Raw genomic sequence first — 107,564 nt, 5'->3', positions numbered from 1 at the left:
CATGGCGTAAGCCAAGGCCCCCTTCTTTCTCTCCGACAAAACAGCCCGAACAAAAATGCCTGCCACAAAAACAAAAACCCGCCGAAAATATCGACGGGTTTGTCAGCGGTCTGAGGCCGCTCGACGCGGCCTTTTTTCTTTTGTCACCCTTCGGCTCGCCGCGCGTCTCGCGTCGCGTCGAGTGCCCGGTCCATGTACATGTCGCGCTCATAGACGTCGTTGAAATATTCGACCACGCCGTCCTTGTTCGGCCAGGCGGTGAAATAGGCGACGTAGACCGGCACCTTCACCGGAACCTGCAGCGCCTTGTTGCGACCGCCGGCAATCTCCTTGCCGACATCCTCGACGCTCGTACCGAGCACGGCCGCAGCCATCCGGCGCGGATCGGCAAGCCGGACGCATCCGTGGCTGAGCGCCCGGTTGTCGCGCTTGAAGAAGCTCTTCGACGGCGTGTCGTGCATGTAGATCGCATGCGCGTTCGGGAACAGGATCTTCAGCTCCCCGAGCGCGTTGTCGCTGCTTGGCGGCTGGCGAACGGCAACCGACGCGGTCGAACCGTTCCAGTTGACCGAAGACGACGGCACGGGACGCCCGCCGACCTCGACCTGGTAGCCCATGCGATCGAGATAGTTCGGATCGCTCCTGAGTTTCGGCAGCATCTCATTGACGATGATCGACTGCGGAACGCCCCAGTAGGGATTGACCTCGACGGTCTGGATCTCGTCCTGGAAGAAATAGGTCTGGTTCGTCTTCGAACCGACGACCACCCGCATGGAGAACTGCTCGGCGCCCTTGTCGGTATAGGTCGCGGTGAAGGCCGGCTGGTTGATGAAGACGTAGCGATCACCCAGTCCGTCAGGCAGCCAGCGCGCCTGCTCCATGGCGATCTCGAGCTTGTCGATCTTGTTCGAAACCGTGTCGCCACCGGTCAGGATGCGCAGCGACGCCTGGCCGACAACGCCATCTGCCTTCAGGCCATGTTCCTTCTGGAAGGCCTCGACGACAGCGACAAGTTCCGGCGTGTATTCCGGTGCTCCCTGGTAGGCGGCAAGCACGGCCGCGTGCTCGGTCTTCAACGTCTCCGAGCCCTTGAGGCGGATACCGGCGATGATGTTGGCAAGTTCGGGGTTGCTCTGGCCGGGCTTCAGAAGCGTGTCGGGCGCAATCTCGACCCGCTGCTCAACGCTCTTGTCGGCCCTCAGCTTCTCCAGCTCGACCGAAAGAGCTGCGAACTGTGCGCTCTTGGGGTTCTGATCGTTGAGCAGCGTCGCAACGTCGCCGCTTGCCGACATCTTGTCGAGCATCGGCAGAAGGTCGACGGACTTGCGCTTGAAATCGTGGTAGCCGGAAATCTTGTTCGGATCGATGCGGCCGCGCACCGTGTCCTGTACATAGGTAAGCGTTGCAGCCGAAAGCGAGATCTCGAACTGCAGCAGTTCCTTCTCGCGAGCGATCATGTCGCCGCGATCGAACGTATCGGCCGGCACGCTGACGGCATAGTCCTGCGGATCGAGGCCTACCTTGGCCGCATCGGCGAGAACCGCCACCGCAGCCTTCGCCTTGGAATTGACGCCTTCGGCGCCGATCCAGATGTAGTCCATGCGGGCGCCGTAGTGCGCCTCGACCGCCTTGGCGACGTCGCCGGTGGCACGCACGCTGATCTCGGGCAGGAACTGCCGCGCATCGGCAAGCGGCGTGCGCAGCATCGGCGGCAGCGCATCGTTGCGCACGGAACCCGTGACAACAGGATCAAGCAGCTTATCGGTGGAGATCCGGCGCAGCGGCTCCGCCTTGTAGGTGTAGTACTTGGGGCCCGTGACCTTCGGCAGCGGCTTGGCCCCCATGTTCTGCTGGGGATCGATCATCCCGCCCACGCCGGGCAGCACCTGATTCGGTTGGACCTGCTGGGCATCCGGCTTCTTTCGACCTGCCCGGATAAAATCCCCAAGCGTGAATGCCGCTGCCGGCCTGACATCCATGGTCGCAATCGCACAGCTGCCCATGAGCGCTACGACCGCTGCCGTCTTGATAATTCTCATATGAAACTACGTCCCCGTATCGCGTTGTCGCCGAATTCGGCTGAAGCCAGATTCTCGCCACGCCCTCGTGCACCGAAAGTTATAGAAAAGGATGGTGAATGAAAAGGAAACGCGCCGGCCTGCATCCGCTGCTGATCTCCTTTCAAAGCTCCGAGAACGCCTCATTTCAAAGACGTTCCAGCAGCCATAAAAATTTGATCCGAATGGATTTTATGTTTGGGAACTGTGTTTGGTCCCGCCGCGGCGCGTCATTGCCGCCACAAAAGAAGCCGGCGGCTGTGACTGAAACATCACAACCGCGCAAGGGCGCTTCGACCAGCCGAATCAGCTTCTTCCTGGCATCGATGCGCGCCGCGATCTTTCAAACGATTGTAGCATAGCCAGCCCCGCCACGCCCCTTTACAAGCTCCGGCCGGCGGGGCAGAGAGATGCCCGGCACCCTGGGAAGGCCCGCCGCTCGGCGCCCCTCGCCCAGGCTTCATGAACCGCATGATCAAGGCAGGTATCACGATGACATCGACGCGCACGGAAACAGATACGTTCGGCCCCATCGAAGTGGCAAACGACCGCTATTGGGGCGCCCAGGCCCAGCGCTCGCTCGGCAACTTCAAGATCGGTTGGGAAAAGCAGCCGGCTTCGATCGTCCGGGCGCTCGGCATCGTCAAGCAGGCAGCCGCCCGCACCAACCAGGCGCTCGGCCGGCTGGACTCCAACATCGCCGATGCGATCGTCAAGGCATCACAGGAAGTGATCGACGGCAAGCTCAACGATCATTTCCCGCTCGTCGTCTGGCAGACCGGCTCCGGCACCCAGTCGAACATGAACGCCAACGAGGTGATCTCGAACCGCGCCATTGAACTGCTTGGCGGCGTCATGGGCTCGAAGAAGCCCGTGCATCCGAACGACCACGTCAACATGAGCCAGTCGTCGAACGACACCTATCCGACGGCGATGCACATCGCTTGCGCCGAGCGCGTCATCCATGACCTGCTGCCGGCGCTCAAGCACCTGCACAAGGCGCTCGAGGCCAAGGTCAAGGCATTCGACCACATCATCAAGATCGGCCGCACCCACACGCAGGACGCAACGCCGCTGACGCTCGGCCAGGAATTCTCCGGATATGCCGCCCAGGTCGCCTCCTCGATCAAGCGCATCGAAATGACGCTCCCCGGCCTTTGCGAACTCGCCCAGGGCGGCACGGCCGTCGGTACCGGCCTCAACGCTCCGGTCGGCTTTGCCGAAAAGGTCGCCGAAGAAATCGCCAAGATCACCGGCATCGCCTTTACCTCGGCGCCGAACAAGTTCGAGGCGCTCGCCGCCCACGATTCCATGGTCTTCAGCCATGGCGCGATCAACGCGACGGCCGCCGCCCTCTTCAAGATTGCCAACGACATCCGCTTCCTCGGCTCCGGCCCGCGCTCGGGCCTCGGCGAACTGTCGCTGCCGGAAAACGAGCCCGGCTCGTCGATCATGCCCGGCAAGGTCAACCCGACCCAGTGCGAAGCCCTGACCCAGGTCTGCGTCCAGGTCTTCGGCAACCACGCGGCGCTCACCTTTGCCGGCAGCCAGGGTCATTTCGAGCTCAACGTCTTCAACCCGCTGATGGCCTACAACTTCCTGCAGTCGGTGCAGTTGCTCGCCGATGCGGCCGTGTCCTTCACCGACAACTGCGTCGTCGGCATCGAGGCGCGCGAAGACAACATCAAGGCGGCGCTTGACCGCTCGCTGATGCTGGTGACGGCCCTTGCCCCGAAGATCGGCTACGACAACGCTGCCAAGATCGCCAAGACTGCGCACAAGAACGGCACCACGCTGCGTGAAGAAGCGGTCGGCGGCGGTTACGTGACGAACGAAGAGTTCGACGCCGTCGTCCGCCCGGAAACGATGATCAGCCCGGCCTGATCCATTCTGATACACCGCGGCGCCATGGTGGCGCCGCGGTCTGAAGTCGCAATTCCGCAACAAACCGGCCAAAAAAGCCGCAAACGATCAAGCGGCGGCACGCGACGGCGGCAAATATTAAGACTTCGCAAATCATTTGCCCCTAAAAATCATAACCCGTAAGCACTGATTAATATTAGGGGGTTTGCACATGCAAACGGCAAACTCGGGCAAATCGCAGACGCCCGATATCGCAGCGCAAGTGACCCATGCCATGCGCATGATGGGTGTCGCGCCAATCCCCCGCAATTACGAGCTCTATTACGAAGCCTATCTCGGCTCCAACCCGCAGTTGTCGAAAGAGCTTGCAGCACTCGGCAGCCGCGCGACTCAGGAAGAGCTGGACGCAATCGGCGCCCAGTATTTCAGCCATATCCACCGTTCAAACGGTATCGAGCGCGCTCACACAACGCTTGCCGCCAAGCTTGCCGAACTCGTCACCTTGCTGAAGGACGAGCAATTCGCACTCGAGAACTACAACAAGGTTCTCGACGAGGCCTATGTCAACATCGTCAGCAAGAGCGCGTCCAGCGCCGACCTGTTGCGCCATGCCATCGGCATCCTGACCGAGGCGACCGCCGAGACGATGAGCCAGGGCAAGGAGCGCGTGCAGACGGTCGTGCAGAAGTCCTTCGAGATGGAAGTCATCCGACAGGAACTCGACGAGTACAAGCGGATCGCCAACACCGACTCGTTGACCCGGCTGGCCAACCGCCGCGCCTTCGACGACAGCCTGGCTGCCGTCTATAACAACGATCACCTGAAGAACTTCACCGGCCTTCTCGTGGCCGACATCGACCACTTCAAGAAGGTCAACGACACCTTCGGTCACCCGGTCGGTGACAAGATTCTTGCGACCGTCGGCGGCGTGCTGCGCGCCAACCTGCGTCGCGAGGCCTTCGTCGCCCGCACCGGCGGCGAGGAATTTGCCATCATCCTTGGTGACAGCACCCAGGAAGAATGCCTGCAGATCGCCGATCGCATCCGCACGGTGCTCGCCGCAACGCCCTTCCGCAATTCCAAGACCGGCGTCAACTACGGCCCGATCACGCTGTCGGTTGGCGTCTGCATGGCAACCGCCGCCGAGGATCCGGTCGATCTCTACAACAAGGCGGACATTGCGCTCTATTCGGCCAAGAACGCCGGCCGCAACAAGACCGTTCTCTTCGAAGACGGCATGCGCAAGGAATCCGGCCGCAACTGGCTGATCTACCGGCGCTGAGCGGCCCCATTGGCATCGGCAACGTAGACCAGGCGCCCTCCCGGGCGCCTTTTCGCGTTCGGGCCCCAGTCGTCTCTGCGGTCAATCCACGACCGCCCGCCTGTTATTGGCGGCAAGCGTTCGCGCCAGTGGCCTGCGCAATCGCGATCAGTTCCGGCCGGTACTCGAAATGCATGGTGTCGAAGTGATACCAGCGGCCACCCCAGATGAAACCATGGCGCTCGAAGATCTCGACGATCTCCAGCGGATAGCGGTTGCGATAGGCGGATGTTCCCGCCTTGGCTTTGGCGTTGGCCTTCCCCGCCCAGCGCCAGTAATCGGCAAAATCGGTGTTGATATCGATGGCTGCGCCAAAACTGTGAACGGACAACGTTGCCGTGCCGGCAATCGGGCGCCAGTTGAAGGTGCCCGCACTGGGCACGACAAAGCGCTTGAGTTCCGGGCGTCGAGCAAGCTCGGCCTCGACCGCCTGCAGAGACTTCGCAGCACCGTGCCGCCTGGTCACCAGCAGCCGTCTGCCGAACCAATCGACGCCGACCAGATCGCGCTTCACCGCAGCAGCGCTGCCGCCGTAAAGCCGTTTCATGAGTGCCTCGCTGCGGATGCGCCCCGGGTCGAAGTTGACCGGCGGCGGTTCCGCACAGCGGCCGAGCGGGTAGATCTGCGACAGGCTGTCTTCGATATCGGCAGCGGCAAGTTTCTCCGCGTGGCTCTTGCGCTTGCCGTCGTCGATGACGAGCGCTGGTCCGCCGTCGCGCAGCATCAGCGCATTACCGTCCATGCGTTCGATCGCATCCGGATAGGCCTTGGCGAGCAGAGCCAGTCTGTTCGCGAGCGCCGGTTCGGCCGACGCCTTGCCGACCACGGCCAAAAACAGGAAAAGGATCGTGCAGGCACCTGCCAGACCTTGCCGCCGCACCCGCACCTCCACGCCTGCGCACCGCTGAACCGGGCAGCAGAACCTGCAGCCCTGCGCGAGCTTACCACATCGTCTTGGAAGCGCGCTCCGGCCATTCGCGGTCATAGGTCTCGCGATCGAAATCGGCCTTGGCCGCCTTCAGCAAGGTGCCCGGCGTTGGCAGCGATGCAGGATCGAGGAAGCGTTCGGGGTTCCAGAGCTGCGCGCGCATGACGGCGCGGGCGCACTGGAAATAGACCTCGCCGATCGTCACGACAATCACGCTGCGGGGATGTTTGCCGTCGACCTCGAAGCTCCCCGTCAATTCCGGATCGACGCTGAGGACCGCCGTGCCGTTGATGCGCATCGTCGTGTTCGAACCCGGTATCAGGAACATCAGCGCCACCCGCGGATCGCGAACGATGTTGGCCAGCGAATCCACGCGGTTGTTGCCGCGCCAGTCGGGCAAGAGCACCGTCTCGTCGTCGGCGATCCGGACGACGCAATCGTCATCGCCGCGCGGCGAACAGTCGAGCCCCTCCGGCCCGACGGTTGCAAGCGCGCAGAAGGGCGAGGCCTCGATCATCTGCCGGTATTCCGCCGTCAGCGCCCTGGTGACCTTGGCCACCGATGCCTCGGTAACACCGCCATAGAGCGCGTTCAGTTGTTCCACCGATGTGATGATCGACATGCCGTCCTCCAATGCTGCCTGATGCCCGGAATCTGCGGGTCGATCCAAGGCTCGAGCGAGCCTTCGACCGATAGCATGACAGTCTGATGACGGCAGCAACGAAAAATGGTCAGGCGGCGGCTTTTTGACCTTCCGCGTGTATGAAGGCATTGATCCGATCGATCACGGGTGCTGCCGAAACGATGCGCCGATGCCCGAAGCCGTTTGCCCAGTACATTTCGACATTCGGCCCGGCCGCCGCGTAACGGCGCGCGTGTTCGGCGTCGACTTCCTTGTCGTCTTCGGCATGGACGATCAGTGTCGGTACCGCGAGCATGCCAACGATCTGCGCTGCGTCGAAAGCATCCAAGCGCCGGCCGGAAAGCCGTTCGACGACGCCTTCGAAGGCATCCTGCGTCTTCGGTGCAAGACGAAGAACCTTTCCGAACCCTTTGAAAAGCCACGTCATCTCGCTTGGTGCGCCGATCAGCACCAGCTTTTTCGCCACGTGGCTGCGCACATCACAGACGATACCGCCGGCCGCGCAGGCAAGGCTCCCGCCGCCGAAGGAATGGCCGACGCTGACGTCGAAATTGCCAAAATGGCGCCAGGCGGCGTCGATCGCCCTGACAGCCGCAGGCATTGTCAGCGTGCGCCCCGGCGAGCCGCCATGGCCCGGCCAGTCGAGCGTCACCACCTCGGCGCCACCCTTGACGAGACCTTCGATCATCGCGGCGAGATAGTCGCTGCTTGATCCCCAGCCGTGCACCAGGAGAACACGCTTTGCATTGGCGGCATGGCGCGGCGCCGCGAACCGGCGGGCCAGCACCCAGCCGCCAGCATAGGAAAGCGTCACCGGTTGCCCTTGGGCAATGACAGGCGCCGCTGCCGCGAGCGCCGCCCTTTCCTTGGCATTTTTCGGCTTGCGACCGGGCGTGACGCTGAAGAGCCTGAAGGCGAGCCTTCCGGCCGCCTCGGGGGAAAACACCGCAACGCCCCTTAGAGCGTTACGGATGACCTTGATCGCAAAGGATGCCATAGTGGGAATCTCTTCATATGTTCAATGCTGAACATAATTGTACAACGATGAACAAAAATCAAGTGACGACAGAACACCATTTTCCCTGGGACCATCCCCGCTTCCGCAGCTGGATCGCCGTCGCTCGCGCCTGCCAGCTCATGCAGCAGACGGTGACTCGCGAGATCGCCCATCTCGACATCAAGCCGCCGCATCTCGACATCCTCATCAATCTCTACCGCTTCGACGGCATTTCGCAGCAGGAACTGGCGCGAAAGCTGCTGGTTGGCCGTTCCAACATGAGTATGCTGCTGCCGCAGCTGGAGAAGCGCGGACTGATCCTGCGACGCGGCGACGAGAAGGATAAACGGGTGCTCAGGCTGTCCCTGACGACCGAAGGCCGCAGCCTGACCGAGGCTGCCATGGAGATCCACACAGCGCTGATCGAGAGATTGCTGGACGACGAGTCGCTGGAAGACTGCATGGTGGTCACCCGCTCCATGGAGCGGCTGATCGGGATGTTGCTAAAGGACGAGGACGAACTGGCCTGACGCCGCGCCGACGTTAGCGCGGCTTTTCCGTCTTGTCGCGTGACATGCCCTTTTCGGCGAGTTCCTGCTCGTACGCGGCAAACAGCTCTGCACCCTTTTCGCCAAGTTCGTGCAGATAGCTCCAGGTGAAGATTCCGGTATCATGGAGATCATCGAAGCCGATGCGCACGGCGTAGTTGCCGGTCGGCTGCACCGAGACGATCTGCACGTTGCGCTTGCCGGGCACCGTCACCCGCTGGCCCGGCCCGTGCCCCTGCACCTCGGCGGACGGCGAGAGCACGCGCAGCATTTCGGCCGAGAGATCGAAGGATGCGCCATCGTTGAAGGTGACGACAAGCCGGTGGCGGTCCTTCGACACACGCAGCTCCGTCGGCCAGAAATCACTCATCTCACCTGCTCCTGTTTGCCGATCGCGGGGCGCCGCAGCGTCCGCGGCCCTTTGAGACATGGCGACATCTTTATTTGCCATGTTCTATCCCTCGATCAGCTCTGATATAGCGACACTCCATGCAGTAGCGCAGAAATCGCCCGACGAGAATTACCCGTCTTTTCCGATCAACACTTTGCGACAGTATGCGCCTTGACGCGGCCATCCTCAGTGACGACATTGAAAGGGCTGGGAGAAAGACGTTTTGAACACAGCCGCAATTGACAGGATTGGCGCTCTGCCGCTTCAGCAGAAGACAGCCCCGATGATCGACCCCTTCGGCCGAGCAATCACCTATCTGCGCGTGTCCGTCACCGATCGCTGTGATTTCCGTTGTACCTATTGCATGGCCGAGCACATGACCTTCCTGCCAAAGAAGGATCTGCTGACGCTCGAGGAACTGCAGCGGCTCTGTTCCGCCTTCATCGGCAAGGGTGTCCGCAAGCTCAGGCTCACCGGCGGCGAACCGCTGGTGCGCCGCAACATCATGTTTCTGGTGCGTGAACTCGGCCGGGAGATCGAAGCCGGGCGCCTCGATGAACTGACGCTGACCACCAACGGCTCGCAGCTCGCCAAGCACGCGGCCGAACTTGCCGATTGCGGCGTCAAGCGCATCAACGTCTCGCTCGATACGCTCGACCCGGCCAAGTTTCACCAGATCACCCGCTGGGGCGATCTCGGCAAGGTGATGGAAGGCATCGACGCTGCCCAGGCCGCCGGCCTGAAGATCAAGATCAATGCGGTTGCGCTCAAGGGCTTCAACGATCAGGAAATCCCGAACCTGATGCGCTGGGCGCACGGCCGCGGCATGGACCTGACCCTCATCGAAACCATGCCGATGGGCGAGATCGAGGAAGACCGTACCGATCATTACATGCCGCTCTCGGAGATGCGGCAACGGCTTGAAGAGACTTTCACCTTCGCCGACATTCCCTACCGCACCGGCGGCCCCGCCCGCTATGTCGAGGTCGCCGAGACTGGCGGCAGGCTGGGCCTCATCACGCCGATGACGCATAATTTCTGCGAAAGCTGCAATCGGGTGCGCCTGACCTGCACCGGCACGCTCTATATGTGCCTCGGCCAGAACGACGCCGCCGACCTGCGCACGGCACTCAGGGCCTCCGATGACGACGCCTACCTCAGCCAGGTGATCGACGAGGCAATCGGCCGCAAGCCGAAGGGCCACGACTTCATCATCGACCGCGACCACAACCGTCCCGCCGTCGCCCGCCACATGAGCGTCACCGGCGGCTGATCGCTCAGCAATACCAGATCTGGAAAAACAACCGGCAGGCGGCCCCTCAACCGCCTGCCGGCACCTTCTCCCTCGGCAAGCGGGGAGAAGGGATGTGGGGCACACGATCGTGTCCCCACGTACCTCCGCGTGGATGTTGCGGCGATTTGGGCTTTGCGGCTATCGCGTAATGCATGTCAAACCGCGGGGCGCGTTCCCTCTCCCCGCCAGCCGGGAGAGGGTTGGAGCAAGGGGCGACGTCAAAGGCGACAGGGGGCGGAGAACATGCCCCCCATCACAGTTCGTTCCTCAGGCCGCGTAGCCGACGCGGCCGTGCCCGTGTGCACCGATACCGTCAGTTCCGGTCCGGAACCGTTCGATCTTCTCGTTAAGCGCCTCCACCTGGCGACGCAGCCCGTGGATCTCGGCGGTGTTCTCCTCGACCATGGCGGCGTTCTGCTGGGTGATCAGCTCGACCTCGTGGACGGCCGAATTGACCTCGTTGAGGCCGGTATACTGGTCGGCCGCCGAAGCCTCGATATTGCTGACGAGGTCGTGGATCGTGGTGATGTGGCTGTTGATGACGGTGAGCGCATTGCCGGTCTCCTGCACCAGCGCGACACCGCTTCTGACCTGGGCCGAGCTTTCGGAGATCAGGCCCTTGATCTCGCGCGCAGCACCGGCGCAGCGCTGGGCGAGTTCGCGAACTTCCTGCGCCACCACGGCAAAGCCGCGTCCAGCCTCGCCTGCCCGCGCCGCCTCGACGCCGGCGTTCAGCGCCAGAAGGTTGGTCTGGAAGGCGATCTCGTCGATGACACCGATGATCGTGCCGATCTTTTCCGAGGAGCGGTTGATCTCGGCCATGGCGTCGATCGCCTTGGCAACAACCTGCCCGGAATGCTGGGCATAGGAATTGGTCTCGCCGACCGAAACCGTGGTCTTGCGCGCACTTTCGGCCGTCGCGCGGACGATGTCCGTCAACTGCCTGAGCGCACGCGAGCTTTCCTCAAGGGCGGCCGCCTGCTGCTCGGTGCGGCGCGCGAGATCGTCGGCGGACGCCGCAAGATTGCCCGTGCCGCCGGTGATTTCGCCGGTGACGACACGCACGTCGGCAAGCGTTGCTCGAAGCGCCTCGACGGCATTGTTGTAGGTGCGGGCCATGATCACGTAGTCGGCCGGCAGGTCCTCGGCCATGCCTTCCTCGAGATTGCCGTCGGCAAGCGCCGCGAGGACGTCAGACAGCGCGTTCAGCGCGTGCATCTGCTCGGCCTCGATCCGGGCGCGCTCGGCGGCGCGGCGCGCCTCCTCTTCGGCCGAAAGCGCCCGTGCGGCTTCGGCCTCGCGGCCCAGGCGCACATTCTCGACGGCATTGTCGCGGAAGACGGCGACCGAGCGCACCATGTCGCCGATCTCGTCGCCGCGATTGCGGCCCTCGATTGCGACGTCGAGATCGCCATTGGCAAGGCGCGTCATCGTCTCGGTGACACGCTTCAGCGGACCGCGCAGCGTCTCCACCAGCATCAGGCCGCCGATGATCGCAAGCAGCGTACCGGCAACCATGGCGACGATCGAAACATCGGCGGAACGCTGGCTGTCGGCCTTGCCGGCTTCCTGCGCGCTGCTGACGAAGCTCTCAAGCGTCGTGCTGGCACCGGCGACCAGGGCCGAAGCTTCCGCCTTGGCTGCTTGCCAGCGCGCACCGACATCGATCAATGCCGCCGTGCCCTTGTCGATGTTGTCGAGCGAAGGTCCGAGCTTGGCGGGCAGGTCGCGAAGGGCGGCATTCTTGCCACCGAGCTCGCCGAGCTTGCCCGACGTCTCGCGAACCGCCTTGAGATCGGCCTGGACGAGCTCGCGGTTCTCCTCGTCAAGCTTGCGGTGCAGTTCGCTGATGTGCAGCCGCGTGCTGTCGAGCCCCTTGAAGGTATCGCCCATCAGAGCGATCAGCGCCTTCAGTTGCGAAATCTCGGCATCCATGCCGACGAAACGCTTGGCCGCCGTGTCCGAATTGGCTGCCGCCTGCTTGGCGAAGTCCGCCTCGTACTTGGAGAACTTGCTGAGGATCGGAACAAGCGCATTCTTCTTCGCTTCGTTTTCCTCGGATCCGGCAAGGATAGCCTGCACCTTCAGCGCCTGTTCCTTCACCTCTGCAATGGGCTTCTGCACCTTCTCCGAGGCGATCTTCTCGGCCTCGCCGATCTGCTTCAGGAGATGCGGCAGCAGCTTGCCGGCCTGATCGACCTTGGCATCGGGATTGACCGCCATCGTCACCGGCAGGCGGAACTTCTTGATGCGCTCGGCCAGCCCCTGATAGGCGGCGGCATCAAACAGCAGCGCCTTGGCGAAGGCTTCCTTCTCGCCGGATTCCTTGCGGATGATGTCGATCTGCTTGTAGGCGCCATTGCCCTGTTCGGTCATGTCGGCGAGCGCTGCCTCAAGCGAGGTCGTCACCTGGTCCTGCTCCACCTTGGTGGCCCAGAGCTTGTCCGTCTGCGCACGCATCGCCTCGCCGAGCGCGAGCACTGACGCGATCTCCGCCTTGTCCTGATCACGCGTCAAAAGACCGTCGAGCGCCTTCACGCCGCCTTCCTGCTCGTCGATCTGGCTCGACAGGCTGGCGCGCGTATCCTCGCTCGGCGCATCGGCAAAGGCCTGCAGCGCGCTGCGCAAAGCCTGGAAATCCGAGAGGTTATTGATGGTTTCGCGCGTCACGGTCATGTGGCCGTTGAGCGTGCGGGCCGTGAAAAAGCCAATGAGACCAATGCCGGCAATCAGCGCCACGAGCGGAACCACGAACAGCAGAACCTTTGTGACGATGCGCAGGCGTTGCAGCAGGCGATCGATGAAAGACATTGCGCACCCCGAACTATTCTTATGGGAAACAGGCCCGCGCGGCGGCTTCGCTTTGTGGAAGCAGCGGTCTATGTGCGCCGTAGCCTCTCCCTGGCTTCGGCAAGCACCTCCGGAATGGCCACCCTGCAAGGGTTCAACCCGGCCACCCCGCCGATCGCGTCATGCGAATGGATGCGGAATTGAGGCGACGATAGGCAGCGAAACTTAAGATTCCGCGAATAAACTCAAGTGCGTGAGCGGTCGTTTTACCCGCAGGCGGTAGTTTTTTCGGGCGTTGGTTTCAGTGTCGCCGGATCGCTCTACTTGAAACGCAAGAAAACCACCCGCCGCATGCGTTCCCATTTGCACAAACCGGCGGCCAATGCTTAAACATTGAGCGAGATCCACCCCGGATTCGCCTCCCCATTCGTCGGCAGGCCAAGGCCCTTGCCCGGCGCCGCAGGACAGCACGCATGCAATCCTCCACCAATTTTCGCGGCATTATGTTCATGTGCCTGGCGATGATCACGTTTTCCTGCAACGACGCCCTGGTCAAATCGGTGACCGGCGCCATGAATGTCGGGCAGATCATTTTCGTGCGCGGCCTGCTGACCACGCTGATGGTGGTCCTGGTCGCCCTCTATTTCCGCGCCTTCCGGCCGCTCGGCACCTTGATGAAGCCGGTCATCCTGCTGCGCATCGCCATGGAGGCGCTGGCCTCGATCACCTATATCTCCGCGCTTGGCCAGATCCCGCTCGCCAATGCGTCAGCGATCATGCAGGCGCTGCCGCTCGCCGTCACGCTCGGCGCCGCCCTGTTTCTCGGTGAACCGGTTGGCTGGCGGCGCTGGACGGCGATCGTCGTCGGCTTTATCGGCGTGCTGATCGTTCTGCGGCCCGGCCCGGAAGGGTTCACCCCGGCAGCGCTGACCGTGGTCGCCTGCGTTTTCGTCACCGCCACCCGCGACCTCTGTACCCGCCGCATCGGCCATGACGTCCCGTCGCTTTATATCACCGTGTCGACTTCGCTTGTGACCACGCTCGTCGGCGCCGTGCTGATCGTGCCGATGGGCGGCTGGCAACCGATGTCGACGACGACACTCAGCCACATCGCCGCCGCCAGCGTTCTCCTGATGCTCGGCTACCAGACGATCGTGCTGGCAATGCGCGCCGGCGATATCTCGGTCATCGCGCCTTTCCGGTATACCAGCCTGATCTGGTCGATCGCGATCGGCATTTTCTTCTTTGCCGAATTGCCGGATGCATGGATGCTTGTCGGGGTTGCGGTCATCATCGGCTCGGGTCTCTATACGTTCTATCGCGAGACCCGGCGCGGCCGGAAGGCCGTCGCCCAGCGATCGTTGACCGGCCCGCTGGAATAGGAACCCTCGATGATCGATGCCCCCACTACCCTGCCAATCGGCATGCCCCTGCCCGCCGTCGTCCTGGCCGGCGGATTGTCGCGTCGCATGGGAAGCCCGAAATCGTTCCTCACGCTTGGCGGCCGTCCCATGCTGTCGCGGGTCGTCGAACGGCTTCAGCCGCAGGTCACAGGCATCGCCGTCAACCTCAATGCTGAACCGGGCGATAGCGTGCCAGCCGGGCTGCCGGTCATTGCCGATACGGTTGCAGGCTATCTCGGGCCGCTCGCCGGTGTGCTCACGGCCATGCGCCATGTGGCCGCAACGTCACCCGAGTCATCTCATGTCCTGGTCGTTCCAACCGACACGCCGTTTTTCCCGACCGATCTCGTGGCCCGCCTTGCCGGGGCAATGACGCTGCGTCAGCAGATTGCCGTTGCGGCATCCAATGGCCAGATGCACCCGCTGTTTGCCCTCTGGCCGCTGGCACTGGCGGACGATCTGGAGACCTTTCTGACCAGCGATCCGAAGCGTCGCGTTCGCGCCTTCATCGAGCGCCACCCCTCGGTAACCGTCGACTTTCCGCTTGTCGCGACGGCAAAGGGCGCATTCGATCCGTTCTTCAACGTCAACACGCCGGATGATCTGAAAGACGCAGAAACATGGCTGAGCCATTTCAAGGACGACAACGCATGACCGCCATGAAGATCTTTGGCATCGCCGGCTGGAAGAACTCTGGGAAAACCGGGCTGATGGTCCGCCTCGTCAGCGAGTTCACGCGGCGTGGTTTTGTCGTCTCCACCGTCAAGCACGCGCACCATGATTTCGACATCGACAAGGTCGGTGCAGACAGCTACCGCCACCGCGAGGCCGGCGCGCATGAGGTGACGATCGTCTCCAACAACCGGTTCGCGATCATGCATGAGCTGCGCGGTGGGCCGGAGCCGAGCTTCGAGGATATCCTCGCCCGGCTCGCCCCGTGCGATCTCGTTCTCGTCGAGGGCTATAAACGCGAGCCGATCCCGAAGATCGAGGCCCGTCGCCTGGAATCGGCAAACCGCGAACCGCTGGCTCCCGGCGATCCCTACATCTGCGCGATCGCCGCCGACCACCCGGTTGCCGACAGCGCGCTTCCGATCTTCGACCTGGATGACACCGTGGCGATTGCCGATTTCGTCGAGAAGGTCACTGGATTGCAGCGCAAGGAAGGCGCTCGCTGAACGCGGCGCGGAATCGCGGTCACTCCTTCGGCAGCGCATCGAGCGCTTGGCGCGCCTGCGCAAACCCTTGCGCGGCCGCCTTTTCATACCATTGCTTCGCCAAAGCGAGGTCCTTCTTCACGATCCCACCGGCAGCATAGGCGTACCCATGGTGAACTGAGCCTGGGCATAGCCTTGCTCAGCCGCCCTCCCGAGGCAAACCGTTCAACCGGAACGCTAAGCAACGAAAGGTTGATTCGCCATCGGGTTCCGATGTGGCGACGCGAGCGCGCGCCCCGGTCGAGCGAAGCGCGTCCGGAAATGGCCAGATGTTTTACCGCTCAGCCGCCGTTCGCGGTCAATTCGTCGCGCCGACGGTCATTTCGTCCGGAATGTCGTTCAGGCGCACGAAGCTGTAGCCCTTCGCCTTGAGGTCGAGAATGCCGCGGGCGACGCCGGCGCCGGCGGAATGGGTCGGCTGGTTGATATGGGCGATGATGACGTCGCCGTCCCTGGCGTTGCGGATGCGCTTTTCTGCGACGGCAGCGCCAAGCAGCGAGCCGCCGTCGCCATTCACCGAGTAGCCGGCGATGCGATAGCCCATGGCACGGATCTCTCTCATCGACGAATGGGTGTATTTGGCAGTCGCGCGGCGAAACCAGCGTGGTGCCGGCAGGCCCTGCGCCTTGATCGCCGTTGCGCCACCCTCGACTTCGGCGGCAACCGCCGCTTGCGAACCGGCCGCCGCAAGACCGTAGACCGAGACCTGCACGTCGATCGGCGGCACGTGCATGGCACCATGATCCTCGATTTCGAAGAGATCAGGATGCGCCTTCATCACCTCGACCACGAGACCATTGCGCTTCAGCCACCGCGCAGTCACGAAGATCGTCGCCGGAATGTGGTTGTCGACCAGCGTACTGAGGATGCGCATGTCCGTCGCACCGCTGCAGGCATCAAGCGTCAGCGCGACGCGCGGCGCGCTGCCTTTGCCACCCGGATTGGCCGGCAACCGCAGGTCGGGCTCCACAAGTCCGGGTGCGGCGACGGCCTGCTGGGCTAGGAGGACAACGGCGAGAAACGGCAGGGCAAAGGCTTTCATGGCAATCCGGGGAGTGAAATGAGGGAGGAGCTTCTACAAACGACAGAAACCCGCCTTTTGCGAGGCGGGTTTCCAGGATTGAGGCGGGCAGCCCTGCCCGAAGCTGGATCAGCCCCGGGCGACTTTTGAGCCCTGCGCGACTTCTTTACCGCTGCGCGAAGTTCTTAGCGCTGCGCGACCGGGCGGACCAGCGGCGTGACGCGGCGAATGGTGACGCGGCGGTTCTGCTGCTCGGCGTCCTCGGTGCGAACCTTGAGGAAGCGTTCGCCGTAGCCCTGGGTCACCAGGTTTTCGGCGGGAATGCCGTAAACCTCGGTCAGCAGGGAGGCAACCGATTCAGCGCGCTGGTCAGACAGGACCAGGTTCGAGCGATCGGAACCGACGGCATCCGTATGACCTTCGATGAAGAAGGTTTCACCCGGATCCTTGGCCAGCACCTTTTCCATGGCGGCTGCAACCTTGCGCATGGTCTTGGCCTGCGACATCGACACTTCCGCACTGCCGGTCGGGAAGGTGATCGTGTCGAGGTCGATACGACGAACCTTGTCGCGCAGGCGGGCGGAGTGGCGCACCTCGTCGATGGAGTAGACGCGCTCGACCTGCTCCACCGGCGGTTCGGCGAGGAACTCGTAGTAGTCGCGGTCCGGATCGTCGGAAACGTCGGCGATGTAGTCACGCACGGGGATGCGCAGGCGCATCGGCGGCAGTTCGTAGCCGACGTCGATGATGGCAGGACGCGGACCTTCGTCACGCTCGGGCGCGTAGATCATCAGGTACTCGTTGCCGTCACGATCGACCCGCGAGCGCTGAAGGATGTCGCCATAACGATTGTAGACGGTGACGATCCGGTAGCCGCCCGGACGCAGGATGGTTTCGCGGGTACGACCGCGCGGAAGCTGGTCGTAGTAGGTCTCTTCAGCATCGTGACGCAGGCGCGGACGATCGTCGCCACGCACGAAGATCTGGTCGCCGACGCCGAGGATGACGCGGTTGTCGACCTGTTCAACGACCTTCACTTCGGTCACGTTGTTGGTGATGTTGTTGACCGTCGTGTTGTTGTTGATCACCGTGTTGTTGATGACGGTGTTGTTGACGATATTGGTCGTCTCCGGAACCGCAAAGACCGGCACTTCCTCGACACGGGTGCCCTTCTCGTTGAGGTTCGCTTCGATCTTCTGCGGCAGGTCGGCGGGGATTTCCGCTGCAATCGCAGCCTGGGCTGCGGCATCGTCGGCCGGCGGCGCCACATCTTCTTCCTGCGCACGCAATTCTTCGCGCAGTTTCTGGCGCTCCTCGCGTGCCTGATTGCCGCCGGTGTTGTCCGCGTCCTTGTCGCTGTCGAGCACGGCTGCACCGTTTTCGATCGGCAGGACTACGGTCTCGTCGGTGGCGGCCGGATCTTCGGCGATCTTCACCTTTTCTTCTTCGGTGCGCGTGTCGACGACTTCCGGAACCGGCTGCTGTACTTGGGGCTGCTGTTCGGTGGGCTGCTGCTCGGCCGTTGCCGGCTGCTCCGTACCCGGCACGGGCTGGCCTTCGCCGGTCTGCGGCTGCTCGGCGCCGGGCACCGGCTCACCTTCGCCGGTCTGCGGCTGGGGCTCTACGGCAGGCGCTGTTTGGTCACCGGCCTTTTGCTCCTCGGTGGTCACTGGCTGTTCGGCCGTGCTGCCACCTTGTGGCGGGCAAGCGATCGATGCATCCTGACCTTCCGGAACGACGCAGCCGTCGGGCTGGGCCTGCTCGGCAGCCTTCTGTTCTTCGGCAGCCTTCTGCTCTTCAGCAGCCTTCTGCTCTTCAGCCGCCTTCTGTTCTTCGGCAGCCTTCTGCTCTTCGGCAGCCTTCTGCTCTTCGGCGGCCTTCTGCTCTTCAGCGGCCTTCTGCTCTTCAGCGGCCTTCTGCTCTTCAGCAGCCTTCTGCTCTTCAGCAGCCTTCTGCTCTTCGGCAGCCTTCTGCTCTTCGGCAGCCTTCTGCTCTTCAGCGGCCTTCTGCTCTTCGGCAGCCTTCTGCTCTTCGGCAGCCTTCTGTTCTTCAGCAGCCTTCTGTTCTTCAGCAGCCTTCTGCTGTTCGGCCGCCTGGCGGGCAGCTTCCTCTTCAGCGGCCTTCTGCTGCTCGGCAGCCTGGCGGGCGGCTTCTTCTTCAGCGGCCTTCTGTTGTTCGGCAGCCTGGCGGGCGGCTTCTTCTTCAGCGGCCTTCTGCTGTTCGGCAGCCTGGCGGGCAGCTTCCTCTTCGGCAGCCTTCTGCTGTTCAGCCGCCTGACGCGCAGCTTCCTCCTCGGCAGCCTTCTGCTGCTCGGCGGCCTGACGGGCGGCCTCTTCCTCGGCCTCGCGCTGCTTTTGCAGCAGCAGCTCTTCGTCGGACTGACCGCCGCCTTCCTGCGCAATCTCGAACGGCTTCATCAGGCTGTCGGCAACGGCGGGTGGCACCGCAACGGACACCGACAGCACTGGCAGCGCGACGGTCGCAAAAAGTTTGGATCGAATCGACATTAGTCTTCCTTCCTCTTCCTGGGAGGTCCTGGTCCGCATCCTGTCTCCGGCAGATGAGACGCCGAGGAATCGAACGCGAACGCGAATTCGCAAGGGCCTTGATGCAAGGTTCCGGCTTTTTTGTGTTGACCGCAAAACGCGTCACCGACGCAACGCCGGACTGCAGCATCAGTTCCCGCATAACGGCTAGCCAAACCAAGATTAACCGCCGCTGAACGCGCCATTCATGTTCGATCGGCCGGGAAATGCACAATCATCGGTGGAATCGCGCTTCCCGGTGGGCACCTTCGCTTTCCTGTTGATTTTTACAGGAAAAGAGTACGAATATCGCCGCAACCGGCGGCAAACGCCCCGGCCGAAATTGGCATCCGTGAAGAAAAAAACACCGGATGTCGACCAACAGAGAGGACTATCATGCGTATTTCCAAGCGGCTGGCAGCCGCCGCATCGGCTGCCGTTTTCGTGCTCATGGCAGGCTCGGCCATGGCCGACGGCGAAAAGGTCGTTATCGGTACCGAAGGCGCCTACCCGCCCTTCAACAACCTTGAGGCGGACGGCACGCTGACGGGCTTCGACATCGACATCGCCAAGGCATTGTGCGCGGAAATGAAGGCCGAGTGCACCTTCGTCACGCAGGACTGGGACGGCATCATTCCGGCGCTGATCGCCAAGAAGTTCGACGCCATCATCGCATCCATGTCGATCACCGCCGAGCGCAAGGAAAAGGTCGACTTCACCAACAAGTACTACAACACCCCGCCGGCAATCGTCGTGCCGAAGGATTCGCCGATCACCGAGGCGACGGCAGCCGCTCTTGAAGGCAAGGCTCTCGGCGCTCAAGGGTCCACCACCCACTCCAACTATGCCGAAGCGCATATGAAGGGTGCAGAAATCAAGCTCTATCCGACCGCTGACGAGTACAAGCTCGACATCGCCAACGGCCGCATCGACGCCGTCATCGACGACGTCGTCGTTCTCTCCGAATGGCTGAAGACCGCTGACGGCGCCTGCTGCAAGCTGCTCGGCACCCTGCCGATCGACCCGGTCATCAATGGCGATGGCGCCGGCATTGCTGTTCGCAAGGGCGACGACGCGCTGCGCGAAAAGTTCAACAAGGCGATCGAGGCGATCCGCGCCAACGGCAAGTACAAGGAAATCAACGAAAAGTACTTCCCGTTTGACGTTTACGGGAGCTGATTGACCGGTTCCGGCGCGATTTCCTAGTGAATCATGCCGGAAAAACGTCGGTTGATGCGAAAAATGCAACGGCGGACGGCTTGCCCTTCCGCCGTTTTTGTTTGACAAGAACCTAAAACAAAAGCGCGATCGATACGCATAAAAACAGCGCAAAGGGGAAATCTCTGACATGAGCGGGTTGTTTGCCGGCTTCTATTCCATCCTCTCCTGGATCGGATCAATCATCGATCCATTCTGCGGCCCGGTCGGGGTCTTTCGCTGGTTCGCCTCCGGCACATTGCTGGCCTGCGGCGACACCGGATGGGGCGATGACATCGCCCACGGCTTCGTCGTTACCGCGAGCCTTGCCATCGCCACGCTGCCCGTCGGCCTGCTGATCGGCTTCTTCATTGCGCTCGGCAAGCAATCCGAGGAGCGCACCGTCCGGCTCGCCTCCAACATCTACACCACGATCTTCCGCGGCCTGCCCGAGCTGCTGACGCTCTTCATCGTCTATTACGGCCTGCAGATCCTGGTGCAGCAGTTGCTGGCAACGCTTGGCTATGAAGGCCCTGTCGAGATCAATGCCTTCTTTGCCGGCATGATCGCGCTTGGTGTCGTCTTCTCCGCCTATTGCTCGGAAGTGCTGCTTTCCGCGTTCAAGGCCATTCCGCACGGACAATACGAGGCCGGCGACGCCCTCGGTCTGCACCGGGGCCGGACCATGCGCCTCGTCATCCTGCCGCAGCTCGTGCGCATCGCGCTCCCCGGTCTCGGCAATCTGTGGATGGCGCTGCTCAAGGATACCGCGCTAGTCTCGGTCGTCGGCCTGACCGACATCCTCCGTCAGACCGGCGTGGCTGCCCGTGTCACCAAGCAAGCCTTCGAATTTTACGGCGTGGCCTGCGTGCTCTTCCTGATCCTCGCGATGCTCTCGTCGATCGTGTTCTCCTATATCGAACGCCGAACCAAACGTGCGGAGATGGGCCGATGAGCGCCGTTGCAACGATGATCCCGCCCCAGGCGCCGCCACCGGTTCCGCCGAAACCCTATACGCTCACTCGCTTCGTCGGCAGCGTCGCGCTTGGCATCTGGCTGGCGCTCGGCGTCGGCATCTTCCTGACCGTCGTCGGCGGCTGGGATCCGGAGAAGTTTGCCAGGTACGGACCGCGCTTCCTCAACGGTCTCGGCGTCACGCTGACGCTGGTGGGCCTGTCGATCGTCATGGGCGCCATCCTGTCCTTGCCGATTGCGTTCGCGCGCATGTCGAAAAACAAGGTCCTGTCGTGGCTTGCCTATGCCTACGTCTACTTTTTCCGCGGCACGCCACTGCTGGCGCAGCTGTTCCTGATCTATTACGGCCTCGGCAGCTTCCGTCCGCAGCTTGAAGCGGTCGGCCTGTGGTGGTTTTTCAGGGAAGCCTGGAACTGCGCGATCTTCGCCTTCACGCTCAACACCGCGGCCTACCAGGCGGAAATCCTGCGCGGCGCGATCGAGAGCGTCCCGCGCGGCCAGCGCGAAGGTGCGGCCGCCCTCGGCCTGCCCGAGCGTGTCGCCTTCTGGAAGATCATCCTGCCGCAGGCGATGATCGTGGCGCTGCGCCCCTATGGCAACGAGATCATCCTGATGATCAAGGGCTCGGCGATTGTCGCGATCGTCACCGTCTTCGACCTCATGGGCGAAACCCGCTATGCCTTCTCGCGCACCTTCGATTTCCAGATGTATATCTGGGCAGCCATTCTCTACCTGATCATGGTCGAGATCCTGCGTAACATCTGGAACTTGCTCGAAGCGAGGCTGACCCGCCACCTGAAGCGGTAACCCCAAGCGCTCAACTGAAGAGGCTTAGCAGCACTCCCGCAACAGTGCTGCTAAGCCTCTGTTATTTCACACAAAAGTTTCATTTCGAATTAATATTAGCACTTGATTAATAAATCAAGCGTTTCATCATAGAGACCACCTTTGCGAGAAGTGAGGTCCAGATGACGAACGAAATGGAACTTCAGCTTAAGGGCTACGGCCTGACGACGGCCCAGATCCTCTACCACATGCCGGATCACCCGACCTTCCTGCAGACCTATATCTGGCAGCACTACGACCTGGCGCCGGACTTCCCGGAGATGCGCAGCTTCCTGAAATTCTGGGAAGAGAAACTCGATGGCCCGCTGCACTCGGTGCGCTATGTGCACCGCAAGCTGATCTCGGCCACCGAATGGCGGGCGCTGAAGGGCGAGTTCATTCTGCATTGAACGCGGCAGCCCGACGTTGACGACGTCGAAAGGACGCTCATTAGGCGGCGTGTAGCGATGGCCTCAAGCGTTTGATTGCCATTTGCTTGGATGCGAAGAAATCTGGCCCCAGCGCCAAAACCGTCAAACATGCACCTCCCCGTGCGCCAGTTCCCCTTCCTTCGGCTCCCTGTGCAGTGAACCATAGGCCACCAGCCCATAGAACAGCGCGACAGCAACGATCACCGGCCAGCCTGGGACGGGACCGAGGCTTGCATGCTGGGCGACGTCGGCCCAGGACCGAACATGGCCGAAGGGCTCGCCGTTGGTGGAAATCTTCGGCGAAGAGATCTTCAGCGCCCAGGCCAGCAAAAGGATCAGGTACATCCAGCAATAATTGCGCTGCAGCCGCCGGCAGAGCGCTTCGCGGTAGCTCATCAGGAAGGCTGGCTTGCGCAGGCTCTTGGCGATCGATGCGGCCCAGTTGAGGTTCGCCGCACCGTCGGGTGCGAGAATCTGGGCGAAGTAGCCGCGTTCGAGCTGGCGCACACGGGCGCGGTAGACATCGAAGAAGCGGTAGCGCCGGGCCTCGATCAGGAGCAGCAGCGTGATCAGCAGCATGGCGAAAAGCAGCACGCCGTGATGCGACGATGGCGTCGACAGCGATACCGAAAGCAGGGCCGCAACGACGGTGATCGCCCAGTTTGAAGTCCGGTCGATGCGGTCGCGCCACCCGGCCATGCGCCCCATCTCGCCGCGATAGTAGTGAACGATCGCATTGATCTGTTCTTGTGACGACTGCGGCAAGGGCGGGCCTTTCGCCTCCTTGATCTCCGCGCTGATGATCAACGGACCGAGTTCGGCGGACATCGGCATTCCTCCCGTCTTTTCTTATGCTTGGATGATGACTCCTTTCCTCCTGCCGATAAATCCCGACGGCGTCGCAGGACGGCGTTTTTCGCTCAACGGGCGCATGAAATCCTGGCTCTTTTCCGGATATCGATGGATATCCGGCGGCAAAGGAACACCGACGACGATTGCCAAAGCCAGGCTTCGGACGTAAGAAGCGCGCATGACCCAGAAGAGCACGAAAATCGACGAGGAAGCGCTGGCGGAAGCCTATAACCGCGCTCTTTCGCTAGAAAAGTCCGGAAACTTCGACGCGGCTGCCGACGCCTATCAGGAAGTGCTGGCGCTCGACCCGGAGGACCATGGCGGCGCCGCCGTGCGGCTCGCGTCGATGGGACGCGGCGAAACGCCGGTGAAAGCGCCCGATGCCTATGTCGCCACCCTCTTCGACCAACACGCCGAGGTGTTCGACAACGTGCTTGTCGACCAGCTCGGCTATTGCGTACCGCTGCTCGTGCGCCAGCGCCTGCAGGCACTCGAGCTCGGTCCCTTTGACCGCGTGCTCGATCTTGGCTGCGGCACGGGCCTGACCGGCGGCGCGCTGCGTGACATGGCCGACGACATTACCGGCGTCGACCTGTCGGAAAACATGGTCGAGATCGCCCATGAAAAAGACCTCTACGAGACGCTCTATGTCGCCGAAGCAGTCGACTATCTCGACGACAATGACGACGAGCCCTTCGACCTGATCGTCGCCACCGACGTGCTTCCCTATATGGGCGCGCTGGAGGCGCTGTTCTTTGGCGCCGTCGACAACCTGGTGCCCGGTGGACTGCTGATCTTTTCCAGCGAAACGCTGCCTGCAGAAACCTTTGCCGGCCGCGACTTCATGGTCGGCCCGCATCAGCGCTTCGCCCATGCCGAGAGCTACCTGCGCAACCGCCTGGCCGCCACCGGCTTCGAGATCGTCGAAGTCGGCGACATCACCGTGCGCATGGAAGAAGGCGAACCGATCGCCGGCCATCTGGTGGTCGCGCGCTTCAAGCCCTGATCTATCGCAGGCGCCTCCCGCGTCTCCGATGCCAGGAAACGAGCAGGCGATCCGGCACTGAAGATGGAGAGCGCATCCTGCGTTGCGCCCTTCCGCATCGGGCAGTAACGGCGAGTGGTTGCCGGGCGACTACTGATGCGCCAGTGCCGTCCTGCGCAACTCCACCTGCTGTCCGTAAAAAATGCGGACGGACAGCACGACCCCGGCAATGAGGATTGCGATCCCTGCCGATTCCATCGCGGTCGGCCATCGAGCATGGACGATGAGGCCGCCAATGACCCCAAAGGCCGTTTCCGACACGATCAATTGCGCGGCCAATGCGACGGGCAAGCTCCGTGAGGCGACATTCCAGGCCCACACTCCGCATACCGTTGCCAGCAGCGCGAAGGACGCGCCCCAGAGGTAGAGGGAGCCGGCGGCATGCCACCCGAAACCGAGTTTTGGGAGCTGGAAGAAGCCCATCGCTGCACCGGCCGGGTAGAAGCCCAGCATCAAGACACCTCCGCCGATAAGTATCAGAGCGGACCAGACATGAGAGGGCATGTCAGGTCGGGCGGCCAGTGCCGTCTGGTTTGCAATCGCAAACCAGACCCACAACGCCACCGCTGCGAGCGCCAGCGGAACACCGATCCAGAAAGAACGGACACTTTCCAATCCCTCTGCCGTGAACGCTGTGCCGTTGACGAAGACAAGGCCGGTCAGAACCAACAGGAGCGGCACGATCAGGGACTGCCATGGCACCGAGCCCTGCCTTTGATTGCCGACAACCATCAGGACGATTGGTACCAGCCCGAGAAACGCGGGTGCGATGACCGGACCGGCAAAGATGGCAGCGCCTGTCACCGTCAGGAAGTAGCCGACGTAGCCAATGAAGGCGAGCCAGATGGCAGACAGCCAGTTTAGCAGCGTCAGGTGTCGCATCACCCCTCGATCCGAAAACAGAACGCAGACGCCGACCAGTGCCGAGACCACGTGACGGACGAGAGCAAAGTCGAAGGTAGAGTAGTCTCCGATGATGAACGGCACGACGAAGTTGAGCGAAAAAGCAAAGGCCGCGAACAGTGCGGCAAGAACGCCTATGTAGAAAGCCTTGTCCATGGTCCTGCCTCGTTGATCTTTGGACGCTAGAGCTCCCTTGCACGACCCGCCATACACGCGTTTTGACAAACACCTTTTCCGGATTGGAATGCGGCGCTTGAACAACCGGGCCTCTGCACGATGCGTTGCTGGGAAGTAGCGTCCGACTTAGCCTCGCAGCCAACGTGACGTGGATTAGAGCGGCTGAATGTATACAGGGTGTGTTTGGCGACCTTGGATATGTATCGGAATGTAGGGCCGGCGCGCGCGCTTGAGATCGAAGCGCCGGTCTACTGGCCGGCGCTATCGCGAGCGCACAATCGCCATCGACGGTGGCTCGTCGCCACCAAACACCGCTCTTTTCCCTGCGCCCGCCATCAGTTACACCAGAGCCAAAGCAATGGGAGCATTCTGAAAATGGCAAAGGTCGCATTCATCGGTCTCGGCGTCATGGGGTATCCCATGGCCGGCCACCTCAAGGTCCGCGGCGGACACGAACTGACGGTCTACAACCGCACCTTCGCCAAGGCCGTGAAATGGGCGGCTGAATTCGGTGGGCATGCGGCGCGCACGCCTGCGCAAGCCGCCGATGGCGCCGATTTCGTCTTCTCATGCGTCGGCAATGACGACGACCTGCGCTCGGTAACAACCGGCAAGGATGGCGCCTTCGAAACGCTGAAGGCCGACGCCGTCTTCATCGACAACACCACGGCATCAGCCGAAGTCGCGCGCGAACTCTATGAAGCGGCCAGGGCCCGCAACGCCCACTTCATCGACGCCCCGGTATCCGGCGGCCAGGCAGGTGCCGAAAACGGCGTGCTGACCGTGATGTGTGGCGGCGACGAAGCCGCCTTCGACCGGGCCAAGCCTGTCATCGAGGCCTATGCCCGCATGGTCGGCCTGATGGGTCCGGCCGGTGCCGGCCAGATTACCAAGATGATCAACCAGATCTGCATTGCCGGCCTCGTCCAGGGGCTCGCCGAAGGCATTCACTTCGGCAAGAAGGCCGGGCTCGACATCGAAAAGGTCATCGACGTCATTTCCAAGGGCGCTGCCGGTTCCTGGCAGATGGAAAACCGCCACAAGACGATGAACGCCGGCAAGTATGATTTCGGCTTTGCCGTCGACTGGATGCGCAAGGACCTCGACATCGTGCTTGCGGAAGCCCGCCGAAACGGCGCCAAGCTGCCGGTGACGGCGCTCGTCGACCAGTTCTATGGTGACGTGCAGGACATGGGCGGCAACCGCTGGGATACGTCCTCGCTGCTCGCCCGCCTGGAAAAATGAGCCTCGGGCCGGCTTCGTCCGCACGAGAGATCCTGAGCCACCTGCGATCCCTCGGATCGCAGGACAATCTTGCCGGCATGGCGCGTTTCGGCATCGTCACCGAAACCGCCCTCGGTCTCTCCAATGTCGAACTGCATCGCGTGGCCCGCCTGGTGAAGATCAATCACCTTCGCGCGCTGGAACTTTGGCAGACAGGGGTTCGCGAGGCGCGGATCCTTGCGGCCTTTACGGCCGATCCGAAAACATTGACGCTGGAGGAAGCCCGCCATTGGGCCAAGGACTGCAATTCCTGGGAAGTGGTCGACACCGTCGCCGACCTCTTCGTCACTGCCCGCTTCGAACGTGAGCTGATACCGGAGTTTGCCGCCGACGGCCGCGAATTCGTCCGCCGCACCGCCTTTGCGATGATTGCCACGGCCGCAGTCCACCTGAAGAAGGAGCCGGACACAACCCTTCTCGCGTGGCTGCCGCTGATCGAGCAACATTCCGGCGACGAACGCAACTTCGTCAAGAAGGCGGTCAACTGGGCGCTCCGACAGATCGGCAAACACAGCGCCGCCTGCCACGCACCGGCGCTCGCCCTTTCCAGGCGACTTGCGGAAAGTTCGAACCGCGCCGCCCGCTGGACGGGCAAGGACGCGGTTCGGGAGCTCGAAAGCGACAAGGTGCTGACGCGGCTCGGTCTCAGTTGAGCGAATTTGCAGGGGGCGTGAACCGCCCTCGCCGCGTCGCCTTTTGTGCTCAGTCCTCGGAGGACTTCGCCTGGTCGATCACCATGTAATCGAGCGGCAGTTCGGTGGTGTATTTGATCTGCTCCATGGCAAAGGCCGAGGACACGTCGCGGATCTCGATCTTGGCGATCATGCGCTTGTAGAAGGCGTCATAGGCGGCGATGTCCGGCACCACGACACGCAGCAGATAATCGACGTCGCCGCTCATGCGGTAGAATTCCACGACTTCGGGGAACTCTGCAACCACTTCCGAGAACCGACGCAGCCACTCCATCGAATGCGAATTGGTGCGGATGGAGACGAATACGGTGACCTTGGTGTTGATCTTCACCGGATCGAGAAGTGCCACGCGGCGGCGGATGACGCCGTCCTCTTCCATCTTCTGGATGCGCCGCCAGCACGGCGTCGTCGACAGCCCGACCTTCTTGGCAAGGTCGGCAACGGCCAGCGTCGAATCTTCCTGCAACAGGCGCAGGATCTTGCGGTCTAGGCGATCCATGAAACTCCCTCTCGAATTATTTTTCCCTCTATAGCGCGAATTCGATGAAGATAAAGAAAATTGTTTCAGCCCGTAAGCACGGCTACACGTTCACGCAGAAAGGGCAGTACGTCTGCTTCGAACCAGGGATTTCGCTTGAGCCAGCCGGTATTGCGCCAGCTCGGATGTGGCAGCGGCAGGATTGCCGGCATCTCGTTGCGCAACACATGGCGCCGCCAGCCGCGGACCGTCTCGGTCATCGACTTCGGACAATCGGGGCCGATGTGCCAGCGCTGCGCGTAGTGCCCGATCGCCAGCACCAGCTCGACCTGCGGCATCAGATCGATCACCCGCTGACGCCACAAAGGTGCACATTCCCGCCGCGGCGGCAGGTCGCCGCCATGGGCGTCGTAGCCGGGGAAACAGAACCCCATCGGCACGATCGCGAACTTGGCAGGGTCGTAGAATGTCTCGCGGTCGACCGTCAGCCACTGGCGCAGCCGGTCTCCGGAAGCATCGTTAAAGGGCAGCCCGCTTTCATGGACGCGAAGCCCGGGCGCCTGCCCGGCAATCAGGATCCGCGCCGAGGACGAGATCACCGCCACCGGCCGCGGTTCGTGCGGCAGCCGGTCACCATCGCCGCGCAAGGGGCGGTCGCGACAGACGCGGCAGGCGGCAATCTCGGCGCGCAACCGCTCCAGATCCGACTGTCGGCCGTCACGCATCGCCGATGCTCGAAATGAGTGCCGTTAGGCGTTCGAGCAGCCAGCGGCGTATCGTCTCCAGCCAGCCATCAATCACATGCGGCGTCTCGTCGGGATGTCCATTTGTCCGGCGCCACTCTCCCGGGCTTACAAATTCACCGCTCCAGAGCCCACGGCGTTCGTTCTCGGCCCGCGCCTCCTCGGCCGCATAAAGACCGTAGCTGACCGCATAGCCGGAGAGCACCATTTCGCGCCCGATATCGCGCCCACCCGCCTGGCAGGTCGCAAGGTCGCGACCGTAGCGATCCCGGCCGTGCAGCCGGCAATGGGTATCGCCTGACGAAATGAGCGTCCTCAGGCGATCCCGCGCCTGCCGGCCGCAATCCCAATCGGCACCACCCCGCCGGCAGGTCTGGTCAAGTTCCGGCGCATCGATGCCTTCGATCCGGATGCGCTTGCCGTCGAGCCGCAGGCTGTCACCATCGCCAGCCATCGCGATCCCGCGCGCCTCGCCCGTCACGGACCGCTCGGCCCTCGGCAGCCTGTCTGCAAAATAGGCGCCGACCGCAAGCAACAGCAGGATGATCCAACCGCTGGCCATGCCGCCGCGACCGGCTGGGCGAGATCGATCCGCAGCGCGCGCGCCACGTCCACCGGTGAAACGATACCTTGCCCGACCCGTCTTCACGGTTGTGCCCTTTCGACCGGACGGTCACACATGCAAATATTTCCAATAGGTTGGCGACCGCTTCTGATAACACAGGCGCGCCGGCCGCCGCCACTGCGACCGTCCGCAAATCACGGTCGCGCCACAATGGTTGTCGAATCCTTCACACGCGGCAGCAACTTCTTAAGGATTGCTCACTAGACTGCCCCGAAACCTTAACCTTCGCATAAGAGCATGAGTATCGCTGCCAGCACATCGACAGATAAGATCATCGTCGACAAGTCGCGAAACCACCGAAACAAGGCTGTTTCGCGGACGGTTCGCGCGACGCGCGAGCGGCTGCAAACGGGCTCGTCCGTGCCGTCGGGCTTCGAGCGCGAAATGCTCAACCTCTACATCGATTCCGTCCTGCATGGCGCCATCGCCATACCGATCATCGTCACGCTGATTGCCGCCGTCGGCATCTATCTTTCCGGCAGTCCCGGCATCATTCTGTGGGCGGTCATGACCCTGTCTGCCCATGCGGTAACGCTGTTCCTGGCGCGCAAGGCGCGCAAGGAGGATGTAATCGCCGAGAAAGTCCGGGTCTGGCGGCGTCGCTTCCTGATCGGCCAGGTGCTGATGGGCCTCTGCTGGGCAACCTTTGTTGCCCAGGACTGTGCAGCCTGCGGCAATATCCGCTTCAGCCTCTTTGAAGGCACCGTGCTGCTCGTGGCCCTTGCCGCGACAGCCATGGGCACAATCCTGCTGCGCAATGCGCTGCTCTACACCTTTGCGCCTGTTGTCGCCGCCCTCGCCTTTGCCTCGGTGGTTACCGGCGACCCGACCTATATCGGCCTCACGGGCATCATCTCGCTGTCGCTGCTGTTCCTGGTGCTGATGACCGACCGCATGAACCGCGCCAATGTCCATATCCTCTCGGTGCAATCGGAAAAGGACGACCTGATCGCCGAGCTTGAGGTGGCAAAGTCGATGTCGGACGAAGCACGCCGCCGGGCTGAAGAGGCCAACCTCGCCAAGTCGCGCTTCCTTGCATCCATGTCGCACGAACTGCGCACGCCGCTGAACGCCATTCTCGGTTTCTCCGAGGTGATGTCGACGGAGGTTCTGGGCCCCTTAAGCAACCCGACCTACAAGGAATACACCAACGACATCCATCGCTCGGGCGAACATCTCCTGAACCTCATCAACGAGATCCTCGACCTCTCGCGCATCGAGGCCGGGCGCTACGATCTCAACGAAGACGCCGTCAGCCTCGTCGATATCGCCGAGGATTGCATCGGCATGGTGCAACTGAAGGCCCGCGCCAAGAACATCACCATCCATCAGCAGTTCGAGCAAGGCATGCCATCGGTCTGGGTCGACGAAAAATCGATGCGCCAGGTCATCCTCAATCTTCTGTCGAACGCGGTGAAGTTCACCAACACCGGCGGCGAGGTCAACTTCAAGGTCGGCTGGACGGCCGGTGGCGGACAGTATCTGTCGATCAAGGACAACGGCCCGGGCATTCCCGAAGACGAGATTCCGATCGTGCTTTCAGCCTTCGGCCAGGGCTCGATCGCCATCAAGAGTGCCGAACAGGGCACCGGCCTTGGCCTGCCGATCGTCCAGGCCATCCTGGCCAAGCACAATGGCGAGTTCATCCTGCGCTCGAAGCTGCGGGAAGGCACCGAGGCGATCGCCATCCTTCCCGCCCGCCGCGTGCTCGAAAGCCTGCCGGCTGTCGAAGACGTTCCGGCCCCGATCCGGCGCCGCAAGAGCTTTGCCTGATCCATGCTGCCTGACCCATGTTGATCGAGACTGAGCGCCTCAGGCTTCGGCCGTGGGAGGAGCGCGACGTTGCGCCCTTTGCCGTCGCCAATGCCGATCCTGAGGTCCGGCGTTACTACTACCCCGCGATCCTCACAGCCGACGAGACACAAGCCATGATCGTCGACTGCGATCGGCACCTGAGCGAACACGGCTTTGGATTTGTCGCCGTCGAGCGCAAGAGCGATGGCGCGCTGATCGGCGGCCTTGGCCTTTCCCGCGTCGGTGAGGAAATCCCGGGTGGTCCCCACGTTGAAATCGGCTGGATCCTCGCCCGCCCCCATTGGCGACAGGGATATGCGCTTGAGGCTGCCAGCGCCTGCCTTCATCATGGCTGGGAGACGCTCGGCCTTGTCGAAATCATCGGCTACACCTCTGGCATCAACCATCCCTCACGGGCGCTGATGGAGAAGCTGGGCATGAGATCGGATCCGGCGGAGGATTTCGACGACATCACGGTGCCCGAAGGCAATCCGCTGCGCCCGCACGTGCTCTATCGGATCAAGGCGCCGGCGTCGGCGCCGCTCAGTTCAGGAAGCCGTTGAAGATCACGACGTAGCCGGCATAGACGGCATTGGCGATGATCAGGCAGAGGCAGGCGAACGAGCCGAGGTCCTTCGCGTTCTTGCCCATTTCCGAAATTTCCGGAGAGACGCGGTCGACAATCTCCTCGATCGCCGTGTTGATCGCCTCGAAGGCCATCATCAACAGGAAGAGGATCGCCATCGCAACAAACTGGAAGAAGCTCGCGCCGACGACGATGAAGGCCACTGTCACAACGGCAAAGGCGATCAATTCGTGACGGAAGGCTGCTTCGCCGATCAGCCGTTTCGCACCACCCAACGAATAGCTTGCGGCGGCAAAGAGATGCCGAATGCCGGTCTGCTTCTCGACGGGACCGGCGGGCCGGATGCGGTGCGTTGTATTCTTGGCGTCCATTTCTTCTCGTCTGGCTTAAAACAGCGCAAGCTTCGACATTGCGATTGAGGCGAATGCAAGGCGGCAACGATTGCAGATACCCCAAACTATACTTAGGGCGTGCGCATGCGCTTGGATAGGCGAGAAGGGCGCCGCCATCAAGGCCCGCCGCACGGCAGTATGATGCGCGCGACAGGCAATCGACAGCAACTGGCCGGCCTTCCCCCGAAGCCCGGCCATTTCTTGATCACTGCTTGTTGCTGACACCGGCCTGGGCGAAGGTCGCCATGCCGCTGTGGCAGGCCGCAGCCGCCTTGACGATGCCGGCCGCAAGGGCTGCGCCTGTGCCTTCGCCAAGCCGCATGCCGAGCGCCAGCAGCGGCGTCTTGCCCAGCTTCTCGATGGCGCGGATATGTCCAGGCTCAGCCGAGACATGGCCGATCAGGCAGTGATCGAGGGCGGCCGGGTTTGCCGCCTTGAGAATGGCAGCTGCCGCCGTTGCCACGTAACCGTCGATGATGACAGGCACCTTCTGCACGCGGGCCGCCAGAATGGCGCCAGCCATCGCCGCGATCTCGCGGCCGCCGAGGCGGCGCATCAGTTCGAGCGGATCGGAAAGATGGTCGCGATGCAGCGCCACGGCCTTTTCAACCGCCGCGATCTTGCGCTTCAGCACCTCGCCTTCCGCGCCAGTGCCGGGTCCGACCCATTCTTCGGCCGTCCCGCCGTAAAGGCCAAGGTTGATCGCTGCGGCAATCGTCGTGTTGCCGATCCCCATCTCGCCGATGCACAGGAGATCCGTGCCGCCAGCGACCGCTTCCATGCCGAAGGCCATGGTCGCAGCGCAATCGCGCTCAGACAGTGCCGCCTCTTCGGTGATGTCGCCGGTCGGGTACTCGAGGGCCAGGTCGAAGACCTTCAGTCCGAGATCATGGTTGACGCAGATCTGGTTGATCGCAGCGCCGCCAGCGGCAAAGTTCTCGACCATCTGCGCCGTCACCGACGACGGAAACGGGGTGACACCCTGGCGGGTAACGCCGTGATTGCCGGCAAAGATCGCCACCAGCGGCCGGTTGACCGCCGGTGCCTTGCCGGTCCAGGCGGCGAGCCAGAAGGCGATCTCTTCGAGGCGTCCAAGCGCACCCGGCGGCTTCGTCAACTGCGCATCCCGCTCGCGCGCGGCAACCAGTGCTGCCGCGTCCGGGCCCGGCAGGTTGCGCAACAGTTCGCGAAAATCATCAAACGGCAGGCCGCTGGCACTCATGGAGGGAATCCTTGCATCATCGTGAAGCTCTAACTAAGCCCCTCATAGAGGCCGGCGAAAATTCGGGCAACGACAATTGCGCCAATCCACGTCGCCGATCGGCTGCCGGACTGGCGCTTTCATCCATCAAGCTCCAGACCCCGGGGAAGGAAAAGCTGTGCGGATTTGCAGGCTCTTTCCGCCCCGGCTTGCGAGACTCGCAAAGGTCGGCAAGTTTGGCCGGCGGCTGGAGTGCGGCCTGTACCTGTGGAGGAACCATGAGCTTCGTTGGCGAGTTCTGTGACGACGTGGCCCGGTCGATCGGGTTTCTCAGCCGCATCCCCATGCCCGACCGTCACTTCGTCGGCTACGATGGGCGCCTCAGCCGCACGGTGCGCGCCTTCCCGCTTGCCGGCCTGCTGATCGCCTTGCCATCCGCGGCGATCGCGGCCGCTCTGATGGCGCTTCAGGCAAGCTCGCTCTTTTCCGCGTTCGTCGTCGTCACCATCCAGGCGCTTGTCACCGGCGCATTGCACGAGGACGGACTGGGCGACACGGCTGACGGTTTTGGCGGCGGGCGCGACCGTGAAGCAGCACTCACCATCATGAAGGATAGCCGCATTGGCACCTACGGCGCCGTTGCCCTCATTCTTTCCTTCGGTCTGCGCGTCTCCGCACTTGCCTCCATCCTTCCGCTTTTCACGCCGCTTGGCGCAGGCATGGTCATTCTCGGCGCCGCGGCGCTCAGCCGCGCGGCGATGGTCTGGCACTGGGCGCACCTGCCACCGGCGCGAAGCGGCGGTGTTGCTGCAGCGGCCGGCGAGCCGCAGCCGGGTGCCACACGCCTCGCCCTCGCCTTCGGGCTTCTCGCCGCGATGCTGCTCTTCTATTTCGCCAAGGTCCCGCCCCTCGGCTTGGTCGCGACGCTTTTCGCCTGGTTTGTCGTTATCAAGGGTTTCGACCGGCTTGCGGCGCGCAAGATCGGTGGCCACACCGGCGACACGATCGGCGCAACACAGCAATTGACGGAAATCGTCGTTCTCGGTGCCCTTGCACTGGCGGTTTGAAACATCGATATATCAAGGGAAAACAGAGCGGCACCATGGAATCTCCCTGCATTCTCGTCTGTTCGATCGACGACAAGACCGGCTTCTGCTTCGGTTGCGGGCGCACGCGCGACGAAATCGGGCGCTGGACGCTCTATAGCGACGCCGAACGCCGCGCGATCATGATCACCTTGCCGGCGCGACTGGAGACGGTCGAGCGCAAACCCCGGCGCGAAACACGCCGTAGCCGTATGGCGAGGGAACGCGACCAAGCATGACCCGCCTCGCCATCCTGCTCTCGATCCTGGCGATCGGCCTCATCCTCTTGATTGTCAACCACGATGCCGGCCGCACCATGGGCCTGGCCAACGATGACTTCGGGCAATTGGTGTCGCTCGGCGCAATCGCCACGCTGATCGGCGCCGGTATTCTGCAAAGCCGCCGCCGCTTCGGCGAGGGTCTGCGCCAGGTCGCCATCTGGCTGTTCGTCGTGCTTGCGCTCGTCTCGGCCTATGTCTACCGCTTCGAACTGCAGGGCTTCGGCAACCGCCTGCTCGCCGGTCTTGTCCCCGGCCGCGCGACCGTCATCACCGACAGCGAGGGCCAGCAGGAAGTGGTGCTGCAGAAGATGTTGAACGGCCATTTCGAAACGGCGGCCACGATCGACGGTCAGGAGATCAGCATGCTGGTCGATACCGGCGCCAGCAGCATCGCGCTTACCTACGAGGATGCGGAAAAGATCGGCCTCGACCCGGCCAATCTCAACTACATCGTCACGGTCATGACCGCCAATGGCCGGGCGCAGGCCGCACCGGTGATGCTGCAGGAAATCTCAGTCGGCCCGATCACCCGGCGCAACATCGGCGCGACAGTCGCCGAAAAGGGCCGGCTCGACCAGAGCCTGCTCGGCATGAGCTTCCTGTCGACGCTGGAAATGCTGCAGATGCGCACCGACGAGCTGCGCCTGCGCGACTGATGCGCCGATAGAAAGTCGCCGTATCGACAGCGGTCAGTTTCTCAGGCGATAGCCGGTGCGGAAGATCCAGGCCAGCACCGACATGCAAATCGTCAGGAAGGCGAGGATGATGACCGCGCTGATGACCGGGTTGACGTCGGATACCTCAAAGAAGCTCCAGCGGAAACCGCTGATCAGATAGAGCACCGGGTTGAAGTGGCTGACCGCCTGCCAGAAGGGTGGCAGCATCTTGATGGAATAGAAGCTGCCGCCGAGAAAGACGAGCGGCGGGATCACCAGCATCGGGATCAGGTTCAACTGCTCGAAATCCTTGGCCCAGATGCCGATGATGAAGCCGAACAGGCTGAAGGAAATCGCCGTCAGCACGAAGAAGAAGATCATCACGAAGGGATGGGCGATCGTCAGGTCGACGAACAGCGATGCGGTCAAAAGGATGATCGTGCCGATCATCAGCCCCTTGGTCGCCGCCGCCCCGACATAGCCGAGCACGATCTCGACCATCGACACCGGCGAAGACAGCACTTCATAGATCGTGCCGGTGAACTTCGGGAAGTAGATGCCGAAGGAGCCGTTGCCGATGCATTGCGTCAACAGCGTCAGCATCATCAGGCCCGGCGTGATGAAGGCGCCGTAGGAAACGCCGTCAATCTCCTGGATGCGGCCGCCGATCGCCGCGCCAAAGACGATGAAATAGAGCGACGTGGAGATGACGGGCGAGACGACGCTCTGCAGCAGCGTGCGGCGGGTGCGCGCCATCTCGAAGAAATAGATCGACTTGATCGCTTCGATGTTCATCGCCCTGCCCCCACGATTTCGACGAAGATGTCCTCCAGCGAACTCTGTCGCGTGGAAATGTCCTTGAGCCGGATGCCGGCCTCGGCGAGCGCTGCCAGAAGAGTGGTAATCCCGGTTCGCTCCGCGCTGGTGTCGTAATCGTAAATCAGGCAGTGGCCATCGCCTTCCAGCGTCAGGTTGTAGCTCGACAGCACGTCGGGTACGCCGTCCAGGGGATGGGCAAGATCGACGCGCAACTGCTTGCGGCCGAGCTTCGACATCAGCGCTGCTTTGTCTTCGACCAGCAGGATCTCGCCACCATTGATGACGCCGATACGGTCGGCAATCTCTTCGGCTTCTTCGATATAATGCGTCGTCAGAATGATCGTCACCCCCGAAGCCCTGAGCCGCTCGACCACGTCCCACATGCTCTTGCGCAGGTTGACGTCGACACCCGCCGTCGGCTCGTCAAGGAAAAGCACGCGCGGCTCGTGCGACAGCGCCTTGGCGATCAGCACACGCCGCTTCATGCCGCCCGAGAGCTCGCGCAGCATGTTGTCCTTCTTGTCCCACAGCGACAGGTCCTTCAGCACCTTCTCGATATGGGCAGGATTGGGCTTCTTGCCGTGCAGCCCGCGCGAAAAGGAGACAGTGTTCCACACGGTTTCAAAGGCGTCGGTCGTCAATTCCTGCGGCACCAGCCCGATCATCGCACGCGTCTCGCGGAAATCGCGAACCACGTCATGCCCGCCGACTTTGACGGTTCCGTCACTTGGATTGACAATGCCGCAGATGATCGAGATCAGGGTCGTCTTGCCGGCGCCGTTCGGCCCGAGCAGCGCCAGGATCTCGCCCTCCTCGATATCGAGGCTGACGCCCTTCAGCGCCTGGAAGCCGGAGGCATAGGTCTTCGACAGGTTGGAAACGGATACGATGGGCGCCATGAAAGGGATCCGGAAGCGGGGGCGGAGTCGTGAGGTCCCGCCCTATATGGGACAATTCGTTCCGATTTGCAGCCTGCTGGAATGAAAAAACAAGATGACACTGCGTCAATGCGGATGCGACAGCCGCCCATCCGTTCCCGCCTTGGCAGCCTCTCGCACCGGCGCCCCGCGCGCAAACAGCCGGTCATGGACCAACATGCCGGCGATCATGGCAGCGACGAATAGCATCGTCGCCGGCAGGCCGAGCGAAAGCGAGGCAAGCGCCGGACCGGGACACAGCCCGACCAGCCCCCAGCCGGTACCGAAGATTGCCGAACCGACGATCAGCCGACGATCGATGACCCGGTTGTCGGGCAGATGAAAGGCCGTATCGAACAGGGGATGCTGGAGACGGCGCGTCAACAGCACACCAAGTGCCGACACGAAGACCGCGCCGCCGAGCACAAAGGCAAGGCTCGGGTTCCAGTCACCGGTAATGTCGAGGAAGGCCCGAACGCGCTTCGGATCGAGCATGCCGGACAGCGAAAGGCCGAAACCGAATATCACGCCGGCGACCAGGGACGCTGCAAGGCGCAGGACGTTGCTGTTCATCGGAAGAAACCCGCGGCAAAGACCGTGACGATCGCGGCGGCCATGAAGGTCGCGACCGCTGCGATCGAGCGGCGCGATAGCCTGGCAAGCCCGACGACGCCATGCCCGCTGGTGCAGCCCGACCCCATGCGCGATCCGAAACCGACAAGCAGGCCGCCGGCCAGAAGCAACGGCCAGGACGAGGTTATCGTCACCGAGGGCCAGGCATCGAACATCAGGCGATACATCACCGGTCCGGCCATCAATCCGAGGACGAACAATGCCCCGGACGAGACCTGCACACCCTGCAGGAGGCGCCCGGCGATACCGCTGATCCCGGCAACGCGGCCGTTCGCCACCATCAGGATCGCCGCCGAGAGGCCGATCAGCAGCCCGCCCGCCAGCGCATTCCCGTATTCACTCATGCTTTCGAACCATCCCGACAGAAGATCTGATAGAGCGCGCCGACCAGACGCGCCACCTTGTCGTGGCTGAGCCGATAGAAAACCTGCTTGGCCTGACGACGAGTAGAGACAATGCCGGCGTCACGCAGGACCGTCAATTGCTGGGAAAGCGTCGGCTGCCGGATGCTCAGCATTTCCTCCAGCGCCGCTACGGAATGCTCGCCTTCGATCAGTGCGCTGACAATCAGCAACCGATTGCGGTTTGCGAGCGTCCTCAGGATCTTCGAGACCTCGGTGGCGTGCACTGCCATCTCGGTGCGCACCCCCGGAAATTGCATAATAGTTCCCATGCCTTCCTCCTGTCGTTGCCAAGGAGTGGGTTGAGCCCCAGGTATTGCTGTGATCGATCCAGGTCACTATCCAAGATTGTTATACAAAATAATATATTATCGTATTACTTATAATAAAACCAGACGAAACAAAATGATGTTACCAGTCCCCGGGCCGCGCCATTGTCGGCGCCTGATAAAATCATATAGACATTTCAGAAAGTTACACAGGATCCCGATAAACGGAAAAACACCAAATTTGGGGCAACCGACCGGATGGATCATCGGGCCCACAAAACTTGTAGTATAGTAAGGAATAAAGCGGAGACAGCTGCGACGATGACGCGGGCCTGCGCAATGACGCTGACGCGCACGCGGACGCAGCACCCCTTGATCTGGATGGCTTAGCGGCGCGCGCCAACCCGGCGAAATATTTCACAATTTTCCCCACGGATACCGTTCCGTGTCACGAAACGGTGATGCTCATCGAGCACCTTGCACCGCGCGACGCTATATCGCCCGCTTGATTTGCGTTCGTGATTTGCAAGCCGGAGCCTCCCCCTTTTGCTCCGGTTGTTGGGCCGGCCTCCCCGCCGGCCTCTTTTTTTAAGTGTTTGCGACCTTACGTCGTGCCGCGCCTCAACGCGGCTAGTCGCAATGGCGGTAGCCGGTCTTGCGCGACCTGAGGTCGAAATGAAAATGATCCTTGTGGAACGGATCGCTTCCCGGCCCGAGCACGGTATTGAAATATTTGCAGCTGTCGGAGCGCACCGCCTTCAACAGGCCCTTCTCGCGGAACGCGAAGAAGCCCTTCTTGCGCACGTCGATTTCCTTGCCGTTCTTCAGCACGAACTTGCCGACGTCGATGGCGTTGCCGTGCGCATGTTCCGACATCGGATTGCCGCGGCGCGAATTCATCGTCCGGCAGGAATAGCCGCCGAGCGGCTTGATCGTCTTGACGCCCGACCAGTAACGATAGCGTGACGACGGGGCGAGCTCGTACTTGACCCACTTGGCGAAAGCTTCGGTGACCTCGCAGTTGAGCTTGACCGCCGGCCGCACGTCGATGTTGCCCGACAGGCCGCTGAGCTCGATCGGATAGTCGATCCCGCAGGACGGCCCGTTGCTGATGCGTGGAATGTCGCGGAATTCGACGCCAAGTTTCTTCAGACGCTGACGGCAGGCAATTTCCGAGCGGGGCATCTCGCCCGTGTATTCCGGCGTCGACATCGGATTGCGGACCCGCGGCAACATGGCAACCTGTTGTGGCTGCTGTTGCCGTTGCAAGGCGCGCTGTTGATCAACAGCCCGCGCACGCTGCGCCTCTTCAGCGGCCATCTGATCCGGCGACAGCGGCGGCAGGTCCGGGTCGTAGCCGAGGCTTGCTTCGTCTGCCGGCGCGGTTGCCGATGCGCTGCCGAGCTGGCGCACATTCTCCTCGCCAATCCCGCCGACCACCGGCTGGCTGGCATTGCCCTCGGCTATCTCGCTGCTCTGCTCTTCCGCCAGCCCCACCACAGGCTGCTCGACGCCGAGCATCGCATCCATGTTGACGCCTTCGTTCGGAATCGCCGTCGAACTGTTGCTTGACTGCTGCACGCCGGAACTGATCGCCTCGTCGCTGTCGAGCATCGGCAGCGATCTGCGTGTTTGCTGGCGTGGGTCGACCGCCACGGCATGCTCCGGATTGCCATTGAACGTCGAAGCAGATGCGGCGGCGGGATAGGCGGCGACCTCCTCTGCCGGCACGGCATCGACCGGGACAGGCCCGATCGCACCGACCCGCACGCCGCCATCGATACGGCTGGGCGGCGACAGCGCGTCGTCGGTCGAGCAGGCGACAAGCGAGAACGATAATACGAGTGCCGTGAGTGGACGATGGAGACGAGAAACATACGCCATACCGAACTGCGCCTTCCTTCGGGCGGCCAGCCAGACCACCATGATCGCCCCGCACCCCTTCAGCGCCCGCGTCAATGACGCGTCATGGCCGCTGCAGTCCTTTCGATTGCTGCCTTTCGCCTGTGTCGCAAATCCGGGCACGGCGGCAGAAAGACCTGATCTGTCGGGCATTTTATTCAAATACGGTAAAAGAAGCCTTGCGCCCGGCACCCGCGATCGGGGGTGGCGCGCTACCATGGGCTGCGCCTCAGACATTAAAAAAAGGGCCCGCATCCACTCAGACACGGGCCCTGATCTTCAATGTCGTCGCCGCTGACGATCAGCGGCATTCGCCGCGATGAACCACCCTGAAACCGGCGCCGCCAGTCTCGCAGGAGTTCGGGAAGGTTTGCAGGCGACCACCGCGCTGACCGCAGACCGGCGCGTATTCGCGGCTGCAGAACTGCCCTTCCGCGGGCCGGTCGTCGTCACGACGGCATTCGCCGCGACCGATCACCTGGAAGCCCTCGGCGCGTGCCTGGCAGGCATTGGGGAAGGTCTGCTGCCGGCGGCCGCGCTGACCGCAGACCGGATTGTATTCCATCGTGCAGGCCTGCGGTTCGCGATCGGGCGGACGGTAGTCCGGACGGCACTCGCCACGATGGATGACGCGGAAGCCGTCGGCGCGCGCCGTGCAGGCGTTCGAGAAGGTGCGCATGCGACTGCCGCGCTCGCCGCACGCCGGCGCATATTCCATCGTGCAGACCGGCGGGCGGATGGGGCCCGGCCCTGGCCGTGGCTCATCGACAACGACGGTACAGGAGGAAAGAAAGCCGAGCGCCAGCATCAGCGCGGCGGCCGGCCGAGTGAGAAGGCGTTTGAGAAGTGCCATGGATGTCCCTCTAAGATGCAACGGTCGGCAACCGGAGCAACGCCCCGCCAAACACCACCCGCTTCTCGCGTATCTATCCGCGGGGTCGATCAGGTCAAGTCGGAGCTTCTCGTCGTCACCTGCAAACCGGGGCAGATGCACACGCATCGGAACCGAACATTGCGACAGGGTTGCGATCGCTATCCTCTTTGACGAAAAGACCCGCGCAGCAGGCTGCGCGGGTCTCTTTCGGTGATCGGTCACACGGCTCAGGCGGCGCGGCCGTAAGCCTTGTGCGAAGCGGAAGCCTGCAGCCGGAACTTCGTCAGCAGCGACTTCAGTTCGCGGCTTTCTGCCGCGAGCGTCTGGCTGGCCGCCGTGGTTTCCTCGACCATCGCTGCGTTCTGCTGGGTCATCTGGTCCATGCTGTTGACAGCGGTGTTGACCTCCTGCAGCCCGGTTGCCTGTTCGCGTGCGGCGGTCGCGATCGACGCCACCTGCTCGTTGACCCGGTTGACCAGCGCCTCGATCTCCGACAGCGCTTCGCCGGTCGAGCGCACGAGCTCGACGCCGGCACCGACCTCGCGCACCGAGGCGCTGATCAGTTCCTTGATTTCCTTGGCGGCACCGGCCGAGCGCTGCGCCAACTCGCGGACCTCCTGGGCGACGACGGCGAAGCCACGCCCCGCCTCACCCGCACGCGCCGCCTCGACGCCGGCATTGAGCGCCAGGAGGTTTGTCTGGAAGGCGATTTCGTCGATCACCCCGATGATCTGGCCGATGCGGCCGGAGGAGGTCTCGATCCGGCCCATGGCATCGACGGCATTGCGCACGATGCCGCCGGACTTGGCGGCGCTCGCCTTGGTCTCGTTGACCATCTCGCGGGCTTCGTTCGCCCGATCGGACGCATGACGCACCGTCGAAGTGATCTCGTCGAGCGCTGCTGCCGTCTCTTCAAGGGCGGCTGCCTGCTGCTCCGTGCGGCGCGAAAGATTGTTGGCCGCTTCCGAAATGTCGCCGGCGCTCGCCGTAACGATCTCGGTCGAGTGCGAAATCGACCCGATGACGTCGCGAAGGGCGGCGACGGCGATGTTGAAGTCCTGTTTCAGCTTGCCGTATTCCGGCGCGATATGGCCGATCTCGGCCGTAAGGTCGCCGCTTGCCAGAAGCTCGAGTGCCGCACCAACCGTTTCCATCGCATCGGCCTGCGCTTCGGCCGTTGCGCGCTGGCGCTGCTCGTTGCCGCGTCGTTCGGAATCAAGCCGCACCTGCTGGTCGGCTTCGCGCGAGCGCAGCTCCAGCCGCTCGCGTACGGAATCGCGCAGCACCACCAGCACCTTGGCCATCTGGCCGATCTCGTCGCCACGATCGGTTTCCGGCACCTCCGACGAAAGATCCTCGTCGGCAATTGCCCGCATCGAGGCCTTGAGCTTCTCGACCGGCTTGACGACGCTGCGCACGATTGCAAGCGCCGCCAGCAGGATGGCGAGGGCTGCGGCGACCAGGATACCGGCGACCTGAAGAGCGCGCTCGCGGAACATGGCTGCCAGATCGTCGGCGTAGACGCCGGTGCCAACCACCCAGCCCCAGGGCTTGAAGCCGGCGACATGCGAGTATTTCAGCACCGGCGCATCAGCGCCCGGCTTCGGCCAGTAGTAGTCGACGAAACCCTGACCGCTCTTTTCAACGGTCTTCACGAACTCGACGAAGAGATGCTTGCCGTTAGGGTCCTTGTTTTCGGTGAGGTCCTTGCCGTCCAGCTCGGGCTTGATCGGATGCATCACCATGGTCGGATGCATGTCGTTGACCCAGAAGTAACCGCTGCCCTGGTAGCGCATTGCCTTGATCGCCTCGAGGGCGCGCTTCTGCGCCTCTTCGCGCGAAAGCGCACCCGACGCCTCCTGCTTCTGGTAGGCGTCGAACACCGTGATCGCATTCTCGTTCATGGCCGAGAGCATCGCCTTGCGCTCAGCGACGAGCTTGTCCTGCGCCTGGAACAGACCAAAAGTCAGCGCCGCCGCCATGGTCAGAAGCGCAAATGCCACCAGCGCGTAAAGCCGCGCCGAAATCCTGAATTTCTTCATCCCCAGTCCCCTGCCTCCGGCGCACCTGCCTGCGCCACCCCCGAAAGCTCGGCGCCGCCGATACGGATGGCGGCACCTCAAGAGCCTGCAGGATAGAGTGAGGTCTTTGCAAAGCCCCTAACAACCGATCCCTAAATTTCACATTCCTCAATTAACCCTTCGGAAAGAAAAGGCGGCAGCGTTTCGCGCCCGCGTGCACGTTATTGTGCTGCGGCACCCTTCCCTCGTGAACAGCGCTCGGGTTACATCTTTTGAAACAACACGAGGGACAGGCAGCATGACGCAACAGACCAGACCGACCGGCGAACTCACCCTGCGCACGCTCGCCATGCCTGGCGATGCCAATGCGGCTGGCGACATCTTCGGCGGCTGGGTAATGGCGCAGATGGATCTTTCCTGCGGCATTCGTGCCGCCGAGCGCGCCCGCGGCCGCGTGGTGACGGCGGCCGTCAAGGAAATGGCCTTCGCGCTGCCGGTCAAGATCGGCGATACGCTCTGCATCTATACCGACGTCGTCAAGGTCGGCCGCACCTCGATGACGCTCAAGGTCGAGGCCTGGGCACAACGTTACCTCTCGCATCTCATGGAAAAGGTGACGGACGCGATCTTCGTCATGGTCGCGCTCGACGAAAACGGCAAGCCGAAGCCGGTGCCGGCGGAAGAATAGGAGCGGCGGCTGTGGACCAGATTCCGAACAATCCGGAAATCTTTCCACATATCCGGACCGTCATGGGCATGATCGTCAGCCTGAGCCTTGCCCGGCTTCTCACCGGACTGGCGATCTTCGTGCAGCACCCTGGCAAGACGCGGGTCTACTGGATCCACCTCGGCTGGGTCCTGTTCATGTTCGTCTTCCTCGTGCATTTCTGGTGGTGGGAGTACCACCTGCACGCGCTGACCGTGATCGATGTCAGCGTCTACCTGTTCGTCATCCTCTATTGCTGCGTCTTCTTCTTCCTCTGCGTGCTCCTGTTTCCAACCACGCTCGAGGACTACAGCGACTACGAACACTATTTCATGTCGCGCCGCGCCTGGTTCTTCGCCTTCCTGGCGCTGGCCTTTGCCGTCGACCTGGTCGACACCGCGCTCAAGGGCAAACAGTATTTCGCCTCCTACGGCCTCGAATATCCCGTCCGCAATGCGGCCTATATCCTGCTGTGCTTAACCGCTGCCTGGACCGCAAACCGCCCTTTCCACGCGGCATTTGTGGTCGCCGCCGTTCTCTACCAGTTGATCTGGATGTACCGGGCATTCGACCTCTTGGACTGAGGCAAATTCAGCCGGTCGCTCCGCCTCGAGCGGATGCTGGCGCCAACGATGCGCCTCGCCTCTTGATCCCGGGGCTAGGCAGTGCTTTATCCGTTAGTCATATTTTATTCTCTCATCATGCAGGTCGGGGGACTGTCGCATCATGGAAATCTTCACCGCCGCCGGTCTGGCGGCGCTTCTACAAGTCATCGTCATCGACCTCGTTCTCGCCGGCGACAATGCCGTCGTCATCGGCCTTGCCGCAGCGGGCTTGCCGACCGCGCAGCGCAAGAAGGTCATTCTCGTCGGCATCATCGCAGCGACCGTGCTGCGTATTGCGCTCGCGAGCGTGACGGTCCAGCTGCTGGAAATCATCGGCCTGCTGCTGGCCGGCGGCATTCTGCTGCTGTGGGTCTGCTGGAAGATGTGGCGCGAAATTCGCCAGCAGCAGGCAGCGCATGCCGCAGGCGAAGGTGGAGCTGCCAGCAACGCGCCCCAGAAGACCTTCATGCAGGCGGCCATCCAGATCGTCGTTGCCGACATCTCGATGTCGCTCGACAACGTGCTCGCCGTCGCCGGCGCCGCCCGCGAACATCCGACGATCCTGGTTATCGGCCTCGCGCTTTCGATTGCCATGATGGGTATTGCCGCCGGCTTCATCGCCCGGCTGCTCAACCGTTATCACTGGATCGCCTATATCGGCCTGGCGATCATCCTCTATGTCTCGCTCGACATGATCTATCGCGGCGCCATCGAAGTCTGGCCGCATCTCGCGCCGGCTGTGGCCGCGGTGGCCTCGGTGGTCTAGCACTACGCCACAAAACCGCTACGCATGAAAAAGGCAGGGTTTCGCGCCCTGCCTTTTTCGTTGTGGCCTTTCAGGCGTGACAACCGCGCAAACTATGCGTCACCCCTTGAAGATGAATGAGGCGCCCGCGGCGATCAGCGCGAAGCCGACCAGATGGTTCCAGCCGATCGACTCCTTCAGCCAGAAGACCGAGAAGGCGGCAAAGACCAGCAACGTGATGACTTCCTGCATCGTCTTCAGTTGGGCGGCGGAATAGACCTGGTGGCCGATGCGGTTGGCCGGCACCGCCAGGCAATATTCGAAGAAGGCAATGCCCCAGCTCGCGACGATCGCCATGTAGAGCGGCGACGAGGTGTATTTGAGATGCCCGTACCAGGCGAATGTCATGAAGACGTTGGAGATCAACAACAGCAGGATCGGCCAGAGATAGGACGGATTGACGGTGAACGGCATGGAAAACCTCGAAAGCACGAATCGTGTCGAGACGATGCTCCGTCGCCCTGCCAATAGGCAAGTATAATGCCCGCATTCACGCGGATGGGTTGTCGAAGAGACCGCTTACCCCGTCATTTCGACCGGTCCGAACAGCGAATCAGCAGCGATCGATCAGTGATTTCGTCATTTTGCAAGCCTTGCCCTAATTTTTTACGGGTTTTGCCACAATTTTGTACTGACCCGTGAGCAAAGTCGCTCGACTGTCCAATGAGACAGGCAGGGGAATACCACACTTCGTAACGGCGGTTGCCGTGAAGTTGGCTCCGCGTCGAAGCGCGGTTCGCCGACACGCCGATGCTTGCGTATGACACGCTGGGCACGCGCATGTCCGCCGAAATTTCCCGACACCGCAGTGGAAACAGTTGAGCAACCGGGGTGCCATGCCGGCATTTGCCTGGCCGCCCCGACGTTCGCACCAAGCAACTTGTCAAGGAGACCTGACCATGAAGGTCCTGGCATTTCTTGCGGCTGCCTATGTCGCGCTCCTAACGCCTGACCTGGCCAACGCGGGCATGCTCGCCCAGGCACAGCAATACAGAGGTCTGCACGAGGTCAAGAACAACAAGACCCTCCGCGCAGCACTCGGCATCAATCCGGCTCGTACCCCCTGGTGCGGCCATTTCATGGGCCTGATCGCCCGCAAATCCGGCCGAAAACCGCCGCAAAGCTTCAGCTTCGCCCGCTCATGGCTGCGCTTCGGCGCTCCTGTGAAACTTGCCTATGCGCGGGCTGGCGATGTCGTCATCGTTCGCACCGGCCGCGGCTATCATGTCGGCGTCCTGTCTGCGCTGTCGAAATCGACGGCCCAGTTGATTGGCGGCAACCAATCCGGCGGCGTCAAGGTTTCGCAGTTCGCACGCGGCCAGGTTGTCGGCGTCCGGCGCTAACCCGCTGCGAGAGGCTCCGGTACGACGCTTGCCGCAACAGGCGGAGCGATGACGCGCGCCCTTAGCAGAGCGCCAGACGCATGGCGCATCGCCGCTCCGGCGGCAGGCCGTGCGCGGTTTCGTTGGCAAGGATGCGGGCAAGTCGTTCATCGTGGTCGCCGGCAGAAAGCGTCACGAAGCCGAGCTTGTGGTAGAAGCCTTCGTTCCACTTGAGATCGCGGAACGTCGTCAGCGTCACCGCAGCAAGCGCCTCCGCGCGCGCATGCGCGATTGCGGCCAGCATCAGGCTGCGCCCAAGCCCTTGCCCCTGGCATGCGGCAAGCACGGCAAGCTGCCAGACGTGCAAGGTGTCGTCGGCAATCGCTGCACAAAGGAAGCCTGTCGGTCGGTTGGACGCATCGACCACCACGGCAGACAGCCCCGTGTGCAGAAACTGGCGATGCGCCTCGGCGGATTGCACCTCGTCGTCGGCGATCCAGGCAAGTTCGGCGACTTGTCGGAACACCTTACCGGAGGAGCGCTCGATGTCGGGCAGAAAAGCGATGTCGTCTTCGCGTGTGGGTCGAATCAGTGGCATGATGGCCGGATCCTAACGACAATACCGGCCGCGTCGAGCCAAGCGTTCTCATTAGCCGACTAATGATCAGCCTCGGCGACGAGGCGCGAGAAGCCGCCTCACCCGCCACAATGTCGCATGGGGCGAGCCCGCACCCCTTGGACCGCGTCCGCCGGCGGCGCTTGGCGCATGCCACTGCCTGCAGCCAACAGCGGACCGGAGGCGCGCACCCCGCATCGACAGCGACGCTCGCGACAGCCAGCAGCCGAAGCTGGGCCCGCCGCAGGAAATTCTGATCATCGGGTCGGGCGACCGGGCAAATTAAGCTTCTCCACATTTCTAATTTAAGTTACGCTCAAATTCCTTCTGACCAGTTGCCGCGGGAGGGGCTCGCCTTCTTGGAACGGAAGCTCGCCGTGATCCTTGCTGCCGATGTCGCTGGCTACAGTCGCCTTGTCGCGGCTGACGAGGAAGGCACGCTTGCAACCCTTGGCACCTATTGCGCGACAATCGCCGCGCTTATTGCCGAACATGGCGGCCGCATCTTCGGCGCGGCGGGAGACAGCCTGGTCGCCGAATTCCAGAGCGCGGTGCAGGCCGTTCGCGCCGCTGTCGCCATCCAACGCATGCTGAAGCGAAGAAACGCGGATCTCGCGCCCGAGCGGCGGATGGAGTTCCGCATAGGCCTCAATCTCGGCGACGTCGTCATCGATGGCAGCAACCTGCTTGGCGACGGCGTGAACGTGGCCGCGCGCCTGCAACAGGCCGCGCAACCGACAGACATCTGCATCTCCGGCGCCCTGCACGACCAGATCGAGGGTAAGCTCGAGTTTCCAACGCAACGGCTCGGCGAGCGCACGCTGAAGAACCTGCCCCGCCCTGTCCCCGTCCACCGCGTCGACTGGCGCGAGGACCCGATGGAGCAGGAACTTCCCGGCACGCCGCTTGCCTTGCCGGACAAGCCGTCGATTGCCGTCCTGCCCTTCGTCAACATGTCCGGTGATCCCGAGCAGGATTTCTTCGCCGACGGGCTGACCGAGGACATCATCACTGCGCTGTCGCTCTACCGCTGGTTCTTCGTCATCGCCCGCAATTCCTCGTTCGTCTACAAGGGCCGTGCCGTCGACGTCAAGCAGGTCGGCCGGGATCTCGGCGTGCGCTACATCGTCGAGGGCAGCGTGCGCAGGTCCGGCTCGCGCGTGCGCGTGACCGGGCAGCTGATCGAGGCGGAAACCGGCATTCATCTCTGGGCACAGCGCTATGACCGGGAACTCGCCGACATCTTCGCCATCCAGGACGAACTCGCCCAGCACGTGGTCGCCGCGATCGAGCCGGAGATCCTCATCGGCGAGAACCGGCGCGCGCTGTTGCGCGGCACCAACAACCTCGACGCCTATGAATGCCACATGCGCGGTACGCTCCTGCACAATGCGCAGGACTCGGCGGCCCATTTTGCCGAAGCGATCGAGTGGCAGCGCCGCGCGATCGCCCTCGACCCGGGCTTCGGTCGCGCCCATATGATGTTGGCCCGCTCGCTCTACGCCCGCTGCTTCTTCGGCTTCAGCGACGATATCGACCGCGACAGCACCGAGTTGCAGGCCGAGGCCGCGCGGGGGGTGGTCATCGAGGATCACGACCCCTACTGTCATTATGTCATGTGCCTCGCCAATTTTGCCGCCCAGCGACCGCACGCGGCGGTCTCTGAGGCGCAACGCGCTGTCGATCTCAACCCCAACTTTGCCCTCGCCCATATGGTGCTCGGCTGGGCCCGGATCTTCATCGGTCGTTTTGCCGAGGCGCTGGATCCGCTGCACACGGCGCTGCGGCTCAGCCCGCACGATCCCTTGACCTACCTGTTCCTCAACCGCATCGCGCTCGCCCATTACCACCTCGGCAATTACGAGGAGGCGCTGCGTCACACCGAGCGCGCGCTGCTGTTGCGCCGGACCTACTTCAACCTGGTCATGCTGCTTGCCTGCCTTGGCCAGCTCGGCCGCACCGACGAAGCCCGCAAGGTCGTGGACGAGGCGGTGGCCAATGCCCCCACCGACGTGCCGCGCTACTGGCGCATCCTCACCGCCTATGTCGATCCGAAGGACCAGGCACATTTCAATGACGGGCTCGTCAAGGCGGGCCTGCCCATCGTCCCGTAGGCCACCATGACACGAGCCCAACTGTTCGGCGTACTCATCGGCCTGGCGGTGGTGGCATTCTTCACCTTTCTGCGCGCCAATGATCCGCAGCTGCTCAGGCAGGCACGCGACGTCACCTTCGACGAATACCAGCGGATCGCGCCACGCAGCTTCGAGCCGATGCCGGTGCGGGTCGTCGATATCGACGAGGCATCCTTGCGCGAACTCGGCCAATGGCCGTGGCCGCGCGACCGGCTGGCGAAACTGACCGACCGGCTGAGCGAAATGGGCGCGGCGGCGATCGCCTTCGATGTGCTCTTCGCCGAACCCGACCGGCTGTCGCCCCGCCGTGTCGTGCGCGACGTCGGCGGCGTCGATCCGTCCTTCATCGCCGCCCTGCCGGACAATGACGAGATCTTTGCCGGCGCCATGCTCGACAAGCCCGTGGTGCTCGGTTTCGGCCTGACCAACGAGGGCAGCTATCTGCCGCCGGTCAAGGCAGGCTTCGCGCTGACAGGCGAAAGCGCCGCCGAGGCGCCGCCGAGGCTTCGGGCGGCGACGCCCTTGCGACCCCAGCTCGAGGCCAATGCCGCCGGTCTTGGCCATATCAGCCTCAATCCCGGCTCGTCTTCGGCCGTCGTGCGGGCCGCCCCCCTGTTCCTGAGCGACGGGCAGCAGTTCTACCCGAGCCTGGCCTTGGAAGCGCTGCGCGTGGCGCAAGGCGCGTCGACCTACGTGCTCGCCGCTGCACCGCAGGTCGCCAACACCCTGACTGCCGTCAAGATCGGCGATTTCGTCGTGCCGCTGACGGCGACCGGCGAGCTCTGGCTCTATGTCACGCCGGATACCACCGAGCGCTACGTCTCCGCCCGGCGGATCCTTGCCGACGGCGAGCCGTCGCCGGATGTGCGCTCCGGCATCGAAGGCAGCATCGTCTTCATCGGCACCTCGGCGGCCGGGCTGCAGGATGTGCGCACCACGGCGCTCGGCCAGAACGTGCCGGGCGTCTCGATCCATGCGCAGATCGTCGAACAGATCCTTTCGGGACGGTACCTCTCGCGCCCGGACTGGGCCGATGGCCTGGAAATCCTGTCGATCGCGCTGGCCGGCAGCCTGCTGGTGCTTTTGACGACCTTCGTCAGCCCGGTCGTGGCGCTCGTCTGCGGCCTGGCGGTCACCGCCCTGGCGCTCGTCGCCTCCTGGCTTGCCTTCTTCTACGGCGGCCTGCTGTTCGATCCGCTGGCGCCGATCATGGCGGCGTCGATCACCCATTTCGCCGCCACTGCCTATCGCTTCCTCGTCACCGATCGCGAGCGGCGCGAAGTACGCCAGGCCTTCGGGCGTTATCTTTCACCGTCCCTGCTCTACCGCATCGAGCACACGCGCAATGCGCTGAGCCTTGGCGGCGACGACCGTGAACTGACGGTCATGTTCGTCGATGTGCGCAATTTCACCGAAATGAGCGAGCGCATGACGCCGACCGAGGTCGTCGCCTTTCTCAACACGCTGCTCGACGCGCTGAGCCGGCACGTGCTTGCCAACGAAGGCACGCTCGACAAGTTCATCGGCGACTCCATCATGGCCTTCTGGAACGCGCCGGTTGACGTGGCCGACCATCCACGCAAGGCCATGCGCGCCGCACTCGGCATGCGCGAAACCATGGTCCGGCTCAATGCCGATGATGCCTTCGGCTTTGGCCTTGAACAGGAAGTGCGGATCGGCATCGGCATCCATACGGGGCTTGCCTGCGTCGGCAACATGGGTGCTGAAACCCGGTTCAACTACTCGGCGGTCGGCGACACCGTCAACATCGCCGCTCGCATCGAGGCCGCCTGCAAGGACATCAACTTCGACGTGCTCATCTCGGAAGCGACGGCGCAGGCGTTGCCGGACTGCGCGCTGCTGGATGCAGGCAGCCTCAGCCTCAAGGGCAAGACCACACGAACGCGGCTCTTTGCGCTTGCCGGCGATGAAACTTTCGCCGCCCAACCGACCTTCCGCGAATTGCATGGCCTGCACGAAAGGCTCGTGGAGGTTCTGCGGACGCGAGCCACGTCGAGCCGCAGCACCATCAATGCGGCCAAGCTGAAGGCCGCAGCGCTGACACCGGGACTGGTCGGCTTCTATGCACGCATCTCGCGCCGGTCGGAGCATTTTGCCGAAGCGCCGATCGAAAGCACCAGGCGACCCGCGGAATGACACGGCCGGCCGCCGCAACATGCGATGCTTGAGGCACGGCCACACCTGAGCCGGACGGGCGACGCCATCACCGATTTCTGGATTTTGCCTGATGATTTCCGGGACGAGCCGTGACCGCACGCACCCAACTTGACGACAGCGCCAGCTTCCACCGCGCGGTCGGCGCGTGACAGCGCCACGTCACCGTTCGAATTGAGGTCACGCCTTAGTTTTGGCTCTGGCTCTGACTTTGGCTCTGCTCCTGGCGCTGCGAGCCACCGCCGGATTGTTCCTGCCGTTGCTGCTGTTCCTGTTCCTGGCGCTGCTGCCCCTGTCCCTGGCCTTGCTCCTGTTCCTGCCGCTGGCCCTGTTCCTGTCGCTGGCTGCCCTGGCCCTGCTCCTGTCGCTGGCGCTGTTCCTGGCTCTGCCGTTGGCTCTGGCCGGTCTGTTCCTGCCGCTGCCGCTGCTCCTGGCGCTGCGTGGCCGGCCGTCGCGGCGTTTCCTGAAGCGGCTCTTCCTGTTCGATGACGGGGGGCGGTTGCACCTTCTTCGGCAGGCGCTCGATGTCTTCTTGGATCGCTGCCGCGATGCTGCAACCTCCCCCCGCCCAGCCCAGCGCTCCGGACAGTCGTTGCCCACCGGAGAGGAAAGGCAGAGCCTGTGCATTGCCGAGGGATCTCAGGGTATTGCGGCTGACGCGCGAGGGGTCGCTGATGCCCCCGCCCGGCCTAGCGACGACGCAGTCGCACCGTTGTGTCAGTTCCCGGCAGCCGCCGGCGCCGCAGAACCTGGCGGCACCGCTCAGGAGAACGACCGCGGTGGTGCCGTCACGCCCGACATAGAAGTCGAAGGCGGTGCCGCGCACGCCGATCGTTCCGGCCGGGGTGACGATCTGGTAGGCGGAACTGCCGGATTTGCCGCTGATCCAGCGGAACGTGCCTTTGGCGGCCATGATAGTCAGTTTTTTCACCGACTTCCGGTTGTCATAGACGAACCGATCGATGACCACCGACGAACCCCAGCCAACGGCCAGCTTGGTGCCATCCTGGAAGACGAACTGGCCGAGCCCGGATTTCGATGTCGAGATCCGTTCGTCCATGTAGACCGGGTCCTTGACCGCGATCGGGCCACGAGCGCCGCTGACCGCCGTCCGGATCTGCACCGCCTGGCCGACAGGCTCGGCTGCAAGGACCGGAATAGGGCTGTAAAACACGGCACAAAGCGCGATGAGTGCGGCACCACGCAAGCAGGACATGGTACCCTCCAAAGCGCAATAGTTAACACGCAGCGAGGAATTTTGTCTTGTCGCCCAATCGGGTAAGCCCACGCCACCCCTACAATCGTAAGGGTTAGGCCGTGAGTGCCACAGTTGAGGTCTTCCACAAAGCTGATGACCATGGGCAACAGGCGGTTTCGCACGCTTTGCTGCGCGCTTGGTTGACCGATCGGCACGCAACGACGTGAAGGCCAGCCGGAAGATGGCCAGGCCCAACAGGCCGAGCCGATCGTCGAAGTTCAATGCTGCGCAGTACGATAGAAAACGAAACCGAAGATCGCCGGCAGCAGGACATCCTGTGTGCGTTCAAGTCTATGCCAGACCGTCTTGTCGACCTTGGACCAAGCCCAGACCATGCCCGCCACAGGCAGCAGCATCAAATGCCCGCCGGCGGGCACGGAAAAGCAACTCACCGCATAGGCACAGAGCAGGACGCCGGCCACCGATCCACCGCCGATCCAGAGCCGCCGCCATCACAACTGGCCGATGACGCTCCTGCGCACCGCGTTGTGTTCGGTGATCACCGCCCTGACTTTCGCGAGCGCCTCCGCGTTTGGCAGAACCTTCGACATTTCACCCTCTGGCGGCCCCGTCTGCGTCATCGCCGAGCTCCCATCCTTGCCCCTCATTCAACTCCCCCATGGCAACCCCGGAGCACCATTCAGAAAACCGCAGCCGTACCGCCCGTTCAAGCCAGCCATTCAGCCGAGCTCACGGTGCGCCGTCCGACATCATGTCTGCGAACCTCGGCCGACCTTCACGCAAAGGATGCGATGTAAACGCCGGCAAGAAACCCCACGGCCATGAACGACAAGCCGACCCAGGCGCGCCTGACCTTGAGCGGCGCAAGACCGGACAGGGTCAACACGGCCATCGATGCCAGTCCTGACCCGATATAGGCGGCCTTGCTCTCGTATCTCCAGAGGCCCGCCACCGGCCCCTCGCTGCCCCAGGGATAACAGTCGCTCCGGGAGCCGGGCTCACTGCAGGCGTAACCCCGATAAGCATCGAGAACATCGATGGCCAGCAGAACCACGAGCGCTACGATCACAAGCTGCGCGACCAGTTCAAATATCGTCGGGCGTCTGATCGTCATCATTGGGTCCTGTCAGATCGTGCAACTCTTACGCATCCCTCGAAAAACCACAACCATCCGGCCCTGTAAATGTTGCCTTTTTGTACTCCTCCGCCCCTTTCCTTTCCGCCGGACTCTCTCCATATTCCCCGCCATGACCAAAGCCCCGAAGACTGCTCCCCAGAAATCCTCTCCAACCGGTTTCGAAGAAGCGCCGCAGGCGCCGCTCTCAGGCACGCCGCTCGGTGGCAATGTCTCCGACTGGGTGAAGCAACTCGAGGCGGAAGCCGAGGCCTCCGCCTTCGAAACCCAGCGCCAGATCGCCTCCAAGGCCGGCAAGCACCGCAAGACGGTGGAGATCGCCGCCTCCAAGGCGGCGCGTGGCGCTGACAAATCGGCCGAAGGCCGCAAGCCCGAACGGGCGTCCGAGCTGACGCGAGGCCCCCGCGGAGCGAAGGCGCCGAGCGCCGACAGCGTGAGCGCAAGAACCTCGCGCGGTACCTCCATGGGCGGTTCGACCGACCCGAAGACCCGCGCCGCCGCCGGTCTCAATCCGGTTGCGGGCCTCGACGTGTCGCTGGAAGACGCCGACAAGCTGACCTCCAAATCGGGCGTCACCGCCACGGTGGAAGCACTGTCAGCGCTGATCGAAAGCGGCAATCCGCTGTTCAAGGACGGCAAGCTCTGGACGCCGCACCGACCCGCCCGGCCGCCGAAATCCGAAGGCGGCGTCGAGATCCGCATGGCGTCGGAGTACCAGCCGGCCGGCGACCAGCCGACGGCGATCGCCGATCTGGTCGAGGGCCTGAACTCCGGCGAACGCAGCCAGGTGCTGCTCGGCGTCACCGGTTCGGGCAAGACTTTCACGATGGCCAAGGTGATCGAGGCGACGCAACGCCCCGCCGTGATCCTGGCGCCCAACAAGACGCTCGCGGCCCAGCTCTATTCCGAGTTCAAGAACTTCTTCCCGGACAACGCGGTCGAGTACTTCGTCTCCTACTACGACTATTACCAGCCGGAAGCCTATGTGCCGCGCTCGGATACCTTCATCGAGAAGGAAAGCTCGATCAACGAGCAGATCGACCGCATGCGCCACTCGGCCACCCGCTCGCTGCTCGAGCGCGACGACTGCATCATCGTCGCCTCGGTTTCCTGCATCTACGGTATCGGCTCGGTCGAGACCTATACCGCCATGACCTTCCAGATGAGCGTCGGCGATCGGCTCGACCAGCGCCAGCTTCTCGCCGACCTCGTCGCGCAGCAGTACAAGCGCCGTGACATGGATTTCCAGCGGGGTTCGTTCCGGGTGCGGGGCGACACCATCGAAATCTTCCCGGCCCACCTGGAGGATGCCGCCTGGCGTATCTCCATGTTCGGCGACGAGATCGACGCCATCACCGAGTTCGACCCGCTCACCGGCCAGAAGACCGGCGACCTGAAGTCGGTCAAGATCTACGCCAACTCGCACTATGTCACCCCGCGCCCGACGCTGAACGGCGCCATCAAGGCGATCAAGGAAGAACTGACCCACCGCCTCGCCGAACTGGAAAAGGGCGGCCGCCTGCTCGAAGCCCAGCGGCTGGAGCAGCGCACCCGCTACGACATCGAGATGCTGGAGGCGACCGGCTCCTGCGCCGGCATCGAGAACTATTCGCGCTACCTCACCGGCCGCAATCCCGGCGAGCCGCCACCGACGCTGTTCGAATATATCCCCGACAACGCCCTGCTGTTCATCGACGAGAGCCACGTCTCCGTCAGCCAGATCGGCGGCATGTATCGCGGCGACTTCCGCCGCAAGGCGACGCTCGCCGAATACGGCTTCCGCCTGCCCTCCTGCATGGACAACCGCCCGCTGCGCTTCGAGGAGTGGGACGCGATGCGCCCGGACACGATCGCCGTTTCGGCGACGCCCGGTTCCTGGGAACTGGAACAGTCCGGCGGCGTCTTTGCCGAACAGGTCATCCGCCCGACCGGCCTGATCGACCCGCCGGTGGAAGTGCGCTCGGCGAAGACCCAGGTCGACGACGTCTTGGGCGAAATCCGCGAGACGGCCGAGGCCGGCTACCGCACGCTCGTCACCGTGCTCACCAAGCGCATGGCCGAGGACCTGACCGAATACCTGCACGAACAGGGCATTCGCGTCCGCTACATGCACTCCGACATCGACACGCTGGAGCGCATCGAGATCATCCGCGACCTGCGCCTCGGTGCCTTCGACGTGCTCGTCGGCATCAACCTTCTGCGTGAAGGTCTCGACATTCCCGAATGCGGCTTCGTCGCCATTCTCGACGCCGACAAGGAAGGTTTTCTCCGCTCCGAGACCTCGCTGGTCCAGACCATCGGCCGCGCGGCGCGTAACGTCGACGGCAAGGTCATCCTCTATGCCGACCAGATCACCGGCTCGATGCAGCGCGCCATGGACGAAACCAGCCGCCGCCGCGAAAAGCAGATGGCCTATAACGAGGCCAACGGCATCACGCCGGAATCGGTGAAGGCGAAGATCTCCGACATTCTCGACTCGGTCTACGAGAAGGACCACGTGCGCGCCGACATCTCCGGCGTCGCCGGCAAGGGCTTTGCCGACGGCGGCCACCTCGTCGGCAACAACCTGCAGGCCCACCTCAACGCGCTCGAAAAACAGATGCGCGACGCCGCCGCCGACCTCGACTTCGAAAAGGCCGCGCGCCTGCGCGACGAGATCAAACGCCTCAAGGCCGCCGAACTCGCGGCGATGGACGACCCGATGGCACGGGAAGAGGCGAAGTCGCTCGAGAGCCGCAAGGCCGCCTCATCCTCGGCGTCCCCATCCTCTCCGTCATCCTCGGCCCCGAGCCGAGGATCCAAGCCCACAGACGAGAAGTCCTTGTTCCAGAAGCCGTCGCTCGACGACATGGGCCCGGGCACCGACACGGAAACCCCACTGTTCCGAAAGCCCGACCTCGACGAAATGGGCCGCGACGTCGCCACCCCCGCCGGCGCGGACAAATCGCTGTTCCGCCGGAACACCCTGGACGAAATGACCGTCGGCCGGACCGAAAAGCCGGTGATCGGCCACGTCCCGGAAAAGCCGATCCTCACCCGGGCGAAGCCGGGTGTCGGGTCCTATGAGGATCCGGCGGACCAGAAGCGGCAGAAGGGCCGAACGAAGGGCAAGACGGGGCGGCCGGGGCGGTGATGCTACTATCAAACACCCTACCCAGCGCAGGGAAAGTCGCGCTAAAAAGCTCCACTCAGAACCCGCGCGCGCAGCGCCTCAAACCCAAACGCGACTGGGCTAATCGCCACTAAACTTGAAGGACGTACCCCTTGGAAGACACCTTTCAAATCTTCATTAGTTATGCGCGACCAGATCGTGAAACAGCGACGGAATTGTACGCCTGGCTCGAGCAGCAAGGCTTTAGTCCATGGATTGATTGCAAAAAAATCAAAGGCGGCCAGAATTGGGATTTCGAGATTAAGCGCGCACTCGATAAATCTAATATTGTTATCCTATTATGGTCAGAAAATTCTCAAGACCGCAGAGGATACATTCAGAGAGAACTTAAAATTTCCCTAGATAAAATTCAGGAAAAACTGATAGACGATATATTTATTATTCCAGTAATTCTCAGAGACAACATTCCGATCCCAGAACAACTCAAGAATATTCATTGCCTGTACGCCGAGCATCCTACTTTTAGACAAGACCTCGCAGATGCAGTCACGCATCAAATGGAAAGACTCGGCGGGGAGCGCAAGAAGATACAGAAAAACCTAGACGTTTACTGGCAACCCACCATCTTGAAAGAAGAATGGGATGGTATCCCTGGGTACGCCGTCGAGATCCAAGTTTTGGATTTTTCATCGGACACATACAAAAATGTGGGGCAAGTTTCGCAACTTGTTCGCGGTGACCTACTCGGAGCTCTTCTCGCATCTAGAGGAGCAAAACTAGAACAAGACAGCACGATGTACAACTATGCCCAAGACAGCTGGCAACGTACGAATACCTTCGATGCACACTGCGGAGATCCTATATTCTCTGGGAGAATCTTGACGCTAAACTATGCTGTTAGTGGATACGGCGCAGGGGCCGCGCATCCAGTGCACAGCCACCGAACATTCGCTTTTCTCCTAGATCCGCTGATCCATATCACCTCTCTTGAGTCCGTATTTTCTGACCCAAGTGACGCGTTTCTTGCAATTCAGAAAGAGGCGCGCAAACAGCTTCTATCCAACTCCGATTTAGAATTATCGGAGGATAGCGTATTTCCAGGAACAGAAAACTGGAATGACTTTCGGGCATTTGTATTCAATGAAGATGCATTAGATATATATTTCTCATCCTATCAAGTTGGCCCATATTCTATTGGAACTCCGCACGTATCGGTCCCCTATGGTTTGATCGCTAAAGATATGCGAGCTGAGTTTGCAACGGCTCTAAACATACCTTGGCACATGCGCAGCTAGGCCTAATCTATACAGGCCTATGATATGCCAATAGCAAATACCTTCTCCCTCCAGCCCCTTGCCGCCTCCCCCATTCCCCGCTACAACCACACGATGATCAACACCGCGCTCATCGCTGCCATCTATTATGCGACGTCTCCATAGGGAGCGGCGCGTTTCGATCATGCCTTGAAACAAGCCGCCGTCAGGCGGCTTTGTTTTGTTCAGTGCTCCCTGGCGGCAAAGCCATGGAGCGTACCGATGACAACTTCCGACAATCCCACCGATGCCTTCGAGCCGCGCTCCGCGATCACCCGGGCGTTGGTCGAGCGCGGTTATGTCAACCAGGTGACCGACCTTCAGGGCGTCGACGGTGCCCTTGCGGCCGGGATCGTTCCGGTTTATGCCGGCTTCGACGCGACGGCGGACAGTCTGCACGTCGGGCATCTCATGCCGATCATGGCGCCGCGGCGGATGCAGCAGGCAGGCCACAAGCCGATCGTGCTGATCGGCGGCGGCACCACCCGCATCGGCGATCCGAGCTTTCGTTCGGCGGCGCGACCGATGCTGTCCGAGGCGGAAATCGCGGCCAATGTCGCCGGCATCCGCAAGGTTTCGAGCGGCTGCTGACCTTCGGCGCCGGGCCGAGCGATGCGGTCATGGTCAACAATGCCGACTGGCTGGACAAGATGGCCTGGATCGACAGGCTCCGGGACGTCGGCAAACACTTTTCCGTCAGCCGGATGCTCTCCTTCGACAGCGTGAAGTCGCGGCTGGAGCAGCAGGAGAACCTGAGCTTCCTCGAGTTCAACTACATGATCCTGCAGGCTGTCGATTTCCTCGAACTGTTCCGCCGCACCGGCTGCCGGCTGCAGCTCGGCGGCGGCGACCAGTGGGGCAACATCGTCGGCGGCGTCGATCTCCTGCGGCGGATCGAAGGCGCGGAAGTCTTCGGCATGACAACACCGCTTTTGACCACCGCCTCGGGCGCCGTTGCCGCGGTCGCTGCACTCGAAGCCCCGCCATCAGAACCATTGTGTTTCATTTGGACGTCGCAACGCCGCCTTGTACACCTTCCGACTTCAGCACGCCCACAAGCACCTTGCCATCGGTGAAATAGGGATCGCCGCCGCCATTGCGGCCGGTCTTGGTCGCTCCGATCCCGGGCATGTCGTAGGTCGATGTCACCCGCCCCGCCTTCTCCAGGTCGCCGATCACCAGGTCGCGTTCGGCATCGAGATCCGGCCCGATATGGTGGGTGATCTGGCCGGTGTCATGGCTCAAGCCCACGCCGCGGTCGAAGCTCGCCGAACCGAGCCAGAGTGGGCCGTCGCCTTCGGCAGGCGTCGTCGTCTGCCAGAAGCGCACGTGGTTGCGCTGGTCGGCACTTCGGCCGACGGGCTTCTCGAAGGCGAGATCCTGGGTGCGCCCGTCGTAATAGAGCGGGCTGACCGGTGCATCGAGATCCGGACGGTCGAGCACGACGCTGAGGCCGATGTCGACCGACGAGCGCAGCGTCACCCGGTCCGCAGCGTCCCATCCGGCCGCGGCAAAGGCGCGGATCACCTGCTCCTTGCTGCCGACCAGCCCGACATTGATCGGATCGCCGGCAATGCCCTGCTCGGTCGATGTCACCATCGCATTGAGCGGGACCTTTCGCCGGTCATCGTGGAAGATCCAGAGCTCCGGCACCAGGAAGTAGCTGACCGCGAGATAGGCTGAAAGCACGATCGCCAGAAGAAGAAAGGCTGTGCGCATGTGTGTGCGACGGCTCATGCCACTCTCCCGTCCCGGTAGCGACCGGCCATTGTCCGGCGGACCGGCCATCTCAGGTTGACCGGCCATCTCTGCCAGACCGGCAAGCAGACTATGACACCGACCGGGCCGGCTGCACAGCGGCGCCGTGGCCGAAAGAAGGCGGCATATGCAGACGGAGGAAACGAACGCGCTCGGGGGTCCACGGCGCGACCTCCACCATCAGCCGCAAAGCCTGCAAAGAAGGGAGGCTACAGGGAAGGCGCGCGCCCTACTCGGCCGCATGCGCCTTCACCTCCAACGCCTCCAGCTCGTAGCTGTAACCTTCCAGCATTTCGTAGGCCTGCTCGATGGTCTTGATCTGCTCGTCGGCGGCCTTGATCGCCTCCGCGATCGAGCGCGAGCGAGCGCGCAGCATCGAGCCGAGCACATCGGTCTCCGGCCGGCGGCCGAGCCGGTCGAGATGCTTGCGCACGCGGGCGCGATGGCGCTCGAGCTCGAGGATATGGAAGCGGCTCTTGACGATGTCGTCCGAAAGCTTGCGGCGCATGGCGGCGACCGGATCGAAGCTGCCCGGCTCGCGCTCGTCGAGAATGAAATCGTTGACCAGCGCCTCCAGCATCATCAGACCCTTGAGGTCACGCGGTTCCGCGAGCTGCGGATCATAGCCGGTGTCGTCATAGACCTTGCGGCGCACCGGGTCCTTCAAGAGCTCATAGGCGGCCTGAAGCCGCGAAAACTGTTCGGGATCGCCGCCAGAATCCGGATGCGCCGATTTCGCCGCCTTGCGATAGGCGCTGCGGATCGCCTGATCGTCAGCGCCGCGTTCCAGTCCAAGCAGTTCGTAAGGGTCGATCACGCTGTCCCTCTCCGTATGTCACTTCCACCGCCCGGAAAACCCGGCCGGCGCATTCTCCTTGCGGGGCGCAGCCCCGGCGTCAGCACGCCTAAGCCATCGGCCACCAGGACGGAACCAACCTTCGGTAAAACCTGCGCGTTATCCTGGGGATGCGCAAGCTTTATCCCCGGATGTCCGCAGGCCCTATCCCCGAGACGTGCAGAGCTCGGCCCCACACCCTGAGCCCGCCGTCGGACCGGCTTGGGCCGAATGGTCAAGCGCCCGTCGGCGGCGCGCACGTTCGGTCGCCGTCGGGACGAAATTGTGTCGAGAACCGGACCATCCCCGATTTTTCTCACCGGCGGCAATTGATGCGGCGCGAGCGAGCCAAAGCCTTGAAATGGCCGATGCCCGGCACCTTGACGCTACGCACAAGCCCCTTGCCTTTTTTCGCAAATCCTGTCACTCCTTGCGCCGTTCGGGCGATTTCTATCCCGGAGACTGGACTTGCAACTGCGCCTGGCCTCGTGCCGGGACTGCCGGCAGCGGCACCGTAGACGTCTTTTCCCCGATATCGTGACCACTCGACGCCTTTCCGCTTGCAAGCGGAAGACGAGATGCCCACATCCCCCAGGGGGCGCGGGCAACGCAAATTGACTGAAGGAAAAGGACTTCTTCCATGGCCACCAAGGGCACCGTAAAATTCTTCAACCAGGACAAGGGCTTCGGCTTCATCACGCCGGATGGCGGCGCGAAGGACGTGTTCGTACACATCTCCGCCGTTCAGGCCGCTGGCCTCGCAACGCTCAAGGATGGCCAGCAGGTCACCTTCGACACCGAGCCGGATCGCATGGGCAAGGGCCCGAAGGCCGTCAACATCCAGGCTGCCTAAGCCGGATCGTCCAGTCGGACATCCATTTGGAAACGGCGCTCCGCAAGGGGCGCCGTTTTCGTTTGTGCGAAGATCTGAGAATGTCGCGACGGCTCCACACTCTCCGTCATGCTCGGGCTTGACCCGAGCATCCAGAACCGGCTTCAACCCCGGACGATCGTGACCTTCAATCGCCTACAGCTTTGAAGTCCGCATGTTTCCTTAAATCGAATAGGATTTGAGGAAACATGCCGTGACGAATGGATCCTCGGGTCAAGCCCGAGGATGACGAGTGGAGAGGTCTACGCCACACCCCGAGGGCGTCCCGCTTCACCACGGTAACCCGGCCTCGCACTCACTCCGCCGCCTGCTTCGCCGCCATTGCCTCAAACACCGCATCGAAGGCCGCATGGATCACCTCCGGCCCCGCGCCCTGACGGGTCGCATCGGACGACAGGATCTGGCGATAGCGCCGCGCACCAGCCCAGCCCTGGAACAGTCCGACCATGTGCCGGGTCACATGGATCAGCCGACCGCCATTGGTGATATGGCCGGCGGCATAATCCGCCATCACATCACGAACATCCGCCCAGAAGTCGAGATCGAGACGGTGGCCGCGCTCGGTGAAGACGCCGGCTTCCTGCGCCACCGGGGCCGCACCCGTCAGCGGATGCGGGAAATGACCGTCGGCTGCCGTCAGCATGGCGCTGTCGTGATAGGCGGCACGGCCGAGCATGACGCCGTCGAGATGCTGCACTTGCTCCAGCGCCTGGCTCAATGTCTGAAGACCGCCGTTGATGCCGATGAAAAGATTCGGGTTTTCCTGCTTCAGCCGATAGACGAGACCATAGTCGAGCGGCGGGATCTCGCGGTTTTCCCTGGGGCTCAGGCCTTGCAGCCAGGCCTTGCGCGCATGCACCCAGACGGCATCCGTACCGGCCTCGACCACCTGCGCGACCAGCGTGCGCAGCGCCACTTCCGGGTCCTGGTCATCGACGCCGATGCGGCACTTCACGGTTACCGGGATCCTCACCGCCGCCTTCATCGCCGCAACGCAGGCCGCCACCGTCTCCGGTTCCTGCATCAGGCAGGCGCCGAAAGTACCGGATTGCACCCGGTCCGACGGGCAGCCGACATTCATGTTGATCTCGTCATAGCCGAACTCTTCGGCAATCCTGGCCGCTTCCGCCATCTTTACCGGATCGTTGCCGCCGAGCTGGAGCGCAACCGGATGCTCCGAAGCGTCAAAGCCGAGCAGCCTCTGCCGATCGCCCCTGAGGATCGCCTCGGCGACGATCATCTCGGTATAGAGCAAGGCGTGCTGCGACAGCTTGCGGGCGAAGAACCGGTAGTGACGGTCGGTCCAGTCGATCATCGGCGCCACGGCAAAAACCGGTGCGTTGAAATAGGACCTGGTTCCCGGACTTGCGGGATTTGCGCGGCTTTCTGCCATGCTCAATCAACTCTCGCTATTCTGGCTTTGCACGCCGGCGCTTCACTTTAGCGCTCTCGGCGGGTCACTACCATTGGCGGCCTTTTGGCGCCAAGCCTCCCAGATGGGACGGCGCCTTATACAGCGCAATGCACAAAAATGCGAGATCGTGTTGTGCCGCACCCGACCGACGCCTCCTTGCACAACCTGAAGCACAATGGCCTCATGATGAGGCGAATGCCTATCCGATTGATATTGCAGCATTGCCATGCACCAGATACAACCTGCGCGAAAAATCCGCATGGGGAACAATTATGCTGAAATACCTCAATCTCGCGCTGGCCGCTTTTGCCCTTTCCGGCTGCCAGCCACCGGCGCCAGAATCCGTCGTTGCGTCGCAAAGACCGCCGTCCAAAGCCGTGCGCAACGAATATGTCAAACTGGTGCGCGGCGTTGGCGCCAAGGGCGCCGAGTTCAAGACAGCGGAGATTTCGAGTGTGGTCCTGCTCAATCCCGACGCCAACATCTACGCCTTCTGCGTACGCTTCCGGGAAATGCGGATACAGGAGCGGCTGCAAGTGAGCGGCTACGCGCTCCGCGACGGCAAGATCATCGACGCAAGCACCTATGATAGCCGCTGCAACGACAAGCGACTGCGCTACTACGACTTCCCGGAGATGCGCGCGGTCCGGGGCTGACAGGATCAAGCCTCGGGGCGGCGGCTTGGCCGAACGCCTCCAGCCGCCGCCATGATGGTTTCCGATTTGTTAAGAAGAATCGCAGATTGTGTCGCCCCAACACAATCGTCGTCGGAGCGAAACATGAGCTACGATTGGAGCGGCGCCCGGCGCCGGCGGACAATAGCAACGATTCTGGGCGCCGCCTTCATACTGACGGCGCTGGCTGCCACGGTGGCCGCCTCGGTTGCCGGCAGCATCTTCTGACCCTCATTGGGGTCGCATCCTCGGCAAAGGTCGTGCGGCATCGGCCTGGCAACGTCGGAGCGCAACGCCTGCCGGAGGTCAGCTTGCCTTCTCCATCGCGAGATGATCGGTTGCTGATGCAACCAGCAAGCGAAGAAATCATCTCATGTCGAAGTCACCGGACGAAATGAGCAGTGAAGAACTCCGTCTCCATGGCGACGCGGCCCAATTGGGGCAACTCTCGGTCCTGAACGCGACGGTCGCGGCCCTCGTCATGCAGGCCGAAGACAAAGCAGGCAATTGTCGGGGCCATCGCCAATTGCCTCGCTGATCTCAGGTCCGCCTGGCAGAACGTAGCGGACGCGACCTCCTTCGCCGAGGCGGCAATGGCTGGCGCACAGTCATCCGCCGATCTCTTTTTCTACTACGCCGCTCCACCAGGGCAGCACGACGCATGACGCCATTCGCCGCCATCACCGTTTCCCGGACTTGACAGGAACAACCCAAGGCGATTACTGCGCGGCGCGTTCAATTCGACGCTAGCAAGGTCGCTGCCCGCCACATCGCCTCCCCTTGAAGCCATTTCGATCCGAGGAATATTGCGGTAAGACAGCGCACCTGTATCGATACAGAAGACCCAACAAGGACCGCCGGCATGAAACGCGCAATCGTGGCATTCCTCACGCTTCTCTTGGCCGGATGCCAATCGATGGAGTTGGAGGCGCCCGAAGTCGCCAAGCCAAGGCCAGTCGCACCTTCCGTGCCGACGCTCTCCGGCGATACGCTGCAAGCCTTTCTCGTCGGCAAGACGCTCCGCTACAATCTCAACGGCGTGAACTCCACCTTCTTCGCCGACGGCCGCTATGGCTACCGCGACTATGAGGTGCGCGACGGCGGCAGCTACACCATCACCGGTGACGAAGTCTGCATCACCTTCGAGGATGGCGGCCGGCGCTGCGACCAGTATGCGCTGATTGGCTCCGACTACTATCGCATCGAGGAAGGCGGCCGCCGCACCAAGGTGGACCGCGTCGTGCCAGCAGCCTGATCGGCTCACCCCGTTTCGCCACGCAGTTGATCGGACCCCTCATTCCCGAGGGGTTCATTTCACATGCGTTCTGGCATAGTGCGCACAACGACCGGGAACTCGGCGGGCGGGAGGAACAGGTGGCCCCTTTGCGTGCGACTCAATGCCTGGCCCTGTCCAAGGGCGACATGGAGCGGCTGCAGCGTGTCTTCGACGCGGTTTGCCTCGAACAGGGGTGGCCGCGTGACGGCGACCGCGCTCGCCGTCACGCCAGAATGCTGATCGACGACTATCTCGCCGGCAACACCAACGAGGGACGCCTGCTGGTTGCCGGCCGCGCCTTTGCCGAGCGTTTGCAGCGCGACACCCACCTCTAGGCCAGACGGCGGTAGCGTGACGACAGGGGACCAAGAACACGCCGGGAGGCGGGTTGCCGCAGTCGATTTGGTGCGCGCCGCAGGCGGTGGCGGTGCGATTGGTCTGGACCAAAGTTGCCGTATTTGCTGCCATAGGTTGAGTTGCTTTTAACAGAACACCCAAAAGCTGCTTACAAAAGCGCGCTCCTGCGGTACATTAGCAAGATCGACTGCCGAAACGCGTGAGGAGCCAGCGGCCGGCAGCCGCAAATGCCGATGTTCATTGAGATGATCTCGAGGAGGAGACGCATGCAATTAATCTGGAAACAGCCGATCGAACTCGATTTTATCAGCGGTGATTGCCGCACCGTCAAAGGCCCCTCTGACGCGCTTGCCTGCCTGGCAGACCATTGGCCCCGTCGCGGGCCGTTCTACGTCGCCGCCCGCAGTGCCTGCCGTGCCGCCATCGACGGCCGCCGTACCGCTGAAGAAGCTCGATCCCTGTTCATGTCGGCCGCAGAGGAAGCCGAACTGAACGCGCACTGAAGCCCGCCCAAGCGCCGGCGCGGACACCGCCGCTTGAAGCGTGGCAATGGCGCTCGCCATCGGCCAGCGCGAGGAATGGAATTTTTTGCTCGACGCCGCAGATCCAAAGCGTCGGCTCAGTAATTGGGCATTTGCCCGAATTTCGCATTGTTTCGGCACATTATCGTCAGAACACGCATGATTTTCCCAGAAATGGTCAGATTTCTGTCGTGAAGCTTTCATTTCTCTGGCCTATATTCTGAGGTGCCTCACAAAAACCAATTTCGGAGCGTTTAATCCCATCAAGGGAATTTCAAAAAAACGATAAACGGGAGAGAACTTATGAGCGAGAGCAATCTCTATCGCATCGTTGAAGTCAGCATGAAGCGTGAAGGCGGCCGCCGCGACGTCGGCATCATGACCGTACGCCAGGCCCTTGAGCTTCCCGAAGTCCCCAGCCTCGAATACAGCCATCCCGAGCTCAATTCGCGCTCGGACGGTCGGTTCCTGACAAGAGACCAGCTTCAGGCCTACGCGCAGTGCGCCTGAGTTTGCCCCCGTGGCACCCGCACCGGGTGCCATGACCCCAAGCGCGCCCATCCGGGCGCGCCGCCAACTTCCACCTCATTCCATCGTCCTATTTTTCCGCGGATCGTTTCCGATTCGCGAAATTATGCAGTAACGTCCGGCGCAGGATTCTCCTCCGCAGAACCGAAACCGAACCGGTGGCGGTGCAGCGGCCCCTCGAAATTCTCGGCGAGACGCGTCCCACATCCACGGGGGGCGGCGCCGCAAGACCGGACGAACATGGAAACGATCATTCCCCCTCCGCCGCCAGTTCTTTTGCCGATATCAGGCAGCCTCGTCGGTTTTCCGGTGCGCCGGATCTATTGCGTCGGCCGCAACTATGCCGCCCACGCCATCGAGATGGGCCATGACCCCGACCGCGAGCCGCCGTTCTTTTTCCAGAAGAACCCCGACAACCTGCTCGTCGCCGGCCGCACCTTCCCCTACCCACCGCTCACCACGGATGTCCATCACGAGGTCGAACTGGTCGTGGCGCTGAAGCGCGGCGGCAGCGACATCGCCGTCGAAGAGGCGCTGGATTGCGTTTACGGCTATGCTGTCGGCATCGACTTTACCCGCCGCGACCTGCAGGCCGAAGCCAAGAAGGCGGGTAAGCCCTGGGCGGCCGCCAAGGCCTTCGAACATTCCGCCCCGGTCTCGGCGATCACGCCGGCTGAAACGATCGGCCACCCGGTCAACGGCAATATCTGGCTGAAGGTCAACGGCGAAATGCGCCAGCAAGGCGATCTCGACCAGATGATCTGGAAGGTGCCGGAAGTCATCGCCGAACTGTCGAAGCTCTTCACGCTTGCGCCGGGTGATATCATCATGACCGGCACGCCCTCGGGCGTCGGCCCTGTGCTGCGCGGCGACGAGGTGACCTGCGGCGTCGACGGCGTCGCAGCACTTGCGGTGACCGTGCTCTAGCGAGAGAAGTCCCCGGCAGCGCCCCAAGCGGCCAATCCGGGTTTGCGTGATCGAGACTGCAAAAGGATACATGCCGATGCCGCTTTATGCCCTTGGACCACTTCGCCCGCAGACGCCTGCAAACGGCAGCTACTGGGTGGCGCCGGACGCAAACGTCATCGGTCAGGTCGAGATCGGCGACGAGGTCGGTATCTGGTTCGGCGTGACGCTGCGCGGCGACAACGAACCGATCCGCTTGGGCGCACGCACCAACATCCAGGAAAACGTCGTCATCCATGTCGACCCGGGTTTCCCGGTGACGATCGGCGAAGGCTGCACCATCGGCCATGGCGCCATCATCCATGGCTGCACCATCGGCGAGAACTCTCTGATCGGCATGGGCGCGACCGTGCTCAACGGCGCCAAGATCGGCCGCAACTGCCTCGTCGGCGCCAATGCGCTGGTAACGGAGGGCAAGGAGTTCCCCGACAATTCGCTGATCGTCGGCGCTCCGGCCAAGGCGATCCGCACACTCGATGACGCAACCGTCGAGGGACTGAAGCGCTCGGCAGCGCACTACGTCAAGAATTGGCGGCGCTACGCGTCGGACCTCTCCCGGCTGGACTGAGCGGCTGGCAAGCCAAGGAAGGACCCGCCTGCGTAGGCGGAACCGCCCTTATGCGCAGCTCTGGCAGTGGCCGCGTATCTCGATCGTGGTCTTCTCTGTCTTGAAGTTCTGCGCCCGCGTCAGCGTCGAAAGCCGCTGCTCGATCGCCTCGTCATGAAACTCCGTCACCTGGCCGCAGCCTTCGCAGATGGTGAAGGCCGTAACGCCGTGGTCGTGCTCGTGGTCATGTGGGCAAGAGCAGGCGACAAAGGCGTTGAGGCTCTCCAGCCGGTGCACCATGCCGTATTCGAGCAGCTTGTCGAGCGCGCGGTAAACCTGCAGCGGCGCGCGGAAGCCATGGTCGCGCAGTTTGTCGAGAATGGTATAGGCGCTCATCGGCCCTTCGGAATGGCTGAGCGCATCCATCACCAGCGTCTGGTTCTTGGTCAGTTGCGGCGTAGCCATCAGTGGTGCCCTCCAGGCGTGGAATGATGCGCCGCTTCCATGGAGCGGCGGCCGATCGGTAGCAGACTGAGAACGAAAAGCCCAACTGCCGCAACGACGATAGACGGTCCCGACGGCGTATCCCAGTGCAGCGAGCCGAAAAGTCCACCGGTGACGGCAAGCGCGCCGATCACCGAAGCGAGAACCGCCATCGCTTCCGGCGAGGTTGCAAAGCGGCGCGCGGTGGCGGCCGGAATGATCAGCAGCGAGGTGATCAGCAGAATGCCGACGATCTTCATGGCGATCGCGATCACCAGGGCCATCAGCAGCATGAAGAACAGCCGCGTACGCTCGGGCTTCAGCCCCTCGGCCTCCGCCAGCTCCGGGTTGACGGTCGAGGCGAGCAGCGGCCGCCAGAGATAGATGATGGCGAAAATGACAAGAATGCCGCCACCCCAGATGATATCGATGTCGGATTCCGAGACTGCAAGGATATCGCCGAAGAGGAAGCCGACGAGATCGATGCGCACCCATGTCATGAAGGCGACGATGACGAGGCCGAAGGACAGCGCCGAATGCGAGAGGATGCCGAGCAGCGCATCGGTCGACAGCGCCCCACGCCGCTGCAGGAAGAGAAGCAGCACGGATACCAAGGCGGCGACGATGAAGACGCTCAGCATCAGATTGAGTTCGAGGAGCAGCGACAGCGCCACGCCAAGCAGCGCCGAATGAGCCATGGTGTCGCCGAAATAGGCCATGCGCCGCCAGATAACGAAGCAGCCGAGCGGACCCGCCATGACGGCAATGCCGATGCCGGCGATCAGCGCGCGCACGAAGAAATCGTCAAGCATCGCGCTTCTCCTTCACGTCATAGCCATGCAGGCGCGTGTGATGGCCGCAGCCGCAATCCTCGCCGTGGTCGTGCACGTTTTCCTCGTCCTCATGATGATGGCCGTCACCGGGATAGCAATGTTCGGTGATCGAGCCGTCGGCATGCAGCACCCGGCCATCGGGCAGATGGGTGTGGTCGTGGTGGTGACTGTAGACGGCAAGTGTGTTGGCGGCGCGCCTGCCGAAGAGTTTCTGGTATTCCGGGCTCTGGCTGACGGCCTGCGGCGTGCCGCGGCAGCAGACATGGCCATTGAGACAGACGACCGTGTCGGTCTCCGCCATGACGATATGCAGGTCGTGCGAGATCAGGAGGATGCCGCAGCCGGTGCGGTTGCGGATCTGCTTGATCAGTTCGTAAAGCGCGATCTCGCCGCTGAAATCGACACCCTGGACCGGCTCGTCGAGCACCAGCAGGTCCGGCTTGCGGGCAATGGCCCGGGCAAGCAGCGCGCGCTGGAACTCGCCACCTGAGAGATGCTGCACTTCGGCTTTGGCCAGATGCAGCACGCCGGTCGCAGACAGCGCCTCTTCGATCTCCTTGCCCTTGAGCGGCCCGGTCAGCGTCATCAGTCGCTCGACTGTCAGCGGCAACGTCCAGTCGACTGCAAGCTTCTGCGGCACGTAGCCGACCTTCAGGCCCGGTTTGCGCTCGACATAGCCCTCGTCGGGTTTGAGCACTCCGATCGCCGTCTTCGCCGTCGTCGACTTGCCGGAGCCGTTCGGGCCGATCAGCGTGACGATCTCACCCGGACTGATCGAGAATTCGACGCCGCGCACCAGCCAGCGGCCGTTGCGACGCACGCCGGCATTGCTGAGATTGACCAGCGGCAGCGTATCTGGGGAGCGGAAATTCAGCATGAAAAAAAATCCGGATTGGATGGTTGCCACTGGCTATCGCACACGTTATAGCATAACGCAATTGATGTAATAACATTACATTACTGCTTCAAGCCCTTCAATGGCCTGTCGCATCGATACTTTGCATGCCCGACTGCGTGCCCGGTCGAAACGACCCGGTGCGCCATTCAAGCCCGGAGAACCCGATGAAATCGACATCCGCCCTGCTTCTTGCCTCCACCATGCTCATCGCCTCGCCGGCTCTCGCCGCCGGCCCCAATGTGGTGGTTTCGATCAAGCCTATCCACTCGCTCGTCGCCTCGATCATGCAGGGCGTGGCCGAACCGTCGCTGATCGTCGAGGGCGCGGCCTCCCCGCACACCTATAACATGAAGCCCTCCAACGCTTCGGCACTGCAGGCGGCAAAGGTGGTCTTCTGGGTCGGCCCGGGTCTCGAAGCCTTCCTCGACAAGCCGCTCGATACGTTGACCACAGGCGCAAAAATTGTCGAACTCAGCGAAGCGCCCGGCATCGTGAAACTGAAGTTCCGCGAAGGCGGCGCCTTCGAGGCGCATGACGACGGCGATGAAGACCATGGCGACGAGGGGCACGGCGAAGAAGGCCACAAGCATGCCGAAGGCGAAGCAAAGCATGACCACGCGGCCGCCCCGGAAGCGGCCGCAGGGGAAGAACACGATCACGGCCACGGCGATACCGACCTGCATATGTGGCTCGACCCGTTGAATGCCAAGGCGATGGCCGCCGAGATCGAAAAGACGCTCGTTGAGGCCGACCCGGACAATGCCGGCGCCTACAAGGCCAATCTCGAGGCGCTGAACAAGCGTCTGGACGCGCTCGACGCCACGCTCAAGGAGACGGTGGCGCCGGTGAAGGACAAGCCCTTCGTCGTCTTCCACGACGCCTACCAGTATTTCGAGCACCGCTACAAGGTGCGCGTCGCCGGCTCGATCACCGTCAGCCCGGAAGTTCTGCCGGGTGCGGACCGCCTGTCCCAGATCCACGCCAAGATCAGGGAACTGGGCGCGACCTGCGTCTTCGCCGAGCCGCAGTTCGAACCGAAGCTGATCAATGTCGTGATCGAGGGAACGCCGGCGAAGTCCGGCACGCTCGACCCGGAAGCCGGCACGCTTGATGCCGGCCCGGACCTCTACTTCCTGATGATGGAAGGCATCGGTACGTCGCTCAAGACCTGCCTGTCCTCAGCCAGCTGATCCGTCCTCCCAAGACGGTGTGGGTGCGCCTTCGGGCTCCCCCTCTCCCCCGTCATGCTCGGGCTTGACCCGAGCATCCAGCCCCCAGGCGATAGCGTAAAACCGGCCATGGTTGCGCGCCTGAGTTCTGGATCCTCGGGTCAAGCCCGAGGATGACCGGAGGAGAGGTCAACCGCAGACAACGGAAAGCTTGCGACAAGGATCCGGCTGCCCAGCATCCGAAGCCACCGGAATGTCGAAAACCAAATTTCGCAATCTCGTTCAGGCGGGCGTTCGCGCTCGCCTTTTTATACGCAATAAATGTAACGGTATAACATATAGGAACCATCGATGGAAAAGCTTCCTGTCACGGTGCTCTCCGGCTTTCTCGGCGCCGGCAAGACGACCCTGCTCAACCACGTGCTCTCCAACCGCGACGGCCTGCGCGTCGCCGTCATCGTCAATGACATGAGCGAGGTCAACATTGACGCGGCGCTGGTCCGCGATGGCGGCGCCGGCCTGTCGCGTACCGAAGAACAGCTGGTGGAAATGACCAATGGCTGCATCTGTTGCACGCTGCGTGACGATCTCCTGAAGGAGGTTCGCAACCTCGCCGAACAGAACCGCTTCGACTACCTGCTGATCGAATCGAGCGGCATCTCCGAACCCCTGCCGGTCGCCACCACTTTCGACTTCCGCGACGAGAATGGTGAGAGCCTCGCCGACGTCGCCCGCCTCGACACCATGGTGACGGTCGTCGATGCGGCAAACCTCGTCGCCGACTACTCTTCGCTCGACTTCCTTGCCGACCGCGGCGAGACCGCCGGCGAAGGCGATACGCGCACGCTCGTCGACCTGCTGGTCGAGCAGATCGAGTTTGCCGATGTCGTCGTTCTCAACAAGGTTGGTACCGCCACGCCGGAACAGGTCGATGCCGCCCGCAAGATCATCGTCGGGCTCAATCCGGACGCGCAGCTGATCGAAACCGATTTCGGCAGGGTGAAGCTTCGGGACGTGCTCGGAACCGGTCGTTTCGACCTCGTGAAGGCCGAGCAGCATCCGCTCTGGTACAAGGAATTGAACGGCTTCAAGGACCACGTGCCCGAGACCGAGGAATACGGCATCCGATCCTTCGTCTATCGCGCCCGCCGGCCCTTCGATCCGATGCGCTTCCAGGCCTTCCTCAACCGCTCCTGGCCCGGCGTTCTGCGCGCCAAGGGCTTCTTCTGGCTTGCGACCCGCCCGCACTATGTCGGCGAACTCAGCCAGGCAGGCCCGCTCGTGCGCACCGGCAAGATGGGACTGTGGTGGTCTGCCGTGCCCAAGGAACAATGGCCGCGAGAACCCGGATTTCTCGCGGCGGTCGGCCGTTATACCGACCCGGTCTGGGGCGACCGGCGGCAGGAAATCGTCTTCATCGGCGCCGACCCGATGGACGAGGCAAAGCTCGTCGCCGAACTCGACGCCTGCCTGATCGCCGACGAGAGCTTTCGCCCCGAGCGCTGGCGCGACCTCCCCGACCCCTTCGCCAACTGGTCGCCGCGGGCGGCCTGATGGCAGACGCCGCACGCGCTCCGCGCCGGCCACGCTTCGTCTGCATGGCGCTCAATGCCGCCGGGCGCCCGGTGCCGACGTTTGACCCGTTCCTCGGCGACATGGCCGGCGAGGAAGAGGCGCTGGCCGCGATGGGCGAGATCGAACACTTGCTTTTCGGGGAGCGACCTGGCGGCGTCCCGGGATATCGAAAGGGCGAAGGGGCGGCGTGAGAATGCCACCCCTTCGATCATCGGTTCCTGACGATATCAGTGCGCCGTCGCCAGGCCGAGGATGACGCCGGTCGCCAGGCTGATCAGCAGGAAGTCGTTGCCGGAGCGCACCCACTGCTGGCCGCGCGGCGGCGGGCGAAGCCTGTAGTAGCGGTAGTCGCGCACCTGGGCCATGTGGCGGCGCTCGGCCGGCGACAGGCGATGGCCGCGGGCCCAGCGTTCTTTCTTCTTGACGGTCACCCGCTTCTCGATCGTCACGTGCTTGTCGACATGGCGGTCCACATGACGGTCAACCGGGCGCCGGGTGCGATCATAGTTCTGCGCCACCTCGAAGGATCCGGCCGATTGGGCAAGAGCTGCCACCGGCGTGACCAGTACGGAACTGGCGACGAGTGCAATCAGGAGACGTTTCATCGGGGTGTCCTTTCGTTGTCTGCACCCCGAAACTACGGTCCGCTTCCTGAACCCAATATGAAACGCCACATTACAAATACGTAATGATACCATTAGCTTATTTGGAACCTCTTACATTCGTCGTTCATGACGCGGTAAGGTTGACGTAACGGAAGTTATCGAAATCCGCCGGCTTGCCCGCGCCCGATGTGTCGAAGGCAAACAACCCTGCGAAGGCGCCGGTAAAGGAGCCGTGCTCGCCGCGGCCGCCCTCGTCCGAAACGACGCCGGCATCGAGGACCGGACCGATCGGCAACCAATCCTGAGCGCCCGCCGGTCGCCAGAAGAACTGCAGGTCGTTGTCGCGGATCTCCATCGCAAGGTCGGTCGGACCATCCGGAATGGCGACGCCGCTTCCAAGCGGAAACTCCAGCCGGCCGTGCGGGAAATCGCCAGGGCATGAGAGGATCGTCAATGTCCGGCCCAGCGTCTCGTGCCGGGTCACACCGAGCGCATGGAACTTGTGGCGGTTATAGTAGTGCGTCAGGCCCGCGACCTGCTGGTAGGTCTCGGCGACGAAATCGACCGTCGTCTCGGCGCGGAAGCAATGATGCTCCTGCCGGCGCGCGACCAGCGCCTGTTCGAACCAGCTGCCGATGCTCTCGCGTCCGAACAGCCTGACATGGCCGGGACGTCTTTCGAGCGAAAAGATCCGCTCCGGCTGGGGCGTGCGCAGCCACTGGAACTCGACCGGAAGCGTGCCGTCATCGAAATCCGTTTCGACAACAGTCGGCACCGTCACCTGCTCCACCGATCCTGGAGCAGGCACAAGCACGTCCGGTACCGGCCCGCCATTTGCAAGGTAGAGCCAGCCATCGTCACGCCAGACGCATTTCTGCAGCGCCGTCTCGCGGCCGAGCGTGCAACGGCGGAGGGGCGGCAGCGGCCGGCCGGTCAGATGGGTGTGATAGGCCTGTCCATCCGGCGTCTCGATGTACTGGCCGTGGCCGGCGCGCTGCAACGGGGCTTCCGGGTGATCCTTTGATGTGATCAGGTAGGTGTCCGGATGCATCTCATAAGGCCCGTCGATGGTGTGCGAGCGCGCCATCGTCACCGCATGGTCGTAGCCGGTGCCGCCTTCGGCGGTCGTCAGGTAGTACCAGCCGTTCTTCTTGAAGAGATGCGGCCCCTCGACGAGACCAAGCGGCGAACCGGCAAAGATGTTCTTGACCGGCCCGACGAGCCTTCGTGTGCGCTCATCCCATTCCTGCAGCAGGATGCCGTCGAAGGCCGGATGCTTTGGCGAGCCGCCAAAACTCTCGGTGCGGTGGTTCCATTGCATGTTGAGGAACCACTTGCGCCCGTCGTCGTCGTGAAACAGCGAAGGGTCGAAGCCGGACGAATTGACATAGACCGGGTCCGACCAGGTCGCCTCGATCGCTTCTGCGGTCACGATGTAGTTGTGCGCGTCCTTGAAGTTGCCGTCGAAGCGCTTGACGTCGGTGTAGACAAGCCAGAACAGCCCGTCGTCATAGGAAAGGCACGGTGCCCAGACGCCGCAGCTGTCGGGGTTGCCACGCATGTCGAGCTGGCTTTTGCGCTCCAGTGGTCGGCGCACCAGTTTCCAGTTCACCAGATCGCGCGAATGGTGGATCTGCACGCCCGGGTACCACTCGAAGGTGGAGGTGGCGATGTAATAATCGTCGCCGACGCGGCAGATCGATGGGTCCGGATTGAAGCCCGGCAGAATGGGGTTGCGGATCATGGCGGTCATTGTTCTGGCGTCCTCCCTTGGCGGCGCCATCCGACCTCAAAAATCATACGAATTCAAGACTGCAACGTTACAGTAAATCGCCCCTCACCATTCTGGCGGCGACCTTTCCACATCGATTCGAGCGGCGCCTGTGCCTCTGGAGAGGGCTGGCGCTCGCGCACATCCGGCAAGTCCGACCGGATTGCACAAACAATGTGCAGCGCGCAGGGCGACCCATTCAACTTTAGTCGGAGACAGCTGAACTATACGGGAAAATCGCGCCACAGGCTTGAACGCGCGCTTGAAATCGGCACTCTGGCTGTGCTTGGCACAACAACCATAAAAGCCATTGCGGGGAGGAAATCGATGAGAGCTTTGCTCGGCTTCAGCCGATTGATAGACACGATCACGGAATTTATCGGCAAGAACGTTTCCTGGCTGATCCTGGCGGCGGTGCTCGTCAGCGCCGGTAACGCGATTATCCGCAAGATCTTCAACATGTCGTCGAACGCCTGGCTCGAGGCGCAGTGGTACCTGTTCGGTGCCGCCTTCATGTTTGCCGCTGCCTATACGCTCAGCCAGAACGAGCACATCCGCATCGACGTGGTCTACGGCCAGTTCTCGCGCCGGGTGCAGCACTGGATCGATCTGCTCGGGCACCTGCTGTTCCTGATGCCCTTCGTGCTGCTGGTACTCTACTACCTCTTCCCCTACGTGAAGATGTCCTATGTCTCGGGCGAGGTCTCCTCCTCGGCCGGCGGCCTGATCATCTGGCCGGCCAAGGCGATCCTCCTTATCGGCTTCCTGCTGCTCGCCTTCCAGGGCGTGTCGGAGATCATCAAGAAAATCGCGATCATGACCGGGAACATGGAAGACCCGACACCCTATGTGCCGACCCATGCGCCGCTTGACGATGTCGTGTCTCCGGAGACCCGTCCATGATCGAATTCATTGCTGAAAACCTGGCGCCGATCATGTTCGCATCGCTGATCGTGTTCCTGCTTTTAGGGTACCCGGTCGCCTTCTCGCTCGCCGCCAACGGCCTCTTGTTCTTCATCATCGGCGTCGAACTCGCGCCGTTCTCCGATTCGATCAACCTCTCCTGGCCGCTGCTCAACGCGCTGCCGGACCGGTTCTGGGGGGTGATGTCGAACGACACATTGCTTGCCATCCCCTTCTTTACCTTCATGGGGATCGTGCTCGAGAAATCGGGCATGGCCGAAGACCTGCTCGACACGATCGGCCAGCTCTTCGGCCCGATCCGTGGCGGTCTCGCCTATGCGGTCATCTTCGTCGGCGCGCTGCTTGCAGCCACGACCGGGGTCGTCGCCGCTTCGGTCATCGCCATGGGCCTGATCTCACTGCCGATCATGCTGCGCTACGGCTATGACCGCAGGGTTGCGTCCGGCGTGATCGCCGCTTCGGGCACGCTTGCCCAGATCATTCCGCCGTCGCTCGTGCTCATCGTTCTTGCCGACCAGCTCGGCCGCTCGGTCGGCGACATGTATGCCGGCGCGCTGATCCCGGGTCTGGTGCTGACCGGTCTTTACATGGGCTACATCCTGTTGATGTCATTCCTGAAGCGCGACAGCATGCCGGCATTGCCGCTTGAAGCCCGCACGCTGGGTTCGGGCGTTACCTCGCTCGCAATTGCGCTCGCGGTTGCCGCCGGCATCGCCTATGCCGCCCATGTCTATCTCTCCCCGACCCAGGGTGAGAACGCCGACATCCTCGGCGGCACGGTTGGCGTTGCCTTCATCTATGTCGTCGCCCTCATCGACAAGGGCTTCAAGATCAACGCGATGTCCAGGCTTGCCCAGCAGGTCATCATCGTGCTGATTCCGCCGCTGGCCCTGATCTTCCTGGTGCTCGGCACCATCTTCTTGGGCATCGCGACGCCGACCGAAGGCGGCGCCATGGGTGCCGTGGGCGCGCTGATCATGGCCGCCGCCAAGGGCCGTCTCAACATGGAAGTTGTCCGTGGGGCACTCACGGCAACGACCCGGCTTTCGGCCTTCGTGCTGTTCATCCTGATTGGTGCGCGCGTCTTCTCGCTCACCTTCTATGGCGTCAACGGCCACATCTGGGTCGAACACCTCTTGACGGCGATGCCGGGCGGCGAGACCGGCTTCCTCATTGCCGTCAACATGCTCGTCTTCTTCCTGGCGTTTTTCCTGGATTTCTTCGAGCTCGCCTTCATCATCGTGCCGCTCTTGGCGCCCGCTGCCGACAAGCTCGGCATCGACCTCATCTGGTTCGGCGTTCTGCTTGGCATCAACATGCAGACAAGCTTCATGCACCCGCCCTTCGGCTTCGCGCTCTTCTATCTGCGCTCGGTCGCGGCCAAGGTGCCCTATCTCGACAAGATCACCGGCAAGACGATCCAGCCGGTCACGACTGCCCAGATCTATTGGGGTGCAGTGCCCTTCGTCTGCATCCAGATCCTGATGGTGGCTCTGACGATCATGTTCCCGCAGATGGTCATGCACTACAAGGGAACGGGCACTGCCGTCGATCCGAACACGATCAAGATCGAAGTTCCCGGCTTCGGCACCGGCGGTGGTGGTCTCGGTCTGCCAGACAGTGGCGGCGGCCTCGGCCTTCCCGGCGGTCTGCAGCTTCCAGGCGGCAGCCCGCTCGACCAGAAGCCGGCCGATCAGGGTGGCGGCTCTGGCGCCCAACCGCAGACCGCACCTTCGACGGACCTCAGCCAGCCGCCTTCGTTTGGCACCCCGGGTGCTGAGCCGCAGACGGCACCGTCAAACGACCTCAGCCAACCGCCGTCGTTCAAGTAAGACGGCTGGCAGACAGACAGAGGGCGGCCCAAACAGGCCGCCCTTTTCATTTAGGCAACGATGTATCTAATCATTGGAAGCTTTCCGGTGCTTGCGCCGACGAACGCCACCCTCATTCCTGTGCTCGTCACAGGAATCTAACCAGCCCAAGTCTTTGGGCTGAAAGGGTCTTTTGACCCGACGGACGTCGGGTCGCTGGATATCCGCCACAATGGCGAAGATGAGGGGGAGAGGAATACGCCCCTCGCCAAGAAGACCATCTTCCGGCTTTGACTTCAGCCAAAGCGCAGCCATGTGAGCCGTCCGCTCCCCCCCGAACGATTGCTGTATTCGGTTATCGAGCCCGGCTCACTCCAGCCGCTTCGCCGGATTGTCGCGATACCAGTCGACGATCATGGGCATCATCTCCTCGAACGGGCCGCCGACATAGACGTTGAGGAGGCCCATGCGGGACGTGCTTTCGTTCCGGAAATCGTGCATCGTCCCGCGCGGGATGACGCAGAGCGCGCCCTTCGCCATCTGGTGCCAGGTGTCGCCGACGAGGATGCTCGCGGTACCCTCGATCACGTAGAAGATCTCGTCATTGTCGTCGTGCTTGTGGGCGCCCGGCCCTTCGTGTTTGGCATCGAGCCACCATTCCGAGATGGAAAAGCGGCCGGCCGTTTCTGCACCGTCGGCTTTGAAGACGGCCTTGATGGCGCCCATGTCGTATCGGCGGCCCTCGTCAGGCCCAAGCACGACCGATTGGCCCTCGCTTGGCATTGCACCTTCTCCCTTCAATCAAGGCCGCAACCATACCACGAAACACCGGCCGTGCCGCGCCGCGTGTTGCACGCGCATGGACGAGCGAAGGCAGGGCCGTCGAAATGTCGGCGGTCACCGACCGAAACGAAAAGGCCGCCCGCGACTGATGTCGCGAGCGGCCCCGATCGTCTGACGCAGGCTTGGGCTTAGAGCTTGCCGCCGCGCTGCTGGATCATCATGAAGGTGTCGTAGTTGTATTCGGCGATCTGGGCGTTGAGGTAGTACTCGCCGCGGAAGGCCTTGATCGAGTCCCAGATCTTCTTGAAGGTCGGGTTGGAGTCTTCCATTTCGGCATAGACTTCGTTCGCCTTGTCGAAGCAGGCCGACAGGATTTCGGCGCTGAACGGGCTGAGCTTGGCACCCGAAGCCACCAGGCGCTTGATCGCGGAGGGGTTCAGGTAGTCGTACTTCTGCAGCATGTTCGCGTCGGTCGCCTGGCAGGCGGTGCGCAGCAGCGACTGGTAGTTCTTCGGAAGCGCCTCGAAGGCCGCCTTGTTGAACATGGCGTGGACCGTCGGGCCACCTTCCCACCAGCCGGGATAGTAGTAGTAGGGCGCAACCTTGTAGAAGCCGAGCTTCTCGTCGTCATAGGGGCCGACCCATTCCGCAGCGTCGATGGTGCCCTTTTCGAGCGCCGGATAGATGTCGCCGCCGGCGATCTGCTGCGGCACGACGCCGAGCTTTTCCACGACCTTGCCGGCAAAGCCCCCGATGCGCATCTTCAGGCCCTGCAAGTCGGCGACCGTCTTGATCTCCTTGCGGAACCAGCCGCCCATCTGAACCCCGGTATTACCGTTGGGGAAACCGACGAGGCCTTGGGTGCCGAGGAATTCGTTGAAGAGATCGATGCCGCCGCCATGGTAGTGCCAGGCGTTCATGCCACGTGCATTGAGCGCGAAGGGAACGGCTGCACCCAGCGCCCAGGTTGGGTCCTTGCCCCAGTAATAGTATGAAACCGTGTGGCAGGCTTCGACCGTACCGGCAGCCGCAGCATCGGCAGCCTGCAGGCCGGGCACGATTTCGCCGGCGGCAAAGACCTGGATCTGGAAGTTGCCGTCGGTCGCTTCGGACACGTGTTTCGCCAGCACTTCGCCGCCGCCGTAGATCGTGTCGAGCGACTTCGGGAACGACGACGCCAGGCGCCAGTTGATCTTGGGGTTTGCCTGGGCGATGGCCGGCGTTGCAAGTGCTGCAGCACCCGCTGCGGCCAAGCCGCCAAGGCTTGCGTTTTTAATGAATGAACGGCGATCCATGGTTCCTCCCCTAGTTCTCGCCAAAAGGGCAGCCGCGCTCAGCGCTACCACCCATTCTGTCCACCCCGCCCCTTCCCGGACGTCGGTGGCTCCTCCTCGTTAACCTGCCGAAACGACGCAAATGGCGTCGAAATCGACCGGCATGATCGCACCTTACAGAAACACGGGACCATGTCCAGACGGCGCTTTCCGGCACTTGTTCGACTTTTGTCTAATGTGCCGGAAAGCAGGCTATTTTGCCTAAAATGCAGGCAAATCAATGTTTTCAGGCAAAATCAACGCTCGGCCGACTTGGCCCAGAGGTTGATATCCGCCTCGCGGGCATACAGATCGATCTCGGCCAGTTCTTCGGCCGTGAACGTGTCGTTTTCCAGCGCCTTGACGCAATCGACGATCTGTTCGGAGCGGCTGGCGCCGATCAGCGCCGAGGTGATCCGGCCGTTGCGCAGCACCCAGGCAAGCGCCATCTGCGCCAGCGTCTGGCCGCGCTTTTCGGCAATGCCGTTCAGCTTGCGGATGTTGTCGATAATCTCCGGGCGGATGAAATCCTTCTTGAGGAAATGGTTTTGCGCAGCACGGCTGTCGGACGGGATGCCGCCGAGATACTTCGTGGTCAGCATGCCCTGGGCGAGCGGCGAAAAGACGATCGAGCCGATGCCGAGATCTTCGAGCGTATGGATCAGCCCGTCGTCCTCGATCCAGCGGTTGAGCATCGAATAGCTCGGCTGGTGGATGAGGCAGGGCGTGCCGAGATCCTTCAGGATCGCGGCCGCCTCGCGGGTTCGCTGCGAATTGTAGGAAGAAATGCCGACATAGAGCGCCCGGCCCGATCGCACGATATGGTCGAGCGCGCCGCAGGTTTCTTCAAGCGGTGTCTCCGGGTCGAAGCGGTGCGAATAGAAGATGTCGACATAGTCGAGGCCCATGCGCTTCAGGCTCTGGTCGCAGGACGCGATCAGATACTTGCGACTGCCCCATTCGCCGTAAGGGCCGGCCCACATGTCGTAGCCGGCCTTCGACGAGATGATCAGTTCGTCGCGAAGCCCGGCAAAATCCGTGCGCATGATCTCGCCGAAGGCAGTCTCGGCCGAGCCCGGAGGCGGGCCGTAATTGTTGGCGAGGTCGAAATGGGTGATGCCGAGATCGAACGCGGTGCGGCACATGTCGACCTTGCGGTCATGCGGCGTGTCATTGCCGAAATTGTGCCACAGGCCCAGCGATATCGCCGGCAGCTTGAGGCCCGAGCGGCCAAGGCGGTTATACTTCATGCTGTCGTAGCGGTTTTCCGCCGGTAGCCAGGTCATCGCACAATCCTCCGCGATCCATGTCCGGATGGCGGTGGTTCCGCCCTCCAATAAACTCAAAGGTTTCCGCAACATGCGCGGAAAACCCGTTAGGCAAAGCTCTACTCCATAAGCCGAAAACTCGGAATCCGGAATCGGCATCTTGCGCACAGTTTCAAGGCGCTTTTTCGCAATCGTTCAGAGCGTCGGTCTCAGCGCTGCCGGCACGAGCAGGCAATCATCGTGAACCTCAAAATCCGTCTTCGGCCTCCGCCCGGTCAGGAGCGCCGGCTTCGACAGGAGCTTCACAGGCAGCAAGAAAGGCAGCTTGCGCCCGTCGCCTTCGATCCGCTGCTTTTCGCCAAGCATCATCTCGAGCAGCGCTGCGTTCGCTTCCGATGTGCAGAGCCGGTCCGGCGCCAGCTCACGGCGGACTAAGCTCTCGTCTTCCGATCGTTTGCCGATCATGGCGAGCAGCCGGACCTCGCTCGAGGCTGCCGGGTCGGCATCCCCGGCCGTGCGCCACCGCAGTCCGCCCGCTGCTTTATCCATCGCGACATCAGGCTGCATCAGTTGCAGGATGAGAAGCGCGGTCGATGCATCGCATTCGGGCTGGCTGACGACCCACAGCAGGATGTCGTAGATCTCCGGATAGTCCCAGTTCAAATCGGCCAGCAGGTGCCACATGTCCGGATCACGCGGCGCTCTGGTTTCCAGCCAATCGAGAATGCCGGCGATCTGCAGACGATCGAATGTGCGTCCGTTTTGCTGCTTCGTGGTCACGCTGTCCGCAGCATGCTCAACATGAGCTCCGGATCGTTCGCCGGCATCGGGATCTCCGGCGCTTGCGTGCACGCCTGATGTCACCGGCTGCTCCTGCAAGAGGCCACGGAGTTGGCGGACAACCGTCTGTTCCTTTGCACTCAGCCGTCGAAGGGCTTTGTTGAATTGCCCGTCCGTCATGATGGTCGCCGCATGCGCCAGTTCCACGGCGCGCAATTCACGCGGGCTGAGATCGGCGAGCGCCGGCGGCGCACCCCCACCCCTGTTTTCGGTGATTGCTTCGATAACTGTCAGCACGGCATAATCCGTTTGAGCGCCCAACGTCACCGCCTGCGGATCGGCGATCAATCTGCGGCGCGCGGCGTCATATGCCTCCGTGAACCTGCCGAGCGCGGCGTTCGATTTTCGGCGGCTGACGTGGCGATAGATGAGCAACGCCGCTGCCAGAACGACGACTGCACTCCAAAACAACGTCTCGATACGCATATGCAGACCCCAGATTGCGCTGCACGATCTTTAGTGACCATGCCTTGCAATGGGATTAACCGCGCCCTTTCGCCCCCACCTTCCTGGCTTGAGGTCGTGGTGCCCTGCGCTGCGAACACCAGGACGGGCGCTCAGTTTGTGCTGAGCGCCCGCACCGGTCCTTACGAGGCTGCAGCACGCCTTTCGCTCGACACGTCCTCCTCCACCTCGCGCAGCAGCGCCCTCGCCTCCTCGATGCCGAGGGCTGCCGGCTGGCTGCAGGTGGTGGAGAGCTCGATGAAGCGCCCCTCCTCTCCGGACTTCAGGATCGATACCATGACGTCGACGCCATGCAGCGCGCGGTCGAGCGAGCAACGGGCATCGCGTCCTTCGAGGATCGCGAGCGCCATGTCGGCAAGGCCGGCGGTGCGGTAGTTCGCCATCGGGCCCTGCGGATGCTCCTGGTTGGCAACGCCGAAGGGATGGTCCCAGGGCTCCAGCGGCTCGATCTTCTTGTCACGGCCGCTCATCTCCACCGTGCCGCCGAAGAAGTTCGGATCGGGCACATAGAGCGAGCCTTCGGTGCCGTAGAGTTCCATGTTGGCGTGGCGGTGCGACCAGACATCCCAGCTTGCCGACAGCGTGATCGTCGCGCCGTTCTCAAATTCGAGCAGAGCGTGGATGTTGGTCGGGGTCTTGACCGGGATTTCCTCGCCCTTGCGCGGCTCGCTGGTGATGGTGCGGGTCGGATGGGCCATGGAGGACAGGGCCGCAACGCGCTTCACCGGCCCGATCAGGTTGATCAGGTTGGCGATGTAATAGGGGCCGAGATCGAGGATCGGGCCGCCGCCGGGCAGGAAGAAGAAGTCCGGGTTCGGATGCCACATCTCCATGCCCGGGCTCATGACGTGGCAGGTGCCCGAGGTCACTCGGCCGATCTTGCCGGCGTCGATCGTGCTGCGGGCAAGCTGGTGCGCGCCACCCAGGAACGTATCCGGCGCGCAACCGACGGAAAGGCCCTTCGCCTTGGCGATCGCCCGGAGGTCCTCGCCTTGCTCCAGCGAGAGCACCAGCGGCTTTTCCGAATAGACGTGCTTGCCGGCTTCGAGGATCGCCCTGGAGACCGGATAATGCGCATCCGGAATGGTGAGGTTGACGACGATGTCGACAGCCGGATTGGCAAGCAGCGCCTCGATGCTCTGGGCCTCAACGCCGTATTCGGCTGCCCGCGCTTCGGCTGCCGCCGGGTTGATATCGGCGCAGGCAACGACCTTGATGCCCTTGAAGAGCGGCGCGAGCTTGAAGTAGGTGGTGGAGATGTTGCCGCATCCGATGATGCCGACGCCAAGTTCCTTGATCATGGATAAACCTGCTTCTCAATAGGATTGGATGGAGGTGAGCGAACGCTTGGCGAAGCGCTTGAAATCGCTCGGGTTGTCATGTTCGGCAATGAAGTAGCGGACCTTGGTGGCAGACAGCGCCTGGAACAGGCCCTTCCAGTCGACGGTGCCGTCGCCGACATCGGCCCAGCCGTCCTCGTCCTTCTTCTCGCCCGTCGGCGCAATGTCCTTCACATGCACGGCGGTGATGCGATTGCCATATTTCTTGATCCAGGCGATCGGATCGGCGCCGCCGCGGATGATCCAGGCGATATCGGCTTCCCAGGAAAGGTCCGGTCCGCCCTCGAAGATCAGATCCTGCGGGATGCTGCCGTCAGCAAGTGCGAAAAACTCGAAGTCGTGGTTGTGCCAGCCGAAGATCAGCCCGGCATCGCGATAGGGCTTGCCGGCCTTCTGCAGCCGCTCGCCGAAGGCACGCCAGCCGGCGGCATCCGTCGGCCGCTGGTCGGGCATCAGGTAGGGGCAATAGATCGCCTTGATGCCAAGCGCCTTGGCAATGGCAAGCACACGGTCCGGATCGCTTTCGAGCATGTCCAGGCCGAAGTGCGCGGTTGGCATGGCGAGACCATTCTCGTCGAGCCCTGCCTTGAAGCTTGCGATCTCGGCGTCGGTGAGCGCCGCATAGAGCGCGCCATAGCCTTCGACCTGGCTGTAACCGGCCTCGCCCAGCGCCTTCAGCACATTGGCAAAGGGCGGGAAGTTGCGGGCGCTGTAAAGTTGGAAACTGACGTCCTTCATGAAATCCTCCTCGTTCAGTCCTTGGGGTCTTGGGGGCATTTTTGGGTGTTGGGGATCACTTCAGCCAGGTGTCGTAGTCCGACACCAGCAGGTGGGTGGGCGCGTCGTCCTCCTCGATCGCCGAGAAGCGACCGACGGGTTCGCGGAAATAGTTGTCGGTGAGATCGTCGTTGACGGTCGAAACCTCGCCCATCAGCACGTCGGCGCCTTCGGCCCAGAAGGCATGCCAGTTGCCGGGCAGTAGCGTGACGCTTTCGCCGGCCTTGAGTTTCAAGAGCTGCCCGGCTTTCAACGTGCGCAGCCGCGCGTCGGTGGCGACGATCACGTCGCTCTCCTCGTCGACGCTGCCGTCAGGCTTCGAATTGTACATCTGCAGCACCAGCGAACCGCCGCCGCGATTGATGATGTCCTCGGTCTTGACCGCATGGCGGTGCAGCGGGTTGACCTGGTCCTTGGCGGTGATCATCAGCTTTTCGGCATAGACCATGCCGTGCCCGGTCCCAAGATTGGCGGCATTGCCGTTGCGCAAGGTGAAGAGCACCAGCCCAAACTGGTCGAAACGTCCCCTGCCGTAGTCGGTGATGTCCCAGCCGAGCCGGGCGTCGAAGATCGACGGGCTGTCGGAGGCAACATGCGACTTCAGCTGTTCCGGCGAACAATAGGCAAAGGGCGGCAAGGTGAAGCCGTAGCTCTTCATGAAGGCACCGCTCTCGGCGATGATATCGTTGACGTGGCTGCGTTTCATGACGGTCAACCTTTTCCCTGGCAGGATTCAAGATCGAAGGCGGTAAAGCTCGGGCGTTCACCCGCAGCGAGCGTCATCTTCGGTGTGAACCGGACGACCTTTGTCTCGCCAGCGAGGAGATCGAAGGCATTGTCGGAGTAGCGCCCGGCGACATCGGCCTCGATCATCACGTGCAGCGCCAGGCCGCTCGCCCGGAGCGCAACGTCGAATGCGCCCTCGCCTGCTGGTGTCACGTCGAGCGTCATGCCGGATGGCTGAAGGTCGAGCGCCTTGTAGGTGCCGTTGACGTGGTGTCCCTCACCGCGCATGCCGTTCGACGCCGCGAAGGTCCAGAACAGCAGGCTACCTTCCGGAACGTCGGAAGCCGCCATTGTCACGAGCGTTGCAGCACGGTCCGGACCACAGGTGCCGGCAGCCGCCGTCAATGGCGTCCGCCTGCCGTCGAGCGAAACCAGGAAAGTCTCCAGTTCCACCGTCACCGGCTCGGCCGTGTCGTTGACCATCGAGAAGGAGATCTCCTTGCCGTCGGTCGACGGGATGGCCGCGACCGAAACCGGCTGGAAGAAGCGGCGCACCATGTAGTGCATCGCCTTCCAACTGCCGCCATAGTCGAGGCTTGACCACGAGGCGACCGGCCAGGTGTCGTTGAGCTGCCAGTAGAGCGTGCCCATGCAATGGGGCTTCAGCGAGCGCCAGTAGTCGACGGCTGTGCGGATCGCCAGGCCCTGCTGGATCTGGCTGAGATAGACGAAAGCCGGGAAATCCTTGGGAAAGCGGAAGTAGCGGAACATCGTGCCGGCGATGCGCTCGTTGCCGCCGACATTCTTCTGGTGGCTCTCGATCACGGGCGAGGCAATGTTGAGGTCCTTTGTCCCCGCGAACTGCCGGATGACCGGCATCGACGTATAGGACTGGAAGCCGAACTCCGAGCAGAAGCGCGGGCGCACGGTACGGTAATTGTCGAAGGACTTGTTCTCGTGCCAGACCGACCAGTAGTGCATGTCACCGGAACCATCGGCATGCCAGGCGTCGCCGAAATCAAGATAGCCGGACGCCGGGCTCGACGGCCACCAGATCGCCTCTGGCAGTGCCGCCTTCAGCGCCACCTCGATGGTGCGGTTCAGCCGGTCGTAGGAAACGAGATAACGATCGCGATCCCTGCGCGGCTCGTCAAACCAGGTGAGCGCACCGACGAGTTCATTGTCGCCGCACCACACCGCGATCGACGGATGCGACGACAGGCGCTTGGCCTGGTAGTCCACTTCGGCGGCGACATTCTCCAGGAAATCCGGCGTCGAGGGATAAAGGTTGCAGGCGAACATGAAGTCCTGCCAGACCAAGAGCCCGAGCCGGTCGCAGAGATCGTAGAACCAGTCCGGCTCGTAGAAGCCGCCGCCCCAGACGCGGATCATGTTCATGTTGGCATCGACAGCCGAGGTCAAAAGGTCCTCAACGCCTTCGCGTGTCACCCGTGACGCCAGCGCGTCGGCCGGAATCCAGTTGGCGCCTTTGCAGAAGATCTCGCGGCCATTGACGCGGAAGGCAAAGCGGCTGCCCGCCTCGTCCTTGTCGGTCAGAAGCTCGATGGTGCGGAAGCCGATCTGGCGGCTCACCTGTTCCTGCGGCACCTCGACCGTCAGCCGCGACAGATGCTGCTCGCCGCTACCCGCCGGCCACCAACGCTTTGGCTCCGCCACGCTGAACACATGAGTGATGCGCGTCTCGCCCTTGCCGACGGCGCAGTCCAGCCGCTCGCGGTCCTCGTCGAGCGAGAAGTGCACGGGTACGATACCGGGGCCATCGGCAAAGAGCGTCGCGGTCACGACCAGATCGACCGAACCGTCTTCCAGCCAGACCTGCTTGGTCGTCACATGCTCGATGCGGGTGATCTCCAGCCGGCAAAGGGCGATGTCGCCATAGACCCCGAGCGGCGCGATCGCGAGGTTCCAGTCCCAGCCGAAATGGCACTGGGGCTTCCTGAGCATGTTGCCATTGGCGATCGGCGAATTGCCGGGATGGTATGGCACGTAGAACGGTTGCTCCGCCTGCCGGCGCGCGCCCTCGGCAATCGAGGAATGCAGGACGATGCGGATGCGGTTCTCGCCGGCGACGAGTGCCTTCGAAACGTCAGGTCGATAGCGGCGGAAGCAATTCTCTGCTTCCAGCACCAGCTGGTCATTAACGAAGACCGAAGCAACCGTATCGAGGCTTTCGAGGTCGAGATACCAGTAGCCAGCGACATCTTGCGCCGCCACGGTCACCGTGCGCTCGATCACCCAGTCCTTGTGCGCCACCCACTGCACGTCGTTCTCATTGCGACCGACATAGGGATCGTCGATCACGCCGGCCGCAAGCAACGCCGTGTGCACGTCGCCCGGCAGCGCGATCGCCAGCGCATGGCTGTTGTCGGCGGAGCTGAGCTGCCAATCCCCTGAAAGGTCGAGACGGATGGCGGTTCGGGTGTAGTCAGCAGAGAGCATTGTCGTATTCCATCGATCGACCGGCGACGCCGGCACAGTCATTACTAGGAGATGCCGGGCAGAACGCCCCCGCCCGGCATCTCCTTGTCTCAGAGTCGGTTCTCAGATCCGATTCTCGCTCGTCGCATCGAAGATCGAGGCGACGCCCATGTCGAAGGAAAGCGTCACCGCCGTGCCCGGCGCGTAGCGCCGCTGGCCGGCGATGCGCACCGACATCGACTGTCCCGCGAGCTTCAGCCACAACAGGTTGTCGGCGCCCATCGGCTCCTCGATATCGACCACCGCACGGTGTGACGCTGCCGCCCCGCTTGCCACCTCGTCGACGCGCACATGCTCAGGCCGGAGGCCGAGCACGACCTTCTGGCCGTGCACGAAGGGTGTCCGCGACGGATAGGCCGACACGTCGAAATCAACGCCGTTGACGTGGACATAGGCCCGCTGGTCGCGCAGCTGCAGCTCGCCACGGAAGAAGTTCATCGACGGCGAGCCGATGAAGCCGGCGACGAACAGGTTTTCCGGCGCGTTATAGATCGTCATCGGATCGGCCAGCTGCTGGATCACGCCGCTCTTCATAACGGCGATACGGTCGGCGAGCGTCAGCGCCTCGATCTGGTCGTGGGTGACGTAGATCATCGTGTTCTTCAGCGACTGGTGCAGCCGCTTGATCTCGACGCGCAGCTCCGAGCGCAGCTTGGCGTCGAGGTTGGAGAGCGGCTCATCGAACAGGAACACGTCGACGTCGCGCACCAGCGCCCGGCCGATCGCCACGCGCTGGCGCTGACCGCCCGACAGTTCAGACGGCTTACGCTTCAAAAGCGGCTGGATCTGCAGGATCTCGGCAGCACGGCTGACGCGCTTGTCGATCTCCTCCTTCGGGACCTTCGCGACCTGCAGACCGAAGGAAAGGTTCTTCTCCACCGACATCTGCGGATAGAGCGCATAGGACTGGAACACCATGCCGATGCCGCGGTCCTTGGGCTCTTCCCAGGTGACGTTCTTGTTCTTGATGAAGATCTGTCCGTCGCTGACATCGAGCAGGCCGGCGATGCAGTTGAGCAGGGTCGACTTGCCGCAGCCGGACGAGCCGAGCAGCACCAGGAACTCGCCGTCCTTGATGTCGAGGTTGAGCGTGTCGAGCACAGTGACGGCACCGAAGCTCAACGACAGGTCTTTTACCGATACGCTGACGTTTTGCATGTCCTTACCCTTTCACTGCGCCGGCGGCGATGCCGCGGACAAAAAGCCGTCCGGAGACGAAGTAGACGAAGAGCGGCACGGCGCCCGTGAGGATCGTCGCCGCCATGTTGACGTTGTATTCCTTCACACCCTGGACCGAGTTGACGATGTTGTTGAGCTGAACCGTCATCGGGTAATATTCCGGCCGGGTGAACACGACACCAAACAGGAAGTCGTTCCAGATGCCGGTGACCTGCAGGATCATCGCCACCACGAAGATCGGCAGCGACATCGGCAGCATGATCTTGAAATAGATCGTCCAGAAGCCGGCGCCATCGACGCGCGCTGCCTTGAAGAGTTCCTCCGGCAGGCCGGCGAAATAGTTGCGGAAGAGCAGCGTCAGGATCGGCATGCCGAAGATGGTGTGCACGATGATGAGGCCGGTCAGCGTGCCGTAGATGCCCATTTCGCGGAGCACGATGACGATCGGATAGATCATCACCTGGTAGGGAATGAAGGCGCCGACGATCAGGATGGTGAAGAACAGCTCCGCCCCCTTGAAGCGCCAGTTGGCAAGCGCATAGCCGTTGACCGAGGCAATCGCGATCGAGACGATCGTCGAGGGCACGGTGATGCGCACCGAGTTCCAGAAGCCGCGCGAAAGCCCGTCGCAGTTCAAGCCCGTGCAGGCGCTCGACCAGGCCTTGACCCAGGGCTCGAACGTCATTTCGAGCGGCGGGGCGAAGATGTTGCCAAGCCTAATTTCCGGCATGCCCTTGAGCGAGGTCATGACCATCACGTAGAGCGGCAAGAGATAGTAGAGCGCCACGACGAGCAGGGTGCCGTAAATCATGATGTTGCGGCCCGACAGCGCCCGCCGCGGTCTGGCGCCGCGGGGACCGGCGAGAACCCGCGTGGCCTCAGCCTTGGGGGCGGCCTCTTCAGCCACAGAATTGAAAGCAACGATATCAGACACGCTTGCGCCCTCCCCCGAATTCCAGATAGGCCCAAGGCACGATGATGATGGCGACGGTGATGAGCATCATCGTCGAGGCGGCGAAGCCCTGGCCGAGGTTTTGCGCCTGGAACATGTAGTCGTAGACGTATTTTGCCGGCACTTCCGAGGCGATGCCCGGGCCACCGCTCGTCTGCGCCACCACCAGGTCGTAGACCTTGACGATGCCGCTCGCGATGATCACCAGCGTGGTGATGAAGACGCCGCGCATCATCGGGATGACGACGAAGATGTAGGTCTTCCACATCGGGATGCCGTCGACGCGCGCGGCCTTCCAGATATCCTCGTCGATGCCGCGAAGACCCGCGAGCATCAGGCACATGACGAGCCCGGTACCCTGCCATAGGGCGGCGATCAGGATGCCGTAGATGACGATGTTGGCATTATAGAGCGGGTCGAAGGTAAAGCTCTCCCAGCCGGCCGAGCGCACCACCGACTGGATGCCGAATTCCGGGTTGAGCAGCCATTGCCACACCAGGCCCGTCACGATGAAGGACAGGGCGAAGGGATAGAGCATGATGGTGCGGAAGGTGTTTTCGAAGCGGATCTTCTGATCCATCAGCGCCGCCAGCACGAAGCCGATCACCAGGCTGAAGATCAGCGAGAAGATGCCGTAGATCGCCAGATTCTGCACCGAGACCAGCCAGCGCGGCGCGTCCCACAGGCGTTCGTACTGATCGAAGCCGACAAAGGATAGCCGCGGCAAGAGCTTGGAATTGGTGAAGGAATAGACGACCGTCCAGATCGTGCCACCGAGGAAGATCACCACGGCCGTCAGGATCATCGGGACGGAGGCAATCTTCGCATTCAGGTTCCGCAGCCACTGGTTCGGTCGGCCCGAACCCTGAGTGTGACCCGCCATGTTTCGTTCCTCCGGAACTGCATTGGGTTTCGGACGATGGGCAGCGCGGCGCAATCAGAGCGCTACGCTTTCCGCATCAGGGCGACAACCGCTCCCGAAGCGCCGCGCGGACTTGGTTCGCTGCATGGCACCGGCGCGGCTAGACCGCACCAAGGGAGGCCTTGGCCGGCTCCGCCGGAAAGGGACGGAGCCGGTCAATCAAGGCAGTTGCGGTTACTCCGCGTTCGCGATGATATCGGCGAAACGCTTCTGCGCGTCTTCCGGCGTGATCGACGGATTGGCGAAGAATTCGGAGAACAGGTCTTCCTTCTGCTTCTGGCTGTCGGCCGAAAGCAACTGGTCGGTGCCCTGGATCACGTTGCCCTTGGCAAGGATGTCCAGCCCCTTCTTCATGCAGTCGTTGGCGGCCGCGAGATCAACGTCGCCACGCACCGGCAGCGAGCCCTTCTTCAGGTTGAAGGCCACCTGGGTCTTCGGATCGAGCAGCGTCGAAGCAAGCGCTTCCTGGGCCTTCGATTTCTCCTCGTCCTCCAGCAGCGGGAAGTAGAAGGCGTCGCCGCCGGTCGAGATCACTTCGTTGACACCGAGGCCCGGCAGGCAGGCGTAGTCCGTTCCGGCCTTCTGGCCGGCAAGCTGGAACTCACCCTGCGCCCAGTCGCCCATGATCTGGCCGCCGGCCTTGCCGGTGATGACCATGTTGGTCGCCTGGTTCCAGTCCTGGACATTGGTGCCCTTGGACATGCGGCGGGCATCGTCAGCCGCCTTGAACACCTTGGCGATTTCCGGGCCGGCCGCCACTTCCTCGTCCTTGTCGCCAAAGACCTTCTGGAACGTGTCCTTGCCGGCGATCGCCACCATCAGCACGTCGAAGGCGCCAGCCGCCTGCCATGCCTGTCCGCCAACGGCGAGCGGCACGATACCGGCCTTTTCCAGCGCCGGGGCCGCGGCAACAAACTCGTCCCAGTTCTTCGGCACTTCGACGCCGGCCGTCTTGAAGGCGGCGTTCGAAAGCCACAGCCACTGCCAGGAGTGGATGTTGACCGGTGCGCAGTAGATCTTGCCGTCGATGGTGCAGGAATCGAGCAGGCTTGCCGGCTTGATGATGTCCTTCCACTTCTCGCGGGTCGCGACATCGGTCAGGTCGCGCATCAGCCCGGCCTGCACCAGTTCCTCGGCCTGACGGCCATGGTTGAACTGCGTTGCGCCCATCGGGTCGCCGCCGGTGATGCGGCTGATCATGATCGGCCGCGCCGTGCTGCCGGCGCCGGCGATCGCGCCATCGACCCAGTGATTGCCCGTTGCGTCGAAGGCCTTGGCCAATTCGGCGACGGCGGCTGCTTCACCGCCCGACGTCCACCAATGGGTCACTTCAAGATCGGCAGCATTGGCTGCGCTGAGTGGCAGGGCCACGGCGGCCGAAAGAATGGCGGCGAAAGAACGTAGTTTCATGAGTCTCCTCCCTCACTGTAACGTTACCGTAAAAAACTTAGTGCAATCGATTACAGGACGCAACACCCACCACAATCGATTTAAACAGAATCTTAAAAAACACCTATTGCGTGCAGATGACAGCGCTGGCTCAAAGCGCTTTGCGCCCGACGCCGACTGCATGGCAGCTCGCAGAAGTTTCCGTTATTTCGTTGAAAATTATATATTTTCGCCAACGTTCGTATAACGATGCGGCAATTTCCATCTCGCAGGTGCAAAAAACACGGGCCCCAAGGTACGATTCAACCAGGCCGCTTCATTTTCTGCAGTGCAGCAACGAAAACGCTCGACATTGCTACTGTATCGTTACAGATTTGAAGCAATTCGATCCATCCAAAGCAGGATAGCCGCTCGCAGCTTTTCGTATATAAGGCGATAAAGTGACGCGGCGGCCGGCAGTGGACAGGGCTGAGCCGACGCGTCTCGCTGCCGAACGAACAGGGCTGGCGGCACGCGGGCAGAGAGTGGGCGGTGACGGCAATGGACAACAAGACGAAAAACAGGCCGCAGACGCCGCCACCGGACGGTGGCCGTCCGACCCTGAAGACGATCGCCTTCATGACCGGGCTCGGCATCACCACGGTGTCGCGGGCGCTGAAGGATGCACCCGACATCGGTGCGGAGACCAAGGAGCGCGTGCGGCTCGTCGCCAAGCAGATCGGCTATCAGCCGAACCGCGCCGGCGTGCGGCTTAGAACCGGCAAGACCAATGTGATCAGCCTGGTGCTGACGCTCGAAGAAGAGATCATGGGCATTACCAGCCCGATGGTCGTCGGCATCACCGAGATCCTGGCCGGCACGCCCTATCATCTCGTCGTGACCCCCTATAGCGCCGTCAAGGATGCGCTGGCGCCGATCCGCTACATCCTCGACACCGGTGCCGCCGACGGTGTCATCATCTCGCGCACCGAGCCGCACGATGCGCGCGTGGCGCTGCTTACCGAGCGCGGCCTGCCCTTCGTCACCCATGGCCGCACCGAGATGGGCATCGTTCACCCCTATCACGACTTCGACAACGAGCGCTTTGCCTATGAGGCGGTGCGCAAGCTAGTGGCGCGCGGAAGGCGCAAGCTGGTGCTGCTCGAGCCGCCGCCACACCTCACCTTCTATTCGCACATGCGCGCCGGCTTCGAACGGGGCCTGCGTGATTTCCAGGCCGATGCGGTCGGCTTCCACCAGACCAACATCGACCATTCACTGGTCGAGATCCGCGACGCCTTCGAGATCCTGATGCGCTCGGAAGACGCGCCGGACGGCATCGTTTCGGGCAGCGGCTCCGGCGCGATCGCGCTGATCGCCGGTCTTGAGATGGCCAAGAAGAAGCTGACGGAAGATTGCGACATGGTTTCGAAGTCCCCGAGCGACTTCCTTCGCTGGCTGCGGCCGGAAGTGATGACCATGTATGAGGACATCCGCGTTGCCGGCCGTGAACTCGCCAAGGCAGTGATTGGCCATATCGACGGCCAGCCACCGGAAACGCTGCAGAGCCTCAGCCAGCCGGAGTTCCAGCCGCCGATCACACGCGGTTTGCGGGCCTAGGAGAGGCTGAAAACAGACCTGAAGCCTTGCTTGTGACGCAGAAACCTGCGACAGGCCGGGGCAACAATCGGGCGCGCGTGCGCCCCGCTCCTCCCTTCAGGCTACCGCAGACATGATCCGCATCGAAAACATCAGCAAGCAGCTCAGCCACCGTATCCTCTTCATCGAAGCCTCCGCTGCCCTCAACCGGGGTGAGAAGGTCGGCCTCGTCGGCCCGAACGGCGCCGGCAAGTCCTCGCTCTTCCGCATGATCACCGGCGAGGAAATCCCGGACGAAGGCCAGGTGGCCGTCGATAAGGGCGTCACCATCGGCTACTTCAACCAGGACGTCGGCGAAATGGCCGGCAACAGCGCGGTTTCCGAGGTCATGAACGGCGCCGGCCCGGTGAGCGAAGTCGCCGCCGAGCTGCGCGAGCTCGAAGCCGCCATGGTCGATCCGGATCGCATGGATGAAATGGATGCGATCATCGAGCGCTACGGCGAGGTGCAGGCCCGATACGAGGAGCTCGACGGCTATGCGCTGGAAGGCCGCGCCCGCGAAGTGCTGGCGGGCCTGAGCTTTTCCCAGGAAATGATGGACGGTGACGTCGGCAAACTCTCGGGCGGCTGGAAGATGCGCGTGGCGCTTGCCCGCATCCTCCTGATGCGTCCGGACGTGATGCTGCTCGACGAACCGAGCAACCACCTGGATCTCGAAAGCCTGATCTGGCTCGAAGACTTCCTCAAGAACTATGACGGCGCGCTGATGATGACCTCACACGACCGCGAGTTCATGAACCGCATCATCACCAAGATCATCGAGATCGACGCGGGCCAGCTCAACGCCTACTCGGGCGACTACGGCTTTTATGAGCAGCAGCGCGCCCAGAACGAGAAGCAGCAGCAGGCGCAGTTCGAGCGCCAGCAGGCGATGCTCGCCAAGGAAATCAAGTTCATCGAGCGCTTCAAGGCGCGCGCCTCGCACGCCTCGCAGGTGCAGAGCCGGGTGAAGAAGCTCGAGAAGATCGACCGGGTGGAGCCGCCGAAGCGCCGCCAGACCGTCGCCTTCGAATTCCGCCCGGCGCCGCGCTCCGGTGAAGACGTTATCAACATCAAGGGCGTGCACAAGAAGTACGGCAGCCGCAGCATCTACGAAGGCCTGGACTTCATGGTCCGCCGCCGCGAGCGCTGGTGCATCATGGGCATTAACGGCGCGGGCAAGTCGACGCTTCTGAAGCTCGTTGCCGGCTCGACCGAACCGGACCAAGGCAATGTCGCGCTCGGCGCCAGCGTCAAGATGGGCTATTTCGCCCAGCACGCCATGGACGTGCTCGACGGCGACCGCACGGTGCTGCAGCAGCTGGAAGACACCTTCCCGCAGGCGGGCCAGGCGCCGCTGCGCGCGCTTGCCGGCTGCTTCGGCTTTTCCGGCGACGATGTCGAGAAGAAGTGCCGCGTGCTTTCGGGCGGCGAGAAGGCGCGCCTCGTCATGGCGATCATGCTGTTCGATCCGCCGAACCTGCTCGTGCTCGACGAGCCGACCAACCACCTCGACCTCGATACCAAGGAAATGCTGATCAAGGCGCTGGCGGACTACGAAGGCACCATGCTCTTCGTCTCGCACGACCGCCACTTCCTGGCAGCGCTGTCAAACCGCGTGCTGGAGCTGACGCCAGACGGCATCCATCAATATGGTGGCGGCTATACGGAATACGTCGCCCGCACGGGCCAGGAAGCCCCGGGTCTTAGAAGCTAAGGCAGGCTGATGCTTCCGCGAGTTGGGCGCTGCGCGCCAGCGCCCAACTTTTCGCGATGCCCGCCCGCAATCGGCAAGATCGGACCAACAAGCTGGCCTTTGCACACACAAAAAGGCTCGGCTCTAAATCGGTTCTGAAAAGAACTAGGTTCTTGTGAAGCGTTACCGTAGCAACCTTGCAAGATTAGGAGCGTTGCCGGGTGAAATCGATCGGACTTTGGTCCGATGGGCCGTGCCAAAGGTCCCAGCCGAGGAACTCGACAGTCATATGTGATCGGGGCCGCGGTGATGCCATGGCGCACCGTGTAGCGCAACGCCATTGACAGACACCGATGGGCGGCACGCCGATCGATAGCCCGTGACGCTCGACCCTTCTCAAGACGCCAGCCGAGCACGCGGCCCTAAACGCAAACGGGGCGACCGATGGCCGCCCCGCTTCAAGCACATCTACCCGAGCTTTAGCCGTTGAGGCCGCTACCCCACGGGCCATGATGGCTGTCAGCGCCATCGATACGGTCGAATCCATGGGCGCCGAAGAAGTCGCGCTGGGCCTGGATGACATTGGCCGTGCCGCGGCCGCGGCGGTAGCTGTCGAAATAGCCGAGCGCCGAGGCAAGGGCCGGAACCGGCAGGCCGCCGAGCACGGCTGCCGAGACGACGCGGCGAAGCGCTCCGTCGGTTTCCTTGACCATGGCGGCAAAGGCCGGCGTGACGATCAGGTTGGCGGCGTCCGGCGCCTTGGTAAAGGCGGTGGTGATCTCGTCCAGGAACTGCGAACGGATGATGCAGCCGGCACGCCAGATCTTGGCAATCGTCGGCATCGGCAGGTTCCAGTGGAACTCCTTCGATGCCGCCGACATCACGGCGAACCCTTGCGCATAGGCGCCGATCTTTGAGGCCAGCAGCGCGCTTTCGAGATCCTTGATGAAGGCAGCCTTGTCGGCGACCTTGAACTCACCAACCTGAGGCAGCCCGAGGATCTTTTCGGCCGCCTCGCGCTCGTCCTTCATCGAGGAGATGCTGCGGGCTGCAACCGCCGCCTCGATGCCGGTTGCCGGCACGCCCATGTTCTGCGCCTCGATCACCGACCACTTGCCGGTGCCCTTCTGGCCGGCCTTGTCGAGGATCAGATCGACGATCGGCTTGCCGGTCAGCGGATCGGCCGCCTTCAGCACCTTCTCGGTGATCTCGATCAGGTAGGAGTTGAGGCGGCCCTTGTTCCAGGTGCCGAAGACTTCGCCGATCTCGCTCGCCGACATTTTCAGGCCGTCGCGCAGGATGCCGTAGATTTCGGCGATCATCTGCATGTCGGCATATTCGATGCCGTTGTGGATGGTCTTGACGAAGTGGCCGGCGCCGTTTTCACCGAGCCAGGCAACGCATGGGTCGTTGTCGTATTTGGCAGCGATCGAGGTCAAAACGCTCTCGACGCGCTTCCAGGATTCTTCCTTGCCGCCGACCATGATCGACGGGCCGTGACGCGCGCCCTCCTCACCGCCGGAAACGCCCATGCCGATGAAGGTGAGGCCACTGTCCTTCAGCGCCTCGAAGCGGCGCATCGTGTCGCGGAAGTTGGCATTGCCGGCATCGATCATGATGTCGCCCTTGGCCAAATACGGCTTGAGGATTTCCATCTGCTGGTCGACCGGTTCACCGGCCTTGATCATGATGATGATCGGGCGCGGCGGGCGGATGGCGGCGACAAATTCCTCGATCGTGTCGCAGGGCACGATCTGGCCCTTGAGTTCGCCGGCTTCCGCGTAGAACTTGTGCGTCGCTTCGACGGTACGGTTGAACACCGCGATCTTGTTGCCCTTTTCAGCGATGTTGAGCGCCAGGTTCGAGCCCATGACGCCGAGACCGATTAGGCCGATTTCCGCCTGTGACACGTGATTGCCTCCATTGGACAGAAGCGCCGGACGCGATCGGGATAAACGCGTCAGTGCCGGCTCTTCGAATTGAACTTCGCCCCCTCGTCGCGGGCTCTGTCGAAGGCCCTGGCGCGAGAAGCGACGGCGGAGGTTGTTTTGGCATTCAAATCGATTAACGACAAGCGATTCCTGACAAAATCACTTCTTTTCGGGCTTGCCATCGCCATCGTCGAGCACCCGCCAGGAGGCGCCGTCCAGGTCCTCGTACTGGCCGCTCTTCAGCGCCCAAAGAAAGGCGACAAGGCCGAGCCCGCCCAAAAACAGCGCAATCGGAATGAGATACATCAACGTGTTCATGGGGCACTCCCGAGCGGCCGCAAGCTGGCAGGCGCCTGCCGTTGCGATGTTGCCTCGGCGACATTGCCGGCGGCGGCTTTGAGACGCAAGGCATTGACGACGACAATGATCGACGACGTCGACATGGCGACGGCCGCGACCAGCGGCGTCGCATAGCCGAGGATCGCGATCGGTACCGCAATCACGTTGTAGCCGATCGCCAAGGCAAAGTTCTGGCGGATCAGCTGCCCGGCCCGGCGCGACGTTTCGATCGCCATCGGCACGGCGTTGAGCCCCTGATGCAGGAAGACGAAGTCCGCCGCCTGGCGACCGACATCGGCCGCCGTCGCCGGCGCCATCGAAACATGGGCAGCCCGGAGCGCCGGAGCATCGTTGATGCCGTCGCCGACCATCAGCACGCGGTGCCCACCTTCGGCGGCGGCAGCACATTCGTCCACCTTGCCGCGCGGCGTCAGTTCCGCCTTGAAGCGCTCGATGCCGACCCGGCGCGCAAGCGTTGCGACGACCGGTGCGCGGTCGCCCGAAAGAATTCCCGTCGAAAGCCCCAGGCGACCGAGCTCCTCGATGCTTTCGCGAGCAAACGGCCGCAGCCGGTCCTCGAAACGGAAGCAGGCAAGTTCACGGCCGTCGAGCGACAGGATCGCCTCCGACTGGCCGCTGGCCTGGCCGGCGTCCCCGCAGGCAAAGGCACGGCTGCCGAGCCGATAGATACCGGCTTCGGTGCTGGCCTCGATGCCGGCACCCGGGATCTCCCGGATCTCGCCCTCAATGACCGGCGCAAGCTGTGCCGCATCGTGAATGGCCATGGCCAGCGGATGGCGTGAATGGGCGGCAAGTCCTGCAGCCGTCGAAAGCACCGCAGGCTGGATCTCCCCGCCATTGACGAGCCACGGCTCGCCCACCGTCAACGTGCCCGTCTTGTCGAGCAGCACCGTATCGATCTCGGCAAGCCGCTCCATCGCCGAACCATCCTTGACCATGACGCCGTTCTGGAAGAGACGCCCGGCCGCGATCACCTGAACCACCGGCACCGCAAGCCCGAGCGCGCAGGGGCAGGTGATGATCAGCACGGCCACCGCAACCAGCATGGCGTGGTGAAGGTCGCCGTTGACGAACATCCAGCCGATGAAGCTCAAGAGCGCCAGCAGGTGCACGGCCGGCGAATAATACTGCGCCGCGCGGTCGGCGATGCGGCGGTAGCGCGCCCTACCCCCTTCAGCGGCCTCCATCAGCCCCATGATTTCGGCCAGCAGCGAGTCGCGCGCCGCTGCCGTCGCCTCGATCGTCAGCGGCCCGGTGAGGTTCAGCGTGCCCGCCTCCACCGTATCGCCGGCCTTCACCGGCGCCGGCGCGCTCTCGCCGTTGACGATCGAGCGGTCGAGATCGCTGGCACCAACCAGGATGCGCCCGTCGACCGGGATGCGTTCGCCGGCCGCGATCGCCAGCTTTTCGCCGGGCTTGATCTCGTCGACCGGGCGATATTCGCGCCCGCCATCGGCATCGACGACCATGGCGCCGCGCGGCGACAACCTAGCCAAGCTGCTGATCGCCGAACGCGCCCGGCCGCGCATCATATGATCGAGCGTGCGACCGATGAGCAGGAAGAAGAGCAGCATCACCGTGCCGTCGAACCAGGCATGGGTGCCGTGGGTGATCGTCTCATAGAGCGAGATCGAGTAGGAGAGCGTGATCGCCAGCGCAATCGGCACATCCATGTTGGTGCGGCGGTGCTTCAGCGCATTCCAGGCGGAAGCATAGAAGAAACGCCCCGAATAGATCAGCGTCGGCGCGGCGATCAGCGCCGAGATCCAATGGAAGAGGTCGCGCGTCGCGGCTTCAGCCCCTGACCAGACGGAGACGGACAAGAGCATGATGTTGGCAGAGGCAAAACCCGAGACGGCAACGGCACGCACCAGCTGCTTCAGCGTCTGGTCGCTGTCTTCCTCGCCCGGCGCAAAAAGATGGGTCTCATAGCCGCGGGCCCGGATGGCTCGCGCGAGGTCGCGCGGATCGGTGCGCGTGCCGCCGATCTCCTCGTTCCAGACGATCGAGACCCGGCGCGAAGAAAGATTGACGCGAGCGCGCTCCACCTCGGGCAATGCCTTCAAGGCACCTTCGAGCGTGGAAATGCAGGCGCCGCAATGCACGCCGGGAACGCTGAGGTCCGTCTGGCGCAGGCCGCTGCCGAGCGACCGGCTCGTCAGCCACAGCTCTTCCGAGGTCGGCAGCCCCTGCCCGGCCCTGTCGATCTCCAGAGCTCCCTCGGTTCCCGGGGCGCAACAGCTCATTGGGCATCTCCCGGTGCGATGAAGCGGATCGCCTGGCGATAGACGACGGTTTCGCCAGAGGTCGCAGTGATATCGGCAATCCACTGGCCGCGTTTCAGCGTTGTCGCGGCAACAAAGACGCCTTCGCCCTGATGCGCCATCTCGACCGTCACGTCCTCGTGCTCCTCAACCGGGCGCTTCAGGACCGCAACCACCTTGTCTGCCGTCATTTCCGGATTGCCCCGACGGGTAAGCGTGTAGCGCACCGCCCCCTTTTCGACGCTGAGCTTGCCGTCAAGACCGTCGGCGGCAAAGGACTTGGCCTCCTTCACCTTGCCGTTGAACTGCTGGCTCGCGACATAGGTGTTCTGCACCACCAGCCCGCTCCAACTATGGCTGGCGTTCCAGGCCATGATCAGGTTGACGGAGATGATCGTGCCGAAGAACAGCACCATGACGCCGAGCATGTGCCATCCGGTAAAGGGGCGCGGTGCTTTCGCCGGCTTCGCCCCTGCCTGATTGAGTGTCATTTCGCGGCTCCCGGGCTGTTGAAGTTGGCCTTGTAGACGTCACGCTCGTGGCTCGACGGATCCTCGGCGATCAAGCTGAAACCGTCAGCCGCTTCGGAAAGCTTGTCCTTTGGCAGCGTGACGAAAACCTTCACTGCCGTGACCTTGTCCGGATCGACACCGACGGCGAAGACGCGGCCGTCGCCCGGCGCCTGGCCGGCGATACGCATCGTTGCCGAAGGCATACCGTCGATTGCAAGCGTGATGGTGCGCTGTTCGGGGATCATGTTCAAGAGTTTGACCATGTAGCCGTTGCGCACGGAGCCATCGGATTCGAGCACGAATTGCGGATTGCGGTCATGCAGCACGTTGAGTTCAAGCCGATCGCGCGCAAGCAGCGCATAGATGAGACCGATGCCGACCAGCGTCCAGACGCCGAGATAGACGAGCACGCGCGGCCGGAAGACGATCTTCCAGTTGAAGTGGCGCACCTTGTCGGAAAACTTGCCTTCGGCATCCCGTACCCGGCTTGGATCGATCGCAGCCGTACCGCCATTGGTGGCAAGCGCCATGTTGGCGGCATAGTCGTTGAGGGTCGCATAGGAGATAAGCCCGCGCTCGCGGCCGAGCTTGTCCATGACACCGTCGCAGGCATCGATGCAGAGCGCACAGGTGATGCACTCGAGCTGCTGGCCGTCGCGAATGTCGATGCCCATCGGACAGACGACGACGCAGGCATTGCAATCGACGCAATCGCCGACCGCCTCGCCGGCCGCGACCGCCTTCTTCTGGTGGCGCGAGCGCGGCTCGCCGCGCCAGTCGTTGTAGGTGACAACAAGCGAATTCTCGTCGAGCATCGCCGCCTGGATGCGTGGCCAGGGGCACATATAGGTGCAGACCTGTTCGCGCATCAGCCCGCCGAAGACATAGGTGGTGGCCGTCAGTATCGCGACGGTCATATAGGCAACCGGCGGCGCTTCCAGCGAAACGAAGCTTTTGAGCAGTGTTGGCGCATCGGCGAAATAGAAGATCCAGGCGCCGCCCGTTGCAATGCCGATCAGGATCCAGATCGAGTGCTTTGACACCCGTTTGATGACCTTGTCGAACGTCCAGGGCCCGGCGTCGAGCTTCATGCGGGCATTGCGATCGCCCTCGATATAGCGCTCGACGACCAGGAAGAGATCGACCCACACGGTCTGCGGGCAGGTGTAGCCACACCAGGCGCGGCCGACGGCGGAAGTGACGAGAAACAGGCCGAAGCCCGCCATAACCAAGAGCCCGGCAACGAAGAAGAATTCCTGCGGCCAGATCTCGATGAAGAAGAAATAGAAGCGCCGGGCGGCAAGGTCGACCAGCACCGCCTGGTCCGGCGCATGTTCGCCACGGTCCCAGCGGATCCACGGCGTCAGATAGTAGATGCCGAGCGTGACCAGCATCACCAACCACTTGAACCGGCGGAAGCTGCCTTCGGCGCGCTTCGGGAAGATCTTCTTGCGCTTTTCGTAGAGCGGCTTGCGCAGACGCGCCGCGTTGACCGGCTCGGCCTCGTGACGTTCGACGGTGGCTGGATTTGCGGCGGATTGAGGGCTCATTGGTGGGAAATCCCCGGATATGTCATGTATTGCCCGACGTCTTGCCCGATTTGCCCGCCGAAAACGTTGATCTGTGTCAAGTTTGCGGGCCAAAGCGCAGCATGCGGCGAAAGGTCCGGGCTCCGGCAAGGCGTGCCCAGGCTTTCGCTTGAAAACCGCCCGGCGTGCCGTCTTTGCCATGATCGTCTCGGACACATCCGCAGGCATCGCCACCGCCTATGACGCAAGCCGCCACTTTCCCTGGCTCTGATGGCGACGATCAACCTCATTGCCATCCCACCTCTGTCCGCTACCATCGCCAAACCAAGGACGACTTCGCCCAGCGCCTGCAGGGTCTCGGACCCCGCCGACGGTGATCCGGAACTGCGGGGCCGGACCGACGGCGAGCTCTGGACGCGCGAAGTGGCGGTCGGCATGAACGGACGCGTGGAGGACAAGGCATGCATGGCTCAAACGGGCCGCCGACGTCGACAAGGCCGACACTGGCAAAACAGCGCGGCATCTACCTTGAGCGGGCCGCGCCCGAGGCGCTTACCGCGCATGTCGCATGCCTGTGGAGCCACCATATGCCGGAAGGGCCGCCAGTACCGATGGCGGTCGTGCCCGACGGCTGCGTCGATATCCTCTGGTCTCAACATGGCCTGGTCGTCGCCGGCCCGGACCGAACCGCAGCCTTTCCGGTGATTGCACCGGGCACAACGGTCGTGGGCCTGCGCTTCCGGCCGGGCGTGGCGGCTTCATTCCTGCGCACGTCTCTTTCCGACATGACCGGCCAGGTCGTCCCGCTCGACGCCTTCTGGGGCAAAACCGGGCGCGAACTCGATGCCAGGCTGCGCGAGGCTCCGGATGCGAGCCACCGCACCGAAATCCTTGCAGAGGCGGTGCTGCAGCGCCTGTCATCCGTCGTGCCTCCGCCGGACGATGTCGCCGCCTGCCTTGCCCACCTCCGGCAAAACCAAGGCGCTCCCGACAACCCCATTCACGCGCTGGCGGCTGCCACCGGCACGAGCGAGCGCACGCTGCGTCGCCGCTGCCACGAGCATTTCGGCTATGGCGCCAAGACGCTCGACCGCATCCTGCGCCTGCAGCGCTTCCTTAAGGCCTGCCGAAGCGAGCCATCGCTGACCCTCGGTACCCTCGCCCTTGAGGCCGGTTACGCCGACCAGGCGCATCTTTCGCGCGAGGCCCGGGAGCTGACATCGCTGTCGCCCGCCGAAATCCGCCGCCAGCTTGGCGGCCATCGGCGTGCTGCTTGACGACTGGCCGCCGGTTGGCCGTTTCGTTCAAGACCCGACGCAGCCGCCATGCTATTTCCAGATGACGGAGAGCAAAGCATGCAAACACACGCAGCAAAGATCATTCACATCACCATCGATCGCGACTGGCGCGAGATCTATGCCTTCATGGCCAAGCGTGAAAACATGCCACTCTGGGCCTCGGGCCTCTCGTCCGGCCTGACACGTGACGGCGACGACTGGCTGGCGACCGGCCCGCTCGGTACGGCGCGGGTACGCTTTGCGCCCGACAACGCCTTCGGGGTCGTCGACCACCTGGTGACGCTTACCGACGGCACGAAGGTCAACAACGCGCTGCGTGTCGTGCCGAACGGCGATGGCGCCGAGGTGATGTTCACGCTGCTGCGCCAGCCCGAAATGAGCAACGAACAGTTTGCCGGCGACAGCCGCTGGGTGGAGAAGGATCTCGCCACCCTCAAATCGATCATGGAATCAGGAAACAGGTAGGACCATGGGTAGCAAGGGAAACGACCGCCGCATCGACTATGTCGAGTTCAATGTCGCGGATATCGCCGCAGCCAAGGCCTTCTATGGCGGCGCCTTCGGCTGGACCTTTACCGACTACGGCCCGGAATATTGCGAATTCCAGGATGGCCGATTGACGGGCGGCTTCACCACCATGGGGCCGGTCAGGACCGGTGGACCGCTGATCATCATCTATGCCGACCGGCTGGAGGACACGCTGGCGCGCGTCGAAAAGGCCGGCGGCAGGATCCTCCAGCCGATCTTCTCCTTCCCGGGCGGCCGCCGTTTCCACTTCGCCGATCCCGACGGTTACGAACTGGCGGTCTGGTCGGCGCAGTAACGGGCCGAGAAGTCCCTGGCGGGAACGAAGGGGCGGCCAAAACGGGCCGCGCGACAGGCTTGGACACCGTAACAGGGGTTGGACACGGGCAGAGGGTCGCTATCCTTGCTGCCTCAACTCTGGCGCGTTACAGATATCCAGCAGCCGTGCGTCCGCACGGCAAGAGACGCTGCGTCAAAAATGCCGGAACCCGCGTTCCTCGCGCCGCCGACGCGGCGCGACTGGATTTCCGTAATGGGCACAGATATGAGTGAGATCCTGGTGATACCCGCGTTCGATCGATAGCCAAGGTCGTAGCTCCGCCGGAAACGAAACGGCCTTGCATGTGCTCCGCTTAACCTGTGGGCGCGCGCCTCCACTTTACCCCGGCTTAATCTCTGCACGTCAGAATTGCGCGCTGACAAACTCCCGCAAGAGCGCAGAGCCATGGCCGACACACACGAGTTTCTGAAGAATTCCGTCATCATCGGCGCCCATCCCGACGACGAGCTCCTGTGGTTCACCTCGATCCTTGGCAAGGTCGACGAAGTCATCATCCTTTACCGCGACATCTGGTCGGAGCCGCAGATGGGTGAGGCGCGGACGGCCGCGATCGAGGCCTATCCGCGCAGCAATGTGCGCTTCCTCGAAATGGAAGAAACCGGTTCCTTCGACTGCGCCGACTGGACCAACCCGAAGATTGGCCCTTTCGGCATGGAATTCGGCACGGAGGGAACCCGTCGCGAAGCCAAGCGCATCGTCAAGAAATCGCTGTCGCAGCTGATCCCCGGCAATTTCCGCCATTCGACCCGGCCGATCGCGCAGGCCTACCGCGACAACTACGAGACGCTCTACCGCACACTGCTGCCGCTGCTCAAACCCGACATGAACGTCTTCACCCACAATCCCTGGGGCGAATACGGCCACGAAGACCATGTTCAGGTCTTCCGCGTGCTCGACCGGCTGCGCGACGAGATCGGCTTCAAGCTGTGGATGTCCAACTACTGCACCGAGCGCTCGATGCCGCTTGCCATGCAGTATTTCAGCCGCAAGCCGACCGACTATGTCCGCATGCCCGCCGACAAGGCCTTTGCCGAACAGGTCGCCTCCGTCTATCGCCGGCACGGCTGCTGGACCTGGCGCGACGACTGGATCTGGTTCGACGACGAATGCTTCATGGAAGCGCCGCGCAGCAAGCCCGAGGGCGGCGGCTTCCACCTCTTGCCAATGAACCTCTTCAACTTCGGCACCGTGGTGAAGAAGCCGGTCAACACCTCGTTGTTGCTCGGCACCGCACTTTCGAGCGTGGTGGTCGGTGCAACGATCGCCGCGGCGCTCGAATGACAAAGGCCGCGACCTTCGACGCGGCCCTGCCCGCAGCCAGCCGTCCCTCCCCTGACTTTAGCGGTATCGTCACCGGGCGCCCTTAAGCTCGCCCCTCACTGTCCTGTCGGACATCTCTCCCCGCAGGCGGGGAGAATGTGCCGGCAAACGGATGAGGGGCAGCCCCAGCAGGGCATGCGAAGCGGCTTCGTAACTGTTACAACCTTGTCTTATTTTAGCACCGTGTAATTCTCGTCGTTTCACCGGAGGAGAAGCGACATGCTAAGACTTGGAACGCTATTTCTCGCCACCTTGAGTTTGACGGCAGCGTCGAATTTCAATGTCAATGCGCAGGAAACCACGGGTGAATTGGGTTCGCCCAGTGCAACAACGACGATCGACGGTCGATATCTGCCGAACCCGCCGGCGGCTTTTGGTGGAGAAATCGGCCTCGACGCGAAAGCCTCAAAACCCTATTGGCCACCGCAGATCGTTCCCCGAAAGGGCGCCCCCAACATCCTTCTGATCATGACGGATGACGCTGGATACGGCGTCGCGGGCACTTTCGGAGGCGTGATCCCCACACCGGCACTCGACCGTGTTGCAAACGCGGGGTTGCGCTTTACGCAGTTCCATTCCACCGCGCTCTGTTCGCCGTCGCGCGCCGCACTCATCACCGGCCGCAATCACCATTCAACGGGTTTCGGCGTCATCTCCGAGCAGGCGACCGGTTATCCCGGCTACGACTCGATCATAGGCATAGAGAACGCCACGATCGGCGAGATCCTGAAGCAGAACGGCTACGCCACGTCCTGGTTCGGAAAGAACCACAACACGCCCGCTTTTCAGTACAGCGCTGCTGGCCCGTTCGATCAATGGCCGACGGGTATGGGCTTCGATTACTTCTATGGCTTCATGGGTGGCGATAGCAATCAATGGGAGCCGTACCTGTTCCAGAACACGACTCAGATTTTCCCCTGGACCGGTAAGCCCGGCTACAACCTCATAACGGACACAGCGGACAACGCGATTGATCACATCAAACAGCTAAATGCGGCAGCACCCGACAAGCCGTTCCTCGTTTACTACGTGCCCGGTGCCACTCATGCTCCCCACCATCCAACCAAGGAGTGGATCGACAAGTTCAAGGGCAAGTTTGACATGGGGTGGAACGAGCTGCGCGAACAAATTTTCGCCAATCAGAAAAAGCTGGGCGTGATTCCAGCCAATACGCAGCTCACTGAATGGCCAGATAGCCTGCCGAAATGGGACTCTCTCGACGCAGAAAGCAAGAAGCTGTTTGCTCACCAGGCTGAGGTGTTTGCTGCCTACGTAGCCTACTCGGACCATGAGATCGGGCGGGTTATCCAGGCCGTCGATGATCTGGGTAAGCTCGATAACACGCTTGTCATCTACATAGAAGGTGACAACGGAACCAGCGCTGAAGGAAGCGTGCTGGGAACCCCGAACGAACTGATCACGCTCGAAGGCATGCAGATACCGGTCGCAGAGCAGATGAAATTCTATGATGAATGGGGCTCTAACCAAACCTATCCGCACATGTCGGTTGCCTGGTCATGGGCGTTTGACACCCCGTTCAAGTGGACGAAGCAGGTTGCCTCACACTTCGGCGGTACGCGCCAGGGCATGGCAATGTCCTGGCCAGCACGGATTAAGGAAGCCGGTGGTATTCGCACTCAGTTCCACCACATGATTGATATCGTTCCTACGATCCTCGAAGCA

At 62.5% G+C, this 107,564-nt stretch carries 106 protein-coding genes and 1 pseudogene (1 of these 107 only partly in view); 51 read left to right on the top strand and 56 right to left on the bottom strand.

Annotation, left to right across the window (positions count from 1 at the left end; genetic code table 11):
- Positions 1–143: 143 nt before the first annotated feature.
- Positions 144–2,039 carry a L,D-transpeptidase family protein gene (locus tag MKZ91_RS02810; protein WP_336167729.1) on the bottom strand — a complete coding sequence of 632 codons (1,896 nt, stop codon included), beginning with the start codon at positions 2,037–2,039 and terminating at the stop codon, positions 144–146.
- A 98-nt stretch (positions 2,040–2,137) separates the two neighbouring features.
- Between MKZ91_RS02810 and MKZ91_RS02805 the strand changes: the two genes are divergently transcribed.
- From MKZ91_RS02805 to MKZ91_RS02795, 3 genes are all read left to right on the top strand, one after another.
- The gene (locus tag MKZ91_RS02805) at positions 2,138–2,419 is read left to right on the top strand and encodes a hypothetical protein (RefSeq protein WP_336167727.1); all 282 of its coding nucleotides are present in this window, start codon (positions 2,138–2,140) and stop codon (positions 2,417–2,419) included.
- A 100-nt stretch (positions 2,420–2,519) separates the two neighbouring features.
- Positions 2,520–3,941: a class II fumarate hydratase gene (gene fumC, locus MKZ91_RS02800; RefSeq protein ID WP_442892180.1), complete on the top strand. Its 1,422-nt coding sequence runs from the start codon at positions 2,520–2,522 to the stop codon at positions 3,939–3,941.
- A gap of 190 nt (positions 3,942–4,131) precedes the next feature.
- Positions 4,132–5,202 (top strand): GGDEF domain-containing protein, encoded by a 1,071-nt coding sequence (locus MKZ91_RS02795; RefSeq protein WP_336167723.1) that lies wholly within the window; start codon positions 4,132–4,134, stop codon positions 5,200–5,202.
- Positions 5,203–5,305: 103 nt separating this feature from the next.
- On the opposite strand, the gene MKZ91_RS02790 is transcribed toward MKZ91_RS02795, so the two are convergent.
- The 3 genes from MKZ91_RS02790 to MKZ91_RS02780 all read right to left on the bottom strand — a co-directional run bounded on the left by MKZ91_RS02790 (position 5,306) and on the right by MKZ91_RS02780 (position 7,809).
- A complete protein-coding gene (locus tag MKZ91_RS02790; protein ID WP_336167720.1) occupies positions 5,306–6,121 on the bottom strand; it encodes a M15 family metallopeptidase in 816 nt (271 codons plus the stop codon).
- A 61-nt stretch (positions 6,122–6,182) separates the two neighbouring features.
- A complete protein-coding gene (locus tag MKZ91_RS02785) occupies positions 6,183–6,791 on the bottom strand; it encodes a pyridoxamine 5'-phosphate oxidase family protein (protein ID WP_336167718.1) in 609 nt (202 codons plus the stop codon).
- A 109-nt stretch (positions 6,792–6,900) separates the two neighbouring features.
- Positions 6,901–7,809, bottom strand: coding sequence for an alpha/beta fold hydrolase (locus MKZ91_RS02780; RefSeq protein WP_336167716.1), 909 nt, complete (start codon positions 7,807–7,809; stop codon positions 6,901–6,903).
- Positions 7,810–7,856: 47 nt separating this feature from the next.
- Here MKZ91_RS02780 and MKZ91_RS02775 point away from each other — a divergent pair, with 47 nt between their 5' ends.
- Positions 7,857–8,339, top strand: a complete 483-nt coding sequence (locus MKZ91_RS02775) for a MarR family winged helix-turn-helix transcriptional regulator (protein WP_336167776.1) — start codon at positions 7,857–7,859, stop codon at positions 8,337–8,339.
- Positions 8,340–8,352: 13 nt separating this feature from the next.
- On the opposite strand, the gene MKZ91_RS02770 is transcribed toward MKZ91_RS02775, so the two are convergent.
- Complete coding sequence (locus tag MKZ91_RS02770) at positions 8,353–8,727, bottom strand: DUF971 domain-containing protein (protein ID WP_336167714.1); 375 nt, start codon at positions 8,725–8,727, stop codon at positions 8,353–8,355.
- A 244-nt stretch (positions 8,728–8,971) separates the two neighbouring features.
- On the opposite strand from MKZ91_RS02770, the gene moaA reads away from it, so the two are divergent.
- Positions 8,972–10,021 carry a GTP 3',8-cyclase MoaA gene (gene moaA / locus MKZ91_RS02765; protein WP_336167712.1) on the top strand — a complete coding sequence of 350 codons (1,050 nt, stop codon included), beginning with the start codon at positions 8,972–8,974 and terminating at the stop codon, positions 10,019–10,021.
- Between the two features lie 288 nt (positions 10,022–10,309).
- On the opposite strand, the gene MKZ91_RS02760 is transcribed toward moaA, so the two are convergent.
- A complete protein-coding gene (locus tag MKZ91_RS02760) occupies positions 10,310–12,853 on the bottom strand; it encodes a methyl-accepting chemotaxis protein (protein ID WP_336167710.1) in 2,544 nt (847 codons plus the stop codon).
- Between the two features lie 452 nt (positions 12,854–13,305).
- Here MKZ91_RS02760 and MKZ91_RS02755 point away from each other — a divergent pair, with 452 nt between their 5' ends.
- From MKZ91_RS02755 to mobB, 3 genes are read left to right on the top strand one after another with little or no spacing between them, the layout of a single operon-like run.
- Positions 13,306–14,214 (top strand): DMT family transporter, encoded by a 909-nt coding sequence (locus MKZ91_RS02755; protein ID WP_336167708.1) that lies wholly within the window; start codon positions 13,306–13,308, stop codon positions 14,212–14,214.
- 9 nt (positions 14,215–14,223) lie between these two features.
- Positions 14,224–14,889, top strand: coding sequence for a molybdenum cofactor guanylyltransferase MobA (gene mobA / locus MKZ91_RS02750; protein ID WP_336167706.1), 666 nt, complete (start codon positions 14,224–14,226; stop codon positions 14,887–14,889).
- Positions 14,886–15,413, top strand: a complete 528-nt coding sequence (gene mobB, locus MKZ91_RS02745; RefSeq protein ID WP_336167704.1) for a molybdopterin-guanine dinucleotide biosynthesis protein B — start codon at positions 14,886–14,888, stop codon at positions 15,411–15,413. Before mobA ends, mobB begins: the two co-directional genes overlap by 4 nt.
- Before the next feature lie 19 nt (positions 15,414–15,432).
- Here mobB and MKZ91_RS02740 read toward each other — a convergent pair.
- The 3 genes and pseudogenes from MKZ91_RS02740 to MKZ91_RS02730 all read right to left on the bottom strand — a co-directional run.
- Positions 15,433–15,549 (bottom strand): annotated as a pseudogene (locus tag MKZ91_RS02740) (hypothetical protein); the annotation flags it as partial.
- A 201-nt stretch (positions 15,550–15,750) separates the two neighbouring features.
- Positions 15,751–16,494, bottom strand: a complete 744-nt coding sequence (locus tag MKZ91_RS02735) for a polysaccharide deacetylase family protein (protein WP_336167702.1) — start codon at positions 16,492–16,494, stop codon at positions 15,751–15,753.
- A gap of 164 nt (positions 16,495–16,658) precedes the next feature.
- Entirely contained in the window at positions 16,659–18,980 is a 2,322-nt protein-coding gene (locus MKZ91_RS02730; RefSeq protein ID WP_336167700.1) for an OmpA family protein, read from the bottom strand.
- Positions 18,981–19,394: 414 nt separating this feature from the next.
- Here MKZ91_RS02730 and MKZ91_RS02725 point away from each other — a divergent pair, with 414 nt between their 5' ends.
- The 4 genes from MKZ91_RS02725 to MKZ91_RS02710 all read left to right on the top strand — a co-directional run bounded on the left by MKZ91_RS02725 (position 19,395) and on the right by MKZ91_RS02710 (position 22,405).
- Positions 19,395–20,177: an ABC transporter substrate-binding protein gene (locus MKZ91_RS02725; protein ID WP_336167698.1), complete on the top strand. Its 783-nt coding sequence runs from the start codon at positions 19,395–19,397 to the stop codon at positions 20,175–20,177.
- A gap of 169 nt (positions 20,178–20,346) precedes the next feature.
- Complete coding sequence (locus MKZ91_RS02720; protein ID WP_336167696.1) at positions 20,347–21,150, top strand: ABC transporter permease; 804 nt, start codon at positions 20,347–20,349, stop codon at positions 21,148–21,150.
- Positions 21,147–21,977, top strand: a complete 831-nt coding sequence (locus MKZ91_RS02715) for an ABC transporter permease (RefSeq protein WP_336167694.1) — start codon at positions 21,147–21,149, stop codon at positions 21,975–21,977. Before MKZ91_RS02720 ends, MKZ91_RS02715 begins: the two co-directional genes overlap by 4 nt.
- Positions 21,978–22,138: 161 nt before the next feature.
- Complete coding sequence (locus MKZ91_RS02710; RefSeq protein WP_336167692.1) at positions 22,139–22,405, top strand: usg protein; 267 nt, start codon at positions 22,139–22,141, stop codon at positions 22,403–22,405.
- A 123-nt stretch (positions 22,406–22,528) separates the two neighbouring features.
- Here MKZ91_RS02710 and MKZ91_RS02705 read toward each other — a convergent pair whose 3' ends face one another.
- Positions 22,529–23,254, bottom strand: a complete 726-nt coding sequence (locus tag MKZ91_RS02705; protein WP_336167690.1) for a DUF2270 domain-containing protein — start codon at positions 23,252–23,254, stop codon at positions 22,529–22,531.
- 202 nt (positions 23,255–23,456) lie between these two features.
- Here MKZ91_RS02705 and MKZ91_RS02700 point away from each other — a divergent pair, with 202 nt between their 5' ends.
- Positions 23,457–24,284, top strand: coding sequence for a class I SAM-dependent methyltransferase (locus tag MKZ91_RS02700; protein WP_336167687.1), 828 nt, complete (start codon positions 23,457–23,459; stop codon positions 24,282–24,284).
- Between the two features lie 129 nt (positions 24,285–24,413).
- On the opposite strand, the gene MKZ91_RS02695 is transcribed toward MKZ91_RS02700, so the two are convergent.
- On the bottom strand, positions 24,414–25,382 hold the full coding sequence (locus tag MKZ91_RS02695; protein WP_336167774.1) for a DMT family transporter: 969 nt from the start codon (positions 25,380–25,382) through the stop codon (positions 24,414–24,416).
- Between the two features lie 219 nt (positions 25,383–25,601).
- Here MKZ91_RS02695 and MKZ91_RS02690 point away from each other — a divergent pair, with 219 nt between their 5' ends.
- Positions 25,602–26,648 (top strand): NAD(P)-dependent oxidoreductase, encoded by a 1,047-nt coding sequence (locus MKZ91_RS02690; protein WP_336167685.1) that lies wholly within the window; start codon positions 25,602–25,604, stop codon positions 26,646–26,648.
- Positions 26,645–27,340: a DNA alkylation repair protein gene (locus MKZ91_RS02685; RefSeq protein WP_336167683.1), complete on the top strand. Its 696-nt coding sequence runs from the start codon at positions 26,645–26,647 to the stop codon at positions 27,338–27,340. The genes MKZ91_RS02690 and MKZ91_RS02685 overlap by 4 nt, the downstream gene beginning before the upstream one ends.
- A 49-nt stretch (positions 27,341–27,389) precedes the next feature.
- Here the strand turns inward: MKZ91_RS02685 and MKZ91_RS02680 are convergent, their stop codons facing one another.
- From MKZ91_RS02680 to MKZ91_RS02670, 3 genes are all read right to left on the bottom strand, one after another.
- Positions 27,390–27,878, bottom strand: coding sequence for an Lrp/AsnC family transcriptional regulator (locus tag MKZ91_RS02680; protein WP_336167682.1), 489 nt, complete (start codon positions 27,876–27,878; stop codon positions 27,390–27,392).
- A 65-nt stretch (positions 27,879–27,943) separates the two neighbouring features.
- On the bottom strand, positions 27,944–28,582 hold the full coding sequence (locus MKZ91_RS02675) for a uracil-DNA glycosylase family protein (RefSeq protein ID WP_336167681.1): 639 nt from the start codon (positions 28,580–28,582) through the stop codon (positions 27,944–27,946).
- The gene (locus MKZ91_RS02670; RefSeq protein ID WP_442892179.1) at positions 28,575–29,162 is read right to left on the bottom strand and encodes a thermonuclease family protein; all 588 of its coding nucleotides are present in this window, start codon (positions 29,160–29,162) and stop codon (positions 28,575–28,577) included. The genes MKZ91_RS02675 and MKZ91_RS02670 overlap by 8 nt, the downstream gene beginning before the upstream one ends.
- Positions 29,163–29,462: 300 nt before the next feature.
- Here MKZ91_RS02670 and MKZ91_RS02665 point away from each other — a divergent pair, with 300 nt between their 5' ends.
- Positions 29,463–30,998: a sensor histidine kinase gene (locus MKZ91_RS02665; RefSeq protein WP_336167678.1), complete on the top strand. Its 1,536-nt coding sequence runs from the start codon at positions 29,463–29,465 to the stop codon at positions 30,996–30,998.
- A 17-nt stretch (positions 30,999–31,015) separates the two neighbouring features.
- Entirely contained in the window at positions 31,016–31,582 is a 567-nt protein-coding gene (locus MKZ91_RS02660) for a GNAT family N-acetyltransferase (protein WP_336167676.1), read from the top strand.
- Here MKZ91_RS02660 and MKZ91_RS02655 read toward each other — a convergent pair.
- Both MKZ91_RS02655 and cobT read right to left on the bottom strand, forming a co-directional pair.
- Entirely contained in the window at positions 31,563–31,976 is a 414-nt protein-coding gene (locus tag MKZ91_RS02655; protein ID WP_336167673.1) for a diacylglycerol kinase, read from the bottom strand. The two genes, MKZ91_RS02660 and MKZ91_RS02655, sit on opposite strands and share 20 nt — an antisense overlap.
- Positions 31,977–32,202: 226 nt before the next feature.
- Positions 32,203–33,219, bottom strand: a complete 1,017-nt coding sequence (gene cobT / locus MKZ91_RS02650; protein WP_336167672.1) for a nicotinate-nucleotide--dimethylbenzimidazole phosphoribosyltransferase — start codon at positions 33,217–33,219, stop codon at positions 32,203–32,205.
- A gap of 257 nt (positions 33,220–33,476) precedes the next feature.
- Between cobT and MKZ91_RS02645 the strand changes: the two genes are divergently transcribed.
- From MKZ91_RS02645 to MKZ91_RS02635, 3 genes are read left to right on the top strand one after another with little or no spacing between them, the layout of a single operon-like run.
- Positions 33,477–34,265: an adenosylcobinamide-GDP ribazoletransferase gene (locus MKZ91_RS02645; protein ID WP_336167670.1), complete on the top strand. Its 789-nt coding sequence runs from the start codon at positions 33,477–33,479 to the stop codon at positions 34,263–34,265.
- Positions 34,266–34,300: 35 nt separating this feature from the next.
- A complete protein-coding gene (locus tag MKZ91_RS02640) occupies positions 34,301–34,522 on the top strand; it encodes a DUF1289 domain-containing protein (RefSeq protein WP_336167667.1) in 222 nt (73 codons plus the stop codon).
- Entirely contained in the window at positions 34,519–35,220 is a 702-nt protein-coding gene (locus MKZ91_RS02635; RefSeq protein WP_336167665.1) for a retropepsin-like aspartic protease family protein, read from the top strand. Before MKZ91_RS02640 ends, MKZ91_RS02635 begins: the two co-directional genes overlap by 4 nt.
- A 33-nt stretch (positions 35,221–35,253) precedes the next feature.
- Here MKZ91_RS02635 and MKZ91_RS02630 read toward each other — a convergent pair whose 3' ends face one another.
- The 8 genes from MKZ91_RS02630 to MKZ91_RS02595 form a co-directional block, all read right to left on the bottom strand.
- A complete protein-coding gene (locus MKZ91_RS02630; RefSeq protein WP_336167663.1) occupies positions 35,254–36,015 on the bottom strand; it encodes an ABC transporter permease in 762 nt (253 codons plus the stop codon).
- The gene (locus MKZ91_RS02625) at positions 36,012–36,938 is read right to left on the bottom strand and encodes an ABC transporter ATP-binding protein (protein ID WP_336167661.1); all 927 of its coding nucleotides are present in this window, start codon (positions 36,936–36,938) and stop codon (positions 36,012–36,014) included. The genes MKZ91_RS02630 and MKZ91_RS02625 overlap by 4 nt, the downstream gene beginning before the upstream one ends.
- 105 nt (positions 36,939–37,043) lie before the next feature.
- Entirely contained in the window at positions 37,044–37,529 is a 486-nt protein-coding gene (locus tag MKZ91_RS02620) for a YeeE/YedE family protein (protein WP_336167659.1), read from the bottom strand.
- On the bottom strand, positions 37,526–37,933 hold the full coding sequence (locus MKZ91_RS02615) for a YeeE/YedE family protein (protein WP_336167657.1): 408 nt from the start codon (positions 37,931–37,933) through the stop codon (positions 37,526–37,528). The genes MKZ91_RS02620 and MKZ91_RS02615 overlap by 4 nt, the downstream gene beginning before the upstream one ends.
- Positions 37,930–38,262: a metalloregulator ArsR/SmtB family transcription factor gene (locus MKZ91_RS02610; RefSeq protein WP_336167655.1), complete on the bottom strand. Its 333-nt coding sequence runs from the start codon at positions 38,260–38,262 to the stop codon at positions 37,930–37,932. The genes MKZ91_RS02615 and MKZ91_RS02610 overlap by 4 nt, the downstream gene beginning before the upstream one ends.
- Before the next feature lie 627 nt (positions 38,263–38,889).
- A complete protein-coding gene (locus MKZ91_RS02605) occupies positions 38,890–40,143 on the bottom strand; it encodes an extensin-like domain-containing protein (RefSeq protein ID WP_336167772.1) in 1,254 nt (417 codons plus the stop codon).
- A 319-nt stretch (positions 40,144–40,462) separates the two neighbouring features.
- Positions 40,463–41,014: a Kazal-type serine protease inhibitor family protein gene (locus MKZ91_RS02600; RefSeq protein ID WP_336167653.1), complete on the bottom strand. Its 552-nt coding sequence runs from the start codon at positions 41,012–41,014 to the stop codon at positions 40,463–40,465.
- 248 nt (positions 41,015–41,262) lie between these two features.
- Positions 41,263–43,077 carry a methyl-accepting chemotaxis protein gene (locus tag MKZ91_RS02595; RefSeq protein ID WP_336167651.1) on the bottom strand — a complete coding sequence of 605 codons (1,815 nt, stop codon included), beginning with the start codon at positions 43,075–43,077 and terminating at the stop codon, positions 41,263–41,265.
- 277 nt (positions 43,078–43,354) lie between these two features.
- On the opposite strand from MKZ91_RS02595, the gene MKZ91_RS02590 reads away from it, so the two are divergent.
- The 3 genes from MKZ91_RS02590 to MKZ91_RS02580 all read left to right on the top strand — a co-directional run bounded on the left by MKZ91_RS02590 (position 43,355) and on the right by MKZ91_RS02580 (position 45,133).
- Complete coding sequence (locus tag MKZ91_RS02590) at positions 43,355–43,744, top strand: acyl-CoA thioesterase (RefSeq protein WP_336167649.1); 390 nt, start codon at positions 43,355–43,357, stop codon at positions 43,742–43,744.
- 68 nt (positions 43,745–43,812) lie between these two features.
- The gene (locus MKZ91_RS02585; protein ID WP_442892185.1) at positions 43,813–44,346 is read left to right on the top strand and encodes a hypothetical protein; all 534 of its coding nucleotides are present in this window, start codon (positions 43,813–43,815) and stop codon (positions 44,344–44,346) included.
- Between the two features lie 142 nt (positions 44,347–44,488).
- On the top strand, positions 44,489–45,133 hold the full coding sequence (locus MKZ91_RS02580; protein WP_336167645.1) for a TerC family protein: 645 nt from the start codon (positions 44,489–44,491) through the stop codon (positions 45,131–45,133).
- Between the two features lie 99 nt (positions 45,134–45,232).
- Here MKZ91_RS02580 and MKZ91_RS02575 read toward each other — a convergent pair whose 3' ends face one another.
- A complete protein-coding gene (locus tag MKZ91_RS02575) occupies positions 45,233–45,586 on the bottom strand; it encodes a DMT family protein (RefSeq protein ID WP_336167644.1) in 354 nt (117 codons plus the stop codon).
- A gap of 485 nt (positions 45,587–46,071) precedes the next feature.
- On the opposite strand from MKZ91_RS02575, the gene MKZ91_RS02570 reads away from it, so the two are divergent.
- The gene (locus tag MKZ91_RS02570; RefSeq protein WP_336167642.1) at positions 46,072–46,515 is read left to right on the top strand and encodes a TIGR02594 family protein; all 444 of its coding nucleotides are present in this window, start codon (positions 46,072–46,074) and stop codon (positions 46,513–46,515) included.
- A 61-nt stretch (positions 46,516–46,576) separates the two neighbouring features.
- Here the strand turns inward: MKZ91_RS02570 and MKZ91_RS02565 are convergent, their stop codons facing one another.
- The gene (locus MKZ91_RS02565) at positions 46,577–47,092 is read right to left on the bottom strand and encodes a GNAT family N-acetyltransferase (protein ID WP_336167640.1); all 516 of its coding nucleotides are present in this window, start codon (positions 47,090–47,092) and stop codon (positions 46,577–46,579) included.
- A 377-nt stretch (positions 47,093–47,469) separates the two neighbouring features.
- Between MKZ91_RS02565 and MKZ91_RS02560 the strand changes: the two genes are divergently transcribed.
- Positions 47,470–49,224 carry an adenylate/guanylate cyclase domain-containing protein gene (locus MKZ91_RS02560; protein ID WP_336167638.1) on the top strand — a complete coding sequence of 585 codons (1,755 nt, stop codon included), beginning with the start codon at positions 47,470–47,472 and terminating at the stop codon, positions 49,222–49,224.
- A gap of 6 nt (positions 49,225–49,230) precedes the next feature.
- Positions 49,231–51,402, top strand: a complete 2,172-nt coding sequence (locus MKZ91_RS02555) for a CHASE2 domain-containing protein (RefSeq protein ID WP_336167636.1) — start codon at positions 49,231–49,233, stop codon at positions 51,400–51,402.
- A 205-nt stretch (positions 51,403–51,607) separates the two neighbouring features.
- Here the strand turns inward: MKZ91_RS02555 and MKZ91_RS02550 are convergent, their stop codons facing one another.
- The 4 genes from MKZ91_RS02550 to MKZ91_RS02535 all read right to left on the bottom strand — a co-directional run bounded on the left by MKZ91_RS02550 (position 51,608) and on the right by MKZ91_RS02535 (position 53,753).
- Entirely contained in the window at positions 51,608–52,636 is a 1,029-nt protein-coding gene (locus MKZ91_RS02550) for a FecR family protein (RefSeq protein ID WP_336167634.1), read from the bottom strand.
- Between the two features lie 260 nt (positions 52,637–52,896).
- Positions 52,897–53,100, bottom strand: coding sequence for a hypothetical protein (locus MKZ91_RS02545; protein WP_336167632.1), 204 nt, complete (start codon positions 53,098–53,100; stop codon positions 52,897–52,899).
- A gap of 30 nt (positions 53,101–53,130) precedes the next feature.
- Positions 53,131–53,259 carry a hypothetical protein gene (locus MKZ91_RS02540; RefSeq protein WP_336167630.1) on the bottom strand — a complete coding sequence of 43 codons (129 nt, stop codon included), beginning with the start codon at positions 53,257–53,259 and terminating at the stop codon, positions 53,131–53,133.
- A gap of 155 nt (positions 53,260–53,414) precedes the next feature.
- On the bottom strand, positions 53,415–53,753 hold the full coding sequence (locus tag MKZ91_RS02535; protein WP_336167628.1) for a hypothetical protein: 339 nt from the start codon (positions 53,751–53,753) through the stop codon (positions 53,415–53,417).
- A 133-nt stretch (positions 53,754–53,886) separates the two neighbouring features.
- On the opposite strand from MKZ91_RS02535, the gene uvrB reads away from it, so the two are divergent.
- The 4 genes from uvrB to tyrS all read left to right on the top strand — a co-directional run bounded on the left by uvrB (position 53,887) and on the right by tyrS (position 59,275).
- On the top strand, positions 53,887–56,907 hold the full coding sequence (uvrB, locus tag MKZ91_RS02530; protein ID WP_336167626.1) for an excinuclease ABC subunit UvrB: 3,021 nt from the start codon (positions 53,887–53,889) through the stop codon (positions 56,905–56,907).
- A gap of 131 nt (positions 56,908–57,038) precedes the next feature.
- Complete coding sequence (locus tag MKZ91_RS02525; protein WP_336167624.1) at positions 57,039–58,181, top strand: TIR domain-containing protein; 1,143 nt, start codon at positions 57,039–57,041, stop codon at positions 58,179–58,181.
- Positions 58,182–58,421: 240 nt separating this feature from the next.
- A complete protein-coding gene (locus MKZ91_RS02520; RefSeq protein WP_336167622.1) occupies positions 58,422–58,790 on the top strand; it encodes a hypothetical protein in 369 nt (122 codons plus the stop codon).
- A 29-nt stretch (positions 58,791–58,819) separates the two neighbouring features.
- Positions 58,820–59,275, top strand: coding sequence for a tyrosine--tRNA ligase (gene tyrS, locus MKZ91_RS02515; protein ID WP_336167620.1), 456 nt, complete (start codon positions 58,820–58,822; stop codon positions 59,273–59,275).
- On the opposite strand, the gene MKZ91_RS02510 is transcribed toward tyrS, so the two are convergent.
- Both MKZ91_RS02510 and MKZ91_RS02505 read right to left on the bottom strand, forming a co-directional pair.
- A complete protein-coding gene (locus MKZ91_RS02510; protein WP_336167617.1) occupies positions 59,202–59,936 on the bottom strand; it encodes an LssY C-terminal domain-containing protein in 735 nt (244 codons plus the stop codon). The genes tyrS and MKZ91_RS02510 overlap by 74 nt on opposite strands.
- Positions 59,937–60,186: 250 nt before the next feature.
- A complete protein-coding gene (locus MKZ91_RS02505; RefSeq protein WP_336167615.1) occupies positions 60,187–60,774 on the bottom strand; it encodes a J domain-containing protein in 588 nt (195 codons plus the stop codon).
- A gap of 658 nt (positions 60,775–61,432) precedes the next feature.
- On the opposite strand from MKZ91_RS02505, the gene MKZ91_RS02500 reads away from it, so the two are divergent.
- Positions 61,433–61,645 carry a cold-shock protein gene (locus MKZ91_RS02500; protein ID WP_065774817.1) on the top strand — a complete coding sequence of 71 codons (213 nt, stop codon included), beginning with the start codon at positions 61,433–61,435 and terminating at the stop codon, positions 61,643–61,645.
- A 334-nt stretch (positions 61,646–61,979) separates the two neighbouring features.
- On the opposite strand, the gene dusA is transcribed toward MKZ91_RS02500, so the two are convergent.
- Positions 61,980–63,077 carry a tRNA dihydrouridine(20/20a) synthase DusA gene (gene dusA / locus MKZ91_RS02495; protein ID WP_336167613.1) on the bottom strand — a complete coding sequence of 366 codons (1,098 nt, stop codon included), beginning with the start codon at positions 63,075–63,077 and terminating at the stop codon, positions 61,980–61,982.
- Positions 63,078–63,205: 128 nt separating this feature from the next.
- Here dusA and MKZ91_RS02490 point away from each other — a divergent pair, with 128 nt between their 5' ends.
- Entirely contained in the window at positions 63,206–63,754 is a 549-nt protein-coding gene (locus MKZ91_RS02490) for a hypothetical protein (RefSeq protein WP_336167611.1), read from the top strand.
- 123 nt (positions 63,755–63,877) lie between these two features.
- Positions 63,878–64,000: a hypothetical protein gene (locus MKZ91_RS02485; protein WP_336167609.1), complete on the top strand. Its 123-nt coding sequence runs from the start codon at positions 63,878–63,880 to the stop codon at positions 63,998–64,000.
- A 154-nt stretch (positions 64,001–64,154) separates the two neighbouring features.
- On the opposite strand, the gene MKZ91_RS02480 is transcribed toward MKZ91_RS02485, so the two are convergent.
- On the bottom strand, positions 64,155–64,292 hold the full coding sequence (locus MKZ91_RS02480; protein ID WP_336167607.1) for a hypothetical protein: 138 nt from the start codon (positions 64,290–64,292) through the stop codon (positions 64,155–64,157).
- Positions 64,293–64,634: 342 nt separating this feature from the next.
- On the opposite strand from MKZ91_RS02480, the gene MKZ91_RS02475 reads away from it, so the two are divergent.
- From MKZ91_RS02475 to MKZ91_RS02450, 6 genes are all read left to right on the top strand, one after another.
- Positions 64,635–65,027: a hypothetical protein gene (locus MKZ91_RS02475; protein WP_336167606.1), complete on the top strand. Its 393-nt coding sequence runs from the start codon at positions 64,635–64,637 to the stop codon at positions 65,025–65,027.
- A 128-nt stretch (positions 65,028–65,155) separates the two neighbouring features.
- Positions 65,156–65,383: a DUF982 domain-containing protein gene (locus tag MKZ91_RS02470; RefSeq protein ID WP_442892177.1), complete on the top strand. Its 228-nt coding sequence runs from the start codon at positions 65,156–65,158 to the stop codon at positions 65,381–65,383.
- A gap of 288 nt (positions 65,384–65,671) precedes the next feature.
- Complete coding sequence (locus MKZ91_RS02465) at positions 65,672–65,908, top strand: DUF982 domain-containing protein (protein WP_336167771.1); 237 nt, start codon at positions 65,672–65,674, stop codon at positions 65,906–65,908.
- 321 nt (positions 65,909–66,229) lie between these two features.
- Positions 66,230–66,436, top strand: a complete 207-nt coding sequence (locus MKZ91_RS02460; protein WP_336167602.1) for a hypothetical protein — start codon at positions 66,230–66,232, stop codon at positions 66,434–66,436.
- Between the two features lie 258 nt (positions 66,437–66,694).
- On the top strand, positions 66,695–67,381 hold the full coding sequence (locus tag MKZ91_RS02455; RefSeq protein ID WP_336167600.1) for a fumarylacetoacetate hydrolase family protein: 687 nt from the start codon (positions 66,695–66,697) through the stop codon (positions 67,379–67,381).
- Between the two features lie 76 nt (positions 67,382–67,457).
- Positions 67,458–67,988 carry a gamma carbonic anhydrase family protein gene (locus tag MKZ91_RS02450; protein ID WP_336167598.1) on the top strand — a complete coding sequence of 177 codons (531 nt, stop codon included), beginning with the start codon at positions 67,458–67,460 and terminating at the stop codon, positions 67,986–67,988.
- Positions 67,989–68,036: 48 nt separating this feature from the next.
- On the opposite strand, the gene MKZ91_RS02445 is transcribed toward MKZ91_RS02450, so the two are convergent.
- Genes MKZ91_RS02445 through MKZ91_RS02435 form a run of 3 tightly spaced genes read right to left on the bottom strand, consistent with a single transcriptional unit; the run spans position 68,037 to position 70,160 of the window.
- Complete coding sequence (locus tag MKZ91_RS02445; RefSeq protein WP_336167596.1) at positions 68,037–68,432, bottom strand: Fur family transcriptional regulator; 396 nt, start codon at positions 68,430–68,432, stop codon at positions 68,037–68,039.
- Positions 68,432–69,262, bottom strand: coding sequence for a zinc ABC transporter permease subunit ZnuB (znuB, locus tag MKZ91_RS02440; protein ID WP_336167594.1), 831 nt, complete (start codon positions 69,260–69,262; stop codon positions 68,432–68,434). The genes MKZ91_RS02445 and znuB overlap by 1 nt, the downstream gene beginning before the upstream one ends.
- Positions 69,255–70,160 carry a metal ABC transporter ATP-binding protein gene (locus tag MKZ91_RS02435; protein ID WP_336167592.1) on the bottom strand — a complete coding sequence of 302 codons (906 nt, stop codon included), beginning with the start codon at positions 70,158–70,160 and terminating at the stop codon, positions 69,255–69,257. Before MKZ91_RS02435 ends, znuB begins: the two co-directional genes overlap by 8 nt.
- A 185-nt stretch (positions 70,161–70,345) precedes the next feature.
- On the opposite strand from MKZ91_RS02435, the gene MKZ91_RS02430 reads away from it, so the two are divergent.
- From MKZ91_RS02430 to MKZ91_RS02420, 3 genes are all read left to right on the top strand, one after another.
- Positions 70,346–71,371, top strand: coding sequence for a zinc ABC transporter substrate-binding protein (locus MKZ91_RS02430; protein WP_336167590.1), 1,026 nt, complete (start codon positions 70,346–70,348; stop codon positions 71,369–71,371).
- A gap of 330 nt (positions 71,372–71,701) precedes the next feature.
- On the top strand, positions 71,702–72,904 hold the full coding sequence (gene zigA / locus MKZ91_RS02425) for a zinc metallochaperone GTPase ZigA (RefSeq protein WP_336167588.1): 1,203 nt from the start codon (positions 71,702–71,704) through the stop codon (positions 72,902–72,904).
- Entirely contained in the window at positions 72,904–73,116 is a 213-nt protein-coding gene (locus tag MKZ91_RS02420) for a hypothetical protein (RefSeq protein WP_336167586.1), read from the top strand. Before zigA ends, MKZ91_RS02420 begins: the two co-directional genes overlap by 1 nt.
- 36 nt (positions 73,117–73,152) lie before the next feature.
- On the opposite strand, the gene MKZ91_RS02415 is transcribed toward MKZ91_RS02420, so the two are convergent.
- Positions 73,153–73,530 (bottom strand): RcnB family protein, encoded by a 378-nt coding sequence (locus MKZ91_RS02415; RefSeq protein ID WP_336167583.1) that lies wholly within the window; start codon positions 73,528–73,530, stop codon positions 73,153–73,155.
- A gap of 124 nt (positions 73,531–73,654) precedes the next feature.
- Positions 73,655–75,283 carry a glycoside hydrolase family 43 protein gene (locus MKZ91_RS02410; protein WP_336167581.1) on the bottom strand — a complete coding sequence of 543 codons (1,629 nt, stop codon included), beginning with the start codon at positions 75,281–75,283 and terminating at the stop codon, positions 73,655–73,657.
- A gap of 345 nt (positions 75,284–75,628) precedes the next feature.
- Here MKZ91_RS02410 and MKZ91_RS02405 point away from each other — a divergent pair, with 345 nt between their 5' ends.
- Both MKZ91_RS02405 and MKZ91_RS02400 read left to right on the top strand, forming a co-directional pair.
- Positions 75,629–76,204, top strand: a complete 576-nt coding sequence (locus MKZ91_RS02405) for a TRAP transporter small permease subunit (RefSeq protein ID WP_336167579.1) — start codon at positions 75,629–75,631, stop codon at positions 76,202–76,204.
- A complete protein-coding gene (locus tag MKZ91_RS02400; protein WP_336167577.1) occupies positions 76,201–78,057 on the top strand; it encodes a TRAP transporter large permease in 1,857 nt (618 codons plus the stop codon). The genes MKZ91_RS02405 and MKZ91_RS02400 overlap by 4 nt, the downstream gene beginning before the upstream one ends.
- Before the next feature lie 348 nt (positions 78,058–78,405).
- On the opposite strand, the gene MKZ91_RS02395 is transcribed toward MKZ91_RS02400, so the two are convergent.
- The 12 genes from MKZ91_RS02395 to MKZ91_RS02340 all read right to left on the bottom strand — a co-directional run bounded on the left by MKZ91_RS02395 (position 78,406) and on the right by MKZ91_RS02340 (position 92,510).
- A complete protein-coding gene (locus tag MKZ91_RS02395) occupies positions 78,406–78,819 on the bottom strand; it encodes a cupin domain-containing protein (protein WP_336167575.1) in 414 nt (137 codons plus the stop codon).
- Between the two features lie 188 nt (positions 78,820–79,007).
- Complete coding sequence (locus tag MKZ91_RS02390; protein WP_336167573.1) at positions 79,008–80,114, bottom strand: TRAP transporter substrate-binding protein; 1,107 nt, start codon at positions 80,112–80,114, stop codon at positions 79,008–79,010.
- A 275-nt stretch (positions 80,115–80,389) separates the two neighbouring features.
- Entirely contained in the window at positions 80,390–81,418 is a 1,029-nt protein-coding gene (mgrA, locus tag MKZ91_RS02385) for an L-glyceraldehyde 3-phosphate reductase (protein ID WP_336167571.1), read from the bottom strand.
- Between the two features lie 177 nt (positions 81,419–81,595).
- Positions 81,596–82,666: a DUF4274 domain-containing protein gene (locus MKZ91_RS02380; protein ID WP_336167569.1), complete on the bottom strand. Its 1,071-nt coding sequence runs from the start codon at positions 82,664–82,666 to the stop codon at positions 81,596–81,598.
- Between the two features lie 161 nt (positions 82,667–82,827).
- A complete protein-coding gene (locus MKZ91_RS02375; protein WP_336167567.1) occupies positions 82,828–84,006 on the bottom strand; it encodes a Gfo/Idh/MocA family protein in 1,179 nt (392 codons plus the stop codon).
- 15 nt (positions 84,007–84,021) lie between these two features.
- Entirely contained in the window at positions 84,022–84,783 is a 762-nt protein-coding gene (locus tag MKZ91_RS02370; protein ID WP_336167565.1) for a sugar phosphate isomerase/epimerase family protein, read from the bottom strand.
- A gap of 55 nt (positions 84,784–84,838) precedes the next feature.
- Positions 84,839–85,528 carry a D-lyxose/D-mannose family sugar isomerase gene (locus MKZ91_RS02365; protein WP_336167563.1) on the bottom strand — a complete coding sequence of 230 codons (690 nt, stop codon included), beginning with the start codon at positions 85,526–85,528 and terminating at the stop codon, positions 84,839–84,841.
- 5 nt (positions 85,529–85,533) lie between these two features.
- A complete protein-coding gene (locus tag MKZ91_RS02360) occupies positions 85,534–88,008 on the bottom strand; it encodes a beta-mannosidase (RefSeq protein ID WP_336167561.1) in 2,475 nt (824 codons plus the stop codon).
- A 102-nt stretch (positions 88,009–88,110) separates the two neighbouring features.
- Positions 88,111–89,205: an ABC transporter ATP-binding protein gene (locus MKZ91_RS02355; protein WP_336167559.1), complete on the bottom strand. Its 1,095-nt coding sequence runs from the start codon at positions 89,203–89,205 to the stop codon at positions 88,111–88,113.
- A 4-nt stretch (positions 89,206–89,209) separates the two neighbouring features.
- Positions 89,210–90,160 carry a carbohydrate ABC transporter permease gene (locus MKZ91_RS02350; protein ID WP_442892176.1) on the bottom strand — a complete coding sequence of 317 codons (951 nt, stop codon included), beginning with the start codon at positions 90,158–90,160 and terminating at the stop codon, positions 89,210–89,212.
- Positions 90,153–91,061: a carbohydrate ABC transporter permease gene (locus tag MKZ91_RS02345; protein ID WP_336167558.1), complete on the bottom strand. Its 909-nt coding sequence runs from the start codon at positions 91,059–91,061 to the stop codon at positions 90,153–90,155. Before MKZ91_RS02345 ends, MKZ91_RS02350 begins: the two co-directional genes overlap by 8 nt.
- A 213-nt stretch (positions 91,062–91,274) precedes the next feature.
- Positions 91,275–92,510 (bottom strand): ABC transporter substrate-binding protein, encoded by a 1,236-nt coding sequence (locus MKZ91_RS02340; RefSeq protein ID WP_336167557.1) that lies wholly within the window; start codon positions 92,508–92,510, stop codon positions 91,275–91,277.
- 519 nt (positions 92,511–93,029) lie between these two features.
- Between MKZ91_RS02340 and MKZ91_RS02335 the strand changes: the two genes are divergently transcribed.
- Together MKZ91_RS02335 and MKZ91_RS02330 are read left to right on the top strand one after the other, a co-directional pair.
- Entirely contained in the window at positions 93,030–94,088 is a 1,059-nt protein-coding gene (locus MKZ91_RS02335) for a LacI family transcriptional regulator (protein WP_336167555.1), read from the top strand.
- 112 nt (positions 94,089–94,200) lie between these two features.
- A complete protein-coding gene (locus MKZ91_RS02330) occupies positions 94,201–95,823 on the top strand; it encodes an ABC-F family ATP-binding cassette domain-containing protein (protein ID WP_336167553.1) in 1,623 nt (540 codons plus the stop codon).
- Positions 95,824–96,281: 458 nt separating this feature from the next.
- Here the strand turns inward: MKZ91_RS02330 and gndA are convergent, their stop codons facing one another.
- The 5 genes from gndA to ccoG all read right to left on the bottom strand — a co-directional run bounded on the left by gndA (position 96,282) and on the right by ccoG (position 102,419).
- On the bottom strand, positions 96,282–97,712 hold the full coding sequence (gndA, locus tag MKZ91_RS02325) for an NADP-dependent phosphogluconate dehydrogenase (RefSeq protein WP_336167551.1): 1,431 nt from the start codon (positions 97,710–97,712) through the stop codon (positions 96,282–96,284).
- A gap of 180 nt (positions 97,713–97,892) precedes the next feature.
- On the bottom strand, positions 97,893–98,051 hold the full coding sequence (gene ccoS, locus MKZ91_RS02320; RefSeq protein WP_336167549.1) for a cbb3-type cytochrome oxidase assembly protein CcoS: 159 nt from the start codon (positions 98,049–98,051) through the stop codon (positions 97,893–97,895).
- Positions 98,048–100,339: a cation-translocating P-type ATPase gene (locus MKZ91_RS02315; RefSeq protein WP_336167547.1), complete on the bottom strand. Its 2,292-nt coding sequence runs from the start codon at positions 100,337–100,339 to the stop codon at positions 98,048–98,050. Before MKZ91_RS02315 ends, ccoS begins: the two co-directional genes overlap by 4 nt.
- Positions 100,336–100,848: a FixH family protein gene (locus MKZ91_RS02310; protein WP_336167545.1), complete on the bottom strand. Its 513-nt coding sequence runs from the start codon at positions 100,846–100,848 to the stop codon at positions 100,336–100,338. Before MKZ91_RS02310 ends, MKZ91_RS02315 begins: the two co-directional genes overlap by 4 nt.
- On the bottom strand, positions 100,845–102,419 hold the full coding sequence (gene ccoG / locus MKZ91_RS02305; RefSeq protein WP_336167543.1) for a cytochrome c oxidase accessory protein CcoG: 1,575 nt from the start codon (positions 102,417–102,419) through the stop codon (positions 100,845–100,847). Before ccoG ends, MKZ91_RS02310 begins: the two co-directional genes overlap by 4 nt.
- Positions 102,420–102,859: 440 nt before the next feature.
- On the opposite strand from ccoG, the gene MKZ91_RS02300 reads away from it, so the two are divergent.
- The 5 genes from MKZ91_RS02300 to MKZ91_RS02280 all read left to right on the top strand — a co-directional run.
- On the top strand, positions 102,860–103,675 hold the full coding sequence (locus MKZ91_RS02300; RefSeq protein WP_336167540.1) for a helix-turn-helix domain-containing protein: 816 nt from the start codon (positions 102,860–102,862) through the stop codon (positions 103,673–103,675).
- 78 nt (positions 103,676–103,753) lie between these two features.
- The gene (locus tag MKZ91_RS02295) at positions 103,754–104,161 is read left to right on the top strand and encodes an SRPBCC family protein (RefSeq protein WP_336167538.1); all 408 of its coding nucleotides are present in this window, start codon (positions 103,754–103,756) and stop codon (positions 104,159–104,161) included.
- Between the two features lie 4 nt (positions 104,162–104,165).
- Positions 104,166–104,519 (top strand): VOC family protein, encoded by a 354-nt coding sequence (locus MKZ91_RS02290; protein WP_336167536.1) that lies wholly within the window; start codon positions 104,166–104,168, stop codon positions 104,517–104,519.
- 426 nt (positions 104,520–104,945) lie between these two features.
- Complete coding sequence (locus MKZ91_RS02285) at positions 104,946–105,842, top strand: hypothetical protein (RefSeq protein WP_336167534.1); 897 nt, start codon at positions 104,946–104,948, stop codon at positions 105,840–105,842.
- A 258-nt stretch (positions 105,843–106,100) separates the two neighbouring features.
- Positions 106,101–107,564, top strand: the 5' portion of a protein-coding gene (locus tag MKZ91_RS02280; protein ID WP_336167532.1) for an arylsulfatase. It continues 927 nt past the right edge of the window; only the first 1,464 of its 2,391 coding nucleotides appear in the window; its start codon is at positions 106,101–106,103; its stop codon lies beyond the right edge, outside the window.

It is taken from the genome of Ensifer sp. MJa1 (assembly GCF_037026475.1).
In the GTDB taxonomy this organism is placed as follows: Bacteria; Pseudomonadota; Alphaproteobacteria; order Rhizobiales; family Rhizobiaceae; genus Ensifer.
Note: the sequence above shows the minus strand (reverse complement) of the source record. Positions and strands in the feature narration are given on the sequence as shown.

Bases quoted from the DNA above. Each gene is read 5' to 3' on its own strand.
- MKZ91_RS02810 (WP_336167729.1), bottom strand. From the start codon at position 2,039: ATGAGAATTATCAAGACGGCAGCGGTCGTAGCGCTCATGGGCAGCTGT.
- MKZ91_RS02805 (WP_336167727.1), top strand. From the start codon at position 2,138: ATGAAAAGGAAACGCGCCGGCCTGCATCCGCTGCTGATCTCCTTTCAA.
- fumC (WP_442892180.1), top strand. From the start codon at position 2,520: ATGAACCGCATGATCAAGGCAGGTATCACGATGACATCGACGCGCACG.
- MKZ91_RS02795 (WP_336167723.1), top strand. From the start codon at position 4,132: ATGCAAACGGCAAACTCGGGCAAATCGCAGACGCCCGATATCGCAGCG.
- MKZ91_RS02785 (WP_336167718.1), bottom strand. From the start codon at position 6,791: ATGTCGATCATCACATCGGTGGAACAACTGAACGCGCTCTATGGCGGT.
- MKZ91_RS02780 (WP_336167716.1), bottom strand. From the start codon at position 7,809: ATGGCATCCTTTGCGATCAAGGTCATCCGTAACGCTCTAAGGGGCGTT.
- MKZ91_RS02775 (WP_336167776.1), top strand. From the start codon at position 7,857: ATGAACAAAAATCAAGTGACGACAGAACACCATTTTCCCTGGGACCAT.
- MKZ91_RS02770 (WP_336167714.1), bottom strand. From the start codon at position 8,727: ATGAGTGATTTCTGGCCGACGGAGCTGCGTGTGTCGAAGGACCGCCAC.
- MKZ91_RS02760 (WP_336167710.1), bottom strand. From the start codon at position 12,853: ATGTCTTTCATCGATCGCCTGCTGCAACGCCTGCGCATCGTCACAAAG.
- MKZ91_RS02755 (WP_336167708.1), top strand. From the start codon at position 13,306: ATGCAATCCTCCACCAATTTTCGCGGCATTATGTTCATGTGCCTGGCG.
- mobA (WP_336167706.1), top strand. From the start codon at position 14,224: ATGATCGATGCCCCCACTACCCTGCCAATCGGCATGCCCCTGCCCGCC.
- mobB (WP_336167704.1), top strand. From the start codon at position 14,886: ATGACCGCCATGAAGATCTTTGGCATCGCCGGCTGGAAGAACTCTGGG.
- MKZ91_RS02735 (WP_336167702.1), bottom strand. From the start codon at position 16,494: ATGAAAGCCTTTGCCCTGCCGTTTCTCGCCGTTGTCCTCCTAGCCCAG.
- MKZ91_RS02730 (WP_336167700.1), bottom strand. From the start codon at position 18,980: ATGTCGATTCGATCCAAACTTTTTGCGACCGTCGCGCTGCCAGTGCTG.
- MKZ91_RS02725 (WP_336167698.1), top strand. From the start codon at position 19,395: ATGCGTATTTCCAAGCGGCTGGCAGCCGCCGCATCGGCTGCCGTTTTC.
- MKZ91_RS02720 (WP_336167696.1), top strand. From the start codon at position 20,347: ATGAGCGGGTTGTTTGCCGGCTTCTATTCCATCCTCTCCTGGATCGGA.
- MKZ91_RS02715 (WP_336167694.1), top strand. From the start codon at position 21,147: ATGAGCGCCGTTGCAACGATGATCCCGCCCCAGGCGCCGCCACCGGTT.
- MKZ91_RS02710 (WP_336167692.1), top strand. From the start codon at position 22,139: ATGACGAACGAAATGGAACTTCAGCTTAAGGGCTACGGCCTGACGACG.
- MKZ91_RS02705 (WP_336167690.1), bottom strand. From the start codon at position 23,254: ATGTCCGCCGAACTCGGTCCGTTGATCATCAGCGCGGAGATCAAGGAG.
- MKZ91_RS02700 (WP_336167687.1), top strand. From the start codon at position 23,457: ATGACCCAGAAGAGCACGAAAATCGACGAGGAAGCGCTGGCGGAAGCC.
- MKZ91_RS02695 (WP_336167774.1), bottom strand. From the start codon at position 25,382: ATGGACAAGGCTTTCTACATAGGCGTTCTTGCCGCACTGTTCGCGGCC.
- MKZ91_RS02690 (WP_336167685.1), top strand. From the start codon at position 25,602: ATGTATCGGAATGTAGGGCCGGCGCGCGCGCTTGAGATCGAAGCGCCG.
- MKZ91_RS02685 (WP_336167683.1), top strand. From the start codon at position 26,645: ATGAGCCTCGGGCCGGCTTCGTCCGCACGAGAGATCCTGAGCCACCTG.
- MKZ91_RS02680 (WP_336167682.1), bottom strand. From the start codon at position 27,878: ATGGATCGCCTAGACCGCAAGATCCTGCGCCTGTTGCAGGAAGATTCG.
- MKZ91_RS02675 (WP_336167681.1), bottom strand. From the start codon at position 28,582: ATGCGTGACGGCCGACAGTCGGATCTGGAGCGGTTGCGCGCCGAGATT.
- MKZ91_RS02670 (WP_442892179.1), bottom strand. From the start codon at position 29,162: ATGGCCAGCGGTTGGATCATCCTGCTGTTGCTTGCGGTCGGCGCCTAT.
- MKZ91_RS02665 (WP_336167678.1), top strand. From the start codon at position 29,463: ATGAGTATCGCTGCCAGCACATCGACAGATAAGATCATCGTCGACAAG.
- MKZ91_RS02660 (WP_336167676.1), top strand. From the start codon at position 31,016: ATGTTGATCGAGACTGAGCGCCTCAGGCTTCGGCCGTGGGAGGAGCGC.
- MKZ91_RS02655 (WP_336167673.1), bottom strand. From the start codon at position 31,976: ATGGACGCCAAGAATACAACGCACCGCATCCGGCCCGCCGGTCCCGTC.
- cobT (WP_336167672.1), bottom strand. From the start codon at position 33,219: ATGAGTGCCAGCGGCCTGCCGTTTGATGATTTTCGCGAACTGTTGCGC.
- MKZ91_RS02645 (WP_336167670.1), top strand. From the start codon at position 33,477: ATGAGCTTCGTTGGCGAGTTCTGTGACGACGTGGCCCGGTCGATCGGG.
- MKZ91_RS02640 (WP_336167667.1), top strand. From the start codon at position 34,301: ATGGAATCTCCCTGCATTCTCGTCTGTTCGATCGACGACAAGACCGGC.
- MKZ91_RS02635 (WP_336167665.1), top strand. From the start codon at position 34,519: ATGACCCGCCTCGCCATCCTGCTCTCGATCCTGGCGATCGGCCTCATC.
- MKZ91_RS02630 (WP_336167663.1), bottom strand. From the start codon at position 36,015: ATGAACATCGAAGCGATCAAGTCGATCTATTTCTTCGAGATGGCGCGC.
- MKZ91_RS02625 (WP_336167661.1), bottom strand. From the start codon at position 36,938: ATGGCGCCCATCGTATCCGTTTCCAACCTGTCGAAGACCTATGCCTCC.
- MKZ91_RS02620 (WP_336167659.1), bottom strand. From the start codon at position 37,529: ATGAACAGCAACGTCCTGCGCCTTGCAGCGTCCCTGGTCGCCGGCGTG.
- MKZ91_RS02615 (WP_336167657.1), bottom strand. From the start codon at position 37,933: ATGAGTGAATACGGGAATGCGCTGGCGGGCGGGCTGCTGATCGGCCTC.
- MKZ91_RS02610 (WP_336167655.1), bottom strand. From the start codon at position 38,262: ATGGGAACTATTATGCAATTTCCGGGGGTGCGCACCGAGATGGCAGTG.
- MKZ91_RS02605 (WP_336167772.1), bottom strand. From the start codon at position 40,143: ATGGCGTATGTTTCTCGTCTCCATCGTCCACTCACGGCACTCGTATTA.
- MKZ91_RS02600 (WP_336167653.1), bottom strand. From the start codon at position 41,014: ATGGCACTTCTCAAACGCCTTCTCACTCGGCCGGCCGCCGCGCTGATG.
- MKZ91_RS02595 (WP_336167651.1), bottom strand. From the start codon at position 43,077: ATGAAGAAATTCAGGATTTCGGCGCGGCTTTACGCGCTGGTGGCATTT.
- MKZ91_RS02590 (WP_336167649.1), top strand. From the start codon at position 43,355: ATGACGCAACAGACCAGACCGACCGGCGAACTCACCCTGCGCACGCTC.
- MKZ91_RS02585 (WP_442892185.1), top strand. From the start codon at position 43,813: ATGATCGTCAGCCTGAGCCTTGCCCGGCTTCTCACCGGACTGGCGATC.
- MKZ91_RS02580 (WP_336167645.1), top strand. From the start codon at position 44,489: ATGGAAATCTTCACCGCCGCCGGTCTGGCGGCGCTTCTACAAGTCATC.
- MKZ91_RS02575 (WP_336167644.1), bottom strand. From the start codon at position 45,586: ATGCCGTTCACCGTCAATCCGTCCTATCTCTGGCCGATCCTGCTGTTG.
- MKZ91_RS02570 (WP_336167642.1), top strand. From the start codon at position 46,072: ATGAAGGTCCTGGCATTTCTTGCGGCTGCCTATGTCGCGCTCCTAACG.
- MKZ91_RS02565 (WP_336167640.1), bottom strand. From the start codon at position 47,092: ATGCCACTGATTCGACCCACACGCGAAGACGACATCGCTTTTCTGCCC.
- MKZ91_RS02555 (WP_336167636.1), top strand. From the start codon at position 49,231: ATGACACGAGCCCAACTGTTCGGCGTACTCATCGGCCTGGCGGTGGTG.
- MKZ91_RS02550 (WP_336167634.1), bottom strand. From the start codon at position 52,636: ATGTCCTGCTTGCGTGGTGCCGCACTCATCGCGCTTTGTGCCGTGTTT.
- MKZ91_RS02540 (WP_336167630.1), bottom strand. From the start codon at position 53,259: ATGACGCAGACGGGGCCGCCAGAGGGTGAAATGTCGAAGGTTCTGCCA.
- MKZ91_RS02535 (WP_336167628.1), bottom strand. From the start codon at position 53,753: ATGACGATCAGACGCCCGACGATATTTGAACTGGTCGCGCAGCTTGTG.
- uvrB (WP_336167626.1), top strand. From the start codon at position 53,887: ATGACCAAAGCCCCGAAGACTGCTCCCCAGAAATCCTCTCCAACCGGT.
- MKZ91_RS02520 (WP_336167622.1), top strand. From the start codon at position 58,422: ATGACAACTTCCGACAATCCCACCGATGCCTTCGAGCCGCGCTCCGCG.
- tyrS (WP_336167620.1), top strand. From the start codon at position 58,820: ATGGTCAACAATGCCGACTGGCTGGACAAGATGGCCTGGATCGACAGG.
- MKZ91_RS02510 (WP_336167617.1), bottom strand. From the start codon at position 59,936: ATGAGCCGTCGCACACACATGCGCACAGCCTTTCTTCTTCTGGCGATC.
- MKZ91_RS02500 (WP_065774817.1), top strand. From the start codon at position 61,433: ATGGCCACCAAGGGCACCGTAAAATTCTTCAACCAGGACAAGGGCTTC.
- dusA (WP_336167613.1), bottom strand. From the start codon at position 63,077: ATGGCAGAAAGCCGCGCAAATCCCGCAAGTCCGGGAACCAGGTCCTAT.
- MKZ91_RS02490 (WP_336167611.1), top strand. From the start codon at position 63,206: ATGCACAAAAATGCGAGATCGTGTTGTGCCGCACCCGACCGACGCCTC.
- MKZ91_RS02485 (WP_336167609.1), top strand. From the start codon at position 63,878: ATGAGCTACGATTGGAGCGGCGCCCGGCGCCGGCGGACAATAGCAACG.
- MKZ91_RS02480 (WP_336167607.1), bottom strand. From the start codon at position 64,292: ATGGCCCCGACAATTGCCTGCTTTGTCTTCGGCCTGCATGACGAGGGC.
- MKZ91_RS02475 (WP_336167606.1), top strand. From the start codon at position 64,635: ATGAAACGCGCAATCGTGGCATTCCTCACGCTTCTCTTGGCCGGATGC.
- MKZ91_RS02465 (WP_336167771.1), top strand. From the start codon at position 65,672: ATGCAATTAATCTGGAAACAGCCGATCGAACTCGATTTTATCAGCGGT.
- MKZ91_RS02460 (WP_336167602.1), top strand. From the start codon at position 66,230: ATGAGCGAGAGCAATCTCTATCGCATCGTTGAAGTCAGCATGAAGCGT.
- MKZ91_RS02455 (WP_336167600.1), top strand. From the start codon at position 66,695: ATGGAAACGATCATTCCCCCTCCGCCGCCAGTTCTTTTGCCGATATCA.
- MKZ91_RS02450 (WP_336167598.1), top strand. From the start codon at position 67,458: ATGCCGCTTTATGCCCTTGGACCACTTCGCCCGCAGACGCCTGCAAAC.
- MKZ91_RS02445 (WP_336167596.1), bottom strand. From the start codon at position 68,432: ATGGCTACGCCGCAACTGACCAAGAACCAGACGCTGGTGATGGATGCG.
- znuB (WP_336167594.1), bottom strand. From the start codon at position 69,262: ATGCTTGACGATTTCTTCGTGCGCGCGCTGATCGCCGGCATCGGCATT.
- MKZ91_RS02435 (WP_336167592.1), bottom strand. From the start codon at position 70,160: ATGCTGAATTTCCGCTCCCCAGATACGCTGCCGCTGGTCAATCTCAGC.
- MKZ91_RS02430 (WP_336167590.1), top strand. From the start codon at position 70,346: ATGAAATCGACATCCGCCCTGCTTCTTGCCTCCACCATGCTCATCGCC.
- zigA (WP_336167588.1), top strand. From the start codon at position 71,702: ATGGAAAAGCTTCCTGTCACGGTGCTCTCCGGCTTTCTCGGCGCCGGC.
- MKZ91_RS02420 (WP_336167586.1), top strand. From the start codon at position 72,904: ATGGCAGACGCCGCACGCGCTCCGCGCCGGCCACGCTTCGTCTGCATG.
- MKZ91_RS02415 (WP_336167583.1), bottom strand. From the start codon at position 73,530: ATGAAACGTCTCCTGATTGCACTCGTCGCCAGTTCCGTACTGGTCACG.
- MKZ91_RS02410 (WP_336167581.1), bottom strand. From the start codon at position 75,283: ATGACCGCCATGATCCGCAACCCCATTCTGCCGGGCTTCAATCCGGAC.
- MKZ91_RS02405 (WP_336167579.1), top strand. From the start codon at position 75,629: ATGAGAGCTTTGCTCGGCTTCAGCCGATTGATAGACACGATCACGGAA.
- MKZ91_RS02400 (WP_336167577.1), top strand. From the start codon at position 76,201: ATGATCGAATTCATTGCTGAAAACCTGGCGCCGATCATGTTCGCATCG.
- MKZ91_RS02395 (WP_336167575.1), bottom strand. From the start codon at position 78,819: ATGCCAAGCGAGGGCCAATCGGTCGTGCTTGGGCCTGACGAGGGCCGC.
- MKZ91_RS02390 (WP_336167573.1), bottom strand. From the start codon at position 80,114: ATGGATCGCCGTTCATTCATTAAAAACGCAAGCCTTGGCGGCTTGGCC.
- mgrA (WP_336167571.1), bottom strand. From the start codon at position 81,418: ATGACCTGGCTACCGGCGGAAAACCGCTACGACAGCATGAAGTATAAC.
- MKZ91_RS02380 (WP_336167569.1), bottom strand. From the start codon at position 82,666: ATGCGTATCGAGACGTTGTTTTGGAGTGCAGTCGTCGTTCTGGCAGCG.
- MKZ91_RS02375 (WP_336167567.1), bottom strand. From the start codon at position 84,006: ATGATCAAGGAACTTGGCGTCGGCATCATCGGATGCGGCAACATCTCC.
- MKZ91_RS02370 (WP_336167565.1), bottom strand. From the start codon at position 84,783: ATGAAGGACGTCAGTTTCCAACTTTACAGCGCCCGCAACTTCCCGCCC.
- MKZ91_RS02365 (WP_336167563.1), bottom strand. From the start codon at position 85,528: ATGAAACGCAGCCACGTCAACGATATCATCGCCGAGAGCGGTGCCTTC.
- MKZ91_RS02360 (WP_336167561.1), bottom strand. From the start codon at position 88,008: ATGCTCTCTGCTGACTACACCCGAACCGCCATCCGTCTCGACCTTTCA.
- MKZ91_RS02355 (WP_336167559.1), bottom strand. From the start codon at position 89,205: ATGCAAAACGTCAGCGTATCGGTAAAAGACCTGTCGTTGAGCTTCGGT.
- MKZ91_RS02345 (WP_336167558.1), bottom strand. From the start codon at position 91,061: ATGGCGGGTCACACTCAGGGTTCGGGCCGACCGAACCAGTGGCTGCGG.
- MKZ91_RS02340 (WP_336167557.1), bottom strand. From the start codon at position 92,510: ATGAAACTACGTTCTTTCGCCGCCATTCTTTCGGCCGCCGTGGCCCTG.
- MKZ91_RS02335 (WP_336167555.1), top strand. From the start codon at position 93,030: ATGGACAACAAGACGAAAAACAGGCCGCAGACGCCGCCACCGGACGGT.
- MKZ91_RS02330 (WP_336167553.1), top strand. From the start codon at position 94,201: ATGATCCGCATCGAAAACATCAGCAAGCAGCTCAGCCACCGTATCCTC.
- ccoS (WP_336167549.1), bottom strand. From the start codon at position 98,051: ATGAACACGTTGATGTATCTCATTCCGATTGCGCTGTTTTTGGGCGGG.
- MKZ91_RS02315 (WP_336167547.1), bottom strand. From the start codon at position 100,339: ATGAGCTGTTGCGCCCCGGGAACCGAGGGAGCTCTGGAGATCGACAGG.
- MKZ91_RS02310 (WP_336167545.1), bottom strand. From the start codon at position 100,848: ATGACACTCAATCAGGCAGGGGCGAAGCCGGCGAAAGCACCGCGCCCC.
- ccoG (WP_336167543.1), bottom strand. From the start codon at position 102,419: ATGAGCCCTCAATCCGCCGCAAATCCAGCCACCGTCGAACGTCACGAG.
- MKZ91_RS02300 (WP_336167540.1), top strand. From the start codon at position 102,860: ATGCATGGCTCAAACGGGCCGCCGACGTCGACAAGGCCGACACTGGCA.
- MKZ91_RS02295 (WP_336167538.1), top strand. From the start codon at position 103,754: ATGCAAACACACGCAGCAAAGATCATTCACATCACCATCGATCGCGAC.
- MKZ91_RS02290 (WP_336167536.1), top strand. From the start codon at position 104,166: ATGGGTAGCAAGGGAAACGACCGCCGCATCGACTATGTCGAGTTCAAT.
- MKZ91_RS02285 (WP_336167534.1), top strand. From the start codon at position 104,946: ATGGCCGACACACACGAGTTTCTGAAGAATTCCGTCATCATCGGCGCC.